106 protein-coding genes and 2 tRNA genes (2 of these 108 only partly in view) are annotated in these 114,969 nt (G+C 72.5%); 84 read left to right on the top strand and 24 right to left on the bottom strand.

The window, feature by feature from the left end:
* From DEU31_RS09825 to pyk, 29 genes are all read left to right on the top strand, one after another.
* A protein-coding gene (locus tag DEU31_RS09825; RefSeq protein WP_126988601.1) for a carbohydrate ABC transporter permease crosses the window boundary here: on the top strand, positions 1-247 show its end. The gene continues 587 nt to the left of window position 1, outside the view; 247 of the gene's 834 nt are visible here — the last part of the coding sequence; the start codon falls outside the window, past its left edge; its stop codon occupies positions 245-247.
* Positions 248-266: 19 nt separating this feature from the next.
* Complete coding sequence (ugpC, locus tag DEU31_RS09820) at positions 267-1,514, top strand: sn-glycerol-3-phosphate ABC transporter ATP-binding protein UgpC (protein WP_133676961.1); 1,248 nt, start codon at positions 267-269, stop codon at positions 1,512-1,514.
* Positions 1,515-1,616: 102 nt separating this feature from the next.
* Positions 1,617-2,234 (top strand): helix-turn-helix domain-containing protein, encoded by a 618-nt coding sequence (locus DEU31_RS09815; RefSeq protein WP_010550644.1) that lies wholly within the window; start codon positions 1,617-1,619, stop codon positions 2,232-2,234.
* A gap of 74 nt (positions 2,235-2,308) precedes the next feature.
* Entirely contained in the window at positions 2,309-2,869 is a 561-nt protein-coding gene (gene efp, locus DEU31_RS09810) for an elongation factor P (RefSeq protein ID WP_133676960.1), read from the top strand.
* Positions 2,866-3,411 carry a transcription antitermination factor NusB gene (nusB, locus tag DEU31_RS09805; RefSeq protein ID WP_010550646.1) on the top strand — a complete coding sequence of 182 codons (546 nt, stop codon included), beginning with the start codon at positions 2,866-2,868 and terminating at the stop codon, positions 3,409-3,411. The genes efp and nusB overlap by 4 nt, the downstream gene beginning before the upstream one ends.
* A 169-nt stretch (positions 3,412-3,580) precedes the next feature.
* Complete coding sequence (gene pyrR, locus DEU31_RS09800) at positions 3,581-4,192, top strand: bifunctional pyr operon transcriptional regulator/uracil phosphoribosyltransferase PyrR (RefSeq protein ID WP_010550647.1); 612 nt, start codon at positions 3,581-3,583, stop codon at positions 4,190-4,192.
* Positions 4,189-5,151: an aspartate carbamoyltransferase catalytic subunit gene (locus DEU31_RS09795; RefSeq protein WP_133676959.1), complete on the top strand. Its 963-nt coding sequence runs from the start codon at positions 4,189-4,191 to the stop codon at positions 5,149-5,151. Before pyrR ends, DEU31_RS09795 begins: the two co-directional genes overlap by 4 nt.
* Positions 5,141-6,472, top strand: coding sequence for a dihydroorotase (locus DEU31_RS09790; protein ID WP_133676958.1), 1,332 nt, complete (start codon positions 5,141-5,143; stop codon positions 6,470-6,472). The genes DEU31_RS09795 and DEU31_RS09790 overlap by 11 nt, the downstream gene beginning before the upstream one ends.
* Entirely contained in the window at positions 6,469-6,963 is a 495-nt protein-coding gene (locus DEU31_RS09785) for a hypothetical protein (RefSeq protein ID WP_126988605.1), read from the top strand. Before DEU31_RS09790 ends, DEU31_RS09785 begins: the two co-directional genes overlap by 4 nt.
* Positions 6,960-8,162: a glutamine-hydrolyzing carbamoyl-phosphate synthase small subunit gene (carA, locus tag DEU31_RS09780; protein ID WP_010550651.1), complete on the top strand. Its 1,203-nt coding sequence runs from the start codon at positions 6,960-6,962 to the stop codon at positions 8,160-8,162. The genes DEU31_RS09785 and carA overlap by 4 nt, the downstream gene beginning before the upstream one ends.
* A complete protein-coding gene (carB, locus tag DEU31_RS09775; protein WP_133676957.1) occupies positions 8,162-11,515 on the top strand; it encodes a carbamoyl-phosphate synthase large subunit in 3,354 nt (1,117 codons plus the stop codon). Before carA ends, carB begins: the two co-directional genes overlap by 1 nt.
* Positions 11,512-12,357, top strand: coding sequence for an orotidine-5'-phosphate decarboxylase (pyrF, locus tag DEU31_RS09770; RefSeq protein WP_133676956.1), 846 nt, complete (start codon positions 11,512-11,514; stop codon positions 12,355-12,357). Before carB ends, pyrF begins: the two co-directional genes overlap by 4 nt.
* 190 nt (positions 12,358-12,547) lie before the next feature.
* Positions 12,548-12,874: an integration host factor, actinobacterial type gene (gene mihF / locus DEU31_RS16935; RefSeq protein ID WP_062951048.1), complete on the top strand. Its 327-nt coding sequence runs from the start codon at positions 12,548-12,550 to the stop codon at positions 12,872-12,874.
* Positions 12,871-13,473, top strand: a complete 603-nt coding sequence (gmk, locus tag DEU31_RS09760) for a guanylate kinase (RefSeq protein WP_133676955.1) — start codon at positions 12,871-12,873, stop codon at positions 13,471-13,473. The genes mihF and gmk overlap by 4 nt, the downstream gene beginning before the upstream one ends.
* An 83-nt stretch (positions 13,474-13,556) precedes the next feature.
* Complete coding sequence (rpoZ, locus tag DEU31_RS09755) at positions 13,557-13,919, top strand: DNA-directed RNA polymerase subunit omega (protein ID WP_010550656.1); 363 nt, start codon at positions 13,557-13,559, stop codon at positions 13,917-13,919.
* Between the two features lie 34 nt (positions 13,920-13,953).
* The gene (coaBC, locus tag DEU31_RS09750) at positions 13,954-15,219 is read left to right on the top strand and encodes a bifunctional phosphopantothenoylcysteine decarboxylase/phosphopantothenate--cysteine ligase CoaBC (RefSeq protein ID WP_133676954.1); all 1,266 of its coding nucleotides are present in this window, start codon (positions 13,954-13,956) and stop codon (positions 15,217-15,219) included.
* Positions 15,220-15,224: 5 nt separating this feature from the next.
* A complete protein-coding gene (metK, locus tag DEU31_RS09745) occupies positions 15,225-16,433 on the top strand; it encodes a methionine adenosyltransferase (RefSeq protein ID WP_133676953.1) in 1,209 nt (402 codons plus the stop codon).
* A complete protein-coding gene (gene hisI, locus DEU31_RS09740; RefSeq protein WP_166649456.1) occupies positions 16,430-16,846 on the top strand; it encodes a phosphoribosyl-AMP cyclohydrolase in 417 nt (138 codons plus the stop codon). The genes metK and hisI overlap by 4 nt, the downstream gene beginning before the upstream one ends.
* Complete coding sequence (locus tag DEU31_RS09735) at positions 16,843-18,423, top strand: anthranilate synthase component I (protein ID WP_243733796.1); 1,581 nt, start codon at positions 16,843-16,845, stop codon at positions 18,421-18,423. The genes hisI and DEU31_RS09735 overlap by 4 nt, the downstream gene beginning before the upstream one ends.
* Positions 18,420-19,103: a Trp biosynthesis-associated membrane protein gene (locus DEU31_RS09730; RefSeq protein ID WP_133676952.1), complete on the top strand. Its 684-nt coding sequence runs from the start codon at positions 18,420-18,422 to the stop codon at positions 19,101-19,103. The genes DEU31_RS09735 and DEU31_RS09730 overlap by 4 nt, the downstream gene beginning before the upstream one ends.
* 92 nt (positions 19,104-19,195) lie before the next feature.
* Positions 19,196-19,501 (top strand): HGxxPAAW family protein, encoded by a 306-nt coding sequence (locus DEU31_RS09725; protein ID WP_133676951.1) that lies wholly within the window; start codon positions 19,196-19,198, stop codon positions 19,499-19,501.
* Entirely contained in the window at positions 19,498-19,965 is a 468-nt protein-coding gene (locus DEU31_RS09720) for a DUF2752 domain-containing protein (protein ID WP_133676950.1), read from the top strand. Before DEU31_RS09725 ends, DEU31_RS09720 begins: the two co-directional genes overlap by 4 nt.
* A gap of 62 nt (positions 19,966-20,027) precedes the next feature.
* Positions 20,028-20,861 (top strand): indole-3-glycerol phosphate synthase TrpC, encoded by an 834-nt coding sequence (gene trpC / locus DEU31_RS09715; protein WP_133676949.1) that lies wholly within the window; start codon positions 20,028-20,030, stop codon positions 20,859-20,861.
* Positions 20,858-22,183, top strand: coding sequence for a tryptophan synthase subunit beta (gene trpB / locus DEU31_RS09710; protein ID WP_133676948.1), 1,326 nt, complete (start codon positions 20,858-20,860; stop codon positions 22,181-22,183). Before trpC ends, trpB begins: the two co-directional genes overlap by 4 nt.
* Positions 22,180-23,007: a tryptophan synthase subunit alpha gene (trpA, locus tag DEU31_RS09705; RefSeq protein WP_133676947.1), complete on the top strand. Its 828-nt coding sequence runs from the start codon at positions 22,180-22,182 to the stop codon at positions 23,005-23,007. The genes trpB and trpA overlap by 4 nt, the downstream gene beginning before the upstream one ends.
* Positions 23,008-23,047: 40 nt before the next feature.
* Positions 23,048-23,977, top strand: coding sequence for a prolipoprotein diacylglyceryl transferase (lgt, locus tag DEU31_RS09700; RefSeq protein WP_133676946.1), 930 nt, complete (start codon positions 23,048-23,050; stop codon positions 23,975-23,977).
* 112 nt (positions 23,978-24,089) lie between these two features.
* Entirely contained in the window at positions 24,090-28,670 is a 4,581-nt protein-coding gene (gene gltB, locus DEU31_RS09695; protein WP_133676945.1) for a glutamate synthase large subunit, read from the top strand.
* Positions 28,663-30,141, top strand: a complete 1,479-nt coding sequence (locus DEU31_RS09690; protein ID WP_133676944.1) for a glutamate synthase subunit beta — start codon at positions 28,663-28,665, stop codon at positions 30,139-30,141. Before gltB ends, DEU31_RS09690 begins: the two co-directional genes overlap by 8 nt.
* A 99-nt stretch (positions 30,142-30,240) precedes the next feature.
* The gene (gene pyk, locus DEU31_RS09685) at positions 30,241-31,704 is read left to right on the top strand and encodes a pyruvate kinase (RefSeq protein WP_010550670.1); all 1,464 of its coding nucleotides are present in this window, start codon (positions 30,241-30,243) and stop codon (positions 31,702-31,704) included.
* Positions 31,705-31,806: 102 nt separating this feature from the next.
* Here pyk and DEU31_RS09680 read toward each other — a convergent pair.
* Positions 31,807-31,889: transfer RNA gene (locus DEU31_RS09680), tRNA-Leu, on the bottom strand.
* Between the two features lie 39 nt (positions 31,890-31,928).
* On the opposite strand from DEU31_RS09680, the gene DEU31_RS09675 reads away from it, so the two are divergent.
* Positions 31,929-32,645, top strand: a complete 717-nt coding sequence (locus DEU31_RS09675) for a response regulator (protein WP_010550671.1) — start codon at positions 31,929-31,931, stop codon at positions 32,643-32,645.
* Positions 32,646-32,713: 68 nt separating this feature from the next.
* On the top strand, positions 32,714-34,093 hold the full coding sequence (locus DEU31_RS09670; RefSeq protein WP_133676943.1) for an amino acid ABC transporter substrate-binding protein: 1,380 nt from the start codon (positions 32,714-32,716) through the stop codon (positions 34,091-34,093).
* 27 nt (positions 34,094-34,120) lie between these two features.
* Here the strand turns inward: DEU31_RS09670 and DEU31_RS09665 are convergent, their stop codons facing one another.
* The gene (locus DEU31_RS09665) at positions 34,121-34,615 is read right to left on the bottom strand and encodes a hotdog fold thioesterase (protein WP_010550673.1); all 495 of its coding nucleotides are present in this window, start codon (positions 34,613-34,615) and stop codon (positions 34,121-34,123) included.
* 65 nt (positions 34,616-34,680) lie between these two features.
* Here DEU31_RS09665 and polA point away from each other — a divergent pair, with 65 nt between their 5' ends.
* The 8 genes from polA to aroD all read left to right on the top strand — a co-directional run bounded on the left by polA (position 34,681) and on the right by aroD (position 45,062).
* Positions 34,681-37,392: a DNA polymerase I gene (polA, locus tag DEU31_RS09660; RefSeq protein ID WP_133676942.1), complete on the top strand. Its 2,712-nt coding sequence runs from the start codon at positions 34,681-34,683 to the stop codon at positions 37,390-37,392.
* A 237-nt stretch (positions 37,393-37,629) separates the two neighbouring features.
* On the top strand, positions 37,630-39,114 hold the full coding sequence (gene rpsA, locus DEU31_RS09655; RefSeq protein ID WP_010550675.1) for a 30S ribosomal protein S1: 1,485 nt from the start codon (positions 37,630-37,632) through the stop codon (positions 39,112-39,114).
* A 114-nt stretch (positions 39,115-39,228) separates the two neighbouring features.
* Entirely contained in the window at positions 39,229-40,059 is an 831-nt protein-coding gene (locus DEU31_RS09650; RefSeq protein WP_010550676.1) for an HAD-IIA family hydrolase, read from the top strand.
* Positions 40,060-40,329: 270 nt separating this feature from the next.
* A complete protein-coding gene (locus tag DEU31_RS16810) occupies positions 40,330-41,151 on the top strand; it encodes a hypothetical protein (RefSeq protein ID WP_166649455.1) in 822 nt (273 codons plus the stop codon).
* Between the two features lie 120 nt (positions 41,152-41,271).
* Positions 41,272-42,525, top strand: coding sequence for a chorismate synthase (gene aroC, locus DEU31_RS09640; protein WP_029360465.1), 1,254 nt, complete (start codon positions 41,272-41,274; stop codon positions 42,523-42,525).
* The gene (locus DEU31_RS09635; RefSeq protein ID WP_010550679.1) at positions 42,522-43,064 is read left to right on the top strand and encodes a shikimate kinase; all 543 of its coding nucleotides are present in this window, start codon (positions 42,522-42,524) and stop codon (positions 43,062-43,064) included. Before aroC ends, DEU31_RS09635 begins: the two co-directional genes overlap by 4 nt.
* A complete protein-coding gene (gene aroB / locus DEU31_RS09630; RefSeq protein ID WP_133676941.1) occupies positions 43,061-44,143 on the top strand; it encodes a 3-dehydroquinate synthase in 1,083 nt (360 codons plus the stop codon). Before DEU31_RS09635 ends, aroB begins: the two co-directional genes overlap by 4 nt.
* A 25-nt stretch (positions 44,144-44,168) precedes the next feature.
* Positions 44,169-45,062, top strand: a complete 894-nt coding sequence (gene aroD, locus DEU31_RS09625; RefSeq protein WP_133676940.1) for a type I 3-dehydroquinate dehydratase — start codon at positions 44,169-44,171, stop codon at positions 45,060-45,062.
* Between the two features lie 79 nt (positions 45,063-45,141).
* Here aroD and DEU31_RS09620 read toward each other — a convergent pair whose 3' ends face one another.
* Positions 45,142-46,035: a trimeric intracellular cation channel family protein gene (locus DEU31_RS09620; RefSeq protein ID WP_010550682.1), complete on the bottom strand. Its 894-nt coding sequence runs from the start codon at positions 46,033-46,035 to the stop codon at positions 45,142-45,144.
* 74 nt (positions 46,036-46,109) lie between these two features.
* On the opposite strand from DEU31_RS09620, the gene coaE reads away from it, so the two are divergent.
* From coaE to DEU31_RS09605, 3 genes are all read left to right on the top strand, one after another.
* Complete coding sequence (coaE, locus tag DEU31_RS09615) at positions 46,110-46,757, top strand: dephospho-CoA kinase (RefSeq protein WP_133676939.1); 648 nt, start codon at positions 46,110-46,112, stop codon at positions 46,755-46,757.
* Positions 46,758-46,895: 138 nt separating this feature from the next.
* On the top strand, positions 46,896-48,998 hold the full coding sequence (gene uvrB / locus DEU31_RS09610) for an excinuclease ABC subunit UvrB (protein WP_133676938.1): 2,103 nt from the start codon (positions 46,896-46,898) through the stop codon (positions 48,996-48,998).
* A gap of 4 nt (positions 48,999-49,002) precedes the next feature.
* On the top strand, positions 49,003-49,518 hold the full coding sequence (locus DEU31_RS09605; RefSeq protein WP_010551481.1) for an NUDIX domain-containing protein: 516 nt from the start codon (positions 49,003-49,005) through the stop codon (positions 49,516-49,518).
* 72 nt (positions 49,519-49,590) lie between these two features.
* Here the strand turns inward: DEU31_RS09605 and DEU31_RS09600 are convergent, their stop codons facing one another.
* Positions 49,591-50,112 carry a pyrimidine dimer DNA glycosylase/endonuclease V gene (locus DEU31_RS09600; RefSeq protein WP_010551482.1) on the bottom strand — a complete coding sequence of 174 codons (522 nt, stop codon included), beginning with the start codon at positions 50,110-50,112 and terminating at the stop codon, positions 49,591-49,593.
* A gap of 152 nt (positions 50,113-50,264) precedes the next feature.
* Between DEU31_RS09600 and DEU31_RS09595 the strand changes: the two genes are divergently transcribed.
* Entirely contained in the window at positions 50,265-50,966 is a 702-nt protein-coding gene (locus tag DEU31_RS09595) for a hypothetical protein (RefSeq protein WP_133676937.1), read from the top strand.
* Between the two features lie 39 nt (positions 50,967-51,005).
* Positions 51,006-51,599: an AAA family ATPase gene (locus tag DEU31_RS09590; RefSeq protein WP_010551484.1), complete on the top strand. Its 594-nt coding sequence runs from the start codon at positions 51,006-51,008 to the stop codon at positions 51,597-51,599.
* Here DEU31_RS09590 and DEU31_RS09585 read toward each other — a convergent pair.
* Both DEU31_RS09585 and DEU31_RS09580 read right to left on the bottom strand, forming a co-directional pair.
* The gene (locus DEU31_RS09585; protein WP_100199766.1) at positions 51,574-53,334 is read right to left on the bottom strand and encodes a bifunctional 3'-5' exonuclease/DNA polymerase; all 1,761 of its coding nucleotides are present in this window, start codon (positions 53,332-53,334) and stop codon (positions 51,574-51,576) included. The two genes, DEU31_RS09590 and DEU31_RS09585, sit on opposite strands and share 26 nt — an antisense overlap.
* A complete protein-coding gene (locus DEU31_RS09580) occupies positions 53,331-54,008 on the bottom strand; it encodes an MBL fold metallo-hydrolase (protein ID WP_010551486.1) in 678 nt (225 codons plus the stop codon). The genes DEU31_RS09585 and DEU31_RS09580 overlap by 4 nt, the downstream gene beginning before the upstream one ends.
* A 72-nt stretch (positions 54,009-54,080) precedes the next feature.
* Here DEU31_RS09580 and uvrA point away from each other — a divergent pair, with 72 nt between their 5' ends.
* The 9 genes from uvrA (at position 54,081) to secG (ending at position 65,548) form a co-directional block, all read left to right on the top strand.
* On the top strand, positions 54,081-56,948 hold the full coding sequence (gene uvrA, locus DEU31_RS09575; protein ID WP_010551487.1) for an excinuclease ABC subunit UvrA: 2,868 nt from the start codon (positions 54,081-54,083) through the stop codon (positions 56,946-56,948).
* 12 nt (positions 56,949-56,960) lie between these two features.
* The gene (gene uvrC, locus DEU31_RS09570) at positions 56,961-58,901 is read left to right on the top strand and encodes an excinuclease ABC subunit UvrC (RefSeq protein ID WP_010551488.1); all 1,941 of its coding nucleotides are present in this window, start codon (positions 56,961-56,963) and stop codon (positions 58,899-58,901) included.
* Between the two features lie 38 nt (positions 58,902-58,939).
* Positions 58,940-59,836: an RNase adapter RapZ gene (gene rapZ / locus DEU31_RS09565; protein ID WP_010551489.1), complete on the top strand. Its 897-nt coding sequence runs from the start codon at positions 58,940-58,942 to the stop codon at positions 59,834-59,836.
* Positions 59,833-60,966: a uridine diphosphate-N-acetylglucosamine-binding protein YvcK gene (gene yvcK, locus DEU31_RS09560; RefSeq protein ID WP_010551490.1), complete on the top strand. Its 1,134-nt coding sequence runs from the start codon at positions 59,833-59,835 to the stop codon at positions 60,964-60,966. Before rapZ ends, yvcK begins: the two co-directional genes overlap by 4 nt.
* Positions 60,950-61,948, top strand: a complete 999-nt coding sequence (whiA, locus tag DEU31_RS09555) for a DNA-binding protein WhiA (RefSeq protein ID WP_010551491.1) — start codon at positions 60,950-60,952, stop codon at positions 61,946-61,948. Before yvcK ends, whiA begins: the two co-directional genes overlap by 17 nt.
* 112 nt (positions 61,949-62,060) lie before the next feature.
* Complete coding sequence (gap, locus tag DEU31_RS09550) at positions 62,061-63,065, top strand: type I glyceraldehyde-3-phosphate dehydrogenase (protein ID WP_010551492.1); 1,005 nt, start codon at positions 62,061-62,063, stop codon at positions 63,063-63,065.
* A 148-nt stretch (positions 63,066-63,213) separates the two neighbouring features.
* The gene (locus DEU31_RS09545; RefSeq protein ID WP_133676936.1) at positions 63,214-64,416 is read left to right on the top strand and encodes a phosphoglycerate kinase; all 1,203 of its coding nucleotides are present in this window, start codon (positions 63,214-63,216) and stop codon (positions 64,414-64,416) included.
* Positions 64,413-65,186, top strand: a complete 774-nt coding sequence (gene tpiA / locus DEU31_RS09540) for a triose-phosphate isomerase (RefSeq protein ID WP_010551494.1) — start codon at positions 64,413-64,415, stop codon at positions 65,184-65,186. Before DEU31_RS09545 ends, tpiA begins: the two co-directional genes overlap by 4 nt.
* A 119-nt stretch (positions 65,187-65,305) precedes the next feature.
* Positions 65,306-65,548 carry a preprotein translocase subunit SecG gene (gene secG, locus DEU31_RS09535; RefSeq protein WP_029360751.1) on the top strand — a complete coding sequence of 81 codons (243 nt, stop codon included), beginning with the start codon at positions 65,306-65,308 and terminating at the stop codon, positions 65,546-65,548.
* 167 nt (positions 65,549-65,715) lie between these two features.
* Here the strand turns inward: secG and pgl are convergent, their stop codons facing one another.
* The 4 genes from pgl to tkt form a co-directional block, all read right to left on the bottom strand.
* Positions 65,716-67,434: a 6-phosphogluconolactonase gene (gene pgl, locus DEU31_RS09530; protein WP_010551496.1), complete on the bottom strand. Its 1,719-nt coding sequence runs from the start codon at positions 67,432-67,434 to the stop codon at positions 65,716-65,718.
* Positions 67,431-68,984, bottom strand: coding sequence for a glucose-6-phosphate dehydrogenase (gene zwf, locus DEU31_RS09525; RefSeq protein WP_010551497.1), 1,554 nt, complete (start codon positions 68,982-68,984; stop codon positions 67,431-67,433). The genes pgl and zwf overlap by 4 nt, the downstream gene beginning before the upstream one ends.
* 74 nt (positions 68,985-69,058) lie before the next feature.
* Positions 69,059-70,171: a transaldolase gene (gene tal, locus DEU31_RS09520; RefSeq protein ID WP_133676935.1), complete on the bottom strand. Its 1,113-nt coding sequence runs from the start codon at positions 70,169-70,171 to the stop codon at positions 69,059-69,061.
* Positions 70,172-70,342: 171 nt separating this feature from the next.
* The gene (tkt, locus tag DEU31_RS09515; protein WP_133676934.1) at positions 70,343-72,442 is read right to left on the bottom strand and encodes a transketolase; all 2,100 of its coding nucleotides are present in this window, start codon (positions 72,440-72,442) and stop codon (positions 70,343-70,345) included.
* Between the two features lie 284 nt (positions 72,443-72,726).
* On the opposite strand from tkt, the gene DEU31_RS09510 reads away from it, so the two are divergent.
* The 17 genes from DEU31_RS09510 (at position 72,727) to DEU31_RS09430 (ending at position 90,892) form a co-directional block, all read left to right on the top strand.
* The gene (locus DEU31_RS09510; protein WP_010551500.1) at positions 72,727-73,677 is read left to right on the top strand and encodes a heme o synthase; all 951 of its coding nucleotides are present in this window, start codon (positions 72,727-72,729) and stop codon (positions 73,675-73,677) included.
* A gap of 4 nt (positions 73,678-73,681) precedes the next feature.
* Positions 73,682-74,683 (top strand): site-specific tyrosine recombinase XerD, encoded by a 1,002-nt coding sequence (locus DEU31_RS09505; RefSeq protein ID WP_126985674.1) that lies wholly within the window; start codon positions 73,682-73,684, stop codon positions 74,681-74,683.
* A gap of 173 nt (positions 74,684-74,856) precedes the next feature.
* A complete protein-coding gene (locus DEU31_RS09500; protein WP_010551502.1) occupies positions 74,857-75,729 on the top strand; it encodes an AAA family ATPase in 873 nt (290 codons plus the stop codon).
* Positions 75,729-76,631, top strand: coding sequence for a pseudouridine synthase (locus tag DEU31_RS09495; RefSeq protein ID WP_133676933.1), 903 nt, complete (start codon positions 75,729-75,731; stop codon positions 76,629-76,631). Before DEU31_RS09500 ends, DEU31_RS09495 begins: the two co-directional genes overlap by 1 nt.
* On the top strand, positions 76,628-77,737 hold the full coding sequence (locus DEU31_RS09490) for a prephenate dehydrogenase (protein WP_133676932.1): 1,110 nt from the start codon (positions 76,628-76,630) through the stop codon (positions 77,735-77,737). Before DEU31_RS09495 ends, DEU31_RS09490 begins: the two co-directional genes overlap by 4 nt.
* Positions 77,738-77,757: 20 nt before the next feature.
* Positions 77,758-79,968, top strand: a complete 2,211-nt coding sequence (der, locus tag DEU31_RS09485; protein WP_133676931.1) for a bifunctional cytidylate kinase/GTPase Der — start codon at positions 77,758-77,760, stop codon at positions 79,966-79,968.
* A 146-nt stretch (positions 79,969-80,114) separates the two neighbouring features.
* Positions 80,115-80,987, top strand: coding sequence for a TM2 domain-containing protein (locus DEU31_RS09480; protein WP_133676930.1), 873 nt, complete (start codon positions 80,115-80,117; stop codon positions 80,985-80,987).
* Positions 80,988-81,012: 25 nt separating this feature from the next.
* On the top strand, positions 81,013-81,291 hold the full coding sequence (locus DEU31_RS09475) for a PLDc N-terminal domain-containing protein (RefSeq protein WP_010551507.1): 279 nt from the start codon (positions 81,013-81,015) through the stop codon (positions 81,289-81,291).
* A gap of 136 nt (positions 81,292-81,427) precedes the next feature.
* Positions 81,428-81,844 carry an NUDIX domain-containing protein gene (locus DEU31_RS09470; protein ID WP_082358564.1) on the top strand — a complete coding sequence of 139 codons (417 nt, stop codon included), beginning with the start codon at positions 81,428-81,430 and terminating at the stop codon, positions 81,842-81,844.
* Positions 81,841-82,452 (top strand): hypothetical protein, encoded by a 612-nt coding sequence (locus tag DEU31_RS09465; RefSeq protein WP_010551509.1) that lies wholly within the window; start codon positions 81,841-81,843, stop codon positions 82,450-82,452. The genes DEU31_RS09470 and DEU31_RS09465 overlap by 4 nt, the downstream gene beginning before the upstream one ends.
* Positions 82,453-82,588: 136 nt before the next feature.
* Positions 82,589-83,983: an extracellular solute-binding protein gene (locus DEU31_RS09460; RefSeq protein WP_133676929.1), complete on the top strand. Its 1,395-nt coding sequence runs from the start codon at positions 82,589-82,591 to the stop codon at positions 83,981-83,983.
* Positions 83,980-84,930, top strand: a complete 951-nt coding sequence (locus tag DEU31_RS09455) for a sugar ABC transporter permease (RefSeq protein WP_133676928.1) — start codon at positions 83,980-83,982, stop codon at positions 84,928-84,930. The genes DEU31_RS09460 and DEU31_RS09455 overlap by 4 nt, the downstream gene beginning before the upstream one ends.
* Positions 84,927-85,826 carry a carbohydrate ABC transporter permease gene (locus DEU31_RS09450; protein WP_062950967.1) on the top strand — a complete coding sequence of 300 codons (900 nt, stop codon included), beginning with the start codon at positions 84,927-84,929 and terminating at the stop codon, positions 85,824-85,826. Before DEU31_RS09455 ends, DEU31_RS09450 begins: the two co-directional genes overlap by 4 nt.
* Positions 85,827-85,931: 105 nt before the next feature.
* On the top strand, positions 85,932-86,870 hold the full coding sequence (locus DEU31_RS09445; protein ID WP_133676927.1) for an SDR family oxidoreductase: 939 nt from the start codon (positions 85,932-85,934) through the stop codon (positions 86,868-86,870).
* A 137-nt stretch (positions 86,871-87,007) separates the two neighbouring features.
* On the top strand, positions 87,008-88,267 hold the full coding sequence (locus DEU31_RS09440; protein ID WP_133676926.1) for an aspartate aminotransferase family protein: 1,260 nt from the start codon (positions 87,008-87,010) through the stop codon (positions 88,265-88,267).
* The gene (gene doeA / locus DEU31_RS09435; RefSeq protein WP_133676925.1) at positions 88,267-89,472 is read left to right on the top strand and encodes an ectoine hydrolase; all 1,206 of its coding nucleotides are present in this window, start codon (positions 88,267-88,269) and stop codon (positions 89,470-89,472) included. The genes DEU31_RS09440 and doeA overlap by 1 nt, the downstream gene beginning before the upstream one ends.
* A gap of 13 nt (positions 89,473-89,485) precedes the next feature.
* Positions 89,486-90,892, top strand: a complete 1,407-nt coding sequence (locus DEU31_RS09430; RefSeq protein WP_133676924.1) for an NAD-dependent succinate-semialdehyde dehydrogenase — start codon at positions 89,486-89,488, stop codon at positions 90,890-90,892.
* A gap of 114 nt (positions 90,893-91,006) precedes the next feature.
* Here DEU31_RS09430 and DEU31_RS09425 read toward each other — a convergent pair whose 3' ends face one another.
* On the bottom strand, positions 91,007-91,882 hold the full coding sequence (locus DEU31_RS09425) for a formyltetrahydrofolate deformylase (protein WP_133676923.1): 876 nt from the start codon (positions 91,880-91,882) through the stop codon (positions 91,007-91,009).
* Between the two features lie 109 nt (positions 91,883-91,991).
* On the opposite strand from DEU31_RS09425, the gene DEU31_RS09420 reads away from it, so the two are divergent.
* The 3 genes from DEU31_RS09420 to DEU31_RS09410 all read left to right on the top strand — a co-directional run bounded on the left by DEU31_RS09420 (position 91,992) and on the right by DEU31_RS09410 (position 94,012).
* Entirely contained in the window at positions 91,992-92,552 is a 561-nt protein-coding gene (locus tag DEU31_RS09420) for a TetR/AcrR family transcriptional regulator (RefSeq protein WP_133676922.1), read from the top strand.
* The gene (locus DEU31_RS09415) at positions 92,549-93,481 is read left to right on the top strand and encodes an EamA family transporter (protein ID WP_133676921.1); all 933 of its coding nucleotides are present in this window, start codon (positions 92,549-92,551) and stop codon (positions 93,479-93,481) included. The genes DEU31_RS09420 and DEU31_RS09415 overlap by 4 nt, the downstream gene beginning before the upstream one ends.
* 267 nt (positions 93,482-93,748) lie before the next feature.
* Positions 93,749-94,012, top strand: coding sequence for a hypothetical protein (locus tag DEU31_RS09410; RefSeq protein ID WP_133676920.1), 264 nt, complete (start codon positions 93,749-93,751; stop codon positions 94,010-94,012).
* A 54-nt stretch (positions 94,013-94,066) separates the two neighbouring features.
* Here the strand turns inward: DEU31_RS09410 and DEU31_RS09405 are convergent, their stop codons facing one another.
* From DEU31_RS09405 to DEU31_RS16800, 6 genes are all read right to left on the bottom strand, one after another.
* Positions 94,067-94,504, bottom strand: a complete 438-nt coding sequence (locus DEU31_RS09405) for a hypothetical protein (RefSeq protein ID WP_133676919.1) — start codon at positions 94,502-94,504, stop codon at positions 94,067-94,069.
* Between the two features lie 884 nt (positions 94,505-95,388).
* Positions 95,389-96,618, bottom strand: a complete 1,230-nt coding sequence (locus DEU31_RS09400; RefSeq protein WP_133676918.1) for a phage major capsid protein — start codon at positions 96,616-96,618, stop codon at positions 95,389-95,391.
* Between the two features lie 430 nt (positions 96,619-97,048).
* Positions 97,049-97,345: a hypothetical protein gene (locus DEU31_RS09395; RefSeq protein ID WP_133676917.1), complete on the bottom strand. Its 297-nt coding sequence runs from the start codon at positions 97,343-97,345 to the stop codon at positions 97,049-97,051.
* Positions 97,346-97,646: 301 nt separating this feature from the next.
* On the bottom strand, positions 97,647-97,844 hold the full coding sequence (locus DEU31_RS16805; protein ID WP_166649453.1) for a hypothetical protein: 198 nt from the start codon (positions 97,842-97,844) through the stop codon (positions 97,647-97,649).
* Positions 97,845-98,094: 250 nt separating this feature from the next.
* Positions 98,095-99,174: an AAA family ATPase gene (locus tag DEU31_RS09385; protein ID WP_166649452.1), complete on the bottom strand. Its 1,080-nt coding sequence runs from the start codon at positions 99,172-99,174 to the stop codon at positions 98,095-98,097.
* Positions 99,171-99,782 (bottom strand): hypothetical protein, encoded by a 612-nt coding sequence (locus tag DEU31_RS16800; protein ID WP_166649451.1) that lies wholly within the window; start codon positions 99,780-99,782, stop codon positions 99,171-99,173. Before DEU31_RS16800 ends, DEU31_RS09385 begins: the two co-directional genes overlap by 4 nt.
* 276 nt (positions 99,783-100,058) lie before the next feature.
* On the opposite strand from DEU31_RS16800, the gene DEU31_RS09375 reads away from it, so the two are divergent.
* Both DEU31_RS09375 and DEU31_RS17320 read left to right on the top strand, forming a co-directional pair.
* A complete protein-coding gene (locus DEU31_RS09375) occupies positions 100,059-100,700 on the top strand; it encodes a hypothetical protein (RefSeq protein ID WP_133676914.1) in 642 nt (213 codons plus the stop codon).
* On the top strand, positions 100,697-101,899 hold the full coding sequence (locus DEU31_RS17320) for a site-specific integrase (RefSeq protein WP_133676913.1): 1,203 nt from the start codon (positions 100,697-100,699) through the stop codon (positions 101,897-101,899). The genes DEU31_RS09375 and DEU31_RS17320 overlap by 4 nt, the downstream gene beginning before the upstream one ends.
* A 107-nt stretch (positions 101,900-102,006) precedes the next feature.
* Here the strand turns inward: DEU31_RS17320 and DEU31_RS09365 are convergent.
* Positions 102,007-102,080 (bottom strand) — tRNA-Pro (locus tag DEU31_RS09365).
* A 181-nt stretch (positions 102,081-102,261) separates the two neighbouring features.
* On the opposite strand from DEU31_RS09365, the gene DEU31_RS09360 reads away from it, so the two are divergent.
* The 6 genes from DEU31_RS09360 to DEU31_RS09335 all read left to right on the top strand — a co-directional run bounded on the left by DEU31_RS09360 (position 102,262) and on the right by DEU31_RS09335 (position 106,293).
* The gene (locus DEU31_RS09360) at positions 102,262-103,221 is read left to right on the top strand and encodes a DUF881 domain-containing protein (protein ID WP_133676912.1); all 960 of its coding nucleotides are present in this window, start codon (positions 102,262-102,264) and stop codon (positions 103,219-103,221) included.
* The gene (locus DEU31_RS09355; RefSeq protein WP_010551520.1) at positions 103,218-103,550 is read left to right on the top strand and encodes a small basic family protein; all 333 of its coding nucleotides are present in this window, start codon (positions 103,218-103,220) and stop codon (positions 103,548-103,550) included. Before DEU31_RS09360 ends, DEU31_RS09355 begins: the two co-directional genes overlap by 4 nt.
* A complete protein-coding gene (locus DEU31_RS09350) occupies positions 103,547-104,299 on the top strand; it encodes a DUF881 domain-containing protein (RefSeq protein ID WP_053915809.1) in 753 nt (250 codons plus the stop codon). Before DEU31_RS09355 ends, DEU31_RS09350 begins: the two co-directional genes overlap by 4 nt.
* Positions 104,300-104,424: 125 nt before the next feature.
* Positions 104,425-104,868 (top strand): FHA domain-containing protein, encoded by a 444-nt coding sequence (locus DEU31_RS09345; protein WP_062951306.1) that lies wholly within the window; start codon positions 104,425-104,427, stop codon positions 104,866-104,868.
* Between the two features lie 52 nt (positions 104,869-104,920).
* Positions 104,921-105,565, top strand: coding sequence for a MerR family transcriptional regulator (locus tag DEU31_RS09340; RefSeq protein WP_243733795.1), 645 nt, complete (start codon positions 104,921-104,923; stop codon positions 105,563-105,565).
* Positions 105,566-105,708: 143 nt separating this feature from the next.
* Complete coding sequence (locus tag DEU31_RS09335) at positions 105,709-106,293, top strand: MerR family transcriptional regulator (RefSeq protein WP_010551524.1); 585 nt, start codon at positions 105,709-105,711, stop codon at positions 106,291-106,293.
* A gap of 216 nt (positions 106,294-106,509) precedes the next feature.
* On the opposite strand, the gene DEU31_RS09330 is transcribed toward DEU31_RS09335, so the two are convergent.
* Positions 106,510-107,301, bottom strand: coding sequence for a ParA family protein (locus DEU31_RS09330; RefSeq protein ID WP_010551525.1), 792 nt, complete (start codon positions 107,299-107,301; stop codon positions 106,510-106,512).
* Between the two features lie 93 nt (positions 107,302-107,394).
* On the opposite strand from DEU31_RS09330, the gene DEU31_RS09325 reads away from it, so the two are divergent.
* Positions 107,395-108,414 carry a methyltransferase gene (locus DEU31_RS09325; protein WP_133676910.1) on the top strand — a complete coding sequence of 340 codons (1,020 nt, stop codon included), beginning with the start codon at positions 107,395-107,397 and terminating at the stop codon, positions 108,412-108,414.
* Between the two features lie 24 nt (positions 108,415-108,438).
* On the opposite strand, the gene DEU31_RS09320 is transcribed toward DEU31_RS09325, so the two are convergent.
* The 3 genes from DEU31_RS09320 to DEU31_RS09310 are packed head-to-tail and all read right to left on the bottom strand — an operon-like array spanning position 108,439 to position 111,289.
* The gene (locus DEU31_RS09320) at positions 108,439-109,101 is read right to left on the bottom strand and encodes a TIGR03085 family metal-binding protein (protein ID WP_133676909.1); all 663 of its coding nucleotides are present in this window, start codon (positions 109,099-109,101) and stop codon (positions 108,439-108,441) included.
* A complete protein-coding gene (locus DEU31_RS09315) occupies positions 109,098-110,099 on the bottom strand; it encodes a sugar phosphate isomerase/epimerase family protein (RefSeq protein WP_133676908.1) in 1,002 nt (333 codons plus the stop codon). Before DEU31_RS09315 ends, DEU31_RS09320 begins: the two co-directional genes overlap by 4 nt.
* Positions 110,100-110,143: 44 nt before the next feature.
* On the bottom strand, positions 110,144-111,289 hold the full coding sequence (locus DEU31_RS09310) for a Gfo/Idh/MocA family oxidoreductase (protein ID WP_133676907.1): 1,146 nt from the start codon (positions 111,287-111,289) through the stop codon (positions 110,144-110,146).
* 215 nt (positions 111,290-111,504) lie between these two features.
* On the opposite strand from DEU31_RS09310, the gene DEU31_RS09305 reads away from it, so the two are divergent.
* Entirely contained in the window at positions 111,505-112,302 is a 798-nt protein-coding gene (locus tag DEU31_RS09305) for a transglutaminase family protein (protein WP_243733794.1), read from the top strand.
* Between the two features lie 28 nt (positions 112,303-112,330).
* On the opposite strand, the gene DEU31_RS09300 is transcribed toward DEU31_RS09305, so the two are convergent.
* Positions 112,331-113,383 (bottom strand): PAC2 family protein, encoded by a 1,053-nt coding sequence (locus DEU31_RS09300; RefSeq protein ID WP_133676905.1) that lies wholly within the window; start codon positions 113,381-113,383, stop codon positions 112,331-112,333.
* A gap of 119 nt (positions 113,384-113,502) precedes the next feature.
* Positions 113,503-114,306, bottom strand: coding sequence for a TSUP family transporter (locus DEU31_RS09295; RefSeq protein ID WP_010551532.1), 804 nt, complete (start codon positions 114,304-114,306; stop codon positions 113,503-113,505).
* A 54-nt stretch (positions 114,307-114,360) separates the two neighbouring features.
* On the opposite strand from DEU31_RS09295, the gene DEU31_RS09290 reads away from it, so the two are divergent.
* Positions 114,361-114,969 carry the 5' portion of an HAD-IA family hydrolase gene (locus DEU31_RS09290; RefSeq protein ID WP_133676904.1) on the top strand. The gene runs 6 nt beyond the window's last position, so only the first 609 of its 615 coding nucleotides appear in the window; it begins with the start codon at positions 114,361-114,363; the stop codon falls past the right edge of the window.

The following is a 114,969-nucleotide window of genomic DNA, read 5'->3' as shown; positions in this document are numbered from 1 at the left end:
CACCGCGATCATCGCGTTCTTCATCGCCTGGAACGACTTCGTCTACGGCATCTCGCTGACGTCCACCTCGGCCGCGCGCCCGGTCCCGGCGGCGCTGGCCTTCTTCACCGGCGCCTCCCAGTTCGAGGAGCCCACGGGCGCGATCTCGGCCGCCGCGATCATCGTCACCATCCCCATCGTCATCATCGTCGTGCTCTTCCAGCGCCAGATCGTCTCCGGTCTGACGCAGGGCGCGGTCAAGGGCTGACCCCAGGAGGCAACCGGCCATGGCCACCATCGAGATCCAGAACCTCGTCAAGCGGTACGACGACGGCTTCCCCGCCGTCAACGACGTGAGCCTCGACATCGCCGACGGCGAGTTCGTGATCCTCGTCGGTCCCTCGGGCTGCGGGAAGTCCACGCTGCTGCGCATGATCGTGGGGCTCGAGGACATCACCGAGGGCGAGCTGCGCATCGACGGCAAGCGCGTGAACGAGAGCGCGCCGCGCGACCGCGACCTCGCCATGGTCTTCCAGAACTACGCCCTGTACCCCCACCTGAGCGTGTACGACAACATCGCCTTCCCGATGCGGCTGTCGAAGAACAAGCTCCCCGAGGACGAGATCGACCGGCGGGTGCGCCGCGCCTCGTCGATGCTGGGACTGGACGAGCACCTCGAGCGCAAGCCCGGCAACCTCTCCGGCGGACAGCGCCAGCGCGTGGCCATGGGCCGCGCGATCGTCCGCGAGGCCGACGCCTTCCTCTTCGACGAGCCGCTGTCGAACCTCGACGCGAAGCTGCGCGGCCAGATGCGCACCCAGATCGCGCAGCTCCAGCGGCGCCTGGGCATCACGAGCGTCTACGTCACCCACGACCAGACCGAGGCGATGACCCTGGGGGACCGGGTCGCCGTGCTGAAGAAGGGCAGGCTGCAGCAGGTCGCCTCGCCGCGCGAGCTCTACGAGCAGCCCGCGAACCTCTTCGTCGCCGGGTTCATCGGCTCCCCCTCGATGAACTTCCTGCCCGCCCGGGAGGAGAACGGGCACCTGCGCACCCCGATCGGGGACCTCACGGCGCCCGAGCACGTCCTCGAGGCCGCCCGCGGGAGGGACCTGGTGCTGCTGGGGGTGCGCCCCGAGCACTTCGAGGACCTCGAGTTCGTCGACGAGGCGCTGCTGCCGCACGGCACGGAGCTCGCCGTGACGCCCACCCACACCGAATGGCTCGGCAACGAGCAGTACGGCTACATCGACTACGAGAAGGACCCCGAGGTGGCCGAGGTCCTCGACGAGCTCGCCCGCGACCTCGACCAGGACGAGATCCCGCCCCAGGTGGTGGTGACCCTCAGCTCCGCGAGCCGGATCCGCGGCGGCATCGAGTCCCGGATCTGGGTGGACACGCGCAAGGTCCACGTCTTCGACGTCGCCACGGGCGAGAACCTCACCCGCGACGAGGAGAAGGGGGCGGAGCTGACGCGCCGCGCCGCCGAGGACCGGCAGCGCGAGATCGAGACCGCCGCAGCGCTGGAGGACTGAGGCCGGCTCCCGCGCCCGTCCCTGCGCGGCGCGCCGCGCCCGAGGACGGCATGGAGAGCGCGTAGTGTGGCGGACACCTGATATCCGCTGTGAAAGGCCTCCGTGTTCGTCCTCTCCCTCTCCGGTCGCCCCGGCCACGGCCGCGCCGCCGGCGACCCCGTCCCCGCTCTGCTCGAGGCTCTCGAGGGGCTCGAGCTGCCGCTCGCCCCGGAGCGGACCGCCGGCCCGGACGCGCTCGTCCTCGCCTCCCGAGGGGAGACCGCGCTCGAGGCGATGCTGCGGGCGCTCGAGGTCGGGAGCACGGCCGTCGGCCTCGGGATCGGCACGGTGCCGGGGCCGCTGCCCGGCTCGGTCCGCGAGCTCTCCGGCCCCGCCGTCGAGGCCGCTCGGAGCGCCGTGGCCGCGGCGTCGACCACCTCCCAGGTCCCGCTCGCCGTCCGCGCCGCCGATCCCCGCCACGCCGACACCGCCGCCGACGTCGAGGCCGTGCTGCGGCTGATCGGCTGGATGATCCGCGCCCGCAGCCGCGGCCAGTGGCAGGCCGTGCACGAGCTGCGTGAGGATCCGACGGCCACCCAGGCCGTCCTCGCCGAGCGCCTCGGCGTCACCCAGCAGACCGTCTCCCGCGCCGTGAAGACCAGCGGCTGGCGCGAGGAGAGCGCCGCCCATCCGCTCGCCGTGCGACTGCTGAGCATGATCGACCTCACGTCGACCCGCTGAGTCGGGCCCCGCCCCCGAGGGCGGGGGCGCCGCGCGCTATCCTGGGGCCGCCCCGACGACAACCGAGGAGACCCATGGCGACGACGAACGACCTCAAGAACGGAATGGTGCTGGTCATCGACCAGCAGCTCTGGAGCGTGGTCGAGTTCCAGCACGTCAAGCCCGGCAAGGGACCCGCCTTCGTGCGCACCAAGCTCAAGAACGTCATGTCCGGCAAGGGCGTGGACAAGACCTTCAACGCCGGCGTGAAGGTCGAGACGGCCACCGTGGACCGCCGCGACATGCAGTTCTCCTATCTCGACGGCGACATGTACGTCTTCATGGACACCTCGAACTGGGAGCAGACCAGCCTCACCGAGGAGGTCGTGGGCGACACCAAGGACTTCATGGTCGAGGGCCAGGACGTCGTCATCGCCTTCCATGAGGGCAACGCGCTCTTCGTCGAGCTGCCCGCCTCCGTGGTGCTCGAGATCGAGTTCACCGAGCCCGGCCTGCAGGGCGACCGCTCCAGCGGCGGCACCAAGCCCGCGCGCCTGACCACCGGCCGTGAGATCCAGGTCCCGCTGTTCCTCAACGAGGGCGACAGCGTCAAGGTCGACACCCGCAGCGGCGACTACCTCGAGCGCGTGAAGTGACCCGAGGCTCGACCCCGCAGGGCGCCGACGACCGGTCCGCCCCGCGCCCCACCGGCCTCCCCCTCCCCACCCGGGAGGGGGCGGAGGTCGAGCTCGAGCGGACCGTCCCGGCCGCCGCGGACCGGCTCCACGGACGCTCCCGCGACCGGATCCGCGCCCTGGACGTGCTCTTCGAGGCCGACGCCAAGCAGGCCGACGTGCTCGACGTGCTCGCCGAGCGGCTCCGTCGCACGGCCGCGCAGACCCCGCTGCCCGAGCGCTCCCGCGCCCTGGTCGAGCTCTACGCCCCGCACGCCGTCGACATCGACGAGGACCTCTCCACGCACTCCCGCGACTGGCCGCTGCACCGCATGCCCGCGGTGGACCGCGCGATCCTGCGCCTCGGCGCCGCCGAGGTGCTGCACGGCGAGGAGCCCGGCGCGCGCGGCGCGATCATCGGCGAGTACACCAAGATCGCCGAGGTCCTCTCGACCGACGACTCCCCGCGCTTCGTCAACGGCCTGCTGCAGCGGCTCGTGGACGTGCGCGGCCTGCTCGGCTGAGCAGGACCGGACCCTTCGCAGTCCCCTCCGCCCCCGCCGGGCGCGTCCCCGTCCGAGGGGCGGGCAGGCGGGGGCGGACCCGCACCTGCCGACTACACTCGGCACAGCTCGCACGAGCACCCGACCCTTTAACGACACGTCCCGTGAGGCGTGGAAGGGAGAACACCGCATGACCAGCACCGACCCTGCCCTGGAGAGGGGAGCCGAGAGCTCCCGCGTCCTCGGGCCCGAGGAGATCCGGCGCGCGCTGACCCGCATCGCCCACGAGATCCTCGAGAGCGACCACGGCGCCGAGGACCTCGTCCTGCTCGGCATCCCGCACCGCGGCGTGCCGCTCGCCCGCCGCCTCGCCGAGCTCATCGCCCGCGCCGAGGGCCGCCCCGACGGCGCCGACCTCGCCGACCTGCACGGCGCGCTCGACATCACCATGTACCGCGACGACCTGCGCAGCAATCCCACCCGCGCGCCGAGCCCCACCCGGATCCCCGCCGCCGGCATCGACGGACGCACCGTCGTCCTCGTCGACGACGTGCTCTACTCCGGCCGCACCGTCCGCGCCGCCCTCGACGCGCTCAGCGCCATCGGCCGACCCGCCGCCGTGCGCCTGGCCGTGCTCGTGGACCGCGGCCATCGCGAGCTGCCGATCCGCGCCGACCACGTCGGCAAGAACCTGCCCACCTCGCGCAGCGAGCGCGTGCACGTCCAGCTCACGGAGACCGACGGCACCGATGCGGTGGACATCGTCCGCCCGGCCCGCACGACGGGGGAGGGGCGCGCATGAGGCACTTCATCTCGATCGCGGACCTCCGCCGCGAGGAGGTTCTCGAGGTCCTCGCGACCGCCGAGCACATGGCCCAGACCCAGTCCCGCGCGATCCGCAAGCTGCCCACCCTCGTGGGCACCACCGTCGTGAACCTCTTCTTCGAGGACTCCACCCGCACCCGGATCAGCTTCGAGGCCGCGGCCAAGCGCCTCTCGGCCGACGTCATCAACTTCTCCGCCAAGGGCTCGAGCATCTCCAAGGGCGAGTCGCTGAAGGACACCGCGCTCACCCTCCAGGCGATGGGCGCCGACGCGGTCGTGGTGCGCTCGGGCTCCTCCGGCGCGGCGCACCTGCTCGCCCACGCCGGCTGGATCGACCAGCCCATCGTCAACGCCGGCGACGGCGCGCACGAGCATCCCACCCAGGCGATGCTCGACGCCTTCACCATGCGCCGCCACCTGCGGCCCGGCGACCCGCACGCGGGCCTCGACGGCCTTCACGTCGTGATCGTCGGGGACGTGCTCCACTCCCGCGTCGCCCGCTCGAACGTGCTGCTGCTGACCCTGCTCGGCGCCCGCGTCACGCTCGTCGCCCCGCCCGCGCTGGTGCCCGTCGGTGCCTCCGCCTGGCCGTGCGAGATCTCCTATGACCTCGACCAGGCCCTCGCCGCCGGTCCCGACGCCGTGATGATGCTGCGGGTCCAGCACGAGCGGATGGTCGGCGGCGGCTTCTTCCCGACGGCGGGGGAGTACTCCCGCCGCTACGGGCTCAGCGCCGCCCGCGCCGCCTCCCTGCCCGAGCACACGATCGTGATGCATCCCGGACCGATGAACCGCGGCTTCGAGATCGCCGGCTCCGTCGCCGACTCCCCCCGCAGCGTCATCGTCGAGCAGGTCGCCTCCGGCGTGTTCGTGCGCATGGCCGTGCTCTACCACCTGCTCGCCACCGACGCCCGGGAGGCCCCCCGTGACCGCTGACACCACCACCGCCACCACCGGCTCCCCGGCCCCGCTGCTGCTGCGCGGCGGTCGCCCCTACGGCGAGGACGTGCAGGACATCCTGATCCGCGAGGGCCGGATCGCCGCGATCGGCGGCGAGCTCGAGGTGCCGGACGGCGTCGAGGTGATCGACGCCGAGGGCTGCGTGATCCTCCCCGGTCTGGTCGACCTCCACACCCACCTGCGCGAGCCCGGCGGCGAGGAGGCCGAGACCGTCGAGACCGGCACCCGCGCCGCCGCCCGTGGCGGCTTCACCGCCGTGCACGCCATGGCCAACACGACCCCCGTCGCGGACACCGCGGGCGTGGTCGAGCAGGTCGCGATGCGCGGCGAGGCCGCCGGCTGGTGCGCGGTCCGCCCCGTCGGCGCGGTCACCGTGGGCCTCCAGGGCGAGCGGCTCGCCGAGCTCGACGCGATGGCGAACTCCCGCGCCCGCGTCCGCGTGTTCAGCGACGACGGCAAGTGCGTGCACGACCCGGTGCTGATGCGGCGCGCGCTGGAGTACGTGAAGTCCTTCGACGGCGTGATCGCCCAGCACGCCCAGGACCCGCGCCTGACCGAGGGCGCCCAGATGCACGAGGGGCTCGTCTCGGCGGAGCTGGGGCTGACCGGATGGCCGGCCGTGGCCGAGGAGTCGATCATCGCCCGCGACGTGCTGCTGGCCCAGCACGTCGGCTCCCGCCTGCACGTCTGCCACCTCTCGACCGCCGGCAGCGTGGACATCGTGCGCTGGGCCAAGCAGCGCGGCATCGCGGTCACCGCCGAGGTCACCCCGCACCACCTGCTGCTGACCGACGAGAACGTGCGCCAGTTCGACGCGGTGTTCAAGGTCAACCCGCCGCTGCGCACCGCCGCGGACGTCGAGGCGGTGCGCGAGGGCCTGGCCGACGGGACCATCGACATCGTCGCGACCGACCACGCCCCCCATCCCGCGGACGCCAAGGACCGCGAGTGGGACCAGGCTGCGATGGGCATGACCGGGCTCGAGACCGCGCTGTCCCTGGTCCAGTCCACGATGGTCGACGAGGGCCGCCTCAGCTGGCGCGACGTCGCCCGGGTGCTCTCCGAGAAGCCCGCCGAGATCGGCCGCGACCAGGACCATGGCCGACCGGTCGCGGTGGGGGAGCCGGCCCACCTGCTCCTCTGGGACCCGCACCCGGTGCGGGTCGCGGACCCCGCAGAGCACGCCTCCCAGGGCCGCAACTCTCCCTTCGCGGGCCTCGAGCTGCCCGGCGCGAACCGGCTCACCCTGCTCGGCGGCCGGCCCACCGTGCGCGACGGCGCGGTGGTGGAGAGGTGAGCGGGCGGGTCGTCCCGGTCCTCCTGCTGGCGGTGCTGTTCGCGCTGATGATCGGCGCGATGGTGCTCGGCTGGCGCCGACGGGGCCGCTCGCAGGCCCATCTGCCGGCCCCGTCGGCCCGGACGCTCGAGGAGCTCGGCGAGGCCACCGCCCACGGGCCCGTCGGCGCGGTCTACGTCGACACCGTCCTCGCCGAGCAGCCGCTCGAGCGGGTCGTCGCCCACCGCCTGGGACAGCGCGCCCGCGCCGAGGTCAGCCTCGGCGAGCAGGGCACCTGGCACCTCGAGCGCGAGGGCACCGGGCCGCTCACCATCCCCGCCGCGGCCGTCCGGGAGGTCACCTCCGGGCCCGGCATGGCGGGGAAGTTCATCGGCGGCGACGGACTGCTGATCATCCGCTGGAGCCTCGGCGACCAGCTCCTGGACACCGGCCTGCGCCTCGACCGGCGCGCCGACCACGACCTCCTGCTCTCCCGGAAGGAGCATTCATGACCACCCCCGCCCCCGCCACCCCCAGGCCCTCGGGCCGTGCGCGCCGCGAGCGCGCGCTGCTGATCCTCGAGGACGGCACCGTGCTGCGCGGCTCCGCCTACGGCGCCCGCGGCGCCCGCTTCGGCGAGGTCGTCTTCACCACCGGCATGACCGGCTACCAGGAGACCCTCTCGGACCCCTCCTACGCCGGGCAGATCGTCGTGCAGACCGCCCCGCACATCGGCAACACCGGGGCGAACGCCGAGGACATGGAGTCCCGCCGCGTGTGGGTGCGCGGCTACGCCGTGCGCGACGCGAGCCGCATCGCCTCCTCCTTCCGCGCCGAGCAGAGCCTCGACGACCTCCTGATCAGCAGCGACGTGGTCGGCATCAGCGACATCGACACCCGCATGCTCACCCGTCGGCTGCGCGAGGAGGGCTCCGCCCGCGGCGGCATCTTCTCCGGAGAGGCCCTCGAGGCCTCGGAGGAGGAGCTGCTCGCCCAGGTGCGCGAGCAGCCGCAGATGGCCGGCTCGAGCTTCGTCGAGGAGGTCACGATCGCCCAGCCCGTCGTGCTCGAGCCCGAGGGCGAGGCGGTCGCGACCGTCGCCGCCGTGGACCTCGGCATCAAGGGCGCCTCGCCGCGCTCCATGCTCGCCCGCGGCCTGCGCGTGCACCTGCTGCCCGCCACGACGTCGCTCGAGGACCTCCTCGCGATCGGTGCCGACGCCGTCTTCTTCTCCAACGGCCCGGGCGACCCCTCCGCCGCGACCGCCCAGATCGAGCTGCTGCGCGGCGTGCTCGACGCAGGCGTGCCCTTCTTCGGCATCTGCTTCGGCAACCAGCTGCTGGGCCGGGCGCTCGGCTTCGACACCTACAAGCTGAAGTTCGGTCACCGCGGCATCAACCAGCCCGTCCAGGACCGCGAGACCGGCCAGGTCGCGATCACCGCGCACAACCACGGCTTCGCCGTCGACGTGCCGCTCGAGGGCGAGCACACCGCCCCCCATGACGGGGGCCGCTACGGCCGGGTCGTGGTCTCGCACGTGGGCCTGAACGACGACGTGGTCGAGGGGCTGCGCTGCCTCGACCTCCCCGCCTTCTCCGTCCAGTACCACCCCGAGGCCGCCGGCGGCCCCCACGACGCCTCGCCCCTCTTCGACCGACTGGTGGAGCTCGCCGTCGCGCACCGCGCCGCCTCCGCCGACAAGGAGTCCTGATGCCCCGCCGTACCGATATCTCCTCCGTCCTCGTCGTCGGCTCCGGCCCGATCGTCATCGGCCAGGCAGCGGAGTTCGACTACTCCGGCACCCAGGCCTGCCGCGTCCTGCGCGAGGAGGGCCTGCGGGTCATCCTGGTCAACTCCAACCCGGCCACGATCATGACCGACCCGGAGATCGCCGACGCCACCTACATCGAGCCGATCGACCCGGACATCATCCGCTCGATCATCGCCGCGGAGCGGCCCGATGCGATCCTGCCGACGCTCGGCGGGCAGACCGCGCTGAACGCCGCGATCGCCCTGGCCGAGAACGGGACCCTCGAGGAGTTCGGCGTCGAGATGATCGGCGCGAACCTCGAGGCGATCAACAAGGCCGAGGACCGCCAGCAGTTCAAGGAGGTCGTCGAGCGGGTCGGCGGCGAGTCCGCCCGCTCGCGGATCTGCCACACCATGGACGAGCTGCTCGAGGCGGCCGACGAGCTCGGCTACCCGATGGTGGTCCGCCCCAGCTTCACCATGGGCGGGCTCGGCTCCGGCATGGCCTACGACGAGGCGGACCTGCGCCGCATCGGCGGCGACGGCCTGCACTACTCGCCGACCTCCGAGGTCCTGCTCGAGGAGTCGATCCTGGGCTGGAAGGAGTTCGAGCTCGAGCTCATGCGCGACAGCGCCGACAACTGCGTCGTGATCTGCTCGATCGAGAACGTCGACCCCGTCGGCGTGCACACCGGCGACTCGGTCACCGTCGCCCCCGCGCTGACCCTCACCGACGTCGAGATGCAGAAGCTGCGCGACCTCGGCATCGCGATCATCCGCGAGGTCGGCGTCGACACCGGCGGCTGCAACGTCCAGTTCGCCACCCACCCCGAGACCGGCCGCATCGTCGTGATCGAGATGAACCCCCGCGTCTCCCGCTCCTCGGCGCTCGCCTCGAAGGCCACCGGCTTCCCGATCGCGAAGATCGCCGCGCGCGTCGCGATCGGCTACACCCTCGACGAGATCCGCAACGACATCACCGGCACCACCCCGGCCAGCTTCGAGCCGGCGCTGGACTACGTCGTGGTCAAGGTGCCCCGCTTCGCCTTCGAGAAGTTCCCCGCCGCGGACCCGACGCTCACCACCACCATGAAGAGCGTCGGCGAGGCGATGGCCCTGGGCCGCAACTTCACCGAGGCCCTCGGCAAGGCGCAGCGCTCCATCGACGCCAAGGGGACGTCCCTGGACTACACGGGCACGCCGCCGAGCGCCGCCGAGGTCGCCGCTCTGCTGGACGAGGTGCGCACCCCGACCTCCGAGCGCCTGGTCGCCATCGCGCGGATCCTGTGGTCCGCGGCGGAGGGGATCCTCGACCCCGTCGAGACCCTCGACCGCCTCGTCGAGGCGACGGCGATCGACCGCTGGTTCCTCGACCAGATGCTGATCGTCGCCGAGCTGGCCGCGGAGATCCGCGCGAGCGACGTGCTGGACGCGGACCTGCTGGGCCTGGCCAAGCGGCACGGCCTCTCCGACGAGCAGATCGGCGCGCTCACCGGCCGCAGCGGCGACGTCGTCAAGGGCGTGCGCGAGGCGCTGGGGATCAACCCGGTCTACAAGACGGTGGACACCTGCGCCGCGGAGTTCGCCTCCCGCACCCCGTACCACTACTCGACCTACGACCAGGAGACCGAGATCGAGCCCCGCGAGAAGCCCGCGGTGCTGATCCTCGGCTCGGGCCCCAACCGCATCGGGCAGGGCATCGAGTTCGACTACTCCTGCGTCCACGCGGCGATCGCGCTCGGCGCTCCGGAGCTGCCCGGCGGCGGCTACGAGACGGTCATGATCAACTGCAACCCCGAGACGGTCTCGACCGACTACGACATCGCCGACCGGCTCTACTTCGAGCCGCTCACCTTCGAGGACGTCGTCGAGGTGTACGAGGCGGAGAAGGCCGCCGGCCCCGTCGCCGGAGTCATCGTCCAGCTCGGCGGCCAGACCCCGCTCTCCCTTGCGCGCCGTCTCGAGGCGGAGGGCCTGCCGATCATCGGCACCAGCCCCGCCGCGATCGACAACGCCGAGGACCGGGGCCACTTCGGCGCCGTCCTGGCCGAGGCCGGCCTGCCCGCCCCGCCCTACGGCACCGCCTGGGCGCTGAACGACGCGATCGAGGTCGCCGCGGAGGTCGGCTATCCGGTGCTCGTGCGGCCCAGCTACGTGCTCGGCGGCCGCGGCATGGAGATCGTCTTCGACGAGGCGGGGCTGGTCGACTACGTCGGCCGCAACCTGCCCGACGGCGGCCGCGCCGAGGCGCCGATCCTCATCGACAGCTTCCTGGACACCGCGATCGAGATCGACGTGGACGCCCTCTACGACGGCGAGGAGCTCTACCTCGCCGGCGTCATGGAGCACATCGAGGAGGCCGGCATCCACTCCGGCGACTCCGCCTGCACCCTGCCTCCGGTCACCCTCGGCGATCCGGTGCTCGAGCGGATCCGCGCCTCGACCCTCGCGATCGCCCAGGGCGTGGGCGTGCGCGGCCTGCTCAACGTGCAGTACGCGCTCTCCCACGGCGTGCTCTACGTGCTCGAGGCGAACCCCCGCGCCTCCCGCACCGTGCCCTTCGTCGCGAAGGCCACCGGGGTGCCGCTCGCGCAGGCGGCCGCGCTGCTCATGGCCGGTACCTCCATCGCGGACCTGCGCCGCGGAGGCGTGCTCCCGGCCGCCGGCGATGGCTCGGACCTGCCCGACGACTCGCCGATCGCGGTGAAGGAGGCGGTGCTGCCGTTCAAGCGCTTCCGCACCCGCGAGGGACGCGCCGTGGACTCGGTGCTCGGCCCGGAGATGCGCTCGACGGGCGAGGTGATGGGCATGGACTCGACCTTCCCGCTCGCCTTCGCGAAGTCCCAGCTGGCGATCTCCGGCCAGGGCCTGCCCACCGCGGGCACCGCCTTCGTCTCGGTCTCCGACCGCGACAAGCGCTCGCTCCCGCTGCCGGTCGCGCGCCTGGCCGCGCTGGGCTTCGAGATCCTCACCACCGAGGGCACCGGGCGGGTGCTCGGCCGTTACGGGATCCCCTGCCGCGTGCTGCGCAAGGCCTCGGAGGAGGGCGAGGGCGCGAGCGTCATCGACCTCATCGAGGCGGGCGAGGTGGACCTCGTGCTGAACACCCCCTCCGGCTCCAACGCCCGTGTCGACGGCTACGCCATCCGCGCCGCCGCGACCAGCATGGACGTCCCGATGATCACGACGCTGCAGGAGTTCCAGGCGGCGGTCCAGGCGATCGAGGCGCGCCCCGTGGAGCCCTTCGAGGTGCGCAGCATCCAGGACCACACCCTGCGTCTGCGCGAGGTGCGGGCGGCCGGGGCATCGGCATGAGCACCGCCCCGGCGAGCTTCGGACGGCGCCTGCAGGAGGAGACGGCCGCGCGCGGCCGCCTCGTCGCGGGCGTCGACCCGCACGCCGCGCTGCTGGAGTCCTGGGGGCTCCCCGACAGCCCCGCGGGGCTGCGGGAGTTCTCCCGCACGGTGCTCGAGGCCGTCACCGGTCATGTCGCCGCGCTCAAGCCGCAGTCGGCGTTCTTCGAGCGCCACGGCAGCGCCGGCGTCGCGGTGCTCGAGGAGCTGCTGGCCGCGGCCCGCGCGGCGGGGGTGCTGACGATCCTCGACGTGAAGCGGGGCGACATCGGCTCGACGATGGACGCCTATGCCCAGGCGCACCTCCTGCCCGGCGCGCCGCTGGAGGCCGACGCGATCACCGTCAGCCCCTATCTGGGCACCGGCTCCCTCGACTCCGCCGCCGAGCTCGCCCTGGCCCACGGCAAGGGGCTGTTCCTCCTCGCCCTGACCTCCAACCCCGACGGACCGCAGGTCCAGCACGCGAGGACCGACCAGGACACGCCGGTCGCGCTGGAGATCGCGCGACACGCCGAGAGGATCGGCGGCGCCGCGCCGGGGGAGTGGTCGAGCATCGGTCTGGTCGTCGGCGCGACCGTCGGCGACGCCTACCGCCGCCTCGGCCTGGACGCCGCCGCGCCCTCGGTCCCGCTCCTCGCCCCCGGCGTCGGGGCCCAGGGCGCCGGACCTGCGGAGATCGCCGACGTGTTCGGTGAACGTGCAGGTCAGGCCCTGGTCTCGGTGTCCCGTGGACTGCTCGCGGCAGGGCCGGACCGGGCGGCGCTCGCACAGCGCGCGGAGGAGCTGGCAACGACCTTCCGCTGAGGCCGAGGAGCGCTCCCGCACGGGCCCCGACACCGCCGGAGGACGGCGGCGTCGGGGCCCCGAAACGCATCGGACCTGGGACTTAGCGTGTCAGAAGTGCCCTCGGCCACGAATATGGGGTTACGCTCTTCCCACACCGGGCTCCTCCCGGACCCGCAGGACAACCGCGACAGAACAAGAGGTAAGAACAGTGGCTCTCCCTCCCCTCACCCCTGAGCAGCGGGCCGAGGCCCTGAAGAAGGCCGCCGAGGCACGCCGCGAGCGCGCGGCCATCAAGGCGCGGCTCAAGGACAGCGCCGGCCACCGCGGCGAGGAGATCAAGAAGGTCCTCGCCGAGGCCGAGTCCAACGAGGTCGTCGGCCGTCTCCGCGTCTCCGCCCTGCTCGAGGCCCTGCCCGGCGTCGGCAAGGTCAAGGCCCAGCAGATCATGGAGGAGATCGGCATCTCGCCCTCCCGCAAGATCCGCGGCCTCGGCTCGCACCAGGCGGAGAAGCTCGTCGCCCACTTCTCCGAGTGAGCCCTGATCTTCCCACCGGGGCCGACGCCGCGACGGCGCCGGCCCCGGTCACCGTCCTGGCCGGCCCCACCGCGGTGGGCAAGGGGACCGTCTCCGCGGCGATCCGCGCCCGGTACCCCCAGATCTGGCTGTCCGTCTCCGCGACCACCCGCGCGCCCCGCCCCGGCGAGGTCGACGGCGTGCACTACCGCTTCATGGGCGAGGAGGAGTTCTCCCGCCTGATCGAGGACGGCCAGATGCTCGAGTGGGCCGTGGTCCACGGCCGCAACAAGTACGGCACCCCGCGCGGCCCCGTCGAGGAGAAGGTCGCCGAGGGCCGCCCGGTGCTGCTCGAGATCGACCTCGCCGGCGCCCGCCAGGTGCGCGAGAGCCTCCCCGAGGCGCGCTTCGTCTTCCTCGCCCCGCCGGACTGGGACACGCTCGTGCAGCGTCTCGTGGGCCGCGGCACGGAGGACGAGGAGGAGCGCGAGCGCCGTCTCGCGACCGCCAGGGTCGAGCTCGCCGCGGAGGACGAGTTCGACGTGACCATCGTCAACGACTCGGTGGACCGCGCCGCCGACGAGCTCGCACGCCTGCTCGGCGTGAACGACCTCACCTGACCGCTCTCGCTCCTGCCCTCGCCGCCGCGCGCGGCGTGGCGTATCCTGGAGCGTCGCACGTCGTCACCCAGGAAGGGACATCCGTGGCCGGAACAGTCGCACAGCCCGAAGGCATCACGAACCCCCCGATCGACCGTCTCCTCGAGACCGTCGACTCGAAGTACGCCCTGGTGCTGTACGCCTCCCAGCGCGCCCGCCAGATCAACGCGTACTACTCGCAGCTCTCCGAGGGCCTGCTCGAGTTCGTCGGCCCGCTGGTCGACGTCGAGAACCAGGAGAAGCCGCTCTCGATCGCGCTGCGCGAGATCGACGAGGGCCTCCTGACCGTCCGCGAGATCGACGAGGAGGAGTACGCCGCGCAGAACGAGCCGGACCCCAACGCCCCGGCCCCGCTGCTGCTCGGCGACGACGCCCCCGAGGTCCCGCCGACCGACTTCCCCCTCTGATCGCGGCCCTCGCCGGTCGTCGCACGGAGCAGGCATGAGCAGCCAGCCGCGCACGCTCGCCGGAGCCCGCGTCCTCGTGGGCGTCGGCGGCGGGATCGCCGCCTACAAGACCGCGCACCTGGTGCGCGGTCTTGTCGGTGAAGGGGCCGAGGTGCGGGTGGTCCCCACCCCTGCCTCGCTCGAGTTCGTGGGCTCCTCGACCTGGGAGGCGCTCAGCCACCACCCGGTGCTCACCTCCGTCTTCGAGGACGTCGACGAGGTCGCCCACGTGCGGCACGGCCAGCTGGCCGATCTCACCGTCATCGCCCCCGCCACCGCGGACCTGCTGGCGCGGATGCGGATGGGCCGCGCCGACGACATGCTCACCGCCTCGCTGCTGGTGACCCGCGGCCCCGTGGTGGTCGCCCCCGCTATGCACACCGAGATGTGGGAGCACCCCTCCACCCGCGAGAACGTCGCCGTGCTGCGCGAGCGGGGAGTGACCGTGCTCGAGCCCGCCGTCGGCCGCCTGACCGGCCCCGACTCCGGACCGGGCCGCCTGCCCGAGCCCGAGGCGATCCTCGACGCCGCCCGCGCCGCGATCGCCGCGCCGCGCGACGAGCGCGGGGGAGCGCTGCGCGATCTCGTCGGCCGCGAGCTGCTGATCACCGCCGGCGGCACCCGCGAGGAGCTCGACCCCGTCCGCTTCCTCGCCAACCACTCCTCCGGCCGACAGGGCTGGGCCCTCGCCCATGCGGCCCTCGTGCGCGGCGCGCGGGTGCGCCTGGCTGCCGCGAACGTCGCGCTCGAGACCCCGCCCGGCGCGGACCGCCTCGACGTGGGCAGCGCCGCCGAGCTCGCCGAGCTCGTCGCCGCCCACCTCGGGGAGATCGACGCGCTCGTCATGGCCGCCGCCGTGGCGGACTTCACCTCCGCCGGCCGCGCGGACCAGAAGATCAAGAAGGACGAGTCCGCCCCGGACTCCGTGCCGACCCTCGCGCTGGCCCGCACCCAGGACATCCTGCGTCACAGCGTCGTCTCCCGCGGCGGGGCCGCGCGCCCCGCGATCGTGGGCTTCGCCGCCGAGACCGGCGGGGACGGCGCCGCGGCCCTGGACCTCGCCCGGCAGAAGGCGCGCCGCAAGGGCGCCGACCTGCTGGTTTTCAACGACGTCAGCGCCGGGGTGTTCGGCGCCGCGGACAACGAGGTGCGGATCCTGGACCGCGACGGCGAGGAGGTCGCCCACGCCGCGGGCAGCAAGACCCTCGTCGCCCACGCCGTGCTCGACGAGCTCGTCGGTCGTCTCCCGGAAGTACCCTGATCCCCATGACCACCAGCGAGCTGCGCACCTTCACGTCCGAATCGGTCACCGAGGGGCATCCCGACAAGATCTGCGACCAGATCTCCGACGCGATCCTCGACGACATGCTGAGCCAGGACACCGGCGCCCGCGTCGCCGTGGAGACCATGGTCACCACCGGGCTCGTGCACGTCGCCGGCGAGGTCCGCACGACCGGCTACAGCGACGTCTCCAACATCGTGCGCGACGTGATCCGGGAGATCGGCTACGACTCCTCCGAGAAGGGATTCGACGCGGACTCCTGCGGCGTCGAGGTCTCGATCGGCGCGCAGTCCCCGGACATCGCCCAGGGGGTGGACACCTCCTTCGAGGCGAGGGGCGACGTCGCGGCCGAGGCCTTCGCGCGCCTCGGCGCCGGCGACCAGGGGCTCATGTTCGGGTACGCCTGCAACGACACGCCCGAGCTGATGCCGCTGCCGATCCACGCCGCGCACCGCCTGACTCAGAACCTCTCCACCGCCCGCCGTGACGGCGTGCTGCCCTACCTCCGCCCCGACGGCAAGACCCAGGTCTCCATCGGCTACGACGAGGACGGCGTGGCCCGCAGCGTCGAGGCCGTCGTCGTCTCCACGCAGCACAGCGAGGAGGTCGACCTCGACGCCCAGCTCGCGCCCGCGATCTCCAAGGTCGTCATCGCCCCGGTTCTCGAGGACCTCGCGGCACAGGGTCTGGACACCTCCGAGGTCATCACCCACATCAACCCCTCCGGCCGCTTCGTGCTCGGCGGGCCCAAGGGCGATGCGGGCCTGACCGGCCGCAAGATCATCGTCGACACCTACGGCGGGATGGCCCGCCACGGGGGCGGCGCCTTCTCCGGCAAGGACCCCAGCAAGGTCGACCGCTCCGGCGCCTACGCCATGCGCTGGGTCGCCAAGAACATCGTCGCCGCCGGCCTCGCCGACCGCTGCGAGGTGCAGGTCGCCTACGCGATCGGCGTCGCCGAGCCGGTGGGCCTGTACGTCGAGACCTTCGGCACCGGGAAGGCGCCCGCGCACCGGATCGCCGCCGCCGTGCGCAAGGTCTTCGACCTCCGTCCGGCCGCGCTGATCGAGGCGCTGGACCTGCTGCGCCCGATCTACTCCCTCACCTCCGTGCACGGCCACTTCGGCCGGGAGCTGTCCGAGTTCACCTGGGAGCGCCGCGACCGCGCCGAGGAGCTGGAGCGCGCCCTGTGACCGCCCCCGACACCTCCGGCGTCCCCGGCGAGGGCCGCACCGCCCCGACGCTGGACCCCGCCCTCGCCGCCCGGCTCAAGCACGACGGCGCCGGCCTGCTCACCGCCGTCGTGCAGGACGCGAGCGACCAGCGCGTGCTGATGGTCGGCTGGATGGACGACGAGGCGCTGCGGCGCACGCTCACCACGGGCCGGGCGACCTACTGGTCCCGCTCCCGCGGCGAGTACTGGCGCAAGGGCGACACCTCCGGCCACGTCCAGTTCGTGCGCTCCGTCGCGCTGGACTGCGACGGCGACACCCTGCTGGTGCAGGTCGACCAGGTCGGGGCCGCCTGCCATCGCGGCACCGACACCTGCTTCGACGGCGGCGACCTGGACGCCGTCGTGCTGACCGAGAAGGAGCGTGCCCTGTGACCGCCGAGGACGCCCGCCCCGAGGCCTATCCCGAGCGCATCGGCGGCCGTGAGGGCATCGCGCTGGGCGAGATCACCCCGGACCGCGAGACCTTCCGCGAGCTCGCCGCACGCCAGCGGGTCGTCCCCGTCTCGGTGCGGCTGCTGGCCGACGAGGACACCCCCGTCTCGCTCTACCGCCGGCTCACCGCCGACGGCGGCACCCGCGGCACCTTTCTGCTGGAATCCGCCGGGGAGGGCGAGGCCTCCCGGTACTCGATCATCGGCACCCGCGCCCGTGCGGTGCTCACCGAGCGGGACGGCGCCGCGCACTGGCGCGGCGACGTCCCCGCCGGGGTGCCCACCTCCGGCAGCCCCGTCGAGGCCCTCGCGGCCGTGACCTCCGCGTTCCGCGTAGCCCGCCAGCCGCATCTGCCGCCCTTCTCCGGCGGTCTCGTCGGCTACGTCGCCTACGACGCGGTGCGCCACTGGGAGAAGCTGCCCGAGGCGCCGCCGGACGAGATCGGTCTGCCGGACCTCTCGATGCTGCTGGCCCAGGACGTCGTCGTCCACGACGCCCACGACTCGACCGTCGTCCTGGTCGCCAACGCCCTGAACCTCAACGCCACCGACGACGGCGTGGACGCCGCCTACGACGACGCCCTCGCCCGCCTCGAGACGCTCCGTCGGCGGCTGCGCACCCCCGCGGTCGGCGGGCCGACCGTCTACGACACCGTCAGCGACCTCGAGCCCAAGGCCCGCACCGCCCAGCGCGAGTACGAGGCCGCGGTCCACGAGGCGGTGCGCGACATCGTCGACGGGGAGATCTTCCAGGTCGTCCCCTCGCAGCGCTTCTCCCTGCCGATCGCGGCGGACCCGCTGGACGTGTACCGGGTGCTGCGCCGCATGAACCCCAGCCCCTACATGTACCTGCTGCGCACCGAGGACGCCGACGGAGAGCCGATCGACGTGGTCGGCGCGAGCCCCGAGTCGCTCGTGACCGTCCGCGGCACCACCGCGACGACCCACCCGATCGCCGGCTCCCGCCCCCGCGGCGCGAGCCCGGAGGAGGACGAGCACCTGGCGGCCGAGCTGCTGGCCGACCCGAAGGAGCGCTCCGAGCACCTCATGCTCGTGGACCTCGCCCGCAACGACCTGCAGAAGTTCTGCGCTCCCGGCACCGTGGTGGTGCGGGACTTCATGCACATCGAGCGGTTCAGCCACATCCAGCACATCGTCTCCACCGTCACCGGCACCCTGCGCGAGGACGCCGCGGCCTACGACGCGCTGCGCGCCACCTTCCCGGCCGGCACCCTCTCCGGCGCCCCGAAGCCCTCCGCGATGCGGATCATCGACCGGCTCGAGCCCGTGCGCCGCGGCGTCTACGGCGGGACGGTCGGCTACTTCGACTTCGCCGGCGACATGGACATGGCGATCGCGATCCGCACCGCCGTGATCAAGGACGGCACCGCGCACGTGCAGGCCGGCGGGGGAGTGGTCGCCGACTCCGACGCGACCATGGAGCACCGCGAGACCCAGGCCAAGGCCGCCGCCGCGCTGCGCGCCGCCGCCTCTGCCGACACCCTCCGCCCCGCATGAGCGCCGAGCAGCGACCGCGCCGCACCGGGCCCTCGCGTCGCGCCGCCGTCCTCGGCGGCCTCGTCGCCGCGGGCGCCCTGGCCGGCACCACGCGCGCCACCTGGGTGCAGGCCACCGCCCCCGACCTCGCCGGCACCGCGCAGGACGTCGCGGTGGGCGGCGCGGACGCCGCCCCGGCGGTGCTCGCCCTCGCCCTCGCGGCCCTCGCCGCGGCGCTGGCGACCTCGCTCTCGAGCCGCTGGGTGCGCTTCCTCACGGGGCCGGTCCTGATCGCCGCCGGGCTCGGCGCGGGCCTCGCGTCCCTCGCCCCGCTGCGTGACCCCGCCGCGGCCGCCGGCTCCGCCGTCGCCGAGTCCACCGGGGTGGTCGGCGCGGACGTCGCCGCGGACGCGACCAGCTGGCCGCTGATCGCTCTCGTCCCGGCCCTCGCCGTGATCGCCACCGGCGTGATCGTGCTGATCGCAGGCGGTTCCTGGCCCGTCGGCAGCCGCTACCGCAGCGCCGCCGTCACCACCGCCGCCGACCCCGCGGAGGACCCCGCCGCCGCCTGGGACGCCCTCACCCGCGGCGAGGACCCGAGCCTCGCCGGCCCCGGCGAGGACGAGGACGCACCGCGCGCGGGGACGGACCCCGCGGATGCTCCCGGGGCCGACGGCGCCGGGACGCCCCCGCAGCGCTGACCGCCTCGCGCAGCACGCCGCGGACGATGCCGTCGTCCGCCGGCATGACGTGGCACAATGGCCCCGACCGGGACCCAGACTGGAGAAGGATCATGTCGAAGACCTACACCGTGCCGCCGCCGCCCCATCACAACGAGGGGAAGACCGTCGCGGCGTGGACGATGAACATGGGCATCGTGATCGGCTCCGTCCCGATCGCCGCGGGCCTCATCCTCCCCGAGATGACGGTGCTGATCTGGGTCGGCGCCGCGATCGTCGTGCTCGCGATCCTGGCCGGCGTCGTGATGTCCAAGGCCGGCCTCGGCCAGCCGAAGAAGTACGGCCACCCGGTCTCCGAGGCCGTCGCCGTCGCCGAGACCCGTCCCGACGAGGCCCCCGCCGAGGCCGGCGCCAGGTGACCCTCGCGGCGCAGGAGCGGGACGAGCAGCTCGGCGCGGGAGGACCCGCGCGCGGTGCGCACCGGCTCCTGCTGCCGCTCGGCATCATGGGCGCCGCACTGGCGCTCGCGGTCGGGGTGCAGCTGATCTTCGACCCGTTCCGCACCCATGTGCCGCTGTGCATCGTCAACCACCTCACGGGCATCGAGTGCCCCGGCTGCGGAGCGCTCCGCGCCGTGCACTCCCTGCTCGCCGGCGACCTGCAGCTGGCCCTGCGCAGCAACCTGCTGATCATCCTCGCGATCCCGCTGACCGCGATCGGCCTGGGGGTGTGGGCGCTGCGCCGGGCGCGGGGCCTCACCACCGAGCTGACGCCCTCCCGCACGACGGTGCTCGTGCTCACCGGCGTCGTGCTGGTCTTCACGGTGCTGCGGAACCTCCCCGCCTTCTGGTTCCTGGCACCGATCTCGTACGTCGGCGGCTGAGCCCCGCCTCGCGGACCGCAGCTTCGTGCACGGCGCCGCCCCACCCGCTTCAGGAGGACCGAGTGACCACCACCGGAACCGTTCTCGACGACATCATCGTCGGCGTCCGCGAGGATCTCGCCCCCCGGCGCCGCGCCGTGCCGGACGCCGAGATCGAGGCGCGCGCGCACGCCGCCGCCCCCGCCCTCGACGCCCGCGCCCGTCTCGCCGGCGACGGCACCACCATGGGCCTGATCGCCGAGGTCAAGCGCGCCAGCCCCTCCAAGGGCGCCCTGGCGGAGATCCCCGAGCCGGCCGAGCTCGCCGGCACCTACGCCGACTCCGGCGCCTCCGCGATCAGCGTCCTCACCGAGCAGCGCCGCTTCCGCGGCTCCCTCGCCGACCTCGACGCCGTCCGCGAGAGGGTCGACGTGCCGGTGCTGCGCAAGGACTTCGTCGTCGAGCCGTACCAGGTGCACGAGGCCCGCGCCCACGGGGCCGACATCGTGCTGCTGATCGTCGCCGCGCTCGAGGACGGACCGCTGCAGGAGCTGTACGCCCTCACCGACGAGCTGGGCATGCAGGCGCTGGTCGAGACCCACACGGAGGAGGAGCTCGAGCGGGCCCTCGCCCTGGACCCGCAGCTCCTCGGCGTCAACGCCCGCAACCTCAAGGACCTCACCGTCGACCTGGGCCGTGCCGCGGCGCTGCTGCGCCGCATCCCCGCCGGTCCCCTCGCCATCGGCGAGTCCGCGGTCGCCTCCCGCGCCGACGTCGAGGCCTACGCCTCCGCCGGCGCGGACGCCGTCCTGGTCGGCGAGGCCCTGGTGACCTCCGGGGACCCCGCCGACGCCGTCTCCTCGTTCCGCAGCGTCGCCCGCCGCGGCCGCCCCCTCCCGGAAGGAGCCCAGGCATGAGCACCCCCGACCCCGTGCTGCCCGACCTCACCCGACCCTCGACGGCGCTGCGCTCCGAGGCCGGGCCCTACTTCGGCGACTTCGGCGGGCGCTTCCTGCCCGAGGCGCTTGTGCCCGCCCTCGACGAGCTCACCGAGACCTACGAGAAGGCGATCGTCGACCCCGAGTTCAGCAGCGAGCTGCGGCGTCTGTCCGCCGAGTACACCGGGCGTCCCTCGCTGCTGTCCGAGGCGCCGCGCTTCTCGGCCCTCGCCGGCGGCGCGCGGATCCTCCTCAAGCGCGAGGACCTCAACCACACCGGCTCGCACAAGATCAACAACGTGCTCGGCCAGGCGCTGCTGACCCGTCGCATGGGCAAGACCCGCGTGATCGCCGAGACCGGCGCGGGCCAGCACGGCGTCGCCACAGCGACCGCCGCGGCCCTGTTCGGGCTCGACTGCACGATCTACATGGGCGCCGAGGACACCGAGCGCCAGGCCCTCAACGTCGCCCGCATGCGCCTGCTCGGCGCCGAGGTCGTCGCCGTCGAGCAGGGCTCCCGCACCCTCAAGGACGCCATCAACGAGGCCTTCCGCGACTGGGTCGCGAACGTGGAGACCACCCACTACCTGCTGGGCACCGTCGCGGGACCCCACCCGTTCCCCGCCATGGTGCGCGACTTCCACCGCATCATCGGCGAGGAGGCCCGCGCCCAGACCCTCGAGCGCGTGGGCCGACTGCCCGACGCGGTCGTCGCCTGCGTCGGCGGCGGCTCCAACGCGATGGGCATCTTCCACGCGTTCCTCGACGACACCGATCCGCTCGTGCGCCTCGTCGGCTGCGAGGCCGGCGGCGACGGCGTCGCATCCGGCCGTCATTCGGCGACCATTACCGGCGGCTCCGCCGGGGTGCTCCACGGGGCGCGCAGCTTCGTCATGCAGGACGAGGACGGCCAGACCATCCCCTCGCACTCCGTCTCCGCCGGGCTGGACTACCCCAGCGTCGGCCCCGAGCACGCCTGGCTCGCGGACATCGGCCGCGCCGAGTACCGCGCGATCGACGACGGCCCCGCCATGGAGGCCTTCGCGCTGCTGTCCATGACCGAGGGCATCATGCCCGCGATCGAGTCCGCCCACGCCCTCGCCGGCGCGCTCGAGCTGGGACGCGAGCTCGGGGAGGACGCCGTGATCCTGGTGAGCCTCTCCGGCCGCGGGGACAAGGACGTGGACACCGCCTCGCACTGGTTCGGGCTGGTGGGCGACGATCCCGCGCGCGCCGACCTCGCCGCCCTGCGCGATCTCGCCCGCACCGCCGCACCCGCCGCCCAGGAGGAGGCCCGATGACCGCCGCCGGCACCCACCGCCTGCGCGCCGGCGACGTCCTGGACCGCGCCCGCGCCGAGGACCGGGCGGCGCTCATCGGCTACCTGCCCGTCGGATATCCCGACCTCGACCGCTCGATCGAGGCCGCGAAGGTGCTCATCGACCACGGCGCGGACATGATCGAGCTGGGCTTGCCCTACTCCGACCCCGTCATGGACGGTGCCGTGATCCAGCAGGCCGCCTCCGCCGCGCTCGAGCGCGGCACCCGCACCCGGCACGTCCTGGAGGCCGTCGAGCAGCTCTCCGGTCGCGGCGCCGCGATCCTGGTCATGAGCTACTGGAACCCGGTGCTCGCCTACGGGCCCGACGCCTTCGCCCGCGACCTCGCCGCCGCCGGCGGCGCCGGGCTGATCACCCCCGACCTCATCCCCGACGAGGGCGCCGACTGGATCGCCGCCTCCGAGCAGCACGGCGTGGACCGTGTGTTCCTCGTCGCACCGAGCTCCCCGCGGGACCGGCTCGAGCATGTGGTCTCGCACACGCGCGGATTCGTGTACGCGGCGAGCACCATGGGCGTCACCGGCACCCGGGCCAGCGTCTCCACCGCCACGGAGGGCCTCGTCGAGCGCACCCGGGCGGCCGGGGCGAGGAACGTCTGCGTGGGCCTGGGCGTCTCGAACGGTGAGCAGGCCGCGCAGGTCGGCGCGTACGCTGATGGAGTGATCGTCGGCTCCGCCTTCGTGCGCGCCCTGATCGAGCACGAGGGCGACGACGCGGCGGCCCGCACGGCCCTCGCGGCCGTCGCGGCGGATCTCCGCGGCGGCGTCGAGCGCGCCCGCACCTGACCAGCCCCGCAGGACCCCGCAGTCGAGAGGAGAGCACGCGATGATCCCCAGCCCGAGCATCTCCGCTCTCTCCCTCGGCCCCCTCACGATCCACTTCTACGCGCTGTGCATCCTCGCCGGCATCGGCGTCGCGCTGTGGTGGGCGACGAAGCGGTGGGAGGCCCGGGGCGGCGACGGCGACACCCTCTTCGACATCGTCTTCGTCGCGGTGATCGCCGGGATCATCGGCTCTCGCGTCTGGCACGTCCTGACCTCCCCGGCGCCCTTCTTCGGCCCCGGGGGCGACCCGCTCTCGGTGCTGTACATCTGGCAGGGCGGGCTCGCGATCTACGGCGGCGTCGCCGGCGGCGCCCTCGCGGTGTGGCTCATGGCCCGGCTCAAGGGCGTCTCCTTCACCGCGCTGGCCGACACGATCGCCCCCACCATCATGCTCGCCCAGGTGCTGGGCCGTCTCGGCAACTGGTTCAACCAGGAGCTCTACGGCCCGCCGCTGGACGCCTGGTGGGCGTGGGACGTGACCTGCGAGACGAACGGGGCCACGATCGCCGGCTGCGTGCCGGGCACCTACCACCCCACCTTCCTGTACGAGCAGCTGTGGAACCTCGCCGGCCTCGCCGTGCTCCTGCTGCTCAGCCGCCGCTTCCAGTGGGCGGGCGGCCGTGTGTTCTGGGCCTACGTCGCGATCTACTCCACCGGCCGCGCCTGGATCGACGCGATCCGCTCCGAGCCCGTGCTGATGGTCGGCCCGCTGCGCATCCACACCCTCGTCGCCCTGCTCATGGTGCTCGTGGGGGTGGGGATGTTCGTGCTGCTCACCCTGCGCAAGCGGAAGCGCGGGGGAGAGGTCGTCGCCGCCGACGGCTCCTTCAGCCTGCCCGCCCAGACCGAGGGCAACGGCCCCGACGAGGACGAGGTCGAGAAGTCGGGCACGCCTCCCTCTCCCGGCCCCGCTCCCTCACCCGGCCCCTAGGGACCCTCCTCCGGACGACGCGAAGCGCGCGGAGGGCGGCCCGGGGCCCGGGCGCTCGTCGGATCCTCGACGAGCCCGTCACCGGCCGCCGCTCCAGAAGGGCTCCCGCGTCATGCTCCCCCTCACCTCCCGCTTCTCGTCCCTCCCCGCCGCCCAGGGCCTCTACCGGCCGGACAGCGAGGTCGACTCCTGCGGCGTCGCGATGATCGCGACGCTCCGCGGCACCCCCCAGCACCGCATCGTCCAGCACGCCCTCGAGGCACTGCGCAACCTCGATCACCGCGGCGCGGTCGGCGCCGAGGAGAACACCGGTGACGGCACCGGGATCATGGTCCAGCTGCCCGACGCCTTCCTTCGCGAGGTCAGCGGCCTGGACCTGCCGCCGCTGGGGCAGTACGCCGCCGGCATCGCCTTCGTGCCCCGCGAGGCCGACGGCCGCGCCGCCGTGCTGGAGACCCTCGAGCGCGTCGCCGCCGAGGAGGGCCTGCGCCTGCTCGGCACCCGCGAAGTGCCCGTGACCGACGGGCTCGTCGGCCCCTCGGCCGAGGAGGTCCGCCCAGACTTCGTGCAGGTCTTCCTCGCCGACGCCCGCGCCGAGCGCACCGGCCTCGAGCTCGAGCGGGCCGTCTTCGCCACCCGCCGCCGCGTCGAGCACGCCACCGAGGGCTATTTCCCCTCCCTCTCGACCCGAGTGATGGTCTACAAGGGGATGCTCACCCCCGTCCAGCTCGACGAGTTCTACCCCGACCTGCGCGATCCCCGCTTCGCCTCCGCCCTCGCGATCGTCCACTCGCGCTTCTCGACCAACACCTTCCCCGCCTGGCCGCTCGCCCACCCCTTCCGCACCCTCGCGCACAACGGCGAGATCAACACGGTGATCGGCAACCGGAACCGGGTCCGGGCGGCCGAGGGGTCGATGGCCACCGACGCCTTCGGCGAGGACTTCTCCCGCCTGCTGCCGATCACCACGCCCGGAGGCTCGGACTCCGCGGGCCTCGACGAGGTCGCCGAGCTGCTGCACCTCTCGGGCCGCTCACTGCCCCACGCGCTGATGATGCTGGTGCCCGAGCCGTGGGAGAACGACGAGTCGATGGACCCGGACCTGCGGGCCTTCTACGAGTTCCACGCCGCGCTCCAGGAGCCCTGGGACGGGCCCGCGGCCGTCGTCTTCTCGGACGGCACCCAGGTCGGCGCGCGTCTGGACCGCAACGGTCTGCGCCCGCTGCGCTACTGGGTGATGGAGGACGACCTGGTGATCCTCGGGTCCGAGACGGGGCTCGTGGACGTCCCCCGCTCCGAGGTGGTGCGCACCGGCCGCATCGCGCCGGGAGAGATCTTCCTGCTCGATCTCGAGGCGGGCGAGATCGTGCCCAGCGACGAGCTCAAGCACGAGATCGCCACCGCCCGCCCCTACGCCACCTGGGTGAAGGAGCAGAAGGTCGCGCTCGGTGACCTGCCCCGGCGCGAGCACATCACCCACTCCCGCTCCTCCGTGCTGCGCCGCCAGCAGACCTTCGGGTACACGGAGGAGGAGCTGCGGGTGCTGCTCGCCCCGATGGCCGCCAAGGGCGCCGAGCCGCTCGGCGCCATGGGCACCGACACCCCCATCGCGGTGCTCTCTGACCGTCCCCGGCTGCTGTTCGACTACTTCACGCAGATGTTCGCGCAGGTCACCAACCCGCCGCTGGACTCGTTGCGCGAGGAGATCGTCACCTCGCTCGGGGTGAGCATCGGCCGGTCCCGGAACCTCCTGGACGCGACCCCGCAGCACGCCCGGCAGCTGTCGCTGGATGCTCCGGTGCTGGACAGCGACCAGCTCGCGCAGCTACTCGCGGTCGACGCCCACCCCGCCACGGCCGACTTCCACACCGTGCGGCTGCGCGGCCTCTACCCGGTCGCCGGCGGCACCGCCGCGCTGCGCGCACGGCTCGAGGAGATCTGCGAGGAGGCCGTCGCCGCGATCGACGACGGCGCGACCTTCCTGGTCCTCTCCGACCGCGACACCAACCAGGTCCTCGCCCCGATCCCCTCGCTGCTGATGACCAGCGCCGTCCAGCACCACCTGGTGCGCACAGGCCGACGCACCTCCGCCGCGCTCGTGGTCGAGGCCGGGGACGTGCGCGAGGTGCACCATGCGGCGCTGCTCATCGGCTACGGCGCCAGCGCGGTCACCCCCTATCTCGCGATGGAGAGCGTCGAGGAGCTCGTCGAGCGCGGGGTGGTCAGCGACCTCAGCCCCGAGCAGGCTGTCGCGAACCTCGCCAAGTCGCTGTCCAAGGGTGTCCTGAAGATCATGTCCAAGATGGGCATCTCCACGGTCGCCTCCTACCGCGGCGCCCAGGTCTTCGAGGCCGTGGGCCTCAGCCAGGAGCTCGTGGACACCTGGTTCCCGGGCACCATCAGCCGCATCGGCGGCATCGACCTCGAGGTCATCGCCGAGGAGATCGCCGCCCGCCACGCCCTGGCCCATCCGGTCGACGGCGTGCACCCGCCCCACCGAGGCCTGCCCGTCGGCGGCGAGTACCAGTGGCGCCGCGAGGGCGAGCCGCACCTGTTCACCCCCGAGTCGGTGTTCCGCCTGCAGCACTCCACCCGCGCGAGGAGGTACGACGAGTTCCGCGCCTACACCGACGCGGTCGACGAGCAGCACGAGCGGCTGCTGACGATCCGCGGGCTGCTGCGCCTGCGCACCGACGACTCGCCCGCGATCCCGCTGGAGGAGGTCGAGCCGGTCGAGTCGATCACGCGACGCTTCATGACCGGTGCGATGAGCTACGGCTCCATCTCCCAGGAGGCCCACGAGACCCTCGCGATCGCCATGAACCGCCTGGGCGGCATGTCCAACAGCGGCGAGGGCGGCGAGGACCCCGAGCGCCTGCACGACCCCGAGCGACGCAGCGCCATCAAGCAGATCGCCTCCGGCCGCTTCGGCGTGACCAGCGAGTACCTGACCTTCGCACGCGACATCCAGATCAAGATGGCGCAGGGCGCGAAGCCCGGTGAGGGCGGACAGCTCCCGCCCGAGAAGGTCTACCCCTGGATCGCCCGGACCCGCCACTCGACCCCCGGCATCGGACTGATCTCCCCGCCCCCGCACCACGACATCTACTCGATCGAGGACCTCGCCCAGCTGATCCACGACGCGAAGAGCGCGAACCCGGCCGCGCGCGTGCACGTCAAGCTCGTCTCCCGCTTCGGGGTCGGCACGGTCGCCACCGGCGTGTCGAAGGCCCATGCGGACGTCGTGCTCATCTCCGGGCACGACGGCGGTACCGGCGCGAGCCCGCTGAACTCCCTCAAGCACGCCGGCACCCCTTGGGAGCTCGGCCTCGCCGAGACCCAGCAGACCCTGCTGCTGAACGGGCTGCGCGACCGCATCACCGTCCAGGTCGACGGGCAGATGAAGACGGGCCGCGACGTGGTGATCGCGGCGCTGCTCGGGGCCGAGGAGTACGGCTTCGCCTCCGCGCCGCTGGTCGTCACCGGCTGCGTCATGATGCGCGTCTGCCACCTGGACACCTGCCCCGTCGGCGTCGCCACCCAGAACCCCGAGCTGCGCGCCCGCTACGCGGGCCGGGCCGAGCACGTGGTGACCTTCTTCCAGTTCGTCGCCGAGCAGGTGCGCGAGCACCTCGCCGCGCTCGGGCTGCGCTCCCTGGACGAGGCGATCGGGCGCACCGACCTCCTCGCCCTGCGCGAGGACCAGCGGGCGCTCACCGCGCTCGGCGAGGCGAAGCGCGAGGGCCTCGACCTCGCCGCCGTGCTCGCCGCGCCCGAGATCCACCCCGGCGACTTCCCGCGCCGCCGCCGCGGCCAGGACCACGCCCTCGAGAAGGCCCCGGACCATCCCTGGATCGCCGCGGCCGAGGAGGTCATCGACGCCCGCGCGGGCACGGTCCGGATCCCCGGGCAGGTGCGGAACATCGACCGCAGCGCGGGCACCCTGCTCGGCCACGAGGTCACCCGCCGCACGGACGGCGCGGGCCTTCCCGACGACGCGATCGTGCTCGAGCTGACCGGCACCGGCGGACAGTCCTTCGGGGCGTTCCTCCCGCGCGGCGTGAGCATGCACCTCACCGGCGACGCGAACGACTACGTCGGCAAGGGGCTCTCGGGCGGCGTGATCGCCGTCGGCCACGGCGCCGGCACCGGGCCCTCGCTGACGTCCGCCCCGATCGCGGGCAACACCTGCGCCTACGGCGCCACCAGCGGACGCCTGCTGCTGGCGGGCGCCGCGGGGGAGCGGTTCGGGGTGCGCAACTCCGGCGCGACCCTGGTGGTCGAGGGGATCGGCGACCACGGCGCCGAGTACATGACCGGCGGCGCCGTGATCGTGCTCGGACCGACCGGCCGGAACCTCGGCGCCGGCATGAGCGGCGGCACCCTGTTCGTCCTGGACCTCGACCCCTCCTGCCTGAACCCCGCCGACGCCCGGGGCTTCTCCGTCGCCCCCGTGCGCGAGGAGCACCGAGGCTTCGTCCTCGAGGCGCTGCGCGACCACCTGGCCCGCACCGGCTCCGACCGGGCGGCCTCGCTGCTGGCCGACGAGGAGGAGCTGATGGGGCGCCTCACCGAGATCGCGCCCCGCGCCTTCCTCACCATCACCGCGATCCGGGACGACGCGGTGGCCCAGGGGCTCGACCCCGATGCGAACGATGTCTGGAACGAGATCATGGAGGCCACCCATGGCTGATCCCCGAGGATTCCTGCGCACCCGCGACCGCGAGCTGCCCGCCCGCCGCCCGGTCCCGGTGCGCCTGATGGACTGGCGCGAGGTCTACGAGGCCCGCGAGAAGGGCACCCTCTCGGTGGTCTCCCGCCAGGCCGGGCGCTGCATGAACTGCGGCATCCCCTTCTGCCACCAGGGCTGCCCGCTGGGCAACCTGATCCCGGAGTGGAACGACCTGGTCTACCGCGACGACTGGGAGGAGGCCGCCGAGCGCCTCCACGCGACCAACAACTTCCCCGAGTTCACCGGCCGCGCCTGCCCCGCCCCCTGCGAGTCCAGCTGCGTGCTGGGCATCAACCAGCCGCCGGTGACGATCAAGAACGTCGAGGTCTCGATCATCGACCGCGCCTTCGAGGAGGGCTGGGTGCGCCCGGTCCCCGCGACCCGGCACACCGGCCGCTCCGTCGCGGTCGTCGGCTCCGGACCGGCGGGCCTCGCCGCCGCCCAGCAGCTCACCCGCGCCGGCCACGCCGTGGTCGTGCTCGAGAAGGACGACCGCCTCGGGGGGCTGCTGCGCTACGGCATCCCCGAGTTCAAGCTCGAGAAGCGGCACGTCGACCGTCGCCTCGCCCAGATGCGCGAGGAGGGGACCCGCTTCCGCACCGGCGTCGACGTCGGCGGGACCGGCGAGGGCTCGCTGTCCGTCGAGGAGCTGCGCTCCCGCTTCGACGCGGTCGTGCTCGCGACCGGCGCGAGCGTGCCGCGCGAGCTGGCCGTCCCCGGCCGGGAGGCCGCCGGGATCCACCCCGCCATGGACTACCTCACCCAGGCGAACCGCCTCGTCGAGGGCGACTGGCTGGGGGAGCGGATCTCCGCCGAGGGCAAGGACGTGGTGATCATCGGCGGCGGCGACACCGGGGCCGACTGCCTCGGCACCGCGCTGCGCCAGGGCGCCCGCTCGGTGACGACCCTCGCCATCGGCACCCAGCCGCCCAGCGAGCGGGACGAGTCCCAGCCCTGGCCCACCCACCCGGTGCTCTTCGAGGTCTCCACCGCCCACGAGGAGGGCGGCGCACGCTCCTATCTCGCCTCCACCACCGGCTTCGAGGTCGACGCGGACGGCGCCGTGACGGGCCTGCGCGTGGCCCGGACGCAGTTCGTCGACGGTCGCCGCACCCCCACCCCCGGCACCGAGACCGTGCTCCCCGCCACCCTGGTCCTGATCGCGATGGGCTTCACCGGCGCGAAGGAGCAGGGGCTGATCGAGCAGCTCGGTGTGGAGATGACCTCACGCGGCACCGTCGTGCACGACGGCTCCTGGGCCACCTCGGCGCCCGGCGTCTTCACCGCAGGCGACTGCGCCCGAGGCCAGAGCCTCATCGTGTGGGCGATCGCGGAGGGCCGCTCCTGCGCGGCGGCGGTCGACGAGCACCTGATGGGCACCAGTTCCCTCCCGCGCCCCGTGCGCCCCGGCGAGAAGCCCGTCACAGTGTGAAAGACTAGGCGGAGTACACGCGACGCCGCGGCCCTGTCACGGCGCTCGCGCGCTGTCCACCGGGCCGCGGCCCTTCACTCGAACTACAGATGGGTTGACATGCGCAAAGCGAAGATCGTCTGCACCCTTGGTCCCGCGACCAACACCTACGAGCAGATCCGGACGCTGATCGAAGCCGGGATGAACGTGGCGCGGATGAATCTCAGCCACGGCACTCACGAGGACCACGAGCAGGTCTACGCCAACATCCGCAAGGCCTCCGACGACCTCGGCAAGAACGTCGCCGTGCTCGTCGACCTGCAGGGCCCGAAGATCCGCCTGGGCAACTTCGCGGACGGCCCCCACATCCTCGAGGTCGGCGACACCTTCACGATCACCACCGACGACATCGTCGGCACGAAGGAGCGGGTCTCGACGACGTTCAAGGGCCTGCCGGGCGACTGCCGCCCCGGCGACGTGCTCCTCATCGACGACGGCAAGGTCTCCGTGCGCGTCACGGACGTCACCGAGACCGACGTGACCACCGTCGTGGAGGTCCCCGGGCCCGTCTCCAACCACAAGGGCATCAACCTGCCCGGCGTGGCCGTCTCCGTCCCCGCCATGAGCGAGAAGGACATCGCGGACCTCCGCTGGGGCCTCGCCCTCGGCGCGGACCTGATCGCCCTGTCCTTCGTGCGCGACGCCCACGACATGGACGACGTGCTCCGCATCATGCAGGAGGAGGGGCGCCGCGTCCCGGTCATCGCGAAGATCGAGAAGCCGCAGGCCGTGCGCGCGCTGCGCTCGATCGTCGGCGCCTTCGACGGCATCATGGTCGCCCGCGGCGACCTCGGCGTGGAGCTGCCGCTCGAGCAGGTCCCGCTCGTGCAGAAGCGCGCGATCGAGCTGGCCCGCCGCAACGCGAAGCCCGTGATCGTGGCCACCCAGGTGCTCGAGTCGATGATCGAGAACCCGCGCCCCACCCGAGCCGAGGCCTCCGACTGCGCCAACGCCATCCTCGACGGCGCCGACGCGGTCATGCTCTCGGGCGAGACCAGCGTGGGCAAGTACCCCTTCGAGACCGTGCGCACCATGGCGCGCATCGTCACGAACACCGAGGAGAACGGCGCCGACCGCATCCTGCCGCTGGGCACCATCCCGCACACCCGCGGCGGTGCGATCACCCGCGCGGCCTCGGAGATCGGCGACCAGCTCTCCGCGCAGTACCTGGTGACCTTCACCGAGTCCGGCGACACCGCGCGCCGCCTCTCGCGGCTGCGCCCGACCATCCCGCTGCTGGCGATGACCCCGTACCCCGAGGTCGCCCGCCAGCTGTCCCTCACCTGGGGCGTCGAGGCGCACCTGGTGCCGATGCAGAAGGACACCGACGAGATGGTCACCGTCGTCGACGAGCTCCTGCGCGAGCAGAAGGGGCTGCAGAAGAACGACCTGGTCATCATCGCGGCCGGTTCGCCCCCCGGCGTCCACGGCTCGACCAACACCCTGCGCGTGCACCGCATCGGCGACCTCGACGGCACCGAGTCGGCCCGCATCGAGGCCGACCGCATCGCCACCGGGCAGTGACCGCCGAGCAGTGACCTGCGGGCGGAGGCCCGTCCGGTCCGGGGGAGGCCCCGGACCGGCGACGGCGCCCGCGGCCGATGGCCGCGGGCGCCGTCCCGTGCGTACCGGGTGCGGGACTCGAACCCGCACGCCCTTGCGGACAGCGCATTTTGAGTGCGCCGCGTCTACCATTCCGCCAACCCGGCCTGCCCTCAGGCGTCGAGGGCTGGACTAGGATACCGCTGATGACCACCGGCCTCCGCCGACGGGTGCAGGGCACCCGGGCGCCGGCCCCGACCGAGACACAGGGCGACATGACTGACGACTTCACCGAACTTCCCGACGACGCCCAGGACACCGCCGCCGCGGGTGATGCACCGCGCCGCACCGCGGTCGTCGCCGAGGACGAGAGCCTCATCCGCATGGACATCGTCGAGACGCTCACCGAGGCGGGCTTCGACGTGATCGCCGCCGTCGGCGACGGCGAGAGCGCCATCGAGAAGACCCGGGAGCTGCGCCCCGACGTCGTGATCCTCGACGTGAAGATGCCGCAGACCGACGGCGTCACCGCCGCCGAGAAGATCGGCGAGGAGAACCTCGCCCCCGTCGTGATGCTCACCGCCTTCTCGCAGTCCGAGCTGGTCGAGCGGGCCCGCGACGCCGGCGCGATGGCCTACGTCGTCAAGCCCTTCACCCCGGCGGACCTCCTGCCAGCCGTGGAGATCGCGATCTCCCGCCACCAGCAGATCGTGCAGCTCGAGTCCGAGATCGCGGACCTGGGCGAGCGCTTCGAGACCCGCAAGCGCGTGGACCGCGCCAAGGGCCTGCTGCAGACCAACATGGGCCTGTCCGAGCCGGAGGCCTTCCGCTGGATTCAGAAGACCTCCATGGACCGTCGACTGACCATGCGCGAGGTCGCCGAGGCGGTCGTCGACCAGCTGGGCGGCCAGGGCAAGGACTGAGGGCCGGCAGGCACCATCGACCGGCGCGCGGGGGGCGCGCCGGTCCTGCGGAGGGGGACACCGAGCACATGAGCATCACGCGACGCACGCTCGTGCGCGGACTGGGGGCCGGTGTGCTCGGGGCCGGAGCGCTGAGCGGCTGCAGCCAGGGCGGCGGGATCGGCCGCGGGAGGCGCCGTCGACCCACCACCACCGAGCCCACCGCGGGTGACCTCGAGGAGCCAGACCAACCGCTCGTGATCGGGCAGATCGGCGCCTCCTACGGCCGGATGGCGAGGTTCGAGGAGGCGATCGCGGTCTCGATCGACGAGGCGAGGGTCGACGTCAACGCCCGCTGGGAGGGTCTGTTCGGCCAGGAGGTCGTGCTCCTGGAGCGCCACGTCATGGAGACGCCCGGCGAGGACCTCGCCCCGGTCATCGCCCAGATGGCCGATGCCGGCGCCACCTGTGTGATCACCTCGATCGACGAGGAGTCCCTGATCGCGGCGATGCCCGCGCTGGTCGAGGCGCAGCTGGCGATCCTCGACGTGCTCACCTCCGGGATGGGCGTCCGCGCGGCCGAGGTGAAGACCTCGAACCTGCTGATCCGCCTCGCCCCCAACGACCGCGTGATGGCGGCGCGCTACGCCGAGGAGGCCCTCGGCGGCGGGGGAGGGGAGAAGTCCGGGCCCGCCGGCACCGTCGCCTATCTCTCCGAGGACACGCTCCAGGGCCGCAGCCTCCTGAACGAGATGACGCAGGTGCTGAACCCCTCGAGCGGCCGCGTCGTCAGCCAGCAGTTCTACGAGGTCGGGAAGATCGGCGACATCGGCGCCCGGGTGAAGGCGGTCCTCGAGTCCCCGCCCGCGCTCCTGGTCGCCAACGGCGGGGCGGAGCTCGCCCCGTTCCTCTCGGCCCTGCACACCGCGACCCTGGACGAGGGCAAGCGGCCCACGATCGAGTTCCCGCGGCGGGTGTCGCCTGCGGCGACGATCGACTACTCGCAGGAGCCGGTCGCGAAGGACCTCGCCCCCGAGTCGCTGACCGCCGTGACCGGCTACGAGCCGGGCGGCGAGATCACCGTCGGCCACGAGAACATGATGCTCAACCGCAATCCCGAGTTCCTGCGGCGCGGCTACGCCTACTCGCAGCACGGCTACGACGCGCTGGTGATGCTGTGCCTCGCGGCGCAGCACGCCCTCTCGGTCGAGGGCACCGCCCTCGCCGCGGCGCTGAACGCCGTCCTCACCGGCAGCGAGGAGTGCACCGACTTCGAGGAGTGCCGCCGGGTGATGACCACGGCGCTGGAGGCGGGGGAGAAGGCCACCGTCGCCTACGTCGGCCGGATGGGGAAGGTCGAGCTCGGCGGGCAGTCGGACGCCCGGATCGGGCAGCTGCGGGAGTACACCTGGAACGAGGCGAATGTGATGCAGCCCGGCGCCGCCGGAGGGTTCGAGGCGCCGGAGTGAGGCGCGCCCGGGCGGCGACCGCGCCGCTCAGCGCGGCGGCAGCAGCTGCGTCGCGACAGTGATCGTGCTCAGCAGGGTCCCGGCCTCGTCGTGGACGTCCACCAGATAGCTCGCGACCTGACGACCGAGATGGCGCGCGGTGCACGTCGCGGTGACCCAGCCCTCGCGCGCCGAGCGATGGTGCAGGGCGGAGACCGAGGTGCCCACGGCCTGCGCCCCCTCGCCGTGCACCTCGCGGGCGCGCAGCAGCGCCGCGACCGAGGCGATCGATTCGGCCAGCGCGATCGTCGCCCCGCCGTGCAGCAGCCCGGCCGGCTGGGTGCTGCCCGCGACCGGCATCCGCATCGTGCCGCCGCTCGGGGAGAGGGTCAGCACCTCCATGCCCAGCCGCTCCACGAGCGTCCCGGCGAAGGACGCCTCGAGCTGGGCGGCGAGCCGCGCGTCCAGGGGCGCCGGCGCCCCCTCGGTCGCGCCGACGGGGGCGGTGGCGGGGTCTGCGGGGCGGATGCGCTGATCGGACATGCCCCCGAGACTGCCACAGCCCGCCGGGTGAGCGGAGGCGATCGCGACATGGGAGACTGCTCCTCATGAGTGCGAGCGACACCGATGACCAGCGCCTCCTTCTGATCGACGGCCACGCGATGGCCTTCCGGGCCTTCTTCGCCCTGCCCGCAGACGGCTTCAGCGACGGCCGCGGCCAGGCCACCAACGCCGTCTACGGCTTCACCCGCATGATCATCAACGTCGTCGCCTCCGAGCGGCCCACCCATCTCGCGGTGGCCTTCGACCTGCCCGGCGGGACCTTCCGCGACCGCATCTACGACCAGTACAAGGGCGGCCGCGACGAGACCCCGCAGGCCTTCCACGGCCAGATCGGCCTGATCCAGCAGGTGCTGGACGCGCTCGGCGTGCGCTGGCTGACCTACGAGGACTACGAGGCCGACGACATCATCGCCACCCTCGCCACGCGCGCGGAGCGGCAGGGCCACGAGGCGCTGATCGTCTCGAGCGACCGCGACGCCATCCAGCTGGTGGGGGAGAAGGTCACCCTGCTCCAGCCCGTCAAGGGCGTCACCGAGATGCGGCGCATGACCCCCGCCGCCGTCGAGGAGAAGTACGGGATCCCCCCGGAGCGCTATCCGGACCTCGCCGCGCTCGTCGGCGAGGCGGCGGACAACCTCCCCGGCGTCCCCGGCGTCGGCCCGAAGACCGCCGCGAAGTGGATCGTGCAGTACGACGGGCTCGAGGGCGTGCTCGCGCACGCCGAGAAGATCAAGGGCAAGGCCGGCCAGTCCCTGCGCGACCACGTGGAGGACGTCGAGCGCAACCGGCTGATGAACGCCGCCTTCACCACCCTCGAGCTGCCCGAGGACCCCGGGCACTACGCCCTCGGCGGCGGGGACCGCACCCGCGTGCTCGAGGTGTTCGACGACCTCGCCTTCGGCGACACGATCCGCCGCGACCTCCCTACCGCGCTGCTGGGCGAGGACGTGGCCGAGGAGGCGGCCCCCGAGCCCGCGGCCGACGTGCTGCGCCTGCGCGATGCCGCCTCCCTCACCTCCCTGCTCGGCGAGGAGGACGCCCCGCTCTCCCTCGACCTCGTCGAGGACGTGCGCGGCGGGGCGCTGCTGGGCCTGGCGACCCCGGAGCAGGCCGGCGCCGCCGCGCTCGGCGCCCTGGACTCCGAGGCCTCCGAGCTGCTCGGCGCGGCCCTCGAGGGCTCCCGGGAGCTGCGGATCGCGGACGTCCCCGCCCTGCGCGAGCGCCTGGCGGAGAACGGCTACCGGCTCGGGGACGGGGTGCGCGACCTGGCGCTGGAGTCCTTCGTGCTCCGCCCCGGCGCCCGCAGCTACGACACCGAGGCCCTCGCCGCGGATCTCGCGGGCGCGAGCTTCGAGCCGAAGCCGCGCAAGCCCGCCGAGTCGACCCTGAAGAAGGAGGGCGCGGAGACCCGCGCCGAGCACATCGCCCGGGCCGAGGACCGCCTCGCGAGCGCCGTCTCCGCCCTGCACCCTGCCGCCGCGGAGCTCGCGGACCGGATCGAGGCCGCCCCCTGGGCGCGGAGCATCCTCGATGATCTCGAGCGCCCCCTCCAGCGGGTGCTCGAGACGATGCACTCCCGCGGCATCGCGATCGACCACGCCGCGCTGCAGTCCCTGCGCGACGAGTTCGAGGGCTTCGTCGCCCAGGCCAGGCGCGAGGCCGGCGAGATCGTGGGGGAGGAGGTCAACCTCGCCTCCCCGAAGCAGCTGCAGGTGGTGCTCTTCGAGACCCTCGCCCTGCCCACCACGCGCAAGATCTCCTCCGGCCACTCCACCGACGCCGAGTCCCTCACCGATCTGATGGAGTCGCTCGACCCGGACTCCGCCGGCCACCGCTTCCTCTCCTGGCTGCTGCGCTTCCGCGAGATGAGCAAGCTGACCGGCTATCTCGTGGGGCTGGACAAGGAGATGGACACCGGCTCCCGCGTCCACACCACCTTCCAGCAGACCGCCGCCGCGACGGGCCGGCTCGCCTCGACCGAGCCGAACCTGCAGAACATCCCCGTGCGCACCTCCGAGGGGCAGCGGATCCGCGACGTCTTCGTCGCGGGCGAGGGCTTCGAGTCGCTGATGACCGCGGACTACTCGCAGATCGAGATGCGCATCATGGCCCACCTCTCCGAGGACGAGGGGCTGATCGAGGCCTTCCGCTCCGGGGAGGACCTCCACAACTTCGTCGCCTCGCGCGTGTTCGGCGTGAGCCCCGACGCGGTCGATCCGGCCATGCGCTCCAAGACCAAGGCGGTCAGCTACGGCCTCGCCTACGGGCTCTCCGCCTTCGGCCTCTCCCGCCAGCTGCGGATCTCCCGCGCGGAGGCGACCGCGCTGCGCGACGGCTACTTCGAGCGCTTCGGCGGGGTGCGCGACTACCTCCACCGCAGCGTCGAGAAGGCCCGGGAGACCGGCTACACCGAGACGATCCTCGGCCGGCGCCGCTACCTCCCGGACCTCACCAGCGACAACCGGCAGCGCCGCGAGAACGCCGAGCGGGTCGCGCTGAACTCCCCGATCCAGGGCAGCGCCGCGGACCTCATCAAGCTCGCGATGCTCGCCGTCGAGGAGCGGATGCGCGAGGCGGGGCTGCGCTCGCGCATGCTGCTCCAGGTCCATGATGAGCTCGTGCTCGAGGTCGCCCCCGGCGAGGTCGAGCAGGTGCGGGAGATCGTCGAGGACGGCATGGACTCGGCCTACGAGCTCTCGGTCCCGCTCGAGGTCGGCATCGGCGTGGGACGCACCTGGCGCGAGGCGGCCCACTGAGCCCCTGGGCCTCCGCCTCCGCCCCGTCGCCGGACGGGGCGGACATCACACCGGCGCGCCGCGGAGCGGTCGCCGGCACCCTCGCGCGCCGGGGGCATCGCTGGTAGGCTGTCGAAGGCTTGTGCACCCCGGTGCACGAGCGAACCGCCCTCCCGGTCCGGACCCCTGGTCCCGCCGACGGGCGGAGCACGTCCCCCGACCCTACTCATTTCCTGTCCCGACGGAGTCCTTACCTACATGACCGACACCACGACCCCCCAGATCGCCATCAACGACATCGGTGACGCCGACGAGCTCATGGCCGCCATCGATGCCACCATCAAGTACTTCAACGATGGCGACATCGTCGAAGGCACCGTGGTGAAGGTCGATCACGACGAGGTCCTCCTGGACATCGGCTACAAGACCGAGGGCGTCATCCCCTCGCGCGAGCTGTCCATCAAGCACGACGTCGACCCGGCCGACGAGGTCGAGGTCGGCGACGAGATCGAGGCCCTCGTCCTCCAGAAGGAGGACAAGGAGGGTCGCCTGATCCTGTCCAAGAAGCGCGCCCAGTACGAGCGCGCCTGGGGCTCGATCGAGCAGATCAAGGAGGACGAGGGCGTCGTCACCGGTCGCGTCATCGAGGTCGTCAAGGGCGGCCTCATCGTCGACATCGGCCTGCGCGGCTTCCTCCCGGCCTCCCTCGTGGAGATGCGCCGCGTCCGCGACCTGCAGCCCTACGTCGGCCAGGAGATCGAGGCGAAGATCATCGAGCTGGACAAGAACCGCAACAACGTGGTCCTGTCCCGCCGCGCCTACCTGGAGGAGACCCAGTCCGCGGTCCGCTCCGACTTCCTGCAGACCCTCCAGAAGGGCCAGGTCCGCGAGGGCGCCGTGTCCTCGATCGTCAACTTCGGCGCGTTCGTCGACCTCGGCGGCGTCGACGGCCTGGTGCACGTCTCCGAGCTGTCCTGGAAGCACATCGACCACCCCTCCGAGGTCGTCGAGGTGGGCCAGAAGGTCAAGGTCGAGGTCCTGGACGTCGACATGGACCGCGAGCGCGTCTCGCTGTCGCTGAAGGCGACCCAGGAGGACCCCTGGCAGCTCTTCGCCCGCACCCACGCCATCGGCGAGGTCGTGCCCGGCAAGGTCACCAAGCTCGTCCCCTTCGGCGCGTTCGTCCGCGTCGAGGACGGCATCGAGGGCCTCGTGCACATCTCCGAGCTGGCCCAGCGCCACGTGGATCTGCCCGAGCAGGTCGTCACCGTCGACCAGGACGTCTTCGTCAAGGTCATCGACATCGATCTCGAGCGTCGCCGGATCTCCCTCTCCCTCAAGCAGGCGAACGAGGGCGTGGACCCCGAGGGCGACGACACCACCTTCGATCCCGCGCTCTACGGCATGGCCGCGGAGTACGACGCCAACGGCGAGTACAAGTACCCCGAGGGCTTCGACCCGGAGACCAACGAGTGGCTCGAGGGCTACGACGCCCAGCGCGAGGAGTGGGAGGCCCAGTACGCGGCCGCCTACGAGCGCTGGACCGCCCACAAGGCCCAGGTCGCCGAGGCGATCCGCGCCGACGAGGAGTCCGCGAACGCTCCGGCCGCCGCGTCGACCTCCTCCTCCTCCGAGTCCGCGCCCGTCGCGCAGTCCTCCTACCAGTCGAGCTCCTCGGACGAGGGCACCCTCGCCTCCGACGAGGCCCTGGCCGCGCTGCGCGCCAAGCTCACCGGCAACTGATCCTCGGATCACCGAACGGCCCGGTCCCCGCGACTCGCGGGGGTCGGGCCGTCCCCGTTCCCGACCTTCGGGCGTCCCCGATCCGGGAGCATCACGGCAGGGCACACTAGGGTCATGACCACTTCTCTCGAGTCCCACCCGATCCACACCTGGCTCACGGACATGGACGGCGTGCTCGTCCACGAGGAGTCCGCGCTGCCCGGCGCCCCCGAGTTCATCGCGGCACTGCAGCAGTACGGGCGGCCCTTCCTGGTGCTGACCAACAACTCGATCTTCACCCCGCGCGATCTCCGGGCGCGCCTGGCCCGCAGCGGCATCGACCTCCCCGAGGAGTCGATCTGGACCAGCGCCCTGGCCACCGCCCGCTTCCTCGCCGAGCAGCAGCCCGGCGCCTCCGCCTACGTGATCGGCGAGGCCGGGCTCACCACCGCCATCCACGACGAGGGCTTCATCCTGGCCGACAGCGACGTCGAGTTCGTGGTGCTCGGGGAGACCCGAACCTACTCCTTCGAGTCCATCGCCCGCGCCATCCGGCTGATCAAGGGCGGCGCGAAGTTCATCGCCACGAACCCCGACGTCACCGGGCCCAGCGCCGAGGGCCCGCTGCCGGCGACCGGCTCCGTCGCCGCGATGATCACGGCCGCGACCGGGATCCATCCGTACTACGTCGGCAAGCCGAACCCGCTGATGATGCGCACCGCCCTGAACCGCATCGGAGGCCACTCGGAGACCTCGGTGATGATCGGGGACCGGATGGACACGGACGTGAAGTCGGGGCTCGAGGCGGGCATGCGCTCGATCCTCGTCCTCACCGGCTCCACCGACGTCGACGAGATCGCGCAGTTCCCCTTCCGCCCCACCGCGGTGCTGGACGGCATCGCGGACGTCGTCCCCTTCGTCGAGCGGCTGACCCCGCACGAGGCCGTCGAGCTCGACGAGGACTGACATCACGGGGCCGGCATCGGTGCCCGGACCGGGCCGACCGCCGCGGTCCGGCCCGTGAGGACCCGACCTGTGAAGATCCGGTGATGCCGTCGTGCGGGGTCGGCGAGTCGCCCTTGACCCCGGGCGATCGAGCTGGAAAGGTCACGACCAGCTCGCCGGAGGGTCAAGGAACGGCAAAGACCCAGGGGTGGTGGAGGAGTCCACGACCCGACCGTCCGGAGGGCCCGCGGGGGACAGATGCTCTCCCGACGCACTCGGAAGGAGACGACGATGACTCGTCGGCACCAGGTCAGGACCCTCGCCGCGCTCGGCCTCGGCGCCCCGCTGCTCGTGGGGCTCGGCATCGGAGGATTCTCGCAGGCGGTCGCGACCACCGCCGCGCCGCCCGCCCAGGGCGCGCCCGCCGCGGTCGCCGCACCCGCCGAGCGGACGAGCTCGCAGGCGGACGCCGCGGGGGAGGACGGCACCGCCGAGGAGGAGACCGCCGCCCCGAGCGACGTCTTCACCACGGGCTCCCAGGAGTTCCCCCGCGTCGACCGGAGCACGATCACGGCGGAGGACGTCGCCTCGCAGCTGTACGGCTACGCCGCGGACCCGAGCCTGAGCGACGAGGCCACCTGCACCGACGGCCTCGCCCTCGACCAGCCCGGCGCGGTCACCCGCTGCACCGTGACCGGCTGGAGCGGCGAGCAGGAGACCTACTACGGCTACATGGCGCCGGCCGGCGTCGCCGAGGCCGACTACTGGCTCTACTTCAGCAAGGACGCCCCGCTGCCCGAGGAGGCCGCCGCGACGCTCAACGACGGGCTGAACGGCACCGGCGCCTACCCCGTCTGGGGAGAGGAGCAGGAACAGTCCACCACGCTCTCGCGGGACGTCGCCGTGGAGCGCGCGAACTTCGTGCTCGACGGCTTCGGCCGCGAGGACCTCACGGTCACCTCCGTCGAGGGGGAGGTGGATCTCACCTCGACCACCCCGGTGCGTGGCACCGCCGTGGAGGACGGCTCCGGCCGCACCGTCGGGGTGACCCTGCTGCCGATCCCCACCGACGGCGAGGCGCCGGCGATGATGATCAGCATCGACGGCCCCTGATCCCCGCTCCGCTCCCCGCCGGTCAGCCGCCCGCGGGGCACCCCTGAGCACCCCGGGCGGGCGTCCGCACAGCGCGGACGCCCGCCCGGACGTCGTCCCGCTCATGAGATGATCGACGACATGCTGCGCTGGCTCACCGCCGGGGAATCCCACGGCCCCTCCCTCCTCTCCCTGCTCGACGGCGTCCCCGCCGGGATCGAGCTGACCAGTGACGATCTGAAGGACGCGCTCGCGCGCCGCCGCCTCGGCCACGGCCGCGGCAGCCGCCAGAAGTTCGAGCAGGACGTGCTGACTATCCACGGCGGGCTCCGCCACGGCCTCACCCTCGGCTCCCCGCTCGCGATCGAGATCGCGAACTCCGAATGGCCGAAGTGGGAGAAGGTCATGAGCGCGGACCCCGTCCCGCGCGAGGACCTGCTGATCGACGCCGGCACCGGCGACGAGCGCGAGATCGCCCGCAACCGCCCCCTCTCGCGCCCCCGCCCCGGCCACGCCGACCTCTCCGGGATGCTGAAGTACGGCTTCGACGAGGCCCGGCCCGTGCTCGAGCGCGCCAGCGCCCGCGAGACCGCGGCCCGCGTCGTCGCCGGCCGCGTCGCCGCGGCGCTGCTCGAGCAGGCCGCCGGCATCCGGCTGGTCTCCCACACCCTCTCCGTCGGCTCCGTGTCCGTGCCCGAGGACGCACCGCTGCCCACCCCCGACCACCTCGAGCAGCTCGACGCCGATCCGCTGCGCTGCTTCCACGAGGGCACCTCCGCCGCGATGGTCGACGAGGTCGACGCCGCGAAGTCCGACGGCGACACCCTCGGCGGCGTCGTCGAGGTCCTCGCCTACGGTCTTCCCGTCGGCCTCGGCTCCCACACCCAGTGGGATCGCAAGCTCGATGCGCGCCTCGCCCAGGCCGTCATGTCGATCCAGGCCATGAAGGGCGTCGAGATCGGCGACGGCTTCGCCACCGCCGCCCGCCGTGGCTCCGTCGCCCACGACGAGATCCTCGTCGCGCCCTCCCCGCGCGGCGAGCGCTCCGCCTTCCCCCGCGCCACCAACCGCGCCGGCGGCCTCGAGGGCGGGATGACCAACGGCGAGGTGCTGCGCGTGCGCGGGGCGCTCAAGCCGATCTCCACCGTCCCCCGCGCGCTGCGCACTGTCGACGTCTCCACCGGCGAGCAGACCACCGCCAACCATCAGCGCTCCGACACCTGCGCGGTCGCGCCGGCCGCCGTGATCGCCGAGGCCGTGGTCGCCCTGACCCTGGCCGACGCGCTGCTGGAGAAGGCCGGCGGGGACAGCATCGACGAGATCCGCGCCCACCTCGAGGGCACGCTCGACCTCCAGGCCGGGCTCGCCCGCCGCGGGGAGGACTCCGCCTCGTGACCGGTCCCGTGGCCGTCCTGATCGGTCCGATGGCCGCCGGGAAGACCAGCGTGGGACGCGCCCTGGCCGCACGCCTCGGCGTCCCCTTCGCCGATCTCGACGCGCTCATCGTCCAGGAGGCCGGACGCACGATCCCGGACATCTTCGCGGACGAGGGGGAGCCCGCCTTCCGGGAACGGGAGGCCCGCTCGCTCGTCCGCGCCGTCGCGCACCAGCGGGGCGTGCTCTCCCTCGGCGGCGGCGCCCCGATGCACGCCGGCGCCGCCTCGACGCTGCGCGACCTGCCCGTGGTGCTGCTCGAGATCGACGAGGAGACGGTCGCGCGCCGGCTCGCCCACGGCGTCGGCCGCCCGATGCTGTCCGGCGAGGACCCCATGGCCCGTTGGCGCGAGCTCGCCGCCGCCCGGGCGGAGACCTATCGTGGACTGGCGACCCATCGCATCGACGCCGCCCTCGGCAGCCCGGACCGGGTGGCCCTCGCCATCATCGACGCCCTGCAGCTTCAGAGGCCCGCGCGCCCCCAGGAGGAGACCGAATGAGCACCACCGTCATCCCCGTCACCACGCCCACCGGCGGCTACGACGTGCACGTGGGACGGGGCCTGCTCGAGCAGATCCCCGCCCTGGTGCCCGAGCGCGCCCGGCGAGTGGTGATCGTGCACCAGCCGAGCCTGCGCGACGTCGCCGAGCAGGTCCGCGCCGGCATCGAGGAGACGGGGCGGCAGTCCTTCGTCGCCGAGGTCCCCGACGGCGAGGAGGCCAAGACCGCGCAGGTCGCCGGGTTCCTGTGGGGCGTGTGCGGCCAGGCCGAGATCGGCCGCCAGGACCTCGTGATCGGGCTCGGCGGCGGCGCGGCGACGGATCTCGCCGGCTTCGTCGCGGCCTCCTGGCTGCGCGGCGTCGACGTGCTCCAGGTCCCCACCACCGTCGCCGCGATGGTCGATGCGGCCGTGGGCGGCAAGACCGGCATCAACACGGCCGAGGGGAAGAACCTCGTCGGCGCCTTCCACCCGCCGATCGCCGTGGTCGCCGACCTCGACGTGCTGGGAGGGCTCGGTCACAACGACGTCGCCGCCGGACTCGCCGAGGCGGTCAAGGCCGGCTTCATCGAGGACACCGCGATCCTCGACATCGTCGAGCAGGACCCCGCCGCGGTGCTCGACGTCTCCACCGACGCCTTCCGCGAGGTGATCGAGCGGGCCATCCGGGTCAAGGCCCGCGTGGTCTCCGCGGACCTGCGCGAGAGCGGGGAGCGGGAGATCCTCAACTACGGCCACACCCTCGCCCACGCGATCGAGCGCAACGAGCGCTACCAGTGGCGCCACGGTGCCGCCGTGAGCATCGGGATGATGTTCGTCGCCGAGCTGTCCCACCTCTCCGGCAAGCTCTCCGAGGCCGAGGTGGACCGCCACCGGAGCATCCTCACCTCGCTCGGCCTGCCCGTCACCTACCGCGACCGTCAGTGGCCGAAGCTCGAGGACGCGATGAAGCGGGACAAGAAGACCCGCGCCGGCCTGCTGCGCTTCGTGGTCCTGGACCGGATCGGCTCGGTCTCCCGGATCGAGGGGCCCGACCCCGCGCTCCTGCTGAGCGCCTACGCCGCGATCACCGACGACTGAGCACGCCCGAGCAAGGAGGAGCAGCATGACCGAGCATCCCGGCACCGCCGCGCAGGACGACCCCGCGGACCGGCCCGGCACCGCGGACCGGCCCCGCCCCGCCGTGCAGGAGGGGATGGTCGATGTGCGCCGCCGCACCGCGACCGTGCGCGGCGTCGAGTTCGGCCGCGGACGCCCCGAGATCATCGTGCCGCTGGTGGGCGACGACCTCGACGCCCTGCTCACGCAGGCCGAGGCGGCGACCGCGACCCCGGCCCGCGTGGTCGAGTGGCGCCTGGACCGTTTCCGTCCCGACCTCGAGGACGCCGAGCACCACCGCGAGGCGGTCCTCGCCGCGCTCGGCCCGCTGCGCGCCGCCCTCGGCGCCGACCGCGCCCTGCTGGTCACCTTCCGCACCACCGCCGAGGGCGGACAGAGGCCCTACGGCCCCCGCGCGCTCGTCTCGCTGCTGGAGGCGCTGATCACGGGTCGCCGGGTGGGGACGCAGTCCGCCGTCGACCTCGTCGACATCGAGACCTCGCACGACTCCGCGGTGGTCGCCTCGGTCATCGACTCCGCCCGTCGTCACGGCATCGCCGTGGTCGGCTCCTTCCACGACACGGAGGGCACGCCCGACGAGGAGACGATCGCGGGGATCCTGCGCGAGCAGCGACGCCTCGGCGCGGACATCCCGAAGGTCGCCGTCACCCCGCGCACCTCCCGCGACGTGCTCACCCTGCTCTCGGCGAGCCTCACCGTCGCCGAGGAGCAGACAGGGCCGCACATCGCGATCTCCATGGGCACCCTCGGGGCGAGCAGCCGCGTGGCCGCCGAGGCGTTCGGCAGCTCCGCGACCTTCGCGACCGCAGGGGAGGGGTCCGCGCCCGGCCAGCTCGGCGCGGACGACGTCGCCCGGATGATCGAGCTCCTGCGGCCCTGACCCGGCCCGGGCCGGCGCCTCGGCGCTCCGGCCGGACCGCGGAGGGGCCGGCGCGCCGACGTCCGGCAGCACAGCCGCCTCAGCGCGGCGAGGCGGTCCCGGGGTCCTGCTCCTCGCGCCGCTCGTTCTCGGCGGTGCCGGGCAGCTCCGCCGGATCCGGGAAGATCCGTTCCTCGTAGTCGCTCGCGTCGAGGTCCTCGGCCGTGGCGTCCTCGGCGAGGTCGTCGTGGTCGACGTCGACGGCGGGGATCGCCCCGGTCTCCTGCGCGACCCGCTCCCGCTCGTCCTTGCGGGTGCGGCGCACCAGCTGCTTCAGCTGGGTCGCGGACATCGTCACCTGCCACTCCCGATGGGCGGGCAGCGACCAGCGACGCCACGCCGCGACCCCGGCGAGCAGCGCGCCGACGGCGACCGCGACCAGCACCATCGGGGAGGGGAGCCCGAGAGCGAGCACCAGCCAGGTCAGCACCGCGGTGACGAGCGCGCCGGTCGCGTACAGCGGGCCGCCCCCGAAGACCTGGGGGATCCTGCCCACCAGCACGTCGCGGATCACGCCGCCGCCCACCGCGCTGGTGACCCCGAGCAGGATCGCCGGCAGCATGTCCAGGCCGTAGCCGACGGACTTCGCCGTGCCGGTCGCGGCCCACAGCCCCATCGCCGCGATGTCCAGCACCGTCACCAGGCGGCGCCACCAGGGGCCGTCCGCATGGATGACGAAGGTGAACATGGCTCCGCCGAGGGCGCAGGCGAGATACCAGGGCCCGTCGAAGGCCGCCGGGGTGCCGTAGTCGAGGATCAGATCGCGCACGAGGCCGCCGCCGAGACCGGCGACGATGCCGATCACCGCGAAGCCGACGGCGTCGAAGTTCAGGCGGGAGGCGATGGCTCCGGCCGCCACGCCCATCACGAACACACCCACGAGGTCCAGCACGCGGAGGAAGTCGTTGGTCACGAGCAGCTCAAGAGGGTCCACCCCAGCACCGTAGTCCGCGCAGGCAGGAGCGTGAACGGGTCCGTGACCCGGCCGACCCGCCCTACCATCGGAGCATGCCCGGCAGCGTTCCTCCCCCTCGTCCTGACCGCCCCCTGCGGATCGGCCTCACCGGCGGCATCGGCGCTGGCAAGTCGACCGTCGCCGCGCTCTGGCGGGAGCGCGGCCTGCGCGTGATCGATCTGGATGCCCACTCCCGGGCCGTCCTGGACGTTCCCGGCGACGGGGTCGAGGAGGCGATCGTCCGCTTCGGCGAGGGAGTGCGGAACCCGGCCGGCACGATCGACCGCGCCGCCATGGCCCGGATCGTCTTCGCCGATGCCGCGGCCCGCGCGGACCTCGAGCAGATCGTGCTCTCCCGCGTGGACCGGGCGGTCGCGGAGGAGGAGGCCGAGGCGGCCGTGTCGGGGGAGCGAGTCATCGTCCACGACAGCCCGCTGCTGCTGGAGAAGCACAGCGAGTCCGACTACGACGCGGTCGTCGCGGTGCTCGCCCGGCGAGAGGACCGCATCGAGCGGGTGGTCCGGGACCGGGGCAGGGACCGCGGCTATGTCGAGTCGGTCATGGCGGCGCAGGTCACCGATCTCGAACGGATCCGCCGTGCGGACCGCCTGGTGCTGAACACGGCCGATCGACCCGCTCTGCTCGCGCGCTCCGGCCGTGCCCTCGAGGCGGTCCTCGAGGAGCACGACCTCCGCACCTGATCGCGTCGGACCCCGGCCGACCCGGCGCAGGGCGTCGCCTGTGCGCTGCCCCACCCGGCACCGCGGGGCCGTCGGCCCTGAGCGGACAGAGGCCCCGCACCGTGTCGTCCGTCGGCCCCGGGTCGTAGGCTCGTCCTCATGCGTCCCGTCACCGATCTGGTCCGCGCCGAGCACCCCTTCGAGGTCGTCTCCGAGTACTCGCCCTCGGGCGATCAGCCGCAGGCGATCAAGGAGCTCACCAAGAGGATCAACGACGGCGAGCAGGACGTGGTCCTGCTCGGCGCGACCGGCACCGGCAAGTCCGCGACGACGGCCTGGCTGATCGAGCAGGTGCAGCGTCCCACCCTGGTCATGGCGCACAACAAGACCCTCGCCGCGCAGCTCGCCAGCGAGTTCCGGGAGCTGCTGCCGCACAACGCGGTGGAGTACTTCGTCTCCTACTACGACTACTACCAGCCCGAGGCGTACGTCCCGCAGTCGGACACCTACATCGAGAAGGACTCCTCGATCAACGCCGAGGTGGAGCGGCTGCGGCACAGCGCCACCAACTCGCTGCTGACCCGTCGGGACGTGGTCGTGGTCTCCTCCGTCTCCTGCATCTACGGCCTGGGCACCCCGCAGGAGTACGTGGACCGGATGGTGCAGCTGAGCGTCGGCGACCAGCTGGACCGCGACGAGCTGCTGACCCGCTTCGTGGACATGCAGTACGACCGCAACGACATCGCCTTCGAGCGCGGCACCTTCCGGGTGCGCGGGGACACGGTCGAGATCATCCCGATGTACGAGGAGCTCGCGATCCGCATCGAGTTCTTCGGCGACGAGATCGATGCGCTCTACACCCTCCATCCGATGACCGGCGAGGTCATCCGGCAGGAGGACCACATCCACATCTTCCCCGCCTCCCACTACGTCGCCGGTCCCGAGCGGCTCTCCCGCGCGATCGGCACGATCGAGGAGGAGCTCGCCGAGCGGCTCGAGGAGCTCGAGGGGCAGAACAAGCTGCTCGAGGCGCAGCGCCTGCGCATGCGCACCACCCACGACCTCGAGATGCTGCGGCAGATGGGCTCGACCAACGGGGTCGAGAACTACTCCCGCCATCTCGACGGCCGCGCGCCGGGCACCGCCCCGAACACCCTCATGGACTACTTCCCCGAGGACTTCCTGCTGGTCATCGACGAGTCCCATGTGACCGTCCCGCAGATCGGCGCGATGTACGAGGGGGACCGCTCCCGCAAGCGCACCCTGGTCGACTTCGGCTTCCGCCTCCCCTCGGCGCTGGACAACCGGCCGCTGACGTTCTCCGAGTTCACCGAGCGCACCGGTCAGACCGTCTACCTCTCCGCCACCCCCGCCGAGTACGAGCTGAACCGCGCCCACGGCGTGGTCGAGCAGATCATCCGGCCGACGGGCCTGGTGGATCCCGAGGTGATCGTCAAGCCCGTCAAGGGACAGATCGACGATCTGCGCGAGGAGATCGACAAGCGCGTCAAGCGGGACGAGCGCGTGCTCGTCACCACGCTGACCAAGCGCATGGCCGAGGACCTCACCGACTTCCTGCTCGAGAACGGGGTGCGGGTCCAGTACCTCCACTCCGACGTGGACACCCTGCGCCGCATCGAGCTGCTGCGCTCCCTGCGCAAGGGCGAGTACGACGTGCTGGTCGGCATCAACCTGCTGCGCGAGGGCCTGGACCTGCCCGAGGTGTCCCTGGTCGCGATCCTGGACGCGGACAAGGAGGGCTTCCTCCGCTCCCGCACCTCGCTGATCCAGACGATCGGCCGTGCGGCCCGCAACGTCTCCGGCCAGGTGCACATGTACGCGGACACGATCACCGACTCGATGCAGGACGCGATCGACGAGACCAACCGTCGCCGCGAGAAGCAGATCGCGTACAACACCGAGCACGGCATCGACCCGACCCCGCTGCGCAAGCGGATCGCGGACGTCACGGACATGCTGGCTCGTGAGGACATCGACACCGACACCCTCCTGGCCACCGACTACCGCTCCGGGAAGGAGAAGGTGGCCCAGGACCGGGCGCGCGCGAACGCCGTCGACTCGATGCAGGGTCGCCAGATCGACCTCGGCGATGATCCCGTCGGCGCGCTGACCGGCATGATCGACGAGATGACCGCGCAGATGCACCAGGCCGCGGAGTCGCTGAACTTCGAGGTCGCGGCCCGGCTGCGCGACGAGGTGCAGGAGCTGAAGAAGGAGCTCCGCGCCGTCCAGCGCTCCTGAGCCGATGACGACGAGGCGCGGTCGGGCGCTGGGCGCGATCCTGACCGCCGGGCACCGGCTGCGCCGGATCTGGTGGCGGCTGCGCCGGCCGCGCACCTTCGGCGTGAAGGTGCTGCTGCGCCATCCGGAGCAGCCCGAGCTGATCCTCGCCGTGCGCCACTCCTACGTGGACCAGGACCGGTGGGCGCTGCCCGGCGGACGCTACCGGCCTACCCGGGAGACCCCCTCCGACGCGGCGCGCCGCGAGGTGCGCGAGGAGCTCGGCCTCCGCATCCGGGACGATCTCGCGGAGCTGAGGACCCTCGAGGCGAGGACCGAGGGCAAGCGCGACACCCTCACGCTCCTGTCGGGCAGCGCCGACGGGGTCGAGGCGCGCACCTCCCTCGAGCTGCGCGAGGTCCGCTGGCTGCGCACCGACCTCGCCGACGTGCCGGCCGGGGACCCCGTCTCGCGCTGGCTCCGACTCGCGATCGAGGGCTGCACCGACCGGGCCGACGACGGGACACCGGGACCGGACTGAGCCTCACCCCTCCAGCTGCGCGCGACGGGGTCGACATGTCGCAGCGGCGGGCCCAGGCGGGGCGCCGCCTCGTCAGCGCTGCGGATCCTCGGCGCGCTCCCAGCTCTCGACCGGCCCGGGGACCACCTCGAACAGCGGATGCGCCGTCGGCCCCGCGAGCGAGTTCGCGCGCTCCCAGCGCTCCGGACTGCGCTCCTCGAGCTTGTGGAGCAGATGCCGCCACTCGAGGTCGAGCTGCCCGCTGGTGACCGGGATCCTCGGCACCTCGACCCTGCTGACGACCGCGCCGGCAGAGGCGCCGTGGGCCGCCTCTCCGCTGGCTGCTCCGTCCTTGACCGACCGGGCGGGCCGACGGTCGATGCGGGAGCGGTCGAAGCGGTACCCGCGCGTCGCCGCCTCCTCGGCGAGCACTTCGAGATACTCCCCGATCGAGTCGAGTGGATCGGCCTGCGCGCGGAAGCGCTCGAGCTGAGGATGCGACCGGTACCCGCGGGTGCGCCCGGCCAGCACCGCCTGGGCCAGCAGCGTCTCCCGCCAGCAGCCCGTGAGGCCCTGGCGGTCGAGGTGACGGGGGTGCAGGGACCACAGGCGCATCGGGCCATCCTCCCTCATCCGCCGAGGCAGGCGAAGGTCGCGCCGCGCACCGACGATCGTCGTCGGTCACGCTCAGGCTCTCCCGATAGCGTCATGAGCACGCCACGCCCCGCGGTGCGCGACCCGTCCCGCCGCGAGAGAAGGAGGACCCCGTGCCCCAGTCCCAGCGCTCCCGGATCCTGTCATTGGCCGTCGGCACCGCCGCCGCGTCGGGCCTCGGGATGATCCCCGTGCACCGTCTCCCGCGCCCCGTGCGCGCCGGCTACGTCGCGCTTCCCGCGGTGCTTACCACCGGCGTCAGCCTCCTGGCGCAGCAGGGGCGCCCGGACCCGTCGGCCGACGACGACCCGAGTGCTCACGGCCTGCGGCCGCCGACGGTCCCCGAGACCGCGATCTCGCTCGCCCTCGGCGGCCTGATGGTCGGGGCGGGCGTCGCGGGCCTGCGCCTGGACGGCGGGGCGGAGAACTTCCTGCGGCGCCGCGGCGTGCCCGCACCTCGGCTCTGGCTCGGACTCGCCACCGGTGCGGTGACCCTGGCCTCGGCCCTCTTCGACGAACGCACCGCCGAGCCCGGCGGCACGTCGACGCAGGAGCAGGTCCTCGCGCTCCTGACCCGCGAAGACCCGATGGCCCTCGCCCCGGGCAGGGATGGTGTGCCCGAGGACGAGTACGCCCCGGAGGCGGAGGCGATCGCAGAACTGCTGGGCACCGGCGCCGCGCCCACTGCCGCCCAGCTCGACGAGGTCTGGGAGCAGTGGTTCTCCCAGCCGCTCAGCCCGCTCCTCGGCGCCGGCCGCATGGACTCGCTGCTCGAGGCGCTCTCCGCACTGGCCCCGGAGGATCCCGGCGCGTAGTGCCCGCGGAGAACAGCGGAGGTCTGCCAGGATCGAGTGATGACGACTCCCCGCAGCGCGCCGCCGTTCGTCGTCCTGCGCGGCAACTCCGCCTCCGGGAAGTCGACGGTCGCTCGCCGGGTCCAGCGCGCCCTTCCGCGCGGCGAGGTCGCGGTGATCGGGCAGGACCATGTGCGCCGAGAGCTGCTGTGGGAGCAAGACAGCGGCCAGGGCGACACGATCGGCCTGCTCGAGTCGATGGTCCGGCACTGCCTCGGGATCGGGCGCATCACGCTCCTCGAGGGTATCTTCGGCGCCGAGCGGTACCACGGCATGTTCGCGCGGATGCTGCGTGATGCCCCTGGTCCGACCCTGGTGTACTACCTCGACGTGAGCCTGCCGGAGACCCTGCGGCGCCACGCCGGCAAGCCGATCGCGGGGCATGTGGCCCCTGAAGAGGTCGCGTCCTGGTACCGGCCCCACGACGTGCTCGGCGTCCCCGGGGAGCAGGTCCTCGCCGAGGCGCTCGACGAGGACCAGATGGTCGCGCGGGTCCTCGGGGACCTCTCGATGCTCCGCACCGGCCCCGGAGAGCGTGGGGGCCCGGCGCCGTCCGCTCCTGAGGAGTTCACTTCTCCGCGGAGCGCTCCGTGATCGTCAGGTCCAGCGGGAAGTCGATCGGGCTGCCGGGAAAGAGCAGCCGCCCGGCGGCGTCGGCGCTCTCGCGGATCGCGGCGGCCGCGGCCTCCGCCTGGTCGGCCGGGGCGTGGACGATCACCTCGTCGTGAAGGAAGAACGCCAGATGCGCGCGGCGGGAGAACACCGGTCCCGAGGCGTCGGCCCGCTCGTCGGGGGCGACCTCCGGGAGCTGCGCGAGCCGAAGGCGTAGCGCCGCCATCCAGGACAGCGCCCATTCCGCCGCGGTGCCCTGCACCACGAAGTTGCGGGTGAACCGGCCGCGGTCGCGGGCCGAGCGACGGGCCCGCTCCTGCTCGCCGCTGGCCGCCTCGGGGCCGTTCGCCGAGCGCTGCGCCTGCACCCAGCCGGGCTCGGGAGCGGGGGAGGAGCGGCCGAGCCAGGTCGTGACCGTCCCGCCGCGCTCCCCGGTCGCAGCCGCGCCGTCCACGAGCGCCATCGCCTCGGGGAAGGTGCGGCGAAGCCGGGGCACGACGCGCCCGCTGTCCCCGGTCGTCCCGCCGTACAGGGCGCCGAGCACCCCGATCTTCGCCTCCTGCCGGCTCGCGACCACGCCCGCCTCGACGATGCCGGAATAGAGGTCCTTCCCGGCCCCTGCCGCGATCATCTCCCCGTCGTGCGACATCGCCGCGAGCACTCGCGGCTCGAGCTGGGAGACGTCGGCGCTGACCAGCCGCCAGCCAGGATCGGCGCGCAGTGCGGGCCGCAGCCGGCGCGGGATCTGCAACGCCCCGCCGCCGCTGGAGGCCCAGCGCCCGGTGACCACTCCGCCTGGCACGTAGACGGGCCGGTACCGTCCCTCGCTCACCCACTCGTCCATCCATGCCCAGCCGTTGGCGGTCAGCAGGCGGGACATCTTCTTGTACCGCAGCAGGGGCTCGATCGCCGGATGCTCGTGCTCCTGCAGCTCCCACTGGGAGGTGGAGGAGACGTCGATGCCGGCGCGGTGCAGGGCGCGCAGCAGCTTCGGCGGCGAGTCCAGCGACACGGTCGGGTCCCCGAGCGCGGTGCGCACCTCGGCGGCGACCTGCACCATCTGCGCGGGGAGCGTCCCGGGGGAGGGGCGCGGCCCCAGGGCCTCGGTGAGGATCCGGTCGTGCTCGGCCACGTCCCAGGGGATGCCCGCCGTCTGCAGCTCGGCCGCGATCAGCGCGCCGGCGGACTCCGCCGCCAGCAGCAGGCGCAGCCGCGTCGGGTCCTCGGCGCCCGCGATCGCCGAGAGCTGTCGCTCGAGCTCCGCACAGGTCTCCTCGATCCCGTCGGGCACGCCGTGGGCGGCAGACGGCCGGGCATCGAGGTCGAAGAGGGTCGCGCCGAGGTCGCGTCGCGGCTCCTCCGGCTCGAGCGGGGTGTCCCATCCCGTCGCCTCGCGCAGAGGACCGGGCTCCGTCACCAGGTCGGAATGGCGCAGGATCCGGTGCACCAGGCGCAGGTCGTGGCAGCGCTCGAGGGTCACCCCGGCCGCGAGCAGACGCGGGTACCAGGCGGCGGCGTCGCTCCAGACCCAGCGCGGCCGGTGCGCGGCCTCGAGCTCGGCGACGAGGGAGGGAAGCTCCTGGACGGCACGGGTCCGCTCCTCGAGGACGGAGCCGTCGGCCGCGAGCTCGCGCAGCACGACCGCTCCGCCCGCCCCGCGACCGAGCACGCACCTCGCCGGGACGGGCGCGGCGGTGCCCGGCGGGGGAGAGGTCACCAGCCCCGCTCGCGCCAGGCCGGCAGGGAGGCCCGCTCGGCCCCGAGCGTGGTGTCGTCGCCGTGGCCCGGGTACACCCAGGTCGCATCGTCCAGCCGGTCGAAGATCCGCTGCTCGACGTCGTCGATCAGCTGCGCGAAGCGCTGCGGGTCCCGGTCGGTGTTGCCCACCCCGCCGGGGAAGAGGGAGTCGCCGGTGAAGAGGTGGTCGCCCTCCTCGCCGCCGCGCCACAGCACCGCGACGGAGCCGGGGGTGTGGCCGCGCAGGTGGATGATCTCCACCCGCTGCTCGCCGAACTCGATCACGTCGCCGTGGGCGAGGGGGAGGTCGATCTTCTCCGCGATCTCCTTCGCGTCCTCCGCCCCGGCGGCGGTGCGGGCGCCGGTCGCCGCGATCATCTCCGCCAGCGCGCCCACGTGGTCGTGGTGGCTGTGGGTGGTGAGGATGACGTCCAGCCAGTTGTGCTCGGCGCCCGACGCGATCATCCGGCGCAGGGCGTCCGGCTCCGCCGCCGCGTCGATCAGCAGCTGGGCGCCGGTCGACCGACAGGTCAGCAGGTAGGCGTTGTTGTCCATCGTCCCGACGGACAGCTTGCGGATCTGCAGGTGCTCGAGGTCTCGCACGGCGGGCTCGCCGCCCGGCTCGACATGTCCGGTGTACTCGTGATCAGCCATGGGGACAGTATGTCGTCCTTATCTCCCCCGAACAACTGTTCGAAGGTTGGTGTGCGCCCCTAGAATGCCGGGGTGACTGATTCCCTGGTCGTCCGTGGTGCGCGCGAGCACAACCTCAAGAACATCGACATCGACATCCCCCGCGACAAGCTGGTGGTGTTCTCCGGCCTGTCGGGCTCCGGCAAGAGCTCCCTGGCCTTCGACACCATCTTCGCCGAGGGGCAGCGGCGCTACGTCGAGTCGCTCTCCAGCTATGCGAGGCAGTTCCTCGGGCAGATGGACAAGCCCAGCGTCGACCTCATCGAGGGGCTCTCCCCGGCGGTCTCGATCGATCAGAAGTCCACCAACCGCAACCCGCGCTCCACCGTCGGCACGATCACCGAGATCTACGACTACCTGCGCCTGCTGTTCTCCCGCACCGGCGAGCAGCACTGCCCCGTCTGCGGCGAGCTGGTCACCTCCTCCTCGGCCGAGCAGATCGTGGACACCCTCCTCGAGGAGGAGGCCGGCACCCGCTTCCAGCTGCTGGCACCCGTGGTGCAGGGGCGCAAGGGGGAGCACCAGGACCTGCTCAGCTCCCTGCGCTCCCAGGGCTACGCCCGCGCGCGCATCGACGGGGACAACCGCCGCCTGGACGAGGAGATCAGCCTCGACAAGCGCTACAAGCACACCATCGAGGTGGTCGTCGACCGCCTCGCGGCGAAGCCCGACGCGCGCCGTCGCCTCACCGACTCGGTCGAGACCGCGCTGCGGCTGGCCGAGGGGATCCTGCTTGTCGACTACGTGGATCTCGACGCGGAGGACCCGCAGCGCACTCGCCGCTTCTCCGAGAAGCGCGCCTGCCCCAACGACCACCCCCTCGCGATCGACGACATCGAGCCGCGCACCTTCTCCTTCAACGCCCCCTACGGCGCCTGCCCAGAGTGCACGGGTCTGGGCCAGCGGCTCGAGGTCGATCCCGAGCTCGTGATCCCCGACGAGGACCTCTCCCTCGCGGACGGAGCGATCGCCCCGTGGACCATGGGCTCCTCCGACCACCACCAGGAGGTCATGTCCGGCCTCGCCGAGGAGCTCGCCTTCTCGATGGACACCCCCTGGCGCGCGCTGCCTGAGCGCGCGAAGGAGGCGCTGCTGCACGGCAAGGACTTCAAGGTCCACGTGAAGTACCGCAACCGCTTCGGCCGCGAGCGCACCTACTCCACGGGCTTCGAGGGCGTCATGCACTTCCTCGAGCGTCGCCACAGCGACACCGAGTCCGACTGGGCCAAGGAGCGCTACGAGCAGTTCATGCGCGAGGTGCCCTGCCCCGCGTGCCAGGGCGCGCGCCTGCGCCCCGAGGTGCTCGCCGTGACCGTCGGCGGGAAGTCCATCGCCGAGGTCTGCGAGATGTCGATCGGCGACGCGCTCGCCTTCCACCAGGGCCTCGAGCTCGGGGTGCGGGAGGCCGCGATCGCCGACGAGGTGCTGCGGGAGATCCGCTCCCGCCTGGGCTTCCTGCTCGACGTGGGCCTGGACTACCTCTCCCTCGCCCGCGCGGCCGGCACCCTCTCCGGCGGCGAGGCGCAGCGCATCCGCCTGGCCACCCAGATCGGCTCGGGACTCGTGGGCGTGCTCTACGTCCTCGACGAGCCCTCCATCGGCCTGCACCAGCGCGACAACGAGCGCCTCATCGCGACCCTCGAGCGCCTGCGCGACCTCGGCAACACCCTCATCGTCGTCGAGCACGACGAGGACACGCTCAACTCGGCCGACTGGGTCGTGGACATCGGCCCGCTCGCCGGCGAGCACGGCGGGAAGGTGGTCCACTCCGGCCCCGTCGAGGGCCTGAAGCAGAACCCCGACTCCCTCACCGGCCGCTATCTCTCCGGAGAGCTGGAGATCCCCGTGCCCGCGGTGCGCCGCCCCGTGGACAAGGAGCGGATGCTGAAGGTGGTCGCGCCGCGCGCGAACAACCTCACCGGGCAGGACGTCTCCTTCCCGCTCGGCGTGCTCACCGCCGTCACCGGCGTCTCCGGCTCGGGCAAGTCCTCCCTGGTCAACGACATCCTGTACTCGGTCCTGGCCAAGGAGCTCAACCGCTCCCGCGTCGTGCCCGGGCGGCACAAGCGCGTCACCGGCCTCGAGCACCTCGACAAGGTCGTGCACGTGGACCAGTCGCCGATCGGCCGCACCCCGCGCTCGAACCCCGCCACCTACACCGGGGTGTGGGACCGAGTGCGCACCCTGTTCGCCCAGACCAACGAGGCGAAGATCCGCGGCTACACGGCTGGGCGCTTCTCCTTCAACGTCAAGGGCGGGCGCTGCGAGGCATGCTCCGGCGACGGCACGCTGAAGATCGAGATGAACTTCCTGCCCGACGTGTACGTGCAGTGCGAGGTCTGCAAGGGCCAGCGCTACAACCGCGAGACGCTCGAGGTGAAGTTCAAGGACAAGAACGTCGCCGAGGTGCTGGGCATGTCCATCGCCGAGGCGCTCGAGTTCTTCGACGCCGTCCCCGCGATCCGCCGCCAGATGCAGACCCTGGTCGACGTGGGCCTCGGCTACGTGAAGCTCGGCCAGTCCGCGACCACCCTCTCGGGCGGCGAGGCGCAGCGCGTGAAGCTCTCCTCCGAGCTGCACAAGCGCTCCAACGGCCGCACGATCTACGTGCTCGACGAGCCGACGACAGGCCTCCACTTCGAGGACGTGCGCAAGCTCCTCGAGGTGCTGCAGGGCCTCGTCGACAAGGGCAACTCCGTGATCGTCATCGAGCACAACCTCGACGTCATCAAGACCGCCGACCACGTGATCGACCTCGGCCCCGAGGGCGGCGCCGGCGGCGGGAGGATCGTCGCCACCGGCACCCCGGAGAAGGTGGCGAAGGTCGAGGGCTCCTACACCGGTCGCTTCCTCGCCCCGATGCTCGAGGGCGGACGAGCGGGCGCGGCCGCGGCCCGCTGAGCAGGCGCAGCCATGGCTGATCCGGCGACCTACCGCCCCGCGACCGGCACGATCCCCACGAGGCCGGGGGTCTATCGGTTCCGGGACGAGCACGGCCGCGTCATCTACGTCGGCAAGGCGAAGAACCTCCGTCAGCGCCTGGTGAACTACTTCCAGGACCTCGCCGTCCTGCACGAGCGCACCCGGCGCATGGTCACCACCGCCGCGAGCGTCGAGTGGACCGTGGTGGGCACCGAGGTCGAGGCGCTCACCCTCGAGTACACGTGGATCAAGGAGTTCGATCCGCGGTTCAACGTCAAGTTCCGCGACGACAAGTCCTATCCCTATCTCGTGATCACGATGGGGGAGAAGGTGCCGCGGGTGCACATCACCCGTCGGCCGCGCGCCAAGGGTGACCGCACCTTCGGGCCCTACCCGCAGGTCGGCGCGATCCGCGAGACCCTCGACCTGATGCTGCGGGTCTTCCCGATCCGCTCCTGCACCGCCGGGGTGTACCGGCGGGCCGAGCGGTCCGGCCGGCCCTGCCTGCTCGGCTTCATCGGCAAGTGCTCCGCACCCTGCACGGGCGAGATCAGCGAGGACGAGCACCGCCGGCTCGCCGAGCAGTTCGCGGACTTCATGGCCGGGAACACCTCGAAGTACACCCGTCGCATCGAGCAGCGGATGAGGGCCGCGGCCGCGGCGATGGACTACGAGACCGCCGCGAGCCTCCGCGACGACCTCCAGGCGCTCGAGAAGGTGATGGAGAAGAACTCCGTGGTCCTCTCCGACGCGACCGACGCCGACCTGATCGGCCTCGCCCAGGACGAGCTCGAGGCCTCCGTGCAGGTCTTCCACGTGCGCGGCGGGCGGATCCGCGGCCAGCGCGGCTGGACCGCGGAGATCCTCGACGAGTCGACCGCGCCGGACCTCGTCGAGCGTGCCCTGACCACCCTGTACACCGAGGGGAGCGCCCCGAAGGAGGTGCTCGTCCCGATCCTGCCCACCAACCTCGGCCAGGTGCGCGAGCTGATGGGCCGCACCGTCGACCTGCGCGTCCCGCAGCGCGGCGAGAAGAAGGACCTGCTGATCACCGTCGGCGAGAACGCGACCGAGGCGCTGCGCCTGCATCGTCTCAAGCGCACCGGCGACCTCACCGCGCGCACCAAGGCGCTCGAGGACCTGGGGGAGGCGCTCGACCTCGCCGAGCCGCCGCTGCGGATCGAGTGCTTCGACATCTCCCACTCCCAGGGCACCAACGTCGTCGGCTCGCAGGTGGTGTTCGAGGACGGCCTGCCGAAGAAGAGCGAGTACCGCCGCTACTCGGTCAACGGCGCCGCCGCTCGCGACGACACCGCCTCCATGCACGACGTGATCACACGCCGGCTGAAGCACCACCTCGACCCGCCCGAGCCGACGGAGGACGAGGAGACCGGCCGTTTCAAGCGCTTCGCGTACCCGCCCTCGCTGATCCTCGTCGACGGCGGCCCGCCCCAGGTCGCCGCCGCCCAGCGCGCCTTCGACGAGCTCGGCATCACCGACATCGCCCTGGCCGGGATCGCCAAGCGGCTCGAGGAGATCTGGCTGCCGGGCGAGGAGTACCCCGTCATCCTGCCCCGCACCTCCGAGGCTCTGTTCCTGGTGCAGCGCCTGCGCGACGAGGCGCACCGCTTCGCCATCACCTACCACCGCTCCAAGCGGGGCCGGGCCATGCAGGCCAGCGCCCTGGACGGCATCCCGGGCCTCGGCCCGGCCCGGCGTCGCGCGCTGCTGGACCGGTTCGTGACGGTCTCGGCGATCCGCGAGGCGAGCGAGGAACAGCTCACGGAGGTCGACGGGATCGGGCCCGCGTTGGCCGCGCAGATCACCGCCGCGCTAACATCCGAGCAGGGAACCGCCTCGGACGCCGACAGCGCGGACGACGCCCTCGGCGTCACCGTCGACATGGCGACCGGTGAGATCCTCGAGGGCTGAGCGCGAGGCCCGTCCACCCCGATCCGGAAGGAGCACCCGTGACCGAGGAGTCCATCCCGAGCCCGACCACGGACACCCGCGGCGACGTGGTCATCATCACCGGGCTCGCCGGGGCCGGACGGGAGACCGCCGCCCACGCCCTGGAGGACATGGGCTGGTACGTGGTCTACAACATCGCCCCGCAGCTGATCGGCACGCTCTACGAGCTGCAGGCCTCCGCCGTCGGCCGCGAGAACCGCTTCGCGGTCGTGGTCGACCCGCGCTCCGGCCCCTTCTTCACCGAGCTCGGCGAGGTCGTCGACGAGCTGCGCAAGGCCGATCTGCGCCTGCGTCTGCTCTTCCTCACGGCCGACGAGTCCACCCTCGTGCGGCGCTTCGACTCGGTGCGTCGCCCTCACCCGCTGCAGGGCGAGGAGGGCGTGCTCGAGGGCATCCGCCGCGAGCGCGAGATGCTCGCCCGCTACCGCCGCACCGCCGACCTCGTCATCGACACCTCGCCGCTGAACGTGCACGAGCTGACGATGAAGATGCGCTCGCTGTTCGGCACCGGCGAGGAGCAGCGCCTGACCGTGACGATGCTGTCCTTCGGCTTCAAGTACGGGATCCCGCTGGAGGCCGACCACGTCAGCGACGTGCGCTTCATCCCCAACCCGTACTGGGTGCCGGAGCTGCGTCCCAAGCGGGGCACCGATGCCGAGATCGCCGAGTTCGTGCTCGGCGACGCGAACGCCGCCGAGTTCGTCGAGCGGTACATCGAGATGATCACCCCGGTGCTGCGCGGCTACAGCACCGAGAACAAGCACTTCACCACCCTCGCGATCGGCTGCACGGGCGGCAAGCACCGCTCCGTCGCGGTCTCGGAGCGGATCGGCGACGAGCTGCGCACCGCCGGGCACGCGGTGCGGATCCGCCACCGGGATCTGGGGCGGGAATGAGCATCGCCTCCCGCAGCCGGCGCCTCCGGCTCCGCGGCGCCGACCGCTCCGCGAGCGCCCAGCGGGGCGGTCGCGGCGCCCCGCAGCGGCCCGTGCGCGTGGTCGCCCTCGGCGGCGGCCACGGCCTCGCCGCGAACCTCCGCGCCCTGCGCCTGCTCACCGACGACATCACCGCCGTGGTCACCGTCGCCGACAACGGCGGCTCCTCGGGCCGGCTCCGCACCGAGATGCCCGTGCTGCCCCCTGGGGACCTCCGGATGGCGCTCGCGGCCCTCTGCGAGGACTCCGAATGGGGTTCCATCTGGGGCGACGTGATCCAGCACCGCTTCGCCACCGACGGCGAGCTCGACGGCCACGCGCTCGGGAACCTGATGATCGTCGCGCTGTGGCAGATCCTCGAGGACCCCATCGAGGGCCTCGACCAGATGGCCGAGCTGCTCGGCGCGCGCGGACGCGTGCTGCCGATGGCGCTGGACCCGCTGGACATCGAGGCGCGAGTGGTCGGCGCCGACGGCAGCACCCGCACCGTCTCGGGCCAGTACCAGGTCGCGACCGCGGAGGGCCGCGTCGAGGACGTGCGCCTGATCCCGCCGCGGCCCCGCGTCCCCGTCGACGTGCTCGAGGCGATCGGACGCGCGGACTGGATCATCCTCGGCCCCGGCTCCTGGTACACCTCGGTGCTGCCGCATCTGATGATCCCCGAGATCGCCGAGGCGATCGCGGCGAGCCCGGCGCGGAAGGGGATCATCACTAACCTCTCCGTCGGCGCGCAGGAGGCCGAGGGGATGACGAGCCTGGACATGCTGGACGTGCTGCTCGCCCGAGCGGGGGACTGCCGCTTCGACGCCCTCGTCGCCGACCCGACCACTCTGGAGGACGTCCTCGAGCTCGCCGAGGCGGCGCAGCAGAGAGGGCTGCGCACCCTGCTGCGCCAGGTCAGCGTCGGCGACGGGACGCCGCGGCACGACCCGGTGCGCCTGGCCGCCGCGTACCGTGATCTGTTCGACGACGCCTACGGGGATGTGGAGCGCGGCGACGACCGCTCCGCGTCGCGCCGGAAGCGACCCCACCGCACCACGAGGGGCACGGACCCCCGCACCGAGGAGGACACGCATGGCGCTGACGGGTGACGCGAAGGAGGAGCTCAGCCACCTCGAGGTGACCCGGCCCTCCGCCCGCAAGGCCGAGGCGGCTGCGATGCTGCGCTTCGCCGGGGGCCTGCACCTGGTCGCGGGGCGCGTCGTGGTCGAGGCGGAGCTGGACTCGGCGGCGGTCGCGCGGCGTCTGCACGGCATCATCGCCGACATGTACGGCCACCGCGCCGAGCTCGCGGTGCTGGCCCCCTCCGGGATCCGCCGCACCACCCGCTATCTGGTGCGGGTGGAGCGCGAGGGCGGGATGCTGGCCCGCCAGGCCGGGCTCCTAGACGCGCGCGGCCGTCCCGTGCGCGGTATGCCGCCCTTCGTCGTCGGCGGGGCCCTGGTGGACGCGGAGGCCGCGTGGCGCGGGGCGTTCCTCGCCCGCGGCACCCTCACCGAGCCGGGCCGCTCCTCGGCCCTGGAGCTGTCCTGCCCCGGCCCCGAGGTGGCGCTGGCGATGGTCGGCGCGGCCCGGCGCCTCGGCGTCGCCTCGAAGGCCCGGGAGGCGCGGGGCGCGGACCGGGTGGTGCTGCGTGACGGCGACGCGATCTCCGCCCTGCTGTCCCGGATGGGCGCCCACGAGACGGTGCGCACCTGGGAGCAGCGCCGCACCACCCGCGAGGTGAAGGCGACCGCGCACCGGCTCGCGAACTTCGACGACGCGAACCTGCGCCGCTCCGCGCGGGCCGCAGTCGCCGCGGGCCAGCGCGTCCAGCGCGCGCTGGAGATCCTCGGCGAGGACGTGCCCGAGCACCTGCAGGCCGCCGGTCGCCTCCGTCTGGAGCACCGCCAGGCGAGCCTCGAGGAGCTCGGCCGACTCGCCGATCCGCCGCTCACGAAGGACGCCGTGGCCGGTCGGATCCGACGCCTGCTCGCCACCGCGGACAAGCGCGCGGAGGAGCTCGGCATCCCCGGGACCGACCACGGAGGGGACGAGGACCATCTTCCTTCGTCCCCTGATGCCGGTCGTTGATAGGATCGTCACGGTCGTCGGTCACACGCCGGCGTCGCCCGAGCGTACGAGGGCGTGCGCGCCATGTCAGTACTCGAACGTCGCGGACTCACCGCGACACTAGGAGGAACTCTTGACCGTCAAGGTTGGTATCAACGGATTCGGCCGCATCGGCCGAAACTTCCTGCGCGCCGCTCTCGAGCAGCAGGCGGACATCCAGATCGTCGGTGTGAACGACCTCACCGACAACGCCACGCTCGCGAACCTCATCAAGTACGACTCGATCGGCGGGGTGCTTCCCTACGACGTCTCGCACGACGAGGACTCGATCACCGTCGGCGACAACACCTTCAAGGCGTACGCCGAGCGCGATCCGAAGAACATCCCGTGGGGGGAGATCGGCGCGGACGTCGTCATCGAGTCCACCGGCATCTTCACCGACGCCGAGAAGGCCAAGGCACACATCGAGGCCGGCGCCAAGAAGGTCATCATCTCCGCTCCGGCGAAGAACGAGGACGCGACCTTCGTCATCGGTGTGAACGAGGGCGACTACGACCCCGCGAAGCACGACATCATCTCCAACGCCTCCTGCACCACCAACAGCCTCGCGCCGGTGGCGAAGGTGCTGAACGACGAGTTCGGCATCGTCAAGGGCCTGATGACCACGATCCACGCCTACACCTCGGACCAGGTGCTGCAGGACGGCCCGCACAAGGACCCGCGCCGTGCACGCGCCGCCGCCCTGAACATCGTCCCGACCACCACCGGTGCGGCCAAGGCCGTGGCGCTGGTGCTCCCCGAGCTCAAGGGCAAGCTCGACGGCTACTCGCTGCGCGTGCCGGTCCCCACCGGCTCGATCACCGACCTCACCTTCGAGGCCTCCCGCGAGGTCACGATCGAGGAGATCAACGCTGCGATCAAGAAGGCCGCCGAGGGCCCGCTCAAGGGCGTCCTGCGCTACACCGAGGACCCGATCGTCTCCAAGGACATCGAGGGCGACCCGCACTCCTCGATCTTCGACGCGCAGCTCACCAAGGTGAACGGCAACCAGGTCAAGATCTTCTCCTGGTACGACAACGAGTGGGGCTTCTCCAACCGCCTCGTCGAGCTCTCGCAGCTGGTCGGCAAGTCCCTCTGATCCTCACGTCGTCCCGCTGACGACCAGGACAGCCCCGGAGCCCGCCGGTCGCCACCCCGAGGGGTCGGCGTCCGGCGGGCTCCGCTCGTCCCCCGTCCCGACGGGCCGCTCCGGCGTCCCGCGGTCGAACCCCTGAAGGAGCACCACAGTGCTGAAGACCATCGATTCGCTCGGAGAGCTGCGCGGCAAGCGCGTGCTCGTCCGCGCCGATCTCAACGTGCCGCTGGACGGCACCACGATCACCGACGACGGCCGCATCCGCGCCGCGCTGCCCACCCTCATCCGGCTCGTCGAGGCCGGTGCCCGGGTCGCGGTGATCTCCCACCTCGGCCGCCCCAAGGGCGAGCCCGAGGAGAAGTACTCCCTCCGCCCGGTCGTGGGCCGCCTCGGCGAGCTGCTCGGCCAGGAGGTCGCCTTCGCGACCGACACCGTCGGCTCCTCCGCCCAGGAGACCGTCGCCGCGCTCGGCGACGGCCAGGTCGCCGTGCTCGAGAACCTGCGCTTCAACACGGGCGAGACCGCGAAGACCGACGAGGAGCGGCTCGCCTTCGCCCGCGAGCTCGCCGCCCTCGGCGACGCCTTCGTCTCCGACGGCTTCGGCGTCGTCCACCGCAAGCAGGCCTCCGTGTACGAGCTCGCCACCCTGCTCCCCGCCGCCGCGGGCGAGCTGGTGCTGCGCGAGGTCGACTCGCTGCGCAAGGTGACCGACGAGCCCGAGCGCCCCTTCGTGGTCGTCCTCGGCGGCGCGAAGATCGCCGACAAGCTCGGCGTGATCGACGCGCTGCTGGGCAGGGCCGACCGCATCCTCATCGGCGGCGGCATGGCCTACACCTTCCAGAAGGCGCTCGGCCACGAGGTCGGGCTGTCGCTGCTGGACGAGTCGAAGATCGACGTGGTGCGCGAGTACATGGAGCGCGCGAAGGCGAACGGCGTCGAGCTGGTCCTGCCCGTCGACACCGTCGTGGCGCCGGAGTTCTCCGCCGACGCGCCCGCCACCGTGGTGGGCGTCGACGGGATCCCCGCGGACCAGGAGGGCATGGACATCGGCCCCGAGACCGCGAAGCTCTTCGGCGAGAAGATCGCCGATGCGGCGACCGTGTTCTGGAACGGCCCGATGGGCGTGTTCGAGTTCCCGGCCTTCGCCGAGGGCACGAAGGCCGTTGCCGAGAAGCTCGGCGCGGCCTCCGGCTACACCGTGGTCGGCGGCGGAGACTCCGCCGCGGCGGTGCGCAACCTGGGCTTCGACGAGACGCTCTTCTCCCACATCTCCACCGGCGGCGGTGCCAGCCTCGAGCTCATCGAGGGCAAGGACCTGCCCGGAATCTCCATCCTCGAGGGGGACCAGAAGTGACCACCCGCACCCCGCTCATGGCGGGCAACTGGAAGATGAACCTCGACTGGAAGCAGGGCCTCGCCCTGGTCGAGGAGCTCGGCGAGCAGCTCAAGGAGGTCGACACCACCAAGGTCGAGACCGTCGTGCTGCCTCCCTTCGTGGACCTGCGCACCGTGCAGGTCGCGGTCGACGCCGGCAAGCTCCCGATCGCCTACGGCTCCCAGGACATCTCCGCGCACGAGTCCGGCGCATACACCGGCGAGGTCTCCGGCGCGATGCTCTCGGCGCTGGGCTGCACCTACGCCGCGGTCGGCCACTCCGAGCGCCGCCAGTACCACGGCGAGACCGAGGAGGTCACCAACGCGAAGGTGAAGGCTGCCTTTGCCGCGGGCCTCGTGCCGATCCTCTGCGTCGGCGAGCCGCTCGAGGAGCGCAAGGCCGGCAAGCACGTCGAGTACACCCTCGCGCAGCTCGAGGGCGGCATCGAGGGCATCACCGCCGAGCAGGCCGCGAAGATCGTCATCGCCTACGAGCCCGTCTGGGCGATCGGCACCGGCGAGGTCGCGACCCCGGACGACGCGCAGGAGGTGTGCTCCGCGATCCGCGAGGCGCTGCGCGCGATGCACGGCGACACGGTCGCCGACGCGGTCCGCGTCCTGTACGGCGGCAGCGTGAAGTCCTCGAACGTGGGCGAGCTCATGCAGCGCGCCGACGTCGACGGCGCCCTCGTCGGCGGTGCCTCGCTGAAGGCCGAGGAGTTCGCCAAGATCGCCGGTTTCCAGGGCTGAGCCGAGCGGAGGGCTGAAGGTAAGCCTCCCCACGCGGGCCGGGTCCTCGACGGACCCGGCCCGTGCCGTATGCTGGATCGGTCCGTCCGTCTCCGTGGAAGGGTGACCCCCTCGTGGACCTGTCCCTGCTGAAGCTCGTCCTCCAGATCCTCCTGGCGGTGTTCGGGCTGCTGACGATCCTGCTGGTGCTCCTGCACAAGGGGCGCGGCGGCGGCCTGTCGGACATGTTCGGCGGCGGCGTCTCCTCCTCCGCGAGCGCCTCGGGCGTCGCCGAGCGGAACCTGAACCGCCTCACGGTGACCGTCGCCGTCCTCTGGGGCGCGAGCGCCGTCGGCCTCGGCATCATCGAGACGATGCTCTGACACCCTCGTGCGGCGACCGCCGCACCTCTGCTCTGCGAACGGGCCGTCCCCTCGGGGACGGCCCGTTCTGCGTCGCCGGACCTCGGGGCCCCGACAGCCCGAAGGGCCGGTCACCTCGCGGTGACCAGCCCTTCGGGCGTCCTGCGTGCTCCCGGACGAGCCGGGGCTCAGCGGGCGCTGCGCCCGGCGGCCGCCTCGTCGAGCACCCAGGTGGTGGACTCGAGGCCGCGCACCGCCGAGGCGGGCACCTCCCACGGGTCCACGCCGTCGTGCGCGGCGCGCACCGCCTCGGCCTTCTCCGCACCGGCCACGAGCAGCGCCACGTGGCGGGCCGAGTTCAGCACCGGCCAGGTCAGCGAGATCCGCTGCGAGGGCGGCTTCGGAGAGCCGGTCACCGCGACGGCGCTGCCGAGCACCTTCTCCTGGGCGGGGTGCTGCGGGAACAGCGAGGCGATGTGACCGTCGGGGCCGACCCCGAGCAGCAGCACGTCGAAGAACGCCTGCCCGCGGGTGCGGAAGGGCTCGTCGCCGCCCGTCTGGTCCAGCTGCTGCCCGTACCAGGCGGCGGCGTCCTCGAGGGACATGCCGTCGGCGGGGGAGGGCATGACATGGACGTTGCGGGCAGGGAGCCCGTGCTCCTCGCGCAGCACGTCCAGCAGCGAGGCACGCACGCCCACCTCGTTGCGCTCCTCGGAGTCCGGCTCGACGAAGCGCTCGTCGCCCCACCACAGGTGTAGGCGGGCGACGTCCACGCCGGCCTCCACCAGCGCGGCCGGCAGGGCCGCGGCGGTGAGGGTGCCGACGGTGCCGCCGGTGAGCACCAGGTGCGCGACGGGGCGCTTCTCGAGCGCGGCGGCGAGCTGCTCCGCGGTGGCCGTGGCGGCGGCCTGCGCGACCGCCTCCGCATCGGCGACCACGACGTCCTGCGGGGCGGGCTTGCCGCTGGCGAAGGTCGCCGTGTCGGAGATGCCGGAGAAGGCGGCGCCGAGCACCTCGCCGTAGACCTCGTCGGGATCCAGGCGGCGCAGCTCCTCGGTGACGAGCTCCGCGAGGGTGCGGCGGGGCATCGTCACGTGCTGGCCGGAGTCGTCGCCCGGCAGCTTCATGACGATCGAGTCGTCGCTGACGCGGGTGAGCTCGATCGTGCCGTCCTCGCGCACCAGACGCACGCCGTGCACCCCGGCGAAGTCGGGATCGTCCGAGGGCGGCGGGAGGATCGACGCCTCGACGCCGAGGGTGTGCTGCAGCCAGCTCGCCATTAGCAGCACCGAGGGGTTGCCCTCGGTGCCGAGGACCTCGACGGAGCTGGGCACGGAGACCGGCGGCACCTCGTAGGCGCTCGCGACCAGGCCGCGCCAGCGGGTCAGCCGCGCCCAGGCGAAGTCCGAGTCGCCGCTCGCGTAGCCGCGGCGCAGGCGCTTCAGCGTCCCCAGCGGGTCCGCGCAGGCGGCGGAGTCGGTGATGCGGCGCTGCGACATGGAGCCGAGCACGTCGTGGACGGGGGAGGACGGAGCGTTCTCCGGCCACCAGGTCACGATCGGCGCATCCGGCAGCAGCAGCGCCATCACCAGCGTGTCCAGCGACCACAGCACGTCGCCGCGGGCGTGGAGGATCACGATCTCGCCGGCGCCGGCGTCACGGCCCACGCGGATCTCGGCGTCGAGCCCGGAGGTCTCCGCCTCGGGATCGGCGTCGACCACGAGCACCCGAGCGGGATGCTCGTGGCTCGCGGCGATCGCCGCCTCGAGCGGCTCCTCGATGTCGCCGGTGGCGATGATGATGAGCGTGAGGACCCGGCCGATGGTGTTCTCGCCGAAGGTCTCCCGCATCTCGGTCATGGTCTTGTCGACCGCCGACGCGGTGGTGTCGGTCAGGGTGGTGATCACGGTCGCCTCCAGGTGCGCCCGTCACGGGCGAGCATGTCGTGTGCGGTGTCGGGGCCCCAGGAGCCCGGCCGGTAGGGCGCGGGGTCGAGGTTCTCGGCCCAGAACTCGGTGATGGGGTCGAGGATCTTCCAGGAGAGCTCGACCTCCTTCTGCCGCGGGAACAGCGGCGGGTCGCCGAGCAGCATGTCCAGGATCAGCCGCTCGTACGCCTCGGGGGACTCCTCGGTGAAGTTCATGCCGTAGGCGAAGTCCATCGTCACGTCCCGCACCTCCATCTGGGTGCCGGGGACCTTCGAGCCGAAGCGCATGGTCACGCCCTCGTCCGGCTGGACGCGGATGACGATCGCGTTCTGGCCCAGGTCCGCGGTGTCCGTGGAGTGGAAGGGCAGGAAGGGCGCACGCTTGAACACGACCGCGATCTCGGTGACGCGGCGTCCCAGGCGCTTGCCGGCGCGCAGGTAGAAGGGCACCCCGGCCCAGCGGCGGGTCGCGATGTCCAGGCGCATCGCGGCGAAGGTCTCGGTGGTGGAGTCGGCGGGGATGCCGTCCTCCTCGAGATAGGGGCGCACCTCCTCGCCGCCCTGCCAGCCGCCGACGTACTGGCCGCGCGCGGTGTGCGCGGCCAGGTCCTCCGGCAGCTCGACGGCGGCGAGGACCTTCTCCTTCTCCGCGCGCAGGTCGCTGGCGCGGAAGGTGACCGGCTCTTCCATCGCGGTGAGCGCGAGGAGCTGCAGGAGGTGGTTCTGGATGACGTCGCGGGCGGTGCCGATGCCGTCGTAGTAGCCGGCGCGCGAGCCGATGCCGATGTCCTCGGCCATCGTGATCTGCACGTGGTCGACGTAGCCGGAGTTCCAGATCGGCTCGAACATCTGGTTCGCGAAGCGCAGCGCGAGGATGTTCTGGACCGTCTCCTTGCCCAGGTAGTGGTCGATGCGGAAGACGTCCTCGGGACGGAACGCCTTCTCCACCACGTCGTTGAGCTCGCGCGCGGAGGCGAGGTCGTGGCCGAAGGGCTTCTCGATGACGACGCGGCGCCAGGAGCCGTCCTGCGGGGTGTTCAGGCCCGACTCGGCCAGCTGCCCGCACACCTGCGGGAAGGCGTCCGGGGGGATCGAGAGGTAGAAGGCGTGGTTGCCGCCGGTGCCGCGCGTGCGGTCCAGCTCGCCGACGACCTCGGTGAGGCGCTCGAAGGCGGCCTTGTCGTCGAAGGTGCCGGTGACGAAGCGGAGGCCGCCGCGCAGCTGCTCGAAGACGCTCTCGTCGAAGCCGGTGCGGGAGTGCTCGGAGACGGACTTCTTCACGTACTCGGCGAAGTCGTCGTCGGACCACTCGCGGCGGCCGTAGCCGACCAGGCCGAAGCTCGGCGGGAGGAGACCGCGGTGGGTGAGGTCGTAGATCGCCGGCAGCAGCTTCTTGCGGGCGAGGTCGCCGGTGACGCCGAACATCACCATGGAGCTGGGCCCGGCGATCAGCGGCAGCCGTCGGTCACGGGGATCGCGCAGCGGGTTCGGCGCACCGGCTGCTGCGGAGGGAGCGGGGGAGTCGGTCACGATGGTCCTTTCTCGGACACGGACGGCGGGAGCACGGGCCCGCACCGCGGCGGACCCGTGCTCACCGGGAGGGATCAGGCGCGGGCGGCCTTGACGGACGCCGAGACGGTCTCGAGCAGCTCGTTCCAGGCCTTCTCGAACTTCTCCACGCCCTCGCGCTCGAGCACCGCGAACACGTCGGCCAGATCCACCCCGGCCTCGGCCACGCGCTCGAGTGCGGCCTCGCCGGCGGCGGCGGTCTCGGCGGACAGCGCGGCCTTGGGCTCGGAGTGGTCGGCGGCGGCCTCGAGGGTCTTCTCCGGCATCGTGTTCACGGTCGGGTCGGCGACCAGGTTGTCCACGTAGAGGGTGTCGGAGTAGTCGGGGTTCTTCACGCCGGTCGACGCCCACAGGGCGCGCTGCACGTTCGCGCCCTTGTCGGCGAGGGCCGTGAAGCGCTCGGAGCCGAAGGCGGTGAGGTACACGCCGAAGGCGGCCTGGGCGTTGGCGACGCCGGCCTGGCCCTTGAGGGAGACGGCGTCGCCGCCGAGGGCGTCCAGGCGCGCGTCGATCTCGGTGTCCACGCGGGAGACGAAGAAGGAGGCGACCGAGTGGATGGTCGAGAGGTCCTTGCCGGCCTCCGCGGCCTTCTCCAGGCCGGCGAGGTAGGCGTCGATGACGGCCTCGTAGCGCTCGACGGAGAAGATCAGGGTGACGTTGACGCTGATGCCGGCGGCGATCACGGCGGTGATCGCGGGCAGGCCCGCCTCGGTCGCGGGGATCTTGATCATCACGTTCTCGCGGCCGACGACCTCGAAGAGGTGCTCGGCCTGCGCGATGGTCTTCTCGGTCTCGTGCGCGAGGCGGGGGTCCACCTCGATGCTGACGCGGCCGTCGAAGCCCTTGGAGGAGGCGTAGGTGTCGGCGAGCAGATCGGCGGCGTTCCGGACGTCATCGGTGGTGAGCACTTCGATGACCTGGTCGACGTCCTTGCCCTCGCCGGCGAGGCGGGCGATGTCGGCGTCGTACTCGTCGGAGCCGGAGATCGCGGCCTGGAAGATCGAGGGGTTCGTGGTCACGCCCACGACGTTGCGGGTGGCGAGCAGCTCTGCGAGGTTGCCCGTCTGCAGGCGCTTGCGCGAGAGGTCGTCGAGCCAGATGGAGACTCCGGCATCGGAGAGGGCCTGGGTGGAGGGGTTCTGGGTCATGACGTTCCTTCCGGGCGCGACGCGCCCTGGGTCGACGCTGGTGTCATCGGGTGCAACGGGGACCGGCGGGCGCGGATTCCAGGAGGTGTCCGACGGAACATCGCAGGTCCCAGGGGTGGCAGGGGGGAGAGGCGCGGGGGCGGGACCCTGGGGTCCCGCCCCCGCGGCGGATCAGGCGCCGGCGGCGGCCAGGGACTCCTCGGCGGCCTCGACGACGGCCTCCGGGGTGAAGCCGTACTCGCGGAACAGCGTCTTCGCATCGGCGGAGGCGCCGTAGTGCTCGAGCGACACGGCCCGGCCGTGCGCGCCGAGGAAGCGGTACCAGGGCATGGCGATGCCGGCCTCGACCGTGACGCGGGCGGTCACGGAGGAGGGGAGCACCGACTCCTTGTACTCCTCGTCCTGCTCGTCGAACCACTCGACCGACGGCATGGAGACCAGGCGGGTCGGGGTGCCCGCGGCCTCGAGGCGCTTCTGCGCCTCGGCCGCGTACTGCACCTCGGAGCCGGTCGCGATGAGGATCACCTTCGGCTCGCCGGTGGAGGCGTCCTTCATGACGTACCCGCCCTTGGCGACGTTCTCCGCACCGGCGTACTCGCTGCGGTCGAAGGTGGGCAGCGCCTGGCGGGACAGGAGCAGGCCGACGGGGCCGTTGTCCCGCTCCAGCAGCACCTTCCACGCCTGCGCGGTCTCGTTCGCATCCGCCGGGCGGACGATCGAGAGGTTCGGGATCGCGCGGTAGGCGGCGAAGTGCTCGACCGGCTGGTGGGTCGGGCCGTCCTCGCCCAGGCCGATGGAGTCGTGGGTCCACACGTAGGTGACCGGGGTCTTCATCAGCGAGGCCAGGCGCACGGAGCCGCGCATGTAGTCCGCGAACTGGAAGAAGGTGCCGCCGTAGGGGCGGGTCAGTCCGTGCAGGGAGATCCCGGAGAGGATCGCGCCCATGCCGTGCTCGCGGATGCCGAAGTGGAGCGTGCGGCCGTACTGGTCGCCCGCGAACTCGGAGGAGCTGAGCTCGGCGGGGAGGAAGGACGGCTCGCCCTTCATGGTGGTGTTGTTCGAGCCGGCGAGGTCGGCGGAGCCGCCCCACAGCTCGGGCATGACCTCGGCGAGCTCGCCGAGGACCTTGCCGGAGGCGGCGCGGGTGGCGACGCCCTTCTCGTCGGCCTCGAAGGTCGGGATCGCCTCGGCGAAGCCGCCCGGCAGCTCGCGCGCGAGGAGGCGGTCCAGCAGCGCGGCCTTCTCCGCGTTCGCGGAGCGCCAGGCCTGGTAGCCCTTGTCCCACTCGGCCTTCTTCTCCGCGGCGCGGTCCGCGAGGCTGCGGGTGTGGGCCAGCACGTCCTCGTCGACCTGGAAGGTCTGCTCGGGATCGAAGCCGACGGCCTCCTTGAGACCCTTCACGCCCTCGGCGCCGAGCTTCGCGCCGTGCACGGAGTGCGAGCCGGCCAGCTCCGGGATCGGCCAGCCGATGACGGTGCGCAGGCGGATGAAGGTGGGCTTGTCGGTGACCTTCTGGCCCTCGAGGATCGCGTCCTTGAGCGCGGCGACGTCCTCGCCGTACTCCGTCCCCCCGTGGGTCCAGTCCACGGTGCGCACGTCCCAGCCGTAGGCCTCGTAGCGCGCGGCGGTGTCCTCGGTGAAGGCGATGGAGGTGTCGCCCTCGATGGAGATCTCGTTGTCGTCCCAGAGCACCATCAGGTTGCCGAGCTGCTGGGTGCCCGCGAGGGAGCTGGCCTCGGAGGAGACGCCCTCCTGCAGGTCGCCGTCGGAGGCGATGACGTAGGTGAAGTGGTCGAAGGGGCTGGTGCCGGGCGCCGCCTCGGGATCCAGCAGGCCGCGCTCGCGGCGCTGGGCCATGGCCATGCCGACGGCGGAGGAGATGCCCTGGCCCAGCGGACCGGTGGTGATCTCCACGCCCTCGGTGTGGAAGTTCTCGGGGTGGCCGGGGGTCTTCGAGCCCCAGGTGCGCAGCTCCTCGATGTCCTTCTTCTCGAGGCCGAAGCCGCCGAGGAAGAGCTGGATGTACTGGGTCAGGCTCGAGTGGCCCGCCGAGAGCACGAAGCGGTCGCGGCCGAGCCACGCGTGGTCGGTCGGATCGTGGCGCATCACGTCCTGGTAGAGCAGGTACGCGGCCGGGGCGAGGCTGACGGCGGTGCCGGGGTGGCCGTTGCCGACCTTCTCGACCGCGTCGGCGGCCAGCACGCGGACGGTGTCGACCGCCCGCTTGTCGAGCTCGGTCCAGCCCTCGGGGGCCGTGAAGTTCTCCGTCATGTCGTGGACATCCTTTCGCCGGGATGCGGCCTGGACGGCCGCTCGGAAAGACGGGCCTCTCCGCGCGACGCCGGATGACCGGCTGCGACGTGCGCGTTCCGCACGGGAGGCAACAGGGTCCACCTTAGTCCGGGCCGTGCGACGAGGTCATGTGCGTCCAGGCTGTTGCCGTGGCGGACGGTGCCCACTCTCACCCCGCGCCTCGCCCCGCCGCCGCGAGCGAACGCCTAGACTGAGGTGGTTCGTCGGCCGCGTGCCGTGACCAGGAGGAAGGACGGTGGGCGGTGACCGCCACCCAGGGAGCTCAGCTGCGGGGCGCAGGCCAGGACGGCGGGCGCGGTCCGCGGACCGTCGGCTCCACCCTCCGCGCCTACGTCGCGCTGACCAAGCCGCGGATCATCGAGCTGCTGCTCATCACGACGATCCCCACGATGTTCCTCGCCGCCGGCGGGTTCCCCTCGCTGTGGCTGATCATCGCCACCATGGTCGGCGGCTATCTCGCCGCGGGCGGCGCGAACGCGCTGAACATGTACCTCGAGCGCGACATCGACGCGAAGATGAAGCGGACCCGGAAGCGTCCGATCCCCTCCGGCGCCGTCACCCCGCGCGCCGCGCTGATCTTCGGCCTGACCATCTCCGCGGTCTCCGCGCTGTGGCTGGGCCTGCTGGTGAACTGGGTCTCCGCTGCGCTCGCGGTCGGCGCGATCCTGCTGTACGTCGTCTTCTACACGATGATCCTCAAGCGCCGCACCAGCCAGAACATCGTCTGGGGCGGCATCGCCGGCTGCATGCCGGTGCTGATCGGCTGGTCGGCGGTCACCGGCACCGTCTCCTGGACCGCGGTGCTGCTGTTCCTGGTGATCTTCTTCTGGACGCCGCCGCACTACTGGCCGCTGGCCGAGAAGTTCCAGGACGACTACGCCAACGCGGGCGTGCCGATGCTGCCGGTGGTGTCCTCGCGCTCGAACGTCGCCCGCCAGATGCTGCTGCACACCGCGCTGATGATCGCCTCGAGCCTCGCGATCATCCCGCTGGGCGAGACCGGCTGGGTGTACGGCGTCGCCGCCGCCGCCTCCGGCGCCTGGTTCGGCTTCCTCGTGGTGCGCTACGCGCTGCGGGTCCGCCAGGGGCTCTCCGGGAAGGCCCTCGCCCCGATGAAGGTCTTCCACGGCTCGATCACCTACCTCACGGTGCTCTTCGTCGCCCTCGCGATCGACCCCTTCGTCACCCTCTGACCCCATGAGCTCCGGGGAGGCCCCGCGCCCGACGGGCGAGGAGGACCCCCTGCGCCCGGGCGACCGGCGGATCCTCGAGCAGTACCTCGGCCACCTGCGCATCGAGCGGGGCCTGTCCGAGAACACCCTGGCGGCCTACCGGCGTGATCTGCGCCGCTACCTCGTCGACCTCGCGCGCCGCGAGGTCGACCCCGCCGCGGTGGACCCCGAGCAGCTGGGGGAGTGGCTGCAGTCCCTGCGCACCGGGGCCGACGGGGGGACCCCGCTCTCCGCCGCCTCGGCCGCCCGCTCCCTCGCCGCGGTGCGCGGGCTGCACTCCTTCCTCGACGCCGAGCGAGTCTCCACCACCGGGGACCCCTCCCGCCTGGTCCCGACCCCGACCCTGCCGCGACGCCTCCCGCACCCGCTGACCCTCGACCAGGTCGAGGCGCTGCTCGAGGCCGCCGGACGCCCCGGCACCGGGCGCGACGCGACCGAGCGCGCCCTGCGCGACCGCGCCCTGCTCGAGCTGCTCTACGGCATCGGCGCACGGATCTCCGAGGTCACCGGCCTGGACCTCGACGACGTGGACCTGCCGGGGCGCTCCGCCGTGCTGCGCGGCAAGGGGGACAAGCACCGGGTGGTGCCCGTCGGCCGTTTCGCCGCCGAGGCGCTCGGGGCATATCTCACGCGGGGCCGCCCGGCCCTCGCCGCGCGCGGCCGCGGCACCCCGGCGATCTTCCTCGGCGCCCGCGGCACCCGCCTGACCCGCCAGGCCGCCTGGCAGGTGGTGCAGCGCTGCGCCCGCGATGCCGAGCTGGAGGACCTCCCCGAGCCGATCAGCCCGCACACGCTGCGCCACTCCTATGCCACCCACCTGCTGCACGGCGGGGCCGACGTGCGTTCCGTGCAGGAGCTGCTGGGCCACGCCTCGGTCACCACGACCCAGCTCTACACGCAGGTGACGGTCGACTCCCTCCGCGAGACGCACGCCGGCGCCCACCCCCGCGCCCGGCGGGGGGCTTAGACTTGGGCGGCACGACGCCCCCGACCGGCCCCGGCCGCCGGGGGCTCGCCGCGGGTGGCGCGGGGACCGACGCGCAGCCGTCCCTCCCCGGGCTGGGACCGGAGCACCTCCGGAGCCCGCTCGCCCCGCGGCGTGCACGCACCAGACCACGACGCCGACGACAGGACAACGACGTGAGCCCGACCTCCCCCCAGCAGCTGGACATCGATCTCGGCCCGACCGGCCGGCCGATGCCGGAGCTCCCGGAGCCGGCCGCGCTCGACTCCCACGGGCCGGCCCGGATCATCTCGATGGTCAACCAGAAGGGCGGGGTCGGGAAGACCACGAGCGTCATCAACCTCGGCGCGGCCCTCGCGGAGCTCGGCCGCAAGGTGCTGCTGGTGGACCTCGACCCCCAGGGCGCGCTCAGCGCCGGCCTGGGCGTGAACCCCTACGACCTCGACGTGACCGTCTACAACCTGCTCATGGAGCGGGGCCACGACGTGCGCACGGTCATCCAGGAGACCGACACCGAGGATCTCGACGTGCTCCCGGCGAACATCGACCTCTCCGCCGCCGAGGTCACCCTCGTCAACGAGGTCGCCCGCGAGATGGCGCTGGCCCGCGTGCTGCGCCCCGTGGCCGACGACTACGACGTGATCATCATCGACTGCCAGCCCTCGCTGGGCCTGCTCACCGTCAACGCCCTCGCCGCGAGCCACGGCGTGATCATCCCGCTGGAGGCCGAGTACTTCGCGCTGCGCGGCGTGGCGCTGCTGGTGGAGACGATCGAGAAGGTGCAGGACCGCATCAACCCCCGCCTCGAGCTCGACGGCATCCTGATCACGATGTTCGACCCGCGCACGCTGCACGCCCGCGAGGTGTGCCAGCGCGTGGTCGAGGCGTTCCCCGACAAGGTCTTCCACACCACCATCAACCGCACCGTGAAGTTCCCCGACGCCTCCGTCGCCGCGGAGCCGATCATCTCCTTCGCCACCTCGAACAAGGGCGCCGCCGCCTACCGGCAGCTCGCACGCGAGCTGATCTCGCGCGGCGCCGCGGCCTGATGGCCGGGCAGCGGCCGCGCCGCGGCAGCGGCGGAGGAGCGGGACGCGGCGGCGCGGGGAAGCCGGCCCGCCGGCGCAGCGCCTTCACCCCGCCCAAACAGGTCCGGCTGCGCGACGACGAGGGCACGCGCCTGCCCGCGGCGGACGGCGAGGAGCCCGAGGTCCACCGCGAGGACGGCGAGCGTCTGCAGAAGGTGCTCGCCCGCGCCGGCTTCGGCTCCCGCCGCGCCTGCGAGGCGCTGATCTCGTCCGGACGGGTCCGCGTGGACGGCGCCGTCGTCCACGAGCAGGGCGTGCGCATCGACCCCGCGTCCCAGGTGGTCCACGTCGACGGGCGCCGGCTCCAGCTCGACGACGCGAAGCTCACCGTCGTGCTGAACAAGCCCCGCCGCGTCGTCTCCGCGATGAGCGACCCCGAGGGCCGTCGCGACCTCACCGAGTTCACCGCCGCCTACTCCCAGCGTCTCTACCACGTGGGCCGCCTGGACTACGAGACCGAGGGGCTGCTGCTGCTGACAAACGACGGCGAGCTCGCCCATCGGCTGACCCACCCCAGCTTCGAGGTCGACAAGACCTACGTGTGCCGCTTCGACGCGCCGGGCGGCCCGCCGCGCGGGCTCGTGAAGGCGCTGCGGGAGGGCGTCGAGCTCGAGGACGGCCCGGCCCGCGCCGACCGCGCCCGGGTGCTCGCCCAGGACGGCCGCGAGGCCGTGGTCGAGGTGACCCTGCACGAGGGGCGCAACCGGATCGTGCGCCGCATGTTCGCCTCCCAGGGCTTCGAGCTCACCGCGCTGGTCCGCACGCGGATCGGTCCCGTGCTGCTCGGCGAGCTCGCCCCGGGCGAGACCCGCGAGCTCACCGATCGCGAGCTCGGCACCCTGATGGCGGAGGTCGGGCTGTGAGGACCCTCGTCCCCTCGCCCGTGCGGATCATCGGCACCGGGCTGATCGGTGGCTCCCTCGGCATGGCGCTGCGCCGCGCCGGGGTGCAGGTCCAGGTCGAGGACGTCTCCCCGGGCACCGCCGCCCTCGCGGTCGAGCTCGGCGTGGGGGAGCTGCCCGCCGCCGGGGACCGCCACCCGGAGCTCGTGCTCGTCGCCGCACCTCCCGACGTCGCCGCGTCCCTCGTCGACGGGGCGCTGCGCCGCTGGCCGGACGCGCTGGTCGCCGATGTCGCGAGTGTGAAGACCACCGTCCTCGAGGGACTGCGCCGCCTCGCCCGGCCCGAGGACCTGCCGCGCTACATCGGCGCCCACCCGATGGCGGGCCGCGAGGTCTCCGGCGTGATCGCCGCCCGCGCCGACCTGTTCCAGGGCCGGCCCTTCGTCGTCGTCCCCCACGAGGAGACGCTCCCCGACGCGGTCAGCGTGCTGAAGGGCCTGGCGACGGAGATCGGCTCCGTGCCGATCGTGCTGGACGCCGCGGCGCACGACACCGCCGTCGCGCACGTCTCCCATGTGCCGCAGGTGATCTCGAGCCTGCTGGCCACGACCCTGCTGGAGCCCTCCGAGCAGGCGCTGGGCCTGGCCGGGCAGGGGCTGCGGGACACGACCCGGATCGCGGACTCCGATCCGCGGCTCTGGGTCGAGATCCTCGGCGCGAACGCCGGCGCCGTCGGCGAGGTGCTCTCCTCCGTCGCCGACCGCCTGGAGGCGGTGCGCGGGGCGCTCGCGACCCTCGAGGGGGACCCCGACCCCGGCACCGGGTCCCGACGCGCCCTGGCCGACCTGATCGCCGAGGGCAATCGCGGCGTGCGCCGCATCCCGGGCAAGCACGGCGGGGCGACCGACGCCTTCACGACCCTCGTGGTGCTGGTGCCGGACAGGCCCGGCGAGCTCGCGCGCCTGCTCACCGAGATCGGGCAGATCGGCGTGAACCTCGAGGACCTCCGCCTCGAGCACGAGCTGGGACGCGAGGTCGGCCTCGCCCACGTCGCGATCGACGCCGCCCGTGAGGACCTGCTCACGCGGGAGCTCACGGTGCGCGGCTGGAGGGTCGCAGGGGCCTGAGCGCCCCGTATCCTTCTGGAATGCACACCAGCGCGCCGCACGACCCCGCCGAGGGCATCACCATCGCGATCGACGGCCCGGCCGGCTCCGGGAAGTCGACCGTCTCCCGCCTCGTCGCCGAGGCGCTGGACGGAGGCTTCCTCGACACCGGCGCGATGTACCGGGCGATCGCCTGGGCCTGCCTCGAGGACGGCGTCGACCTCACCGACCGCGAGGCCGTCGCCCGCGTCGCCGAGGGGATCGACCTCGACCTCGGCACCGACCCGGCCGGGGCCACCGTGGTCGTCGCCGGCACCGACATCACCGCCGCGATCCGCGAGCAGCGCATCTCCCAGCAGGTCTCGGCCGTCGCGACCAACACCCTGGTGCGCCCGATCCTCCAGCGCCGCCAGCGCGAGGTGCTCTTCTCCACCGCCGCCGAGCGCGGCTTCTGCGTCGCCGAGGGCCGTGACACCACCACCGTCGTCGCCCCCGACGCCCGGGTGCGGGTGCTGCTGACCGCCTCGGACGAGGAGCGGATGCGCCGCCGCGCCGCGGAGCTCGGCCTCGAGGACACCGAGGAGACGCGCGAGCGCATGGCCGACCAGGTGCTGCGCCGCGACCGCGACGACTCCTCCGTCTCCGAGTTCCTCACCGCCGCCGAGGGCGTCGAGCAGATCGACACCACCGGCCTCGGCATCGAGGACGTCGTCGAGAAGGTGCTGATGCTGGTCGCGGCCGCGGAGGCCGCCGACGAGACCGCCGAGCACGGCCCGGCCGAACCCGCCCCCGTCGTGGTCGAGGCAGGGGCCGACGGCCCGAGCGACGAGGACATCGAGGCGGCGCTGCGCGCGGGCCTGTCCGACTACGAGCTCGACGAGGAGGACCTCGCCCTGCTCGGCGGCGGCGAGGAGGCGCAGCTGCAGCCCGAGGCGCGGCGGAACCTGCCCGTCGTCGCCGTGGTCGGCCGCCCCAACGTCGGCAAATCCACACTGGTCAACCGCATCCTCGGCCGCCGAGAGGCCGTCGTCGAGGACCGTCCCGGCGTGACCCGCGACCGCGTCTTCTACGAGGCGGAGTGGTCCGGCAAGGACTTCTGGCTCGTGGACACCGGCGGCTGGGAGGACAGGGTCCAGGGCATCGCCTATCGCGTCGCGGAGCAGGCCGAGGTCGCCGTCTCCCTCGCGGACGTGGTCATGTTCGTCGTCGATGCGAACGTCGGCATCACCACCACCGACGAGCAGCTGCTGAAAGTGCTGCGCAAGGCGCGGGTGCCGCTGGTGCTGGTCGCCAACAAGGTCGACGACCAGCGCGGCGAGCTCGAGGCCGCGGCGCTGTGGAACCTCGGCCTCGGCGAGCCCTACCCGGTCTCCGCCCTGCACGGCCGCGGCTCCGGCGACCTGCTGGACGCGGTCGTCGCCGCCATGCCGGAGGAGGGCCGGGGAGCGCCGGTCGACCACGGCCCGCGGCGCGTGGCCCTCGTCGGCCGCCCCAACGTCGGCAAGTCCTCGCTGCTGAACCGGCTCGCGAAGGAGCAGCGCGTCGTCGTCGACGACCTCGCCGGCACCACCCGCGACCCCGTGGACGAGAAGATCGTCCTCGGCGGCAAGGAGTGGACCTTCGTGGACACCGCGGGGATCCGCCGCCGCATCGCGCAGTCCCAGGGCGCGGACTACTACGCCTCGCTGCGCACGCACGCGGCGCTGGACCGCGCCGAGGTCGCCGTCGTGCTGCTGGAGGCCAACGAGCCGATCTCCACCCAGGACCTCAAGATCATCGACATGGTCCTGGAGTCCGGGCGCGCCCTCGTGCTCGCCTTCAACAAGTGGGACCTGCTGGACGAGGAGCGGCACAAGGCGCTGGAGCGGGAGATCGAGCGGGACCTCGGCCACGTCGCCTGGGCACCTCGCGTGAACATCTCCGCAGCCACCGGCCGCCACTCCGAGAAGCTCGTGCCGGCGCTCGAGAAGGCGCTCGAGTCCTGGGACCGCCGCATCCCGACGGGCCGGCTCAACGCCTTCCTGGGCCAGCTCGTCGCCGCGCACCCCCATCCACTGCGCGGAGGGAAGCAGTCCCGGATCCTCTTCGCGACGCAGGCCCGCACCCGTCCGCCGCGGTTCGTGGTCTTCGCCAGCGGCTTCCTCGAGCACGGCTACCGCCGCTTCATCGAGCGACGGCTGCGGGAGGACTTCGAGTTCACCGGCTCCCCGATCGTCATCGGCGTGCGGATCCGCGAGAAGCGCCGCCGCTGAGCGGCCCCGTCGAGCGGCGCCGTCGACGCCCCGTTCCCGCTGCGGCGGGGACGGGGCGCTGTCGTCGAGGGGGTCTGCGCCGAGTGCCCCGGGGGCCCAGCGCGCCGAGATGCAGGGCACCGCCGGCGGCACGTATCGTGGCGCCCATGAGCAACACCGGTGACGACGGCTCCTGGACCCCGCAGCACGACCCCTTCGCCCCGCAGGACCCCTCCGGGCAGCAGGCGCCCGGCGCAGGCCAGGACCCCTACGCCGCGCCGAGCGGCGGCCAGGATCCGTGGGCGCAGCCCCCGGCGGAGCAGCCCGCGCCGGCACAGGGCGCGCAGGACCCCTTCGCCGCCCCCGCGGGGCAGGACTCGTTCGGGCAGGCCGCCGCACAGGAGGCCCACGGCCAGCAGGATCCGTACGGCCAGCCGGGCGGCTCCGGCGACGCCTCGCCCTACGGCCAGGCCTCGCCCTACGGCCAGGCCTCGCCCTACGGCCAGGCCTCCCCGTACGGCCAGGCCTCGCCCTACGGCCAGCCGTCGCCCTACGGCCCCGCCTCCGGGGCGTCGGCCTCCGATCCCCACGCCGACGCCTCCGGCGAGGAGCGGTGGTCGCCCGCGACGGGATCCGCCGCCGATCCCTACGGCCAGGCGCCCGGCTCCGACCCCTACGGCCAGGCCTCCCCGTACGGACCGGGCACTCCCTATGGCGCCCCCGCGGGCGCCCAGGGCTTCCCTCAGGACGGCGCGCAGGGCGCCGCCCACGCCGCCCAGCCGGGTGCGGCGCCCGTGCAGGGCGAGGCGCAGAGCCGCGTGCTCGTCGGGGTCCTGGGGATCTTCTTCGGCGCCTTCGGCGTGCACCGCTTCCTCATGGGGTACACCGCCATCGGCCTGGTGCAGGTCCTGGTCACCGTGCTCAGCTGCTTCACGCTGTCCCCGATCACGACCATCTGGGGTCTCGTCGAGGGCATCATGGTCCTCGCCAAGTCCCCCTCCTTCGAGCGGGACGCCCATGGCCGCCCGCTGAGGGACTGATCCCACCCGTCCCGGAAGGACGCCCATGACGCTCCCGCCCGCTCCCGATCGCGGCTCGATCCAGACCAGTGCGATCCTGCTGATCGTGCTCGGCTTCCTGTGCGGAGGGTGGATCCCCACGATCTTCGGGATCATCGCCCTGGTGCAGATGGAGTCCGACCCCCGCTCCGCGCGCACCATGAACAAGGTGGGCTGGATCGTCTTCTGCGTGATCGTGGGGCTCGTGATCCTCGGGATCCTCGCCTACTTCGTGTTCGGCATCGCGATCCTGGGGATCTTCGGGATCGCCGCGAGCACCGGCTGAACCCGGGAACCGTCCCCGCCGTCGTCGTCCGCCGCGCCGCGGCCGCACCCCGCCGACCCCTTCCAGGAGGAGCATCATCGCCACCCCGGACTTCGTCCTCTCGCTGCGCGAGAGGATCGGCAACGAGCTGCTGTGGATGCCGGGCGTCACGGCCGTCGTCCTGAACCCCGCACGCACCCGCCTGCTCGTGGTGCGCCGCGCCGACGACGGCCGCTGGACCCCGGTCACCGGGATCGTCGACCCGGGGGAGGAGCCCGCCCGCGCCGCCGAGCGCGAGGTCGCCGAGGAGGCGGGCATCGCGTGCACCGCCCTGCGCCTGCTGGACATGCGCGCCCTGCCGGAGATCACCTACCCCAACGGGGACCGCGCCCAGTACCTCGACATCTGCTTCCTGTGCGAGGCCGACGACTCCCAGCGGCCCTTCCCGGCCGACGGGGAGAACACCGAGGCGCTCTGGTGCCCCGTCGAGGACCTGCCGCCGATGAACGACCGCTTCCGCGAGCAGCTCGCCCTCGCCCTCGAGGACCGGGCCGAGGCGAGGTTCCGCCGATGAGCACGGGCAACCCCCTCCCCGGCACGCGCGTGCGTATCCCGCTGACCGACCGGCCGGGAGACCACGCCGTGGTGCGGGTGATCGCCGCACCGCGCCGGGACCTCGCCCGCGCTGGACGGCTCAGCGAGGCGCTGCGCCCCTTCGCCGAGGCGCTGCTGGTCGACGTCCACGTGGGCGAGAAGCTCCTGCTGCCCGGCGCCTGGGTGCAGCACGAGGTGCTGCGGCGGGGCGAGCCCCTCGCGCCCGTCCCGGTCGCCGCCGCGGACCTGCGCCCGCCGGCCGTCATCGCCGGCACCCCCGAGCGGGCGGAGCTGCACTGGGGCGAGACGGTGTGGCCGCTCGACCTCGGCGGAGCGGTCGCGATCCCCGAGGCGGCCCGCGCCGACCCCCATCCGCTCTCCCGCCTGCGACGGCTGCTGCTGGTCGCCGCCGGACGCCGCGCGGAGATCGCGCTGACCCTCTGGCAGGCGCCCGACTTCGAGATCCCCTGGCAGGACGTGCGCCTCCTCCCGCGCGCCGCGTCCTGGTTCGAGCTCGCACAGGTCCCGGCCGGGATGCGCTACGCCGACGCGGAGCGCGCGCAGGGCGTCGGCCGCGCCCGCGGCTGAGGGCACCGCCGGGGAGGACGGGACAGGGGAGGGGAGGACGCAGGACGTGCGACGCGCCGGGGCGCACCGTCTTCCCGGCGTGACGGGTCTCACCCGCTACTCTCAGGGCCTGAGAGACGTCGACGAGGAGGTCTTCGTGGCCCCGACCCCTTCCCCACGGACAGGCACCGACCGCCGGTCCTTCCTGCGCTTCACCGCGGGTGCCGCCGCCCTGCTGCCGCTGGCCTCGCTGGCCGGCTGCTCCGGAGGAGGGCGTGACGCGGGCACCCTGCGCATCGCCTTCCAGCAGTTCGGCTCCAACACGATCAAGCAGGAGTGGATCGAGCGCGCCGCGGAGACGTTCTCCGCGCAGAACCCGGAGCTGGTGATCGACCTGGTGCCGATCGTCGCCTCGGAGAACGACTACTTCACCAAGAACGAGCTGCTGATGAGCTCCCCGAGGACCAGCCCGGACCTCGTCTACGAGGACTCCTTCATCCTCCTGTCCGACGTCGGGGCCGGATACCTCCAGCCCATGACCGACCTGGTCGAGGGCTGGGACCACTGGGACGACATCGCCGAGGCGTCCAAGCTGGCCGTCACCGGCGAGGACGGGGAGGTCTACGGGGTGCCGATCACCACCGACACCCGTGCGATCTGGTTCCACCGCGAGGTGTTCGAGCAGGCGGGCCTGCCCGCCGACTGGCAGCCCACCTCCTGGGAGGACATCCTCGAGGCGGCCCGCGCGATCAAGGACTCGGGCTCCGAGGCGATCCCGTTCTTCATGTTCGCCGGCACCCCGCAGGGCGAGAAGGCCTCGATGCAGGGCTTCGAGATGCTGCTGTACGGCACGGGCGACGGCACCGGCCTGTACGACGAGGACACGAAGAAGTGGGTGCTGGGCTCGCAGGGGTTCATCGACTCCCTCGCCTTCCTCAAGACCGTCGTGGACGAGGAGCTGACCGCCTCCCTCGGCCAGCTGCTGGACCCCAACATCTCCGAGCAGATCTACACCTCCCTGCTGCCCGACGCGAAGCTCGGCATGCTGATCGACGGCTCCTGGATCTCGCAGAACTGGACCGAGACCGCCGGCCGGCCCTGGCCCGAATGGCCCGAGGTGGTGGGGCTCGCGGACATGCCCACCCAGGACGGCGGCGGCACCGGCACCGTCACCCTCGCCGGCGGCTGGGGCCTGTCCATCCCGCAGTACGTCACCGACCGCGAGACGGCCTTCCGCTTCCTCGAGACGCTGGTCTCCACCGAGACCCTCGTGGACTACGCGATCGCGGACAACCACATCACCGTCCGCAACGACGTCGCCGAGGTGGAGGAGTACCTCAGCTACTCCCCGGCGGTCGAGTACTTCACGAACCTGTTGGACACCGCTTACTACCGGCCGGCGCTGCCCGCCTATCCGGAGGTCTCCTCCGCGCTCCAGGAAGCGATGGAGGCCGTGCTCACCGGGAGCGATCCCGAGGCGGCGGCCGCCGCCTACGACGCGACGGTGCGCGACATCGTCGGCCCCGAGAACGTGCAGGAGGCCCAGGGATGACCGCGACCGACACCACCACCCGCCCCGCCGCAGGGGCCGGCGCCCCGCGCCGCGGGGGCCGACGCACCCGGCTCGGGGACGGGCTCTCGCCGATGCGCGCCGTGCCGATGCTCCCGGCCGCGCTGCTGCTGCTCGGCTTCATGCTCGGCCCGATCCTGTACTCGCTCTACCTCGCCTTCACCGACAGCGCGATCCGCGGCGACGGCGCCTCCGACACGAGCTTCGTCGGCGTCCAGAACTTCACCGACGCCTTCGCCGACGGCGACTTCTGGAACTCGGTCGTCCTCACGCTGGTGTTCACGCTGGTCTCCGCGGTGCTGGGCCAGAACCTGCTCGGCATGGGCCTGGCCCTGCTGATGGAGCGCTCGCACCGCCTGGTCACCTTCGCGGTCACCTCGATCGTGATCGCCGCCTGGATCCTGCCCGAGGTGGTCGCCGGCTACCTGCTCTACACCTTCTTCGCCGACGCCGGCAGCCTCAACGCCATGCTCACCGCGATCGGTCTGCCCGGGCAGGACCTGCTGTTCAGCGCCCCGATCATCGCGGTCTCCTTCGCGAACATCTGGCGCGGCGCGGCGTTCTCGATGCTGGTCTACTCCGCGGCGCTGAGCTCCGTGCCCGGGGACGTGTACGAGTCCGCGGCGCTGGACGGCGCCGGGCCCGTGCGCCGCTTCGTCTCGGTGACCGTGCCGCTGCTGCGGCCCGCGATCGCGACGAACCTGATGCTGACCACCCTGCAGACCCTGTCCGTCTTCGGACTGATCTTCATCATGACCGGCGGCGGCCCCGCCCGGCAGAGCCAGACCCTGCCGCTGTACATGTACGAGCAGGCGTTCTCCTACGGGCAGCTCGGCTACGGCACCGCCGTCGCGCTGCTGCTCCTGCTGATCGGGGCGCTGGCCTCGATCGCCTACCTGCGCCTGCTGCCCGAGGAGGACAAGCGATGACCGCCGCTCCCACGACCACGACGGCCCCGGCGGACGGCGCGTCGGCCGCTCGTCCCGCCCCCCGGAAGGGACGCTCCCGCGCCGCCGGCACGAAGCTCGCCAGCAACCTCGTCATGGCCGCGATCGGCATCGCGTTCCTGGTGCCGCTGCTGTGGGTGGTGCTGGCCTCCTTCGACACCGAGGCCTCGCTGTCGGTGGCCTGGCCGCAGCGCTGGAGCCTGGACAACTACGCGGCGATCTGGAACGAGGAGACGACCTTCCGGCCGCTGGGGAACTCGCTGATCCTGTGCGGCGGCGCGACGATCCTCACCATGGTCTCCGCGGTGCTGTGCGCCTATCCGCTCTCCCGCTACCGCTTCCGTGCCAAGCGGCCGCTGCTGCTGACGATCATCTTCTCGACCGGGCTGCCGATCACCGCGATCATGATCCCGGTCTACTCGATGTTCGTGCAGGTCAACCTCATCGACTCGATGGGCGGGGCGATCCTGTTCCTCGGGGCGAGCTCCCTGCCCTACGCCATCTTCCTCACCAAGGGGTTCATGGACGGGGTGCCGCTGGAGATCGAGGAGTCCGCGTGGACCGAGGGGGCGGGGGTGCTGCGCACCCTGTGGTCGGTGGTGCTGCCGCTGATGCGCTCGGGACTGTCGGTGGCGACGATCTTCACCTTCGTCTCGATGTGGGGGAACTTCTTCGTCCCCTTCATGCTGCTGCTGAGCCCGGACAAGCTCCCCGCCGCGGTGACGCTGTACACCTTCTCCTCCCAGTACGGGCAGGTCGCCTACGGCCAGCTCGCCGCGTTCTCGATCTTCTACTCGTTGCCGGTGGTGGTGCTGTACCTGTTCCTGGGCCGCAACCTCGGCCAGGGCTTCGCCGCCGCGGGCGGTGTGAAGGGCTGAACCGGCCCGGTCCGGGACCGACCGGGCGTTCGGTCCTCGGCGGACCGGGCCGGTGGTGGGTAGCGTGGACGTCCCGCATTCGTCCCACCGACCCAGGAGGCTCCCGTGACCGATCAGGACCCGCGCCATGACCGCGTGCACTCCCGAGTGGCTGAGCGCGCCGAGCAGCTCTCGACCTCCGGAGGCGAGCCGGCCTTCTCCCCGCAGGACCAGGAGCCGCCCGGACTGACAGGGCCGATGAGCCCCGTGCCCGATCACGGCGAGCGCAGCTACGTCGGACACGCACGACTCGAGGGGATGGCCGCCCTGATCACCGGGGGTGATTCGGGCATCGGCCGGGCCGTCGCGATCGCCTACGCCCGCGAGGGCGCCGACGTGGCGATCGCTTACCTCCCCGAGGAGCAGGAGGACGCGGAGGAGACCCGGCGGTGGATCGAGGACGCCGGACGCCGTGCCCTGCTGCTGCCCGGCGATCTCCGCGACGAGGAGCATGCGCGCTCCATCGTTCGTCGAACTGTCGAGGAGCTCGGCCGTCTCGACGTGCTCGTGAACAACGCGGCCTTCCAGTGGGGCCGGGCCGAGCCGAAGGGCCTGGAGGGGATTGCCTCCGAACGGCTGCACCGCACCCTCACCACGAACCTCGAGGTGCTGTTCTGGCTCACCCAGGAGGCGGCCCCGCACCTCCGACCCGGAGCGAGCGTCATCAACTCCTCCTCGATCCAGAGCTACGACCCCTCCGTGCCGCTCATGGACTACGCCGCGACCAAGGCCGCGATCAACAACCTGACCGTCAACCTCGCTGCGGATCTCGGCCCCCGCGGCATCCGCGTCAACGCCGTGGCACCGGGCCCGATCTGGACCCCGCTGAACGTCGCGACGCGCGTGCCGGACGACTACGTCGCCTTCGGGGCGAACACGCCCCTGGGCCGTGCAGGGCAGCCCGCCGAGTGCGCAGGGGCGTACGTGTTCCTGGCCAGCCCCGAGGAGGCGAGCTACGTCTCCGGCACCGTGCTCGGGGTCACCGGAGGCCGCCCCGTGTTCTGAGCGGCGCGCCGCGCTTGACGGGGAGCCTCTATGCCTGTGAGGGTCATCACACCGGGCCGCACAGGACATGAGAGGCGATCTCAGCTCTCGCCCGGGCACGGAGATCGGATCGCCTCCTGGGCAGGAAGAGGTCTCCCATGGACACCGCCGTATTCGAGAACCACGAATCCGAGATCCGCGGCTACTGCCGCAACTACCCGACAGTCTTCGCCTCCGCCTCCGGCGCGCGCCAGGTCGACGAGGAAGGCCGCAGCTACATCGACTTCTTCGCCGGGGCCGGGGTGCTGAACTTCGGCCACAACCATCCCGCGATGAAGAAGGCGCTGATCGAGTTCCTCGAGGCCGACGGGGTCGCGCACTCGCTCGACACCTACACCACCACCAAGCGCGACTTCGTCGAGCGCTTCCACGAGGTGGTCCTCGCGCCCCGCGGCATGGACCACCGCCTGCAGTTCATGGGGCCGACGGGCTCGAACGCCGTGGAGGCCGCGATGAAGCTCGCCCGCGCCGCCACCGGCCGGCGCGAGATCGTCGCCTTCAGCCACGGCTTCCACGGCATGACCCTGGGCTCCCTCGCCGCGACCGCGAACGACGCCTTCCGCCGCTGGGCCGGGGTGCCGCTGGAGAACATCCTGCGCCTGCCCTTCGAGACCGCGCCCGGCGGGGACATGGCGCTGGTCGAGTACGCCGCGGCGCTGAAGGACCCCTCGAGCGGACTGCTGCCGCCGGCCGCCTTCCTCGTCGAGGTCGTGCAGGCCGAGGGCGGGGTGAACGTCGCGAGCCGCGAATGGCTCCACCAGGTCCAGGACCTCGCGCGCGAGCACGGGGCGCTGCTGATCATCGACGACATCCAGGCGGGGATCGGCCGCACCGGCAGCTACTTCTCCTTCGACGGGATGGGGCTGGACCCCGACATCATCACGCTCGCCAAGGGCCTGGGCGGATTCGGCACCCCGATCGCGATGAACCTCAACAAGCCCGAGGTGGACCGTCACTGGAGCCCCGGCGCCCACACCGGCACCTTCCGCGGCCAGGGCCTCTCCTTCGTCGCCGGGACGGTGGCGCTGGACTTCTTCACCGACGACGCCTTCCTCGAGGGGGTCCTCGAGAAGGGCGAGCAGATGCGCGCCCGCCTCCACACGATCGCCGACGCCCATCCGGACCGCGGCTGGGAGGTGCGCGGACGCGGCATGATGCAGGCCCTGGACACCGGCGACGGGGCCCTGAACGCGCGCCTGCAGCGGGAGTGCTTCGACCGCGGTCTGCTGTTCGGCCCCTGCGGCAGCGGCGGCCGGGTGATCAAGCTGATCCCGCCGCTGATCATCGAGCCGGACGACCTCGCCGAGGGCCTGGACATCCTCGAGACGGCGATCGCCGCCGTGCTGGAGGAGGCGTGATGCGCCGCCGCGGGGACATGACCTTCGCCCCCGAGGAGTACGAGCGCAGGATCCGGGAGCTCCGGGAGCGGATGGCGACGCGGGAGCTGAACGCGGTGATCATCAGCGACCCCGAGAACCTGATGTACCTCACCGACCATCAGACCACCGGGTACTCCTTCTTCCAGGCCCTGATCGTGCCGCTGGAGGCGGAGCCGGTGATGATCACGCGCGCGCTCGAGGAGTCCAACGTCGTCTCCCGCACCTGGCTCGAGCACTCCCGCGCCTATCCCGACTCGGGCGACGCGATCCTCGAGCTGGTCTCCACTCTGCGGGACCTGCGCCTGGCGGACTCCCGGGTGGGCTACGAGCGCAACAGCTACTACTTCCCCGCCCACCAGCAGGACCGCTTCCACGACGCCTTCGGCGAGGGCCTCGTGGACTGCTTCGGGATCGTCGAGGAGGGGCGGATCCGCAAGTCCCCGGCAGAGATCGAGGTGATGCAGCTGGCCGCCTACGCGGGGGAGGCCGGCATGGCCGCCGGCCTGCACACCGCCATGTCGGGCGCGACCGAGAACGAGGTCGCCGCCGCGATCAGCTCGGCGATGTTCCGCGCGGGCGGGGAGTTCCCGGCGGTGATGCCCTATGTCGCCTCCGGCCCCCGCTCGATGATCGGCCACTCCACCTGGGAGGGGCGCATGATCCGCCCCGGGGAGCACGTCTTCCTCGAGGTGGGCGGCTGCTACCGCCGCTATCACGCCGCGATGATGCGCACCGTCGTCAACGGCGCGCTCTCGGACTCGATGCGCTCCGCGCAGGACCTCATGAAGCACACCCTGGCGGAGCTGCGCTCGCTGATGAGGCCGGGGGTGACGGTCTCCGAGGTGGACCGGTTGACCCGACGGATGATCGAGAGCAACGACGTCGGCGCGAGCCTCGCCACCCGCGCCGGCTACTCGATCGGCATCGCCTTCCCGCCTTCCTGGGACGAGGGGTACATCCTCTCCCTCCTCGAGGGCGACGAGCGGCCGCTCGAGGAGGGGATGACCTTCCACCTCATCCCCTGGATGTGGGGCGTCGACGGGGACAAGACCGTCGGGATCTCCGACACCGTCCGGATCACCGCCGACGGCTGCGCCTCCTTCCTCACGCTCCCGGAGGACTTCACCGTCCACGAGAGCTCCGCCCGATCCTTCCCGGCCGCGGCCGGCACGCCCCGCCCCTGAGAGGAGCAGCACCATGACCACGCAGAGCACACAGGCCTCGCCCCGGACGGCGCTCACCGCCGTCGACCCCTCGACCGGCGCCGTCGTCCGGGAGGTGCCCGCCGCCACGCCCGCACAGATCGACGCCGTCCTCGACCGCGCCCGCAGCTCCTTCCTCGCCTGGCGCGAGACCTCCTTCGAGGAGCGGGCCGCGCTACTGGAGGCCGTCGCCGCCCACCTGCGCGAGCACGTCGAGGAGCTCGCGCCGCTGATGACCGAGGAGATGGGCAAGCCGATCGGCGAGGCCCGCGGCGAGGTGGCCAAGGCGGCATGGGCGGCCGAGCACTACGCCGCCCACGGCGCCGACTATCTCGCCGACGAGCACATCGCCTCCGATGCGAGCTCCTCCTACGTCCAGCACCTGCCGCTGGGGACCGTGCTGGGGGTGCTGCCGTGGAACGCCCCGTTCTGGCTCGCCTTCCGCTTCGCCGCCCCGGCGATCATGGCCGGGAACACGGCGGTGATGAAGCATGATCCCCACGTCCCCGGCTGTGCGGCCGCGATCGAGGAGGCGTTCCGCGCCGTCGGCGCCCCGGAGGGAGTGTTCCAGACGCTCCACGCCGCGACCGCCGACGTCGAGCAGGTGATCCGCGACCCGCGCATCCAGGCGGTGTCCTTCACCGGCTCTGACCGGGCAGGCGCCGTCGTCGCCTCGATCGCGGCGAGCGAGATCAAGCCCGCCGTGCTCGAGCTCGGCGGCTCGGACCCTTGCCTCGTCCTGGCGGACGCGGACCTCGAGGAGGCCGCGCGGGTCGCCGCGCTCTCCCGCATCATCAACGCCGGCCAGTCCTGCATCGCCGCGAAGCGGGTCATCGTCGAGCGGCCCGTCCACGACCGCTTCGTCGAGCTGCTCGCCGCGCAGCTCGCGGCGCTCGTCGTCGGCGACCCGCGCGAGGAGACCACGCAGGTGGGTCCGATCGCCCGCGCCGAGCTGCGGGAGAACCTCCACCGCCAGGTCACCACCTCCGTCGAGGCGGGGGCGGAGCTCGTCCTGGGAGGCGAGATGCCGACGGGGGAGGGCTTCTACTATCCCGTCACGCTGCTGACCGGGGTCGAGGCCGGGATGAGCGCCTGCACCGAGGAGACCTTCGGCCCGGTCGCCTCCGTGATGGTCGCCGAGGACGCCGAGCACGCCCTCTCCCTCGCCAACGACACCCCGTACGGGCTCGGTGCGAGCATCTGGACCGAGTCCTCCCGCGGCGAGGCGATGGCGCGTCGGATCGAGGCGGGGCAGGTGAGCGTCAACGGGATCGTCAAGACCGATCCGCGCCTGCCCTCCGGCGGCATCAAGCGCTCCGGCTACGGGCGGGAGCTGGGCCCGCACGGGATCCGGGAGTTCGTCAACGCCCAGCAGGTCTGGGTGGGGCCGGCCCGCGCCTGAGGGACCGGGACCGCGAAGGGGCCGCACCGCTCGCGCGGTGCGGCCCCTTCGGGATGTCACGTGCGGCGGATCCCTTCGTGCTCTGCGGCGCGTCGGGGATCCGTGCCGCGCCGCTCAGCGGAAGACGATGGTGCGCGAGCCGTCCAGCAGGACCCGGCGCTGCGCGAAGAGCCCCACGGCCTCGCGCAGGGTGCGCACCTCGGTGTCCTGACCGATCGCCATGAGCTCCTGCGGGGAGCGGGTGTGGTCCACGCGGATGACCTCCTGCTCGATGATCGGGCCCTCGTCGAGGTCGTCGGTGACGAAGTGGGCGGTCGCCCCGATCTGCTTCACCCCGCGGGCGTAGGCCTGGCGGTACGGGTTCGCGCCCTTGAACCCGGGCAGGAAGGAGTGGTGGATGTTGATGCAGCGCCCGGAGAGCTCGGCGCTCAGCTCGGGGGAGAGGATCTGCATGTAGCGGGCCAGGACCACGAGCTCGATGTCGTGCTCGACGACCGCCTCGCGCACCCGGTCCTCGAAGGCCGCCTTCTCCTCGGCGGAGGTCACGGGACGGTGCTCGAAGGGGACGCCGTGGAACTCGGCGTACCGGGCCGGGGTGTCGTGGTTCGCGATCACGAGCGGCACCTCGATCGGGAGGTTCCCGATCGAGGTCTGGAACAGCAGGTCGTTCAGGCAGTGCGTCGACTTCGAGGTGAGAACGAGGGTGCGCACCGGGCGGCCCACCTCGTCGATCTCCGCCTCGATCCCGAAGCTCTCGATCGGTGCGGCGAGCGCGGCGCGCACCTCGTCCGGCGACGCGGAGGTCAGGACCTCGACACGCATGTAGAAGCGGTGGGAGTCGCCGCTCTCGAACTGGCGGCTCTCGACGATGTTGCCGCCGGCCTCGACGATCGCGCCGGTGATCGCGTGCACGATGCCGGGGCGGTCCTCGCACGCGAAGGTCATCACGTAGCGGCGGGCAGGGGAGGGGGAGGGGTGCGCTGAGGTCATGGCCCGAGTGTAGGAGAGCGCTGCGGGGAGTGCGGCGCACGGGTCCGCCACGGCGAGATACTGAAGTAGGTAGACTGGTCTACCTAATTGATGATCGAGGAGGGCGGAGATGGGGACAGCGCGGGAGCGACTGCTCGACGCCGCGTCGACGCGGTTCTACGAAGACGGCGTGAATGCGACCGGGATCGACGCGATCACCGCCGAGGCGGGAGTCGCCAAGAAGAGCCTCTACAACAACTTCCGCTCCAAGTCGGACCTGGTCAGCGCTTATATCGATGCCCGCCATGAGGAGTGGCTGGACCTGCACCGTGCGCGCGCGTCGAGCGCCGCCACGTCCGTCGAGCGCGTGCTCTCGGTGTTCGACGCCTATCTCGACCATGCCAACGCCGACCACGGCGGCGGCTTCCGGGGATGCGGGCTGCTCAACACGGCCGCTGAGTTCCCGGCGGGCGCTCCCGAACGCGACGCGGTGCGCCTCCACAAGGAGCAGGTCGAGCAGATCCTCGCCGAAGGCCTGGCTGAGCTGACCGACGCGGACGGAGCGCAGGAGCTGGCCGAGCACTTCAGCTACCTCCTCGAGGGTGCCGTCGCCCGGGCAGGACTGGAGGGAGACCCTGTGCGCCTGGAGCGTGCACGAGGGATCGCCGCTTCGATGCTGGGTGCCCGGTGACTCGAGGTTCCCTGGTCGGGGTCCTCGCCGTCCTGGTCACCGCCGTGCTGTGGGGCACCACCGGCACCGCGGCCACCTTCGCCCCGGAGGTCGGACCGCTCGCGATCGGCGCCGCGGCGCTCGGCATCGGCGGGATCCTGCAGGCGCTGATCGCCCTTCCCTCGCTGCGCCGCGAGCGCGCCGCCCTGGCCGCCCGCCGGGGCACGGTGGTCGCCGGAGCGCTGGGCGTGCTGATCTATCCGCTGGCGTTCTACAGCTCGATGCACCTGGCCGGCGTCGCCGTCGGCACGGTCGTCTCCCTCGGGTCGGCGCCGCTCGCCTCGGGCCTCCTGGAGCGGATCCTCGAGGGACGCCGGCTCGGCGCCTGGTGGATGCTCGCGGCGGGCTTGGGCATCGCGGGCAGCGCCGTGCTGTGCGCCGCGACGATGCACGACGCCGCCGCCGACACGCCGGGCGCGCTGGCGGGCGTCGGACTCGGCCTGGTCGCCGGAGCGACCTACGCGCTCTACTCCTGGAGCGCGCACCGCCTGATGGGCCGGGGTGTCGGTCGCGCCGCGGCGATGGGCTCCGTGTTCGGGCTCGGCGGACTGGCGCTCCTGCCCGTGCTCGCGCTCACCGGCGCCCCGCTGCTCGCCTCTCCGCAGGCGTTCGCCGTCGGCGCCTACATGGCGCTCGTGCCGATGTTCCTCGGCTACGTGCTGTTCGGACTCGGCCTGACCCGGATCTCCGCGAGCACCGCGACGACCCTCACCCTCGCCGAGCCGGCGGTCGCGGCCGTGCTGGCCGTGCTCGTCGTCGGGGAGAGGCTGCCGCTGCTCGGCTGGCTCGGGATCGCCGGGATCGGCCTCTCGCTGCTGATCCTCGCCCTCGCGCCCTCGGGACGGAAGGTCGAACCGCTGGCGGTGCCCGATGTCGCGGCGGCCCCGTGACACCCGGCGCCGCGGGGACGGACGAGAGCCGTACATGACGAAGGCCGCCGACCAGTGTTGTCACTGGTCGGCGGCCTTCTCTCGGTCGGGCTGACAGGATTTGAACCTGCGACCCCTTGACCCCCAGCCTCAGGCGTGACGTGACACGACGTACCCCGACGTGTCAACTACGCAGGCCAGAGCGCTGAGAGAGCATCCAGGAACGTCCAGATACACCCCGGGAATCAAGCCCGTTGCTACACCTACTGCTACACGGAAGGCCACACCATGAACGACCAGACCACCATCGCCACCAGCACCGACGGCACCACCGTCGTCACCCACACCGACCGCGTCCGCACCCAGCGCGCCGTCCTCACCATCCAGACCATGACCGACGGCCACGACATCGAGCAGAACGTCATCCTCGTCGTCGACGACGAAGAGCCCATGACCGCCCGCCAGGCCCGCGAGACCGCAGCCGCCCTCCTCGAGGCCGCCGACAAGATCGACGGCCGCGAATCCCAGGTGCTCAGCCTCCCCGGCCAGTAAGCACCCCGCCAGCGACGCCCCCGCGGACCACGGTTCTCGGGGGCGTCGCCATGCTCAGCGGAACTTGGGGAAGAGCCTGTTGGAGAACGCATCGCGGGCCGATTCCCATGCCTTCGCGTCGCGTTCGGCAGCCGAGATGAGAGCCAGAGCCGACTCGCCCAGCTTCTTGTTCCTCACCCCGATCCGAACAGCCAACGACCGGAGCGACGCGCGATGGTCGTCCCGCGCACGCCGCCACTCTGGCCGCTCCTCATTGGTGAACTTGCGCAATACCTCCGACATCTGCGCGTTCACCGGCACGTCACCGCTTGAGGCCCGCAAGCGCTCGCACCCTTCCAGCAGCTCACCCGCGAGGTCAGCGACTACTTCTCGCCTCGCCCCTCTGCGAGCGAGCCATTCCGCGACCAGTCGGAACACGCCAGGGATCGAGCCCCCGACTATGCCCGAGACAACCGCGACGGCCCCGGTCGCGAGGATTGTGTTCGTGTCCATGAGGGAAGTATGCCGACCGTCTCCGCGCGGCACCGCCGCGGCGGTATGACGCTACCGCGGGCTACGGATCTCGGGTCGTCGTGTCCTACAGCAACAGGCTCACAACCAGAGCCCGATGATGCTCGCAACGCTCCCGAGGGCCACACCCACACCGATCCACCCCAGGCCGGCGCGACGGCTCGCGCTCTCGGCCTGTGCCCGGTCGGCCTCGGATATGTACCGGGCCCCGCCCTCAGCCCATGAGCCCAACGTGCGCTGCCCCCCTTCGAATGGTGCGGCCAGTTCTACGCGTCGTGCCTCCCACGCGGCAGCCGCGGCTGCCTCATCGCCGACTCCCCGCGCATCAGCGGCTACCTGAGTTAGCTCTCGAAGACGAGCTTTCGCCCGTTCGCCCTTCTGCGCCCGCCGAGATGCACGGATCGACGGGCCGAAAGCGCCCCAGAGAGAACACGCCGCGGCGACGGCATATAAGACGGCGAGGAAGGTCAGCACCGCTCTATTCTGCCCGACCGTCTACCCGCAGAGGCCGTCGCACCTCACACGCGCCCGCGCGCGCGACCCCCGGAGCCCGGTCGGAGAGAGAGAAGGCTAACCGACACCACCCTCGGGTGCCCCGGCCCGCCAAGATGACGACGCCCCCTCCCGCTAGCGGGGAGAGAGCGCCGCCCGCGACGCGAGGCGGGGCCGGGATCGACCCGGTAGCACCGCAGTGGACCCGGGGCACCCCGCACCCGTTCTCGCCCGTCTAGGGGCCGCACAGCACCCCGGGCATGAGCACGGCCCCCGGGCGGAGCATCCCGGGGGCCGTGCGGGCCCCGCACCCGGAAGGGAGCGGCGGGGCCGAGGGGCGGGCTCGAGGGCCCGCCCGGTCAGGGCACCGGCGGTCAGCCGGCGTCGTCGGTCAGGGTCACGGCGCAGAACCCGCCGGGCCGGTAGAGGTCGAACCCGAACCGTCCCTCCGCGCGGATGCGGACCTGGTTCCGGATCGCGTCGTCGTTGATCGTCACGGCGCGGACGTCGAGCCCGTGCACGTGCGGGCGGATCGCGGCGGACCCGGCGGTGACGACGACGGCGGTGCCCTCCGGCAGCCCGCGGGTGAGCCGCACCCGGTGACCCCAGACGGTGCGGGCCGCAGCGTCGACAGCACCGCCGAGGTCGAACCCACCGTTCGCGTTCCGCTTCGTGGTGAGCGCGACCCAGTCCGTGGGGTGCATCGCGACACCGTCGACGGTGAACCCGTCGGACTCGAGCCGGGTCGCGGCGACCGCGATCGCGCCGAGGCCGTCACCGGTGAACTCCTGCTGGAGCACCCCGGTCGTGTTGAGGATGCCGCGGAAGTGCTGGCCCACGATCTTCCCGGGCTCGTCGGCCGCGGTGATGTCCGAGCCGGTGCCGGAGAACACCTCGTCCTCGAGCCGGAGCCGGATGTCGAGCAGGAGCTCGCCCTGGATGAACCGGACGAGTGCCGGGTAGTCCTGGAGGGTCTGCTCGCTGATCGGTCCGGCGACGGTCGCGATGACGCCGAGCTCGTTCCGGACGTCCTCGAACTGGATTGCGGCGGTCGGCTTCACCTCGCCGGTGCCGACGATCTGCGCGGCGAACTCCCGGCTGGTCGCTCGTCGGTACGTCCACGCCGGCGCGACCGTGGTCACCGCGGGGATGATGTCGAGGATGGTGTCGATCCGGCCGCCCTGCGAGACGGGGTCCGCGTCGATCACGACGGGCACGGTCTGCGCGGTCGTGGTCGGCAGCGCCTTCGCGCCACCGGGACCGGTCGCGGACATGAGCCGCCGGGCGACCATCTCCCCGCCGACCTTCGCCTGGAAGATCGTCGGCCGGGACTGGTCGAGGGCCGGCCACTCCGTGCCGTCGTCGGCCCAGCCGGCCAGCCCACCGTCCTTGCGCTCGTACGCGCCGGCCTCAGCGAACCGGTCGACGGCGTCCATCGACTTCGCGGCCCGCTCGAGCTGCTTGTCGAGCTCCTGGACTTCGGCGATCTTCTGGTCGATCACAGCGACCTCACCGTCGGTCAGGTCCCGGCCCGCGGCCTTCGCCCGAGCGGCGATCGCCTGTGCTTCGGCGAGCGCGTCGGCCCGCTGCTTCTTGAGATTCATCGTGTGCACCCTTCGTGCTGAGGGCCGCGCCGTGCGTTGCGAGCGCGACCGGAGTGAGTCGAGCACCACCACGTCCGGGAAGCCCCCAGGGGTGTGCTCAGGAACGCCGCCCCCATGGCGGTCGTCCTCGTGTTCCGTGTCCCGCGCTCCGCCTCTCGATTACGCCCAACCCGGGTCGCCTCTCGATTACGTGCACCGACAGGAACAGGCTACCGCTACTCGAACGGATGTTCGAGGAGGTTCCGGCCGGCACGGCGGGTATCCCAGTGATCCCGCGCACCTTCGGCCGGGACCGCCCACGCGACCGGCACCCGTCGGCCGAGCAGATCGACCTCGTACCGGATCGGCACCGCCCCGGGCGTGCCCTCCGGCACCTCACCCGGCCCCAGCCCGTGCCCGCTGTTCTCGGGGCGGACCTCAGCCCAGCCGCTCACGACCCGGCCCCGTCGATCGCGTCGAGACCGTCCTCGAGCATGGACCGGATGATCCCCACGAACCGGCCCGGCGGCGTGCCCTCAGGGGTGCGCAGCGCCGTCAGCGCGATCGACGCGAGCGCCTGCGCGATCGCCTCCCGCTCCCGCTCGTCCGCCGCGCCGTACAGCAGCCCCGCCCGGTCGCTGTCACCCGTCCACAGCGCCTCGAGGTACACCACCGCGTCACGCGCCGCGAACGCGATCTCGCGCCTGCTCAGCCGGCCGTCCTCGTTCGTCTCGTCGTGCTCGTTCATGCCGTCGCCCTCCGTGTCCGTCGTCGTGCTCGTCGTCGTTCCTTCTCGGTCCATCCGCCCCACACCCCCGACCGCTCGTCGGCCGTGGACGCATACGCGTCGCACAGCACCATCACCGGGCACTCGAGGCACGCCCGCGCCGCCGCGCCCTGCTCCGTCTCGCTCTCGCTGTGCCAGAGCGGCCGCCCGGCCCCGGCGCACGGCACCACGGTCGGCGCGGTCGCGACCCCGTCACGGAGCCGAGCCCACGCGGCCTCAGCCCCCGCCGCGATCATGTGCGAGAGGACGGGCCGCTCCACCTTCACCGCCGGGCCCGTTCGTAGCCGGCCCGCGGCCGTGGCGGTCCCGCCGCGTCGCCGCGCCGCCAGATCAGCCCGCAGTCCTGGCATCGGTGCACCCGGATCGCGCCCGCGCTCCGCTGCACCTCCGCGATGCCCCACCGTGGCTGCTTGCAGCCCGCCCGATGCTCGAGCCCGAACCCGTCCGTCTTGGCCGTCATCCCGTCCTCCTTTTCCGGCCCCGGCTCTTCGCCGGGAGCTTCGATCGATCGATCACCCAATGCGCCCGGCCCGTCACCGGATCGAGCCGCCGCACCAGGTGGGGCCGGCACACCGGGCACGGCTCCGACCGCCCCCACGCATCCCGCCCCACCCAGCCGTCCTCGCACTCATGCACACCGTCGCCGGGCACTGCGGCGGGCAGCCCGCGCGACGTCCGGTCGTCATCCGGCGGCGGCAACACCCGGGCGGTCACGACGACGGCCCGCGATCCCCGTCCGAACCGGTGTCCGAAGCGTCCGAGTGTCCGAGTCCGGGGGAGTGGAGCCCGTCTACTTCGGACGTTCGGACGCTTCGGACAGCCGCATACAGGCCTCGGCCTGCCTTCGCGATCCGATCTGCATCCGCCAGCCGCCGCAGGTATCGGCCCGCGTCGTCGTTGCTCATTCCCAGGCGAGTCCCGACCTCGACGGGCGTGATTCCGTCCGGGTGCTCGCCGACGAGCTTCAGAATCTCTGCGGATCGGTCGCCGAGACCATCCCGGTCCCGTCGGTCTGATGCGGCCTGAGCGGCAGCCGCGGCGCTCCCACCGTCGAGCACCCACCGGTTGCCGTCGAGACGCAGCGCGTACTCCGCCTCGGACACATCCCGCCCGGTGACCTGAAGCATCCCCGTGTCGTCGTGGCGCTTTCGGGAGAGCACCAGCGTGAAGTCCGCCGCGCCGTTCACCCCATTGGTGCCGTTGACCGAGTCCATGAAGTCGTCCGCGCCGAGCTTCCGGGTGTGGTGCACCAGGAGGACGGCGGTCCCCGGATAGTCGTCGGCCACGGCCTTGAGAGCCCCGACCACGGCGTAGTCCCGTTCGTACGCGCCCTCACCCGGACGCGTTGACCGCAGCACCTTCCCGAGCGTGTCCAGCACCACCAGCGGTCGTGCCGAGCCGTGGACCTCGAGCCACTCCCGCATCAAGAGCGGCACCTCGAAGGACTGCACCTTGGTGAGGTATGCGAACCGGGGAGGTATCGGCTCACCGTCACCGAGCAGCACTCGGGCCCGTGACTGCATCCGGCGGTCACCGTCCTCGAGAGCGAAGTACAGCACCGGGCGCGGCGGTCCAACCTCGACCGCACCGAGAGCACGCTCGCCCCGCGCCACGTCCAGCAGCACGCTGAGCGCGAGCCACGACTTCCCCGCCTTCGGCGGACCCGCGAGGATGCCGAGATCCTCAGGTATCACACCCGGCACCGCGTAGGACAGCGGGGGGAAGCTCTGCGCGTCGAGCCAATCGCCGGTCCGCAGCCGCCCCCACAGATCGTGATCCGTGATGGTCACGCGACCACCCCCGCGAGGTCGAGCTGGGCAGCCGCCTCGGTGAGGTCCTCGGCCGCTTCCCGTAGCCCAGCCGCGAGCAGATCGCCGTCGACCTGATCGTCGATCGCGTGCCGGAGCCGCTCGAGCGCGACCCCCGCAGCACGCCGCGCGGCATGGTCGACCAGCGCCGGCCACTGCGCGATGAGCTCCCCGGCACCTCTCGGCGCGGACGTCACGTCCGACAGGTCGACGAGCAGCGCCAGGAATCGACCGTGATCCGCGGGGCGGACCATCCCGCGCGCCGCCTCACCCACCGACGTCCACGACGGCCGCTCTCCGGCCCCCGAGACCCGCCACACGGCCCGCGCCACGACGGCCAGACGCTCGTCCGCGAGCGCACCACGGAACAGCGCGTCCGTCGCGTCCCGCGCGACGTCAGCCGACGCGCACAGCAGACCACCGGTCCACGCCCGCTCCACCGGGTCGAGCCGCGACACGTCCACCGGCGACGGGAGAGCCAGAACCGGCACCCCAGCGGTAGAATCGGAGGCGAGTTCATGTCCGGTGTCCTGCCGGGTGGAGGCCGTCCCGTTCGCCGCGGGGCGGCCTTCGTTCTTCCCCGTCTTCATCGTGCGCTTGCGACGAGGCCGTCGACGTACGTGCGCACGGACTCTGCCGTCACGAGCGCGCGCCGTCCGATCTTGACCCGCTCGAGGTCACCCGACTCGATCAGCCGGTAGACCGTCGACCGGCTCCCACCGATCGCGCGCGCGCCGCTTCCTCAATCGGAACCAACAGCGTCTCCATCATTACCTCCACAGTCTGGTGTATCTGGTGGTGCCAGCGTGTCTCGTGAGGTAATGTCTTTTCCACAGCACAGCCCGACGACTACATGAGGTAATGACGTGCCCCGCATCCCGCTACCGCTCCACACCACGACAGGGGGAGGTGTCGAGCTCGCGTTCTTCATCGACGCAGCTGAGTACAGGGACCTCGACCCCCAGGCATGGCCGACCACTGCGGGAATCCGAGCGCCCGCAGAGTTTGACGCTATGGCGTGGCACGAGGACGGACTCATCATCGAATACGTCATCCGCAAGGACCTCGGACGTGACGCATTTCAGGTGTACGGAGTCCACATCGACCGCGCTGTCGAGGACGGCCACGCACCGCTACCGATCTCCGGGGAAGACGCCAAGCGAGTCGGTGTGGACGAGGTGCTCCGGGAAGCGCTCGCCTACTTCGAGCGCGTGAGCCGCTTCGACCGCCTCGCAGTCGTTCCGAGTTCGGCCGCGCACGCACCCGCCCCGCTCTCGCGCGCCGCACTCCGCAAGCGCAAGAGCACCACCCACGACGAGCTCCAGCTCATCGCCGACGCCTACAACGCGAACCTCGAGGGCGCGCCGGCACTGGCCGTCAAGGCCTCGCTCGAGGAGGTCCGTGGCAGGGAGGTCAGCCGGTCCACAGTCGACCGCCTCATCCGCGAAGCCCGTGACGCCGGGCTCATCACCGCCACCGCCACCCGAGGAAGGAAGCCGAAGCCATGACCCGCACCAAGACCGCCGCCAACGGTGAGGGGTCGATCTACAAGCGCGCCGACGGCAAGTGGGCCGCCGCGCTCGTCGTCGAAGACCCCGAGACCGGCGAGCGCAAGCGCCGAGTCCTCTACGGCCGCACCCGCACCGAGGCCCGCCAGAAGCTCCGCGCCGCACAGGACCGCGCCGAGCAAGACCTCCCCATCACCGACACCCGCGCCACTCTCGGGGAGTGGACCGAGAAGTGGATCACCACCACCCTCGAGGCCAGCGACCGCAGGCAGTCCACCCGCGACCTCTACGCCACCATCGCCCGCCGCTACATCGGCGAGGACCCCATCGCACGCCGCACGCTGGACAAGCTCAAGCCGTCCGACATCGAGGCCTTCCTCCTGCGGATGCGGAACACGCCGAAGGACCCCGAGAGCGAGGACCCCGACCCCGCGCCGAAGTACAGCAGCTCCACCATCCGCACCACGTACACCGTGCTCCGCGCGATCCTCGACGGCGCGAAGCGCGACGGCCTCATCGCCCGCAACCCCGCCGAGGCCGTGAAGCGGCCCGCCGTCGAGCGCACCGAGGCCCGCTACCTCACGATCTCCGAAGCCCGCGCGCTCATGCACGCGTCCAAGGGCTCCCGCTACCACCACGCCGTCGTCCTCATCGCCCACACCGGGCTCCGCCGCGGCGAGGCGCTCGCCCTGCGGTGGGACGACGTTGACCTCGACGCCGAGAACCCCGCGATCCGCGTCCGTGGCACGCTCGCCCGATCTCGCGGTCGCCTCACCGTCACGACCCCGAAGACCGCGCAGTCGATCCGGACCGTGCCCCTGGCCCCCGACGCGGTCGACGCGCTGCGCGCCCAGCGAACCGCCCAGAAGCGCGACCGGCTCAAGGCCGCGAACGTCTGGACCGACACCGACTTCGTCTTCACCACCGCGAGCGGTGAGCCCGTCGACCCCCGGAACCTGTACCGCGTCGTGCAGGTTGCCGCGAGGGCGGTAGGGCTCGAGCATGTCGGCGTCCATGCTCTACGTCACACCGCCGCAACGCTCATGCTCGAGGGTGGCGTGAACATCAAGGCCGTCTCGTCTCTGCTCGGGCACTCGTCCGTCGCAATCACCGGCGACGTCTACGCCCACGTCACGGACCACACCGCACGCGCGGCCATGGCCACGCTGAGCGGCGCACTGGGGGAGCGGACCGCATGACGATCCTCGAGCGCGTTGCTACACGCGTTGCTACACGAGCACCCCCGGACAGCAGAACAGGCACCTCCCAGAATTTGGAAAGTGCCTGTCACCTGCAGGTTCCTCGGTCGGGCTGACAGGATTTGAACCTGCGACCCCTTGACCCCCAGTCAAGTGCGCTACCAAGCTGCGCCACAGCCCGAGACCCTCCGTCACCGGAGGACCGAGGAATACAGTACCCCGCTCCGAGCGCTGGAGCGAATCGAGAGGGGCGTGACCTGCGGCACCCGTGGCGGAGCGCGGATCCGCGGCGTCCATGGGATAGGCACGCCGGGCGGTGGTCGTCGGGCGCGTCGGCCCCGCCCAGCTCCTACACTCCAGGCATGGCTGAGCGACGGATGCGACGGGGGGAGGGGCGCGCGACTCCCCACGGCGAGACCCCGTACTCGCCGACCTCCCTCCTGCGCGCGCTCACCGCGGACCCCTACTCGGTCGACCCGCTGCGGGAGGACGAGCATCCGCTGGAGTCGGCCACGCCGCCCGACAACCGTCGGATGCGCGCCGTCACCCTGCTGCTGGCCGTGCTGCTCGGCTTCGCTGTCGCCGTCTCCGTGATCGACCTGCGGCAGGAGGCCGCCGGCGCCGACAGTCCCCGCGCGCTGCTCGAGGAGGAGGTGCGGGAGGTGCGCGCCGAGACCGACCTGCTCGAGGACCGTCGCACCCTCCTCGAGCAGCAGATCCTCGAGGCGCAGGAAGAGGTCCTCGACACCGCCGACGGCAGCTCCGCGGAGCGGATCGGCGAGTACGAGCGCGCGGGCTACGGCGTGTCGCTGACCGGCCCGGGCGTGCAGCTGACCCTCGACGACTCCGCCCCGCTGCCCTCCCGCCCCGGCGTGGGACCGGGCACCGTGAACCGGGTGACCGACGGCGACCTGCAGATCGCCGTGAACGGCCTCTGGGCCGCCGGTGCCGAGGCGATCTCCGTCAACGGCCAGCGCGTCACCGAGACCACCGCGATCCGCACCGCCGGCTCCGCGGTGCTCGTCGACTTCCGCCCGCTCTCCCCGCCCTACGAGATCACCGCGCTCGGCGATCCCGAGCAGCTGCGCGCCGGGGTCGAGGAGGCGGAGACGGGCGAGTACCTCTCCGAGATCTCGACCCGCTACGGCATCGGCCTGACCTGGACGGCGGGGGAGGAGCTCTCCACCCCCGCCCGTGCCCAGGGCACCCTGCGCGAGGCCTCCGTGCTCGAGGACCCCGCCGGGTCCGCGCCCGCGGACGTCCGCGACCCGACCCCCGACAGCGCCGCCGAGGGCGGCGAGGACCAGGAGGACACCCCGTGATCGCCATCCTCGGCCTGGTGGTGGGCATCGTGCTGGGCGTCGTCGTCCAGCCCGACGTCCCCGCCGGCCTGCAGCCCTATCTCCCGATCGCCGTGGTGGCGGCGCTGGACACCCTCGCGGGTGGTCTGCGCGCGAGCCTCGACGGCGCCTTCGACGCCCACGTGTTCATCACGTCGTTCCTGTTCAACGTGCTGATCGCCGCGTTCCTGGTGTTCCTCGGGGACCAGCTCGGGGTCGGCTCCCAGCTCTCCACCGCCGTGATCGTCGTGCTCGGCATCCGGATCTTCTCCAACGCGGCCGCGATCCGGCGGCTCCTGTTCCGGTCATGAGCGACGGCACCCGCACCCCGACCAGCCGCGACCAGCAGCGGATCGTGTGGCACCGGCTGAAGGACACCCTCCGGCCGCAGGCCACCGTCGCCCAGGTGATCGTGGGACTGCTGTGCCTCCTGCTCGGCGTGTCGATCGCCGCGCAGATGGGCCGCAACGACGAGTCCCTCGAGGGGGCCACGCAGCAGGAGCTGGTGCGACTGCTGGACGAGTCCGGCCGCCACGCCTCTGACCTCGAGCTCGAGAACGCCGAGCTCGAGCGCACCCTGGAGACCCTCCGCTCGGGACGCGAGGGCGACGTCGCCGCGCAGGACGCTGCCGAGCAGCGGCTCGCCGACCTCGAGATCCTGGCCGGCACCGCCCCCGCCCAGGGGCGCGGGATCGTCGTCTCGATCGCGGACCCGGAGCAGGGCGTGCGCGCCTCGACCCTGCTGGGCGTGCTGCAGGAGCTGCGCAACGCCGGCGCCGAGGTGGTGCAGATAGGCGACGTGCGCGTGGTCGCCTCCACCTCGATCACCACCGCGCCCGACGGGGGTCTGCTCGTGGACGGCCGGGCGATCCGTGCGCCCTACACGCTGAAGGCGATCGGCGATCCCGCCGTGATGGAGCCCGCGCTGCGGATCCCCGGCGGCGCGGCCGACTCGGTCTCGGGCGACGGCGGGACGCTCTCCGCGGCCGCCGAGGACGAGGTCCGGATCGAGGCGACCGTGGACCTCAGCGCCCCCGAGCACTCCCGGGTGGTCAAGTGATCGTCAAATCCTGACGTGCTGGAGGGAAGGAACCCCCGGTGGGCGCCATGGGCGTGCGAGAATGGATCAGCGGCGGCCTGCACCGCCACGACGCACGGTCGCAGCAGGCCAGGAAGGGGTGTGAGGTGTCAGGGAACACCGAGTGGAACGACGCCAATCTCGACCACACGTCGAAGCTGAGCGCGATCTCGCCCAGCGACCCCCTCGAGGACGCCGAGCCCGGCCTGTCCTCGCAGGATCGTCGGGCGATCGAGAACCTCCCCCCGCGCAGTGCGCTGCTGATCGTGCGGAAGGGCCCGAACCTCGGCGCCCGCTTCCTGCTGGACTCCGAGACCACGGTCGCGGGGCGCCACCCCAAGAGCGAGATCTTCCTCGACGACGTCACGGTCTCCCGCAAGCATGCTGCCTTCGTGCGTGACGGAGACGGCTTCCTGGTGCGCGACCTCGGCTCGCTCAACGGCACCTACGTGGGCAAGGAACGCGTCGACGAGGCGCGCCTCCACGCCGGCCAGGACGTGCAGATCGGCAAGTACCGCCTGACGTACCACCCGTTCCCCGGGACGGTCTGACCCGATGCCGGCCGCCGCCTCGCGCAGGCCGGGCTCCACCGCCGCCGCACGCATGAGCATCGGCCAGGTGCTCGAGATGCTGCGGGACGAGTTCCCCGACCTCGCCCACTCCAAGCTCCACTACCTGGAGTCCGAGGGCCTCCTCGCGCCCGCACGCACTCCGGCCGGCTATCGCAAGTACAGCCGCGAGGACGTGGACCGACTGCGCTTCGTGCTGCGCGCGCAGCGGGACCGGTTCTGGCCGCTGAAGGTCATCAAGGAGCATCTGCTCGAGCACGGCGTCGACTCCGAGGTCACCTCGATCGCCTCCCGGCCCGGCCCCAGCTCCACCCTCCAGCCGGTGCGGCTGGACCGGCGCGGCCTCGTCCGTGAGGCGGGGGTGGAGGAGGACTTCCTCGCCGAGCTGGAGCAGTACGGCTTCCTCACGGACGACGTGCTCTTCTACGGCACCACCGAGCTCGAGATCGTCACCGCCGCCCGCGACCTCGCCGACGAGGGCCTGCACCCGCGCCACCTGGTGATGCTGCGCACCGCCGCCGAGCGGGAGGCGCACATGATCCGCTCCGTGGCCCGGCCCCGCTCCCGGGCCGGGGACGCCGCGGCGCGCGGCGAGGCGGAGGACTTCGCCCGCGACCTCGGCGAGTCGATGATCACCCTGCACGGCGCGATGCTGCGCACGAAGCTGCGGGAGGTCTGAGCGCACCGGGCTCCCGGCACCTCACTCGTCACCTCTCCGTGACCTTCGCGCGGCGCGTTGGTACCGGAGAGGGGGCACTTCGCGCTACTCTGGGCGGGCGCTCTCATCCTTCCCCCTCTGAGAGCCGGAACCCGGAGGTAGACGTGAACGCCACCCGAGGCGATGATCGCACTGAGCAGTCCACCGTCCCCGCAGAGCCCGCCCAGGGCGTGCTCTTCGACGACGTGGTGGACACCCCTGGCGAGCTCGGCTATCGGGGACCCGCCGCGTGCAAGGCCGCCGGCATCACCTATCGCCAGCTGGACTACTGGGCCCGCACCGGCCTGGTCGAGCCCGGCGTGCGCGCGGCCCACGGCTCCGGCAGCCAGCGCCTCTACGGCTTCCGCGACATCCTCGTGCTCAAGGTGGTCAAGCGCCTGCTCGACACGGGCGTGTCCCTCCAGCAGATCCGCATCGCCGTCGCAGCTCTTCGTGAGCGCGGCATCGACGACCTCGCCGGCATCACCCTGATGAGCGACGGCGCCTCCGTCTACGAGTGCACCTCCGCCGAGGACGTCTTCGACCTGGTCCAGGGCGGCCAGGGCGTGTTCGGCATCGCCGTCGGCCGCGTGTGGCGCGAGGTCGAGAACGACCTCGCCGTGCTGCCCGGCGTCGACCCGGCCGACGACGCGGCGCTCGCCCTCCAGGACGAGCTCGCGGCGCGCCGCCGCTCCCGCCAGGCCGGCTGAACGCCGGCCCGCACCACCACCGACGAGAACGGCGGGACCCTCGGGGAAGGGGTCCCGCCGTTCTCTCGTGCGGTGATCGTGTCACTCGTGCGGTGATCGTGCTCGGGCTGCGCGGCGCCGAGCACACGGGCGGGCCCGAGGAGCCCGGCGAGGGCGACGAGCTCCGCAGCCGACTGGTCCCGCGCAGCCCCCAGGGCCTGCGCGGGGCAGGAGCGCTCAGGAGTTCTGGCGCGAGTCCATCACGGTGCGCAGCAGCGCGTCGAAGTCCTCGGTGAGACGTGCACCGGAGGCACCCTCGTAGCGGTGCAGCGGGACCGCGCCGCCCTGCGCCTGCTGCAGGCCCACCCGCTCCTCGATGACCGGGTCCAGGACCGAGTCCCCGAAGAGGTCGCGCAGCTCGGCCAGGCGGTACTGGTGCTCGACCGAGCGCGGACGGTAGCGGTTCACCACGAGGCCCAGGGGCTGCAGCCGCGGGGCGATGCCCTCCTCGTGCATCTCGGCGGCGAGCTTGAGCGCGCGGTCCGCGGCGGTGACCGCGAAGAAGCCCGGCTCGGCCACCACGAGGGAGCGATCGGAGGCGGCCAGCGCCATCTGCGTGAGCCCGTTGAGGGAGGGCGGGCAGTCGATGATGACCAGGTCGTACTGGTGGGTGCGCTTGTCCAGCGCCTGGTGCAGCCGGCCCACGTCCTTCTGGTTCAGCGCGGGGGAGTCCATCACCGCGGAACGGCTGGTGCCCGGGATGATGTCGAGGTGCGAGGCGGCGTCCTTCGACCACGGCGTGGGGATGATCGCGCGATCGATCGTCTCCGTGCGCGGGGAGGAGAGCACCTCGGCGATGTCGAGCGTGGAGGCCGGCTCCCCGAGCAGGCCCAGCGTCGAGTCGCCCTGGGGGTCGAGATCGATGACGAGCGCGTTCACCCCCTGGTGCAGGGCGGCAGAGGCCAGGCCCAGGGTCACGGACGTCTTGCCGACGCCGCCCTTCAGGGAACACACACTCACGATGAACACCCCCGCAGTCTACCGACCCGGGCAGGCTCCTCGGTGCCGCGACGAGCGGTAACCTGCCGTGGCCACCCGCAATCCGCCCCTGGAGGGACCCCGATGACGCAGCTGACCCACGACCTCGTGCTCGAGGTGCTCGAGGGATGCGCCGAGAGCGCCCTCGCCGAGGCTCGCGAGCTCGGCCCCGTGCGCACCGTCTCCGCGACGGAGCTGGCGCTGCGCACCGACGATCTCGACGCCGTCCGCTCCCTGCGCCGCGTCGTCGCCGGCTCGACCTCGCTCGCGGTCCCCGCGCGCCGACCCCGGGAGCTGATGGAGACCTCTGTGCAGCAGCGCCTCGCCGAGCTGCTCGAGGACCTGCGCCGGCAGCGGCCCCGTCAAGTGTTCCACGGGCTGCGCCTGGAGGCGGCGGGTGCCGGGACGCCGGAGATGCGACGCCTGGCCACCGCCCTCGCCGAGCTCGCCGATCTCCCGATCGACGACGCCGACGGGGACCTCGTCGCCCGGGTGCGCCGCGGCGCCTCGCCCGGGACCTGGCAGGTGCTGCTGCGCACCACGCCGCGTCCGCTCGCGACCCGGGCATGGCGCGAGGTCGACTACCCCGGCGCCGTCAACGCCACCATCGCCGCGACCGTCCTGGACCTCTTGGACGTCGGCGCGCAGGATTCCCTCCTGGACATGACCTGCGGCTCGGGCACCTTCCTCGTCGAGCAGCTGCACCGGGCGGCACCGTCCCGCGCCGTGGGCGTGGACCTCGATCCCGCGGCGCTGGACGCGGCGCGCCGGCACCAGCGCGCGGCCCGGCGCAGAGGCCGCATCGACTGGGTCGAGGGCGACGTGCTGACCGCGGAGCTCGAGGGAGGCTTCACACGCCTGGTCACCAACCCGCCCTGGGGCACCCTCCACGGCGAGCACGAGAGCAACGAGGGCCTCCTCGCGGCGCTGCTCGAGCGCGCCGCCGAGCTCGCCGCGCCCAGCGCCCGGCTCGGGGTGCTGACCCACGAGATCACCCGCATGCAGCGAGTCCTCGAGCAGCGCGCCGCGGGCTGGCGCCGAGTCGGGGAGCACCGCTTCTTCCAGAAGGGCCACCACCCGCGCCTGTTCCTGCTCGAGCGCTGAACAGGCCGACGGCGCCGGAAGCGCTCAGAGACCGCGGCGCCCCGCAGCGAGCGCTCGCCTGCCGCCGGAGTCCCCGTGGATCCGCACTCGCGCCACCTCGTCGCGGCCGGTCACCCACAGCAGCAGCTCGAGCGGCTCGCCGTGCACGCGCAGGCTCCCTTCGGCGCCGCGGGAGCGCAGTCGCCGCCCGCCCAACGGGGAGACGAGCGTGACGTCGGCCCGGACCCGCATCGCCAGCGGCGCCATCAGGCCCACGGCCCGCCACGCCGCCCGGTCCCGCTCCGCGTCCGGTCGGCGCGGCTGCCAGCCGCGCCGGCCCCGGCGCAGGTCCTCGTGGTGGATGAGCAGCTCGGCCTGGCCGCTTAGCCGGTCCATCCGTCCGGCGAAGGAGAGCGGGCCGGGGCCCCTCCGGAAGTCCTCGACCCGTTCCGTCCACGGGCGATCCCGCCGGCTCTCCCGCGCCTCGCGGGCTCGTCGGCCGAGCGACCCGGGCAGGCGCGGCCCGACGATCAGGTGCGGCGCGGACTCCCGCAGCACGAGATGCTCCAGGAGGTCCTCCGCGTCCCAGCCGGGCAGGATCGTCGGCGCCTCGGGGCCGAGCGCGGCGAAGCTCGCCGCGAGGGCCTCGCGCTCATCGCACTCGAGGTCTGCGCCGGCGCGGTCCCCGGCTCTGCGCACGCGGCTCATCCCTGGTTGCTGAAGGCCGCGTCGAAGGACTGCTCCGAGACCGGGTAGTCCAGGCTGCGCAGCAGCTCGAGCGCCTCCTTCGCGCCGTGCAGGCGGTCCATCCCGGCGTCCTCCCACTCGATGGAGATCGGGCCGTCGTAGCCGATCGAGCGCAGCGCCCGGAACGCCGCGTCCCACGGCACGTCCCCGCGGCCGAAGGAGACGAAGTCCCAGCCGCGCCGCGGATCGCCCCACGGCAGGTGCGAGCCGAGACGGGTGTTGCGCCCGGTGGTGCGCACCCTGATGTCCTTGCAGTCCACGTGGTAGATCCGGTCGGCGAAGTCGGTGATGAAGGAGACCGGGTCGATCTCCTGCCACATGAAGTGGGAGGGGTCCCAGTTCAGGCCGAAGGACTCCCGGTGCCCGATCGCCTCGAGGGTGCGCTTCGTGGTCCAGTAGTCATAGGCGATCTCGGAGGGATGGACCTCGTGCGCGAAGCGGACCCCGCACTCCTCGAAGACGTCGAGGATCGGGTTCCAGCGGTCGGCGAAGTCCTGGTAGCCGTCGTCGATGACGTCCTGGCCGACGGGCGGGAACATCGCTACGTACTTCCAGATCTTCGAGCCGGTGAAGCCGACGACCGTGTCCACGCCGAGCTTCTGCGCGAGGCGGGCGGTGTTCTTCATGTCCTCGGCGGCGCGCTGCCGCACGCCCTCCGGATCGCCGTCGCCCCACACGGCGGGGCCGACGATCGCCTGGTGGCGGAAGTCGATCGGGTCGTCGCAGATCGCCTGGCCCTTGAGGTGGTTGGAGATCGTCCAGACCTTCAGCCCGTGCTTCTCCAGGATCCCGAGCCGCTCGGCGATGTAGGCCTCGTCGTCCCAGCGGCTCGCGTCGAGGTGCTCGCCGGAGACGGCGATCTCGAGACCGTCATAGCCCCAGCCGGCCGCGAGCTCCGCGACCTCCTCGAGGGTGAGATCGGCCCACTGGCCGGTGAACAGGGTGTGGGGGTGCGCCATGGCGGCGTGGCTCCTTCTCGTCGGTGAGGGTGGCGTGCGAGGGGTCAGAGGCGGACGGTCGCGCCGTCGGCCCGGTGGGAGGCGATGACGGCGTCGAGGATCCGCTGGAGGGTGAGCCCGTCCTCGAAGTCGGGGGAGTAGGCGGCGGGGTCGCGGTCCCGGACGGCCAGCAGCAGGTCGCGGGCCTGGTTCGTGAAGGCGTTCTCCCAGCCCAGGATGTGGCCCTGCGGCCACCAGCCCTCGAGATAGGGGTGCTCGGGCTCGGTGACGAGCACCCGGGCGAAGCCCTGCTCGGCGACCGGTGCGGTGGCGTCGAGGAACCACAGCTCGTCGAGGCGCTCGAGGTCGAAGCGCAGCGCGCCCTTCGTGCCGTACACCTCCACGGACAGCTCGTTCTTCGCACCGGTGGCCATGCGGCTGGCCTCGACGGACGCGATGGCGCCGCCGTCGAGCTCGAGGGTGGCCCAGGCGGCGTCGTCGACGGTGACGGGCTCGGGGCCGTCGGGGCCCGGACGCTCGGGGACCATCGTCGCGAGCCGGCCGCGCACGGCGGTGACCTGCTGCCCGGTGATGAACTGGATCTGGTCGATCGCATGGGAGCCGATGTCGCCGAGCGCGCCGGAGCCCGCGGTCTCCTCGCGCAGCCGCCAGTTCATCCCGGCCTTTGCGTCGACGAGCCAGTCTTGCAGGTAGGACGCGCGGATCTGGCGGATCTCGCCGAGCCGGCCGGCGGCGACGAGGTCGTGGGCGTGGGCGAGGGCGGGCACGCGCCGGTAGGTGTGGCCGAGGGCCGCGACCTGTCCGCGCTCGCGCGCGGCGCGGGCGGCCTCGACCATGCGCTCCGCCTCGGCCGGGTCGTTCGCCAGCGGCTTCTCGCACAGCACGTGCTTGCCGACCTCGAGCGCGGCGATCGCGATCTCGGCGTGGAGGAAGCCGGGGGTGCAGATGTCGACGATGTCGACGTCGTCCCTCGTGATCGCCTCGCGCCAGTCGGTGGCGTGCTCCTCCCAGTCCAGGCGGCGGGCCGCCTCCGCGACGGCCTGCTCGTCCCGGCCCACGATCACGCGGCGTGCGATCGGCGGCACGTCGAAGGCGGCGCCGACGGTGCGCCAGGCCTGGGAGTGGGCGCGCCCCATGAAGGCGTAGCCGATCAGGGCGACGCCGAGCGGACGGGCGGGGGACTCGGGCACAGGGGCTCCTTCGGACGACGGGTCGTGGCCGGCGGGCAGGGGCCCGCGAGGGCGCGGTGTGCTCGGCGCGGCCGCCGGGCCCGGGTCGACCTCGCCCCGGCCGCGCGGCGCTCGGGCAACGATGACGCGCCGCTGACCACCCTATGCCGCTGATCACATCCGGGCAAAGGCGCCGGCCGCCCGCCGGACATCCGCTGATGCCGGAGACTGGGGGCATGGAACGTCATGTGCGCGCGTGGATGAGGGCCGAGGTCCAGGAGGGGACGGACGTCGCTCTGCTGGTCGCGGTCTCGGACGCCCCGGTGGCAGAGGAGACGCTGAGCGTGCGCGCGGGCGGGGCCGAGCATCCGGTGACGGAGACCCGGGACCGCTTCGGCAGCCGCCTCCACGTCCTGCACGGCCTGCCCGGCGGAGAGGTGGAGATCGTCTACGACGCGCGCGGCATCGGCGAGGCGCCCGCGCCGCGGGTGCTCGAGGCGGACTCGGTGCTGCACCTGCGCCCCTCCCGCTACTGCGAGGTCGACGAGTTCACCCGTAGCGCCCGGGAGATCGTGGGGGAGCGGGAGGGGATCGAGGCCCTCGACGCGGTCGTGGACTGGGTGCACGGCCACCTGGACTACGTGCCCGGGTCGAGCACGATCACCGACTCGGCCCGCAGCACCTTCGTCGCCCGGCGCGGAGTGTGCCGGGACTTCGCCCATCTCACCGCGACGCTGCTGCGCGCGGCGGGCATCCCGGCGCGCTGCGCCTCGGTGTACGCGCCGGGTCTGAGCCCGATGGACTTCCACCTCGTGGTCGAGGCGCTGGTCGAGGGGGAGTGGCTCGTGGTCGACGCGACGCATCTCGCGCCGCGCGCCTCCATGGTGCGCATCGCCACCGGTCAGGACGCCGCGGACACGGCCTTCATGACCACCCTCGCCGGGGACGTCGCGCTCACCGGCATCCAGGTCACCGCCGTGGTCGATCCGGAGCTGCCGCGCGAGCGGCCGGGGGAGCGGCGAGCGCTGCGCTGAGCGCTGCGCCTGCCGCCGGGCGCTCCGCTCAGGCCTGCGGCGTCCCCGGCCCGGAGGGGTCCTCGGGATCCGTCTCTCCGTCGATCCCCGTCGGCCCCTCGGAATCCGCGCTCCCCTCGGAGCCGGTCGAGCCCTCGTCGTCCGTCGGCCCGGCCGTGTCCTGCGGCGACTGCCCGGCGGAGCCCTCGGGTGCCTGCCCGCCCTCGGCCTCGAAGCTCGCAAGGTACTCCTCGACCTCGGCGGCGATGTCCTCGGCGCTCGGCACGACGGAGCCGGCCCCGGAGGTGATCATCCTGTCGTAGCGCTGCTCGAACCCGGCGACCATCTCCTGCAGCTGGGGCTGGGCCTCGATCTGCGCGGCGATCGCCTCGCGCACGGGGCGCGCCTGCGCCTCGAGCGCGTCGGCCCCGATCCGGGGCCCCCGCTCCTCGCCGATCGCGGTCAGCAGCGCGATCGCGGCATCGGGGAAGGACATCTCGTGGAGGTACTGGGGCACGTGCACGGTCAGGCCCACCGCGTCGTGCCCGCCCTCGTCCAGCCGCATCGTCAGCAGCGCCGTGAACGGGGCGCGGAGGCGGAAGGTGCCGGGCATGGTGCGGCGCACCGCGATCGACTCCGGGTCGCCGGCGAAGCGGGTCACGGGCAGCTCGCGGGTATGGGGGACCGGGGCGGGGAAGCCCTGGAGCAGCAGGGTCCGCTCGATGCCGAGCTGCTCGACCACGATCCGCAGCGCGCTCGCGACGCGCTCCCACTGGAAGGACGGCTCCGGACCGGTGAGCAGGAAGAAGGTCTGCCCCTGCTCGTCGGTCACCTCGTGCAGCAGGATCTCGGGCTTCTCGTAGTCGTCGAAGTGGTCCAGCTGCAGCGTGACCTCGGGGCGGCGCCCGGCGTAGTCGTGGACCTGGTCCATGTCCAGCCGTCCCACGACGCGGCTGGAGAGCGTGTTGAGCAGGTGGTCGTCCAGGAGGCGCTGCGCATCGCCCGCATCGGTGAAGGCGCCGAGGGTGACCAGCAGCGTGCTGCCGTGGAGGGCGCGCGAGTCGACATGGCGCTCGTAGCTGAACAGGGTCGTCGGATCCATCATGACCTCCAGGGCGACAGGACGGCCTCGGCGGGCCGCGGGTGGGTGACCTCCTGGTCAACGGCCCCTCCGTCGGAACTATTCCGCCCTCGGCGCAGACGGGCCGGAGTTGGTGCACCTCACAGCAGCATCAGGGCCGTGTCCACGGCGAGCCGCGCCGCGAGCGCCCCAGTCACCACCAGGAACACGATCCGCACGAAGCGCGATCCCAGGCGCAGCGCGAGCCTCGCGCCGAGGAAGCCGCCGCTGAGGTTCGCCAGCGCCAGCACGCCGCCCAGCAGCCACCACACCTGGCCCTGCAGCCCGAAGACCAGCAGCGCCCCGACGTTGGTGGTGAGGTTCGCGAGCTTCGCGTGGACGCTCGCCTCGAGGAAGCCGTAGCCCAGCAGGGAGACCATCAGGATGATGAAGAAGCTGCCGGTGCCGGGGCCGAGGATCCCGTCGTACACGCCGACGCCCGCCCCGATCCCGCCCGCGCGCAGCAGATGGGAGCGGCCCTGGTGGCGCGGGGCGTGCTCGAGCCCCATCGACGGCTTCAGCAGGGTGTACGCGCCGACGGCGAGCAGGGCGACCAGCACGATCGGGGTCAGCCACGGCTTGGGGATCAGGCTCGCCATCGCCGCTCCGGCCGCGCTCCCGCCCAGCGCGCACACCACCAGCGGCCCCGCGGTCGCGGCGACCGGGGTGATCCGTCGGACGTAGGTCCAGGAGGACACCGCCGTCCCCGCCGCGGAGGCGATCTTGTTCGTGCCGAGCACGGCGCCGCTGGAGGCGTCGGACGGCATGGCGGTCAGCAGCGCGGGCAGCTGGATCAGACCGCCGCCGCCGACGACCGCATCCACCCAGCCGGCCACGAAGGCGGCCCCGATGAGCAGGACGAGGGTCAGGGCGGAGAGCTGGGTGAGCTCGGCGAGCAGAGGCACCGCACCAGTGAACCACCGCCCCGGCCCGGCGTGCCGGGCTGACACACTGGGGCCATGCGCGCGCTCATCTGGGACCTCGGCGGCACGCTCGTGGACACCTATCCGGACGTCGACCGGGCGCTCGCCGAGGCGCTGCGCGCGGAGCCCGACCAGGAGCTGCTGCACGAGGTCGCGGTGCTGACCCGGCGCTCCAGCTCCGAGGCGATCACCGAGCTCGCCGCCCGCCATGAGGTGCCCGAGGCGCGCCTGCGCGCCGCCTACGAGGCGACGAAGGAGCAGTGGGCGCGCAGGCCGCCGGCGCTGAAGGACGGTGCCCGGGAGGTGCTGGCGGCCGTGCGCGAGCGCGGCGGTCCGAACCTCGTGGCCACCCATCGCGATCGCGAGAGCGCCGCCGCCCTGCTCGACTCGCTCGGTCTGGAGATCGACGACATGGTGTGCGCGCCCGACGGCCACCTCCGCAAGCCCGCCCCCGACATGGTGCTCGCCCTGCTGGCCCGGCACGAGCTGACGGCGGGGGAGTGCCTCGCGGTGGGGGACCGGCCGGCCGACGTCGAGGCCGCGCGGGCGGCCGGGGTCGAGGGCGTGCTGCTGGAGACCCCCGGGATCCCGCTCGAGGCGCCGGGGGCGCGTCGCATCCACTCGCTGCGCGACCTGATCCCGCTG

Origin of the sequence: Brachybacterium sp. AG952, from assembly GCF_004362645.1 — a bacterium.
Taxonomy (GTDB): Bacteria; Actinomycetota; Actinomycetes; order Actinomycetales; family Dermabacteraceae; genus Brachybacterium; species Brachybacterium conglomeratum.
Note: the sequence above shows the minus strand (reverse complement) of the source record. Positions and strands in the feature narration are given on the sequence as shown.

Bases quoted from the DNA above. Each gene is read 5' to 3' on its own strand.
- ugpC (WP_133676961.1), top strand. From the start codon at position 267: ATGGCCACCATCGAGATCCAGAACCTCGTCAAGCGGTACGACGACGGC.
- efp (WP_133676960.1), top strand. From the start codon at position 2,309: ATGGCGACGACGAACGACCTCAAGAACGGAATGGTGCTGGTCATCGAC.
- pyrR (WP_010550647.1), top strand. From the start codon at position 3,581: ATGACCAGCACCGACCCTGCCCTGGAGAGGGGAGCCGAGAGCTCCCGC.
- DEU31_RS09795 (WP_133676959.1), top strand. From the start codon at position 4,189: ATGAGGCACTTCATCTCGATCGCGGACCTCCGCCGCGAGGAGGTTCTC.
- carA (WP_010550651.1), top strand. From the start codon at position 6,960: ATGACCACCCCCGCCCCCGCCACCCCCAGGCCCTCGGGCCGTGCGCGC.
- carB (WP_133676957.1), top strand. From the start codon at position 8,162: ATGCCCCGCCGTACCGATATCTCCTCCGTCCTCGTCGTCGGCTCCGGC.
- pyrF (WP_133676956.1), top strand. From the start codon at position 11,512: ATGAGCACCGCCCCGGCGAGCTTCGGACGGCGCCTGCAGGAGGAGACG.
- coaBC (WP_133676954.1), top strand. From the start codon at position 13,954: ATGAGCAGCCAGCCGCGCACGCTCGCCGGAGCCCGCGTCCTCGTGGGC.
- metK (WP_133676953.1), top strand. From the start codon at position 15,225: ATGACCACCAGCGAGCTGCGCACCTTCACGTCCGAATCGGTCACCGAG.
- DEU31_RS09730 (WP_133676952.1), top strand. From the start codon at position 18,420: ATGAGCGCCGAGCAGCGACCGCGCCGCACCGGGCCCTCGCGTCGCGCC.
- DEU31_RS09725 (WP_133676951.1), top strand. From the start codon at position 19,196: ATGTCGAAGACCTACACCGTGCCGCCGCCGCCCCATCACAACGAGGGG.
- trpB (WP_133676948.1), top strand. From the start codon at position 20,858: ATGAGCACCCCCGACCCCGTGCTGCCCGACCTCACCCGACCCTCGACG.
- trpA (WP_133676947.1), top strand. From the start codon at position 22,180: ATGACCGCCGCCGGCACCCACCGCCTGCGCGCCGGCGACGTCCTGGAC.
- lgt (WP_133676946.1), top strand. From the start codon at position 23,048: ATGATCCCCAGCCCGAGCATCTCCGCTCTCTCCCTCGGCCCCCTCACG.
- gltB (WP_133676945.1), top strand. From the start codon at position 24,090: ATGCTCCCCCTCACCTCCCGCTTCTCGTCCCTCCCCGCCGCCCAGGGC.
- DEU31_RS09690 (WP_133676944.1), top strand. From the start codon at position 28,663: ATGGCTGATCCCCGAGGATTCCTGCGCACCCGCGACCGCGAGCTGCCC.
- pyk (WP_010550670.1), top strand. From the start codon at position 30,241: ATGCGCAAAGCGAAGATCGTCTGCACCCTTGGTCCCGCGACCAACACC.
- DEU31_RS09675 (WP_010550671.1), top strand. From the start codon at position 31,929: ATGACCACCGGCCTCCGCCGACGGGTGCAGGGCACCCGGGCGCCGGCC.
- DEU31_RS09670 (WP_133676943.1), top strand. From the start codon at position 32,714: ATGAGCATCACGCGACGCACGCTCGTGCGCGGACTGGGGGCCGGTGTG.
- DEU31_RS09665 (WP_010550673.1), bottom strand. From the start codon at position 34,615: ATGTCCGATCAGCGCATCCGCCCCGCAGACCCCGCCACCGCCCCCGTC.
- polA (WP_133676942.1), top strand. From the start codon at position 34,681: ATGAGTGCGAGCGACACCGATGACCAGCGCCTCCTTCTGATCGACGGC.
- rpsA (WP_010550675.1), top strand. From the start codon at position 37,630: ATGACCGACACCACGACCCCCCAGATCGCCATCAACGACATCGGTGAC.
- DEU31_RS09650 (WP_010550676.1), top strand. From the start codon at position 39,229: ATGACCACTTCTCTCGAGTCCCACCCGATCCACACCTGGCTCACGGAC.
- DEU31_RS16810 (WP_166649455.1), top strand. From the start codon at position 40,330: ATGACTCGTCGGCACCAGGTCAGGACCCTCGCCGCGCTCGGCCTCGGC.
- aroC (WP_029360465.1), top strand. From the start codon at position 41,272: ATGCTGCGCTGGCTCACCGCCGGGGAATCCCACGGCCCCTCCCTCCTC.
- aroB (WP_133676941.1), top strand. From the start codon at position 43,061: ATGAGCACCACCGTCATCCCCGTCACCACGCCCACCGGCGGCTACGAC.
- aroD (WP_133676940.1), top strand. From the start codon at position 44,169: ATGACCGAGCATCCCGGCACCGCCGCGCAGGACGACCCCGCGGACCGG.
- coaE (WP_133676939.1), top strand. From the start codon at position 46,110: ATGCCCGGCAGCGTTCCTCCCCCTCGTCCTGACCGCCCCCTGCGGATC.
- uvrB (WP_133676938.1), top strand. From the start codon at position 46,896: ATGCGTCCCGTCACCGATCTGGTCCGCGCCGAGCACCCCTTCGAGGTC.
- DEU31_RS09605 (WP_010551481.1), top strand. From the start codon at position 49,003: ATGACGACGAGGCGCGGTCGGGCGCTGGGCGCGATCCTGACCGCCGGG.
- DEU31_RS09600 (WP_010551482.1), bottom strand. From the start codon at position 50,112: ATGCGCCTGTGGTCCCTGCACCCCCGTCACCTCGACCGCCAGGGCCTC.
- DEU31_RS09590 (WP_010551484.1), top strand. From the start codon at position 51,006: ATGACGACTCCCCGCAGCGCGCCGCCGTTCGTCGTCCTGCGCGGCAAC.
- DEU31_RS09580 (WP_010551486.1), bottom strand. From the start codon at position 54,008: ATGGCTGATCACGAGTACACCGGACATGTCGAGCCGGGCGGCGAGCCC.
- uvrC (WP_010551488.1), top strand. From the start codon at position 56,961: ATGGCTGATCCGGCGACCTACCGCCCCGCGACCGGCACGATCCCCACG.
- yvcK (WP_010551490.1), top strand. From the start codon at position 59,833: ATGAGCATCGCCTCCCGCAGCCGGCGCCTCCGGCTCCGCGGCGCCGAC.
- whiA (WP_010551491.1), top strand. From the start codon at position 60,950: ATGGCGCTGACGGGTGACGCGAAGGAGGAGCTCAGCCACCTCGAGGTG.
- tal (WP_133676935.1), bottom strand. From the start codon at position 70,171: ATGACCCAGAACCCCTCCACCCAGGCCCTCTCCGATGCCGGAGTCTCC.
- tkt (WP_133676934.1), bottom strand. From the start codon at position 72,442: ATGACGGAGAACTTCACGGCCCCCGAGGGCTGGACCGAGCTCGACAAG.
- DEU31_RS09505 (WP_126985674.1), top strand. From the start codon at position 73,682: ATGAGCTCCGGGGAGGCCCCGCGCCCGACGGGCGAGGAGGACCCCCTG.
- DEU31_RS09495 (WP_133676933.1), top strand. From the start codon at position 75,729: ATGGCCGGGCAGCGGCCGCGCCGCGGCAGCGGCGGAGGAGCGGGACGC.
- der (WP_133676931.1), top strand. From the start codon at position 77,758: ATGCACACCAGCGCGCCGCACGACCCCGCCGAGGGCATCACCATCGCG.
- DEU31_RS09480 (WP_133676930.1), top strand. From the start codon at position 80,115: ATGAGCAACACCGGTGACGACGGCTCCTGGACCCCGCAGCACGACCCC.
- DEU31_RS09475 (WP_010551507.1), top strand. From the start codon at position 81,013: ATGACGCTCCCGCCCGCTCCCGATCGCGGCTCGATCCAGACCAGTGCG.
- DEU31_RS09470 (WP_082358564.1), top strand. From the start codon at position 81,428: ATGCCGGGCGTCACGGCCGTCGTCCTGAACCCCGCACGCACCCGCCTG.
- DEU31_RS09465 (WP_010551509.1), top strand. From the start codon at position 81,841: ATGAGCACGGGCAACCCCCTCCCCGGCACGCGCGTGCGTATCCCGCTG.
- DEU31_RS09455 (WP_133676928.1), top strand. From the start codon at position 83,980: ATGACCGCGACCGACACCACCACCCGCCCCGCCGCAGGGGCCGGCGCC.
- DEU31_RS09450 (WP_062950967.1), top strand. From the start codon at position 84,927: ATGACCGCCGCTCCCACGACCACGACGGCCCCGGCGGACGGCGCGTCG.
- DEU31_RS09440 (WP_133676926.1), top strand. From the start codon at position 87,008: ATGGACACCGCCGTATTCGAGAACCACGAATCCGAGATCCGCGGCTAC.
- doeA (WP_133676925.1), top strand. From the start codon at position 88,267: ATGCGCCGCCGCGGGGACATGACCTTCGCCCCCGAGGAGTACGAGCGC.
- DEU31_RS09430 (WP_133676924.1), top strand. From the start codon at position 89,486: ATGACCACGCAGAGCACACAGGCCTCGCCCCGGACGGCGCTCACCGCC.
- DEU31_RS09425 (WP_133676923.1), bottom strand. From the start codon at position 91,882: ATGACCTCAGCGCACCCCTCCCCCTCCCCTGCCCGCCGCTACGTGATG.
- DEU31_RS09420 (WP_133676922.1), top strand. From the start codon at position 91,992: ATGGGGACAGCGCGGGAGCGACTGCTCGACGCCGCGTCGACGCGGTTC.
- DEU31_RS09410 (WP_133676920.1), top strand. From the start codon at position 93,749: ATGAACGACCAGACCACCATCGCCACCAGCACCGACGGCACCACCGTC.
- DEU31_RS09405 (WP_133676919.1), bottom strand. From the start codon at position 94,504: ATGGACACGAACACAATCCTCGCGACCGGGGCCGTCGCGGTTGTCTCG.
- DEU31_RS09400 (WP_133676918.1), bottom strand. From the start codon at position 96,618: ATGAATCTCAAGAAGCAGCGGGCCGACGCGCTCGCCGAAGCACAGGCG.
- DEU31_RS09395 (WP_133676917.1), bottom strand. From the start codon at position 97,345: ATGAACGAGCACGACGAGACGAACGAGGACGGCCGGCTGAGCAGGCGC.
- DEU31_RS16805 (WP_166649453.1), bottom strand. From the start codon at position 97,844: ATGACGGCCAAGACGGACGGGTTCGGGCTCGAGCATCGGGCGGGCTGC.
- DEU31_RS16800 (WP_166649451.1), bottom strand. From the start codon at position 99,782: ATGAAGACGGGGAAGAACGAAGGCCGCCCCGCGGCGAACGGGACGGCC.
- DEU31_RS17320 (WP_133676913.1), top strand. From the start codon at position 100,697: ATGACCCGCACCAAGACCGCCGCCAACGGTGAGGGGTCGATCTACAAG.
- DEU31_RS09360 (WP_133676912.1), top strand. From the start codon at position 102,262: ATGGCTGAGCGACGGATGCGACGGGGGGAGGGGCGCGCGACTCCCCAC.
- DEU31_RS09350 (WP_053915809.1), top strand. From the start codon at position 103,547: ATGAGCGACGGCACCCGCACCCCGACCAGCCGCGACCAGCAGCGGATC.
- DEU31_RS09340 (WP_243733795.1), top strand. From the start codon at position 104,921: ATGAGCATCGGCCAGGTGCTCGAGATGCTGCGGGACGAGTTCCCCGAC.
- DEU31_RS09325 (WP_133676910.1), top strand. From the start codon at position 107,395: ATGACGCAGCTGACCCACGACCTCGTGCTCGAGGTGCTCGAGGGATGC.
- DEU31_RS09320 (WP_133676909.1), bottom strand. From the start codon at position 109,101: ATGAGCCGCGTGCGCAGAGCCGGGGACCGCGCCGGCGCAGACCTCGAG.
- DEU31_RS09315 (WP_133676908.1), bottom strand. From the start codon at position 110,099: ATGGCGCACCCCCACACCCTGTTCACCGGCCAGTGGGCCGATCTCACC.
- DEU31_RS09305 (WP_243733794.1), top strand. From the start codon at position 111,505: ATGGAACGTCATGTGCGCGCGTGGATGAGGGCCGAGGTCCAGGAGGGG.
- DEU31_RS09300 (WP_133676905.1), bottom strand. From the start codon at position 113,383: ATGGATCCGACGACCCTGTTCAGCTACGAGCGCCATGTCGACTCGCGC.